Genomic DNA, 115,343 nt, shown 5'->3' on the forward strand with positions numbered 1-115,343 from the left:
CGCAGTGCCGCGATGGCACGTCGCCTCGAGGGCTGTTCGCCATCCTGGGTGCACCGGATAGCGACCGATGACCGAACGACCACCGAGATCGCCACTGCGGTCGTCCTGCTCACGGAATGGCTCCCGTCGCCCTCTCGAACGGATCACGTTCAGCCCGACGCGGGACGGGGTGGTCGGAATACGCATGAGTCGCCACCGGGCGACGAGGCCCAGCCACGGCGACAGCCTCCAGAGGCGCTGCGGCGCTTCGACTTCCGAATCAGGGTGATCGCGAGGGTTCCGCCGAATAGATAAGGGTCGTTCGTCTTCCACTCTGTCGAGCTGTTGCCTGGTCACCGGGACATCTCCGACGACCGGCGGCCAGGCTGGGTACGGTCGAGCGCGCACGGCACTCAGGCCAATCGGCGGGGGCCGGTGTCGAAGCGGCTGGGCTCCGGGCCGATTCGTCCTCTGGCGTAGAGGATTTCCGCCGAATCCGGTGACGCGAGCACCGGGTCGAAGGACAGTTCGCGCATTTCCGGTAGGTCGTCGAAGAGCGCCGAAATGCGTTGCGCGAGTTCGGCCAGCGCGGCCTTGTCGACTCTGGGGCTCGCCGGGGTTCCCGACAGCAGGGGCGAGGCGCGGGGAGCGTCGATGAGGGCGGTCGATTCGTCGGTGGTGAGCGGGAGCGCGCGATAGGCGCGGTCACCGAGCATTTCGATGATCAGACCGGAAAGACCGAACTCGATGACCGACCCGAACGATGGATCGTCCTGTACTCGAAGCACACACCCGACCCCTTTGGTCGCCATCTTCTGAATGTGCAACACCGGATCACCCGACACCGCCGCCAGGTCTCGATAGCCCTGGCGCACCGCCTCCGGCCGCCACAGGTCGAGGCGGACGCCGGTGAGATCGGCTCTGCGGCGCCAGATTTCGCCGGTCGCCTTCGCCGCCACCGGATACCCGAGTTCTTCGGCCGCCTCGACCGCTTCCTCGGCGTTGTGCACCGCACGGAACTCGACCACCGAAATGCCGTAACAGGACAGCAGATCCACCACTTCCAGGTCGGTGAGCCAGCGACCGCCCGAGGCGGCCATCCAGTGCGTCACCAGCCCCCGTGCCCGTTCGGCATCGATACCGTCGGGGCGCCGCACCGACGACACCGGCCTGGTACGCCACTGCGCGTATCTGCCCACCAGCGCCAGTGCGCGGGCGGCTCGTTCCGGGTCGGGGTAGGAGGGGATCGAGCCGCGCACGGCAGCGGCGCCCTCGCCACGCTCGGCGAGCAGATTCGGAATTCCCTGTTCGGCGACGAACGTGGTCAGGATCGGCTTGTCGGCCTCGGGCACGGCGGCCACCGCCGCGCGGATGGCGTCGGCGAACCCGGCGGACGGCAAGGGCACCGGCGGCGCGAAAACCACGATCACCGAATCGGTCTCACTCGAACGCAGCGCCGCGACCACCGCGTCGAGGTAGGCGCCCGGCGTCGCCTCCGGCCCGAGATTCACCGGCTGCGCGATTTCGAGCCCCTCACCGCGTGCCGCGTCGACGGCCAGCCAGTTCAGCGCGGCGCTGTTGCCGACAACCGCGAGCCGCGAGCCGCGTGGCAACGGCTGATATCCCAGCAGCGCGGCGCAATCGAACATCTCCGAGATCGAGTCGACCTGCACGATTCCGGCCTGCGCGAACAGGTCGCGCACGATCGAACGGTCCATGTCGCCGACGGGCACGGTGCGTGCGGCGAATCTGCCGCTGCTCACGGCGACGATCGGCTTGGTTCGTGCCACCCGGCGCGCGATGCGGGAGAACTTGCGCGGATTACCGAAACTCTCCAGATACAGCAGGATTACGTCGGTGTCCTGGTCACTGTCCCAATATTGCAGCAGGTCGTTACCGGACACATCGGCACGGGTGCCTGCCGAGACGAAGGTCGACAAACCGAGATTGCGCGCGGCGGCCTCGCCGAGAATGGCCGCACCGAGTGGACCGGACTGACAGAAGAATCCGATCCGACCGCGGCCGGGCAGTATCGAGGCCAGCGTGGCATTCAGCGCGACGTTCCGATCGGTGTTCGCGATGCCGAGCGCACTCGGGCCGACCACGCGCATGCCATGTCCGCGCGCCGCCTCGACCAGTTCTCGTTCGGCCGCACCACCACCCGTCGCGCCCTCGTCGAATCCGGCGGTGAGCACCACCAGACCCTTGACGCCTTTGGCCATGCAATCGTCGAGCACCGACGCGATCTCCACCGGAGGGACAGCGACCACCGCGAGATCCACCTCGTCCGGTATCTCGCGCACGGTCGCGTACGCGCGCACACCGCGCACCGCTCGCCGATTCGGATTCACCGGAAATACCGGCCCCTGAAACACCCCGGACAGCAGGTTGTTGAGCACCGCACCGCCGACTCGCCCCGCACTCGGGGTCGCACCGATGACCGCAACCGACCTCGGCGCGAGCAGGTTGCCCACACTGCGCGCTTCCGAGGCGCGCTCACGTGAATCACGCACCGACAACAGTGCTTCGGTGGGGTCGATGGCGAATTCCAGGTGCAGCACCGATCCGTCTCTGCTGCGCTCGACCTGGTATCCCGCGTCCCGGAACACGGTGACCATGACGGTGTTCTCGGCGAGGACCTCCGCCACGAACGTCTCGATCCGGTTCTCCGCGGCGGCGCCGGCCAGGTGTTCGAGCAGGACCGAACCGAGTCCACGGCCCTGGTGTCCGTCGGCGACCACGAAGGCGACCTCCGCGGCACGCCGGTCGGTGCGGTCGAGAAGTTCATAGCGTCCGACCGCGACGATGGCGCCGCCGAGTTCGAGCAGCAAACCGACCCGATCGCGGTAATCGACGTGGGTGGTGCGGTACAGGTCTTTCGGTGAGATCTTCGGGTAGGGGCCGAAGTACCGCAGGTAGCGGCTGCGGTCGGAGAGCCCGGCATGGAATTCCTGGAGGCGGTCGGCGTCCGCGGGCGCGATCGGGCGCAGCCGTACCACGCCACCGTCGGAGGCGAGCACATCGGCGAACCAGTGCTGCGGCGGCGGGGGCGGGACCGCCGGAGTATTCGGGGTATCGATGGGCTCAGTCACGCGGGTCCTCCGGATCCAGGCCGAGCAGTCCGAATGTTGCTCTGCGGGTGGCGAGTACGGCCATGTCGGTCGCCCGTTGGGCGCGGTCGACGCGCTCGTCACCGGTTTCTTCGGTACCGCCGGGGCCACCCCACCTTCGATAGGCGGTATCCCCACCGTCGCCCATGACGGTCGGCGGAATCGACCGTGGTGCTTCGGATTTCACCCGGTCTATCCAGTCCTGTGGGATCGGCGTCTGCGGCGAAATCGGCCGATCGAGGGCGATGCCGAGCAGGTGGGTCCATGCCCTCGGCACGACCCGTACCAGTCCATAACCCCCGCCACCGACCGCGAGCCAGCGCCCCTCGGCGTACCGGTCGGCGAGCTCGCGCATCGCCAGAAAGGCGGCGCGCTGACCGTCCACGGTGAGTTCGAGATCGGCCAACGGATCTTCTCTGTGCGTATCCACGCCGCATTGGCTGACGACGATCTGCGGCCGAAACGCCGCGACCGCGCTGGGCGCGACCGCGTGAAAACCGCGCAACCACTGTGCGTCTCGGGTGCCCGGCATGACCGGCAGGTTGATCGCGGTGCCCTCCCCCGCACCCGCGCCGATTTCCTCCGGCCACCCGGTATTCGGCCACAGCGCCGCGGGGTGCTGGTGCATCGACACCGTGAGCACTCTCGGGTCACCGTAGAAAGCGCGTTGCACGCCGTCGCCGTGGTGCACATCGACATCGAGGTAGGCGATCCGGTCGAAGCCGTGGTCGAGCAGCCAGGAGATCGCCACCGCCACATCGTTGTAGACGCAGAAGCCCGAGGCGCTGGCCGCCATCGCGTGGTGCATCCCGCCACCGATGCTCACCGCTCGTCTCGTCCGCCCTTCGGCGATGGCGCGCGCCGCGGCGAGGGTACCGCCGACGATCACCGAGGCGGCCTCGTGCATCCGAGGAAAGACCGGGTTGTCGGTCGAGCCGAGCCCGTAGGGCGCCACCGCGAGTGGCTCGGCGGGCGGGCGGGCGGCACGAACCGCCTCGATGTAGTCACCGGTGTGGACGCGCAGGAGATCGGGCATCGCCGCAGTAGCGGGTCGCAGCGTCTCGACACCGTCGAGCAATCCGAGACTTTCCGCCAACGCCATGGTGAACTTCAGCCGCGCCGGTTGCATCGGGTGCTGTGGCGTCCAGGTGTACTCGAGGAACCGGTCGGACCAGACGACGGTCGCGTCGCGCGGCTCGTCGGGTTCGTTCAGCGGATCGCTGGGCACTGCGGAGGCCATACTCGCCACGCTAGCGGGAAGCATGCGACCCTGGTGAACGTTCTCATGCAGTAGAAATGCAAGTGAGTATGGCGACGGCGACCCGCCGGGCGCCGACAGGTTCTCCGCAGCGCGACCGAGGGTGTCGCGCGCCACGCCGAATGACGCGATCCGGCAGACGGTCATGCCATGGTGCGCGGGTAGAATTCGTGCAGACGAAGGGGTTAACAGGTGAAAGATCTGGTCGACACCACGGAGATGTACCTCCGTACCATTTACGACCTCGAGGAAGAGGGCGTCGTTCCCCTGCGCGCCCGCATCGCCGAGCGCCTCGAACAGAGTGGGCCGACGGTGAGCCAGACCGTAGCGCGGATGGAACGAGACGGCCTGCTGTTGGTGGCGGGTGATCGCCACCTCGAGCTCACCGAGAAGGGCCGAGGCATGGCGGTCGCGGTCATGCGCAAACACCGTTTGGCCGAACGCCTGCTGGTCGACGTGATCGGCCTGGACTGGCAGAACGTGCACGCGGAGGCGTGCCGCTGGGAGCACGTGATGAGCGAGGACGTCGAGCGGCGCCTGGTCGAGGTGCTCAACCACCCGACCACCTCGCCGTACGGCAACCCGATTCCCGGCCTGGACGAGCTCGGCATCGTGCCCATCTCCGCCGCGGACGAGAAGCTGATCCGCCTGTCGGATCTGCCGACCAATCAAGTCCACGCCGTCGTCGTGCGCAGGCTCGCCGAACACATCCAGACCGACCCCGATGTGATCAGCCAATTGCGTGAGGCCGGTGTCGTTCCCGACGCACGCGTCACGGTCGAGGCGCGGCCGGGTTCGGTGGTCATCACCATGCCTGGCCACAGCGGGTTCGAATTGTCCGATGAAATGTCGCACGCGATCCAAGTGAAGCTGGTCTGATCTGTGAAACTCCTTGTCACCGGTGGCGCCGGATATGTCGGTGGTGTCTGCGCGCAGGTGCTGCTCGAGGCAGGTCACGACGTCGTTGTCGTGGATGATCTCTCGACCGGCAACGCGGACGGCGTTCCGGCCGAGGCGCGGTTCGTCGAAGGTGACGTCGCCGACACCGCCGCTCGTCTGCTCGGGTCCGAGAGTTTCGACGGCGTGCTGCATTTCGCCGCGCAGTCGTTGGTCGGCGAATCGGTGGAACAGCCGGAGAAGTACTGGCGCGGCAATGTGGTGAAGACCTTCCAGCTGCTGGAGGCGATGCGCGAGACCGGAACGCCACGACTGGTGTTCTCCTCGACCGCCGCGGTATACGGCGAGCCGCAACAGGTCCCGATCACCGAGCAGGCTCCTGCGCAGCCGACCAACCCGTACGGCGCGTCGAAATTGGCCATCGATCACGCGATCAGCTCCTACGCGATCGCGCATGGCTTGGCGGCCACCAGCCTTCGCTACTTCAACGTCGCCGGCGCCTACGGCGGCCTCGGTGAGAATCGTGTGGTGGAGACACACCTCATTCCGCTGGTCCTGCAGGTTGCCGCGGGGCATCGCAAGGCCATTTCGGTGTTCGGCACCGACTGGCCGACGCCGGACGGGACCGCGGTGCGCGACTACATCCACATTCGCGACCTCGCCCAGGCGCATCTGCTCGCGCTGGGCAGCTCCGAGGCCGGGACCCACCGCATCTACAACCTGGGTAGCGGAACGGGTTTCTCCGTACGCCAGGTGATCTCGGCGTGCGAACGGGTGACGGGCCTGCCGATCACCGCCCAGGACGCGCCCCGTCGGCCGGGCGATCCCGCGACGCTGATCGCGTCGAGCGAGCGGGCCATCGCCGAACTCGGCTGGCGGCCCGAGCACAATGACCTCGATGAGATCGTCTCGGACGCTTGGGATTTTCTGCGCTCGCTCGGTGCGCGAGCACACAGCGCCGGATAACTCGAACATCGCGGTCACCCGGCGACCGGGCCGAGATCTACGCCGAGGGCGTCGGCGATTCGGCGTCCGCTGAGCGCGAGGCGGCGTATTTGGTCCGGGCGCATGCCAAGGCGCAGCGAGGTGTCCAAAAGGACGGCGATCGAGTGCGTCGCCATGGCCGTCAGGGCGGCTTCCAGCGCGATACCCGCCAGCGAACCGTCGCCGCGCACGTAGGCGCTGTAGGCCAACAGCGTCGCGGCCTCGGCCCGGTCAGCACCCGGCAGCGCCCGTGTCAGCACGACCCACAACTGCTCGGCAGCCACCGCGTGATCGCCGATCGCCAAGCCGAAAGCGGCATCACGGATCGACCTATCGCGCAGTGCCACCGCTATTTCTGCGATCTCCACCGGCATGAGCTCGACACCGGATTCGACGTTCGCGATCTGCCAGAGCAGATGTTCGAGAGCCTGCCTGCTGTGGTTGTCGGGGTTACCTTGACGTGCGGCCTCGGTGTACCGCTGTTTCGACGCGGCGAACGCGCGGTCCAGGCGCGGGGGCATGGTCGCGGCGAGCTCGTCGTCGCATGCCACCATGGCGGCCAAGTCCGCGCGCGACGCTCGAATCAACCGTCCGTCGAGCACGTGTGACAACGTGACCACCGAGGTCGCCGGGTCGGGCAGTGTCCCACCCTGATTGGCATCCGACAGGCTCCACCAGCGTTGCTGTGGCGCGATCGCGCCGACCGCCCACGCGCCGCCGAGCTCCACGTCGTGCGCGCCGACCCGCCGCGCCACCGCCGCGACGAGGGCGGCGAATCGCCGATCGGCGCCACGCGTGCCCGCCGCGCCGTCACGCGTCGCGCGGCCGGCGAGGTCGCTACCGTCGGCCCGGTCGTCGACGACGACCATCAGTACCTCGGCGGCGTCGGCCTGCGCGCAGATCCGGATCACGTGCGAGGCCAGGGTTCCCGCACGAATCCGTTGCCCGCCTTCCCCATCCAGATCGAATCGGACGACAGCATCGACTCTCGCGGCTTCGTTCTGCTGCGCTCGCCGGAGCACGAGCACCACCAGCGATCGTTGCGGAACGAATCCGAGCATCGCCGGGATCGCGACGATGAGATCGCCGGGTTCATGGACGCTGACGGCACGCTGCGGACGTGCGCGCCCATATTCGGGTGGCGGCTCGGCGCACTCCGTGCCGGTAGGTGTGTGATCGGCGACGAAGGTGCTCGCACCGCCTGAGCGTGCCGCACGACCAGAGCGCGGCGACGAACAGTTGCGCTCATAGCGAACAGCGCCACGGGGGTGCGGCATCGCCACGACGCCGGTGTCGCGGTGCGTAGCGAGGCGCGGTGTCGTGGCTCGGGGCGCAGTGCGTGCGGCGCGCCCCTTCGGCGTGGCACCGGAGCGCCCAGCGGACGCGTCGGGGTCTGCGGGAGTGGTCATGGGTCGATCTTGCTGTCCCAGCGCGCCACCGAAAGCACGACGACCAGCGGATTCTTTTGCTCTGTGGATAGTTTTTCGCTGTGGATCAAATGGGCGAACGGCCCGCGTATTCGCAGGCTTTCAGGACTGTCGTACCTTGCGCGCGGCAGTGTCGAACAGCTCTCGCAGCGCCACGCCGTCCGGCGGTGTTTCGGCGAAAGTCATGTACGCCACGGTGATTCGTACGTCGGCGAACTGGCCGACGAACACCATCATCGACTGTGTCAACCCCGTGCCGTGCACCTGGGGCAGTACCGTCCGCCGCAGGGCCACAGTGTCGTCGAGATTCGCGACGGGTGGCGCGTCGAGTTCGGTGCGCACGGTGGTCTCCGCACCCGCTCGACGGACTCGCACCGCAGCGCAGGCCGCCACCCTGTCGCGTAGCGCCGTGAGCGGCTGCTCGGTGCGGGTCAGCTCGACGGTGAGCGTGGCGCGTGCCGCGTCGTCGGTGCCCACGGCCGCCGCGGTCAGGTCGGATCCGGTTCGCGGGTGGTCGGGAGCACATTCGCCCGGCAGCACGGTCGCGCCCTGCCCCACCCCGGTCAAGTCCCCCGCCGCTTGCGCCGCGGCCTCGGGCGACAGCACGACCGCGGGATAACCGGCGGGAAACCGCGTGGGGTCCGGCAGCAACGTCGACAATTCCGCCTCCACGTGCCGCGCTCCCACCGTGGTCACCTCGGCGACCGGCCGTCCCGCGACGTTCGCACCACACCCCGCGCTCACCAGCACGAACACGACGGGCAGGACACGTCGCAACCGCCAACGCGTCGAATTCGCCACAGCCACCGGGTCACTGTGCCAAACTCCGCATGCCCCGGTGGGCTTGCCACGCCGCCGGACGGGAATGTGTACGGGTTCGGCGCTGTTGGCTCGACGTAGAGGTCGGTATCCGGCCGTGTGCGGTAGTAGTCGTCGGCATGGGGGACAATGGACCGTGATCCCTCGTCTCGGATGGCTGCCCCGGCTCGGAGGGCTACCCGGCTCGGGCAGTTCGACGTCGATGCCCACCGTCGCGGGGTGAAACCGCGGCGGGGATCACGGTGCACCCCGACGTCGATCGACCAGAGTCAGCCGATGTCACGAGGTGCGCCTGCGGTTTTCGCCGAGGCGGAGGAACGCGGGAACCGCGCAGGAAGGAGTACGCGATGGACTACGAATCGCGAATGTACGAATTGGAGTTTCCCGCTCCGCAGCTGTCGTCCGACGACGGCTTCGGACCGGTGCTGGTGCACGGACTGGAAGGCTTCACCGACGCAGGACACGCGGTGCGGCTGGCCACGACACACCTGCGCGAGAGCCTGGAGAGCGAACTCGTCGCGTCGTTCGACGTGGACGAACTGCTGGACTACCGCTCGCGGCGTCCGCTGATGACGTTCAAGACCGATCACTTCGCCGATTACGCCGAGCCGGAGCTCAACCTCTGGGCGCTGCGCGATACCGAGGGAACACCGTTCCTGCTGCTGTCCGGAATCGAGCCGGACCTGCGGTGGGAGAAGTTCACCACCGCCGTGCGACTGCTCGCCGAACAACTCGGGGTGCGCCGCAGCATCGGACTGAGCGCGATCCCGATGGCGATCCCGCACACCCGCCCGCTCGGCGTCACCGCACACTCCTCCGACCGTGAGCTGATCGGTGAGCACCAGCGGTGGCCGGGCGAGCTGCAGGTGCCGGGCAGTGCGTCGTCGTTGCTGGAGTACCGGATGGCTCAGCATGGTCACGAGTCGCTCGGGTTCTCGGTGCACGTGCCGCACTACCTGTCGCAGACCTCCTACCCGGAGGCCGCGCAGACGCTGTTGGAGAACGTCGCCGACAACGCGGGCCTCGACATCCCGCTGGCCGCGCTCGGTGAGGCGGCCGCGCGGGTGCGTGAGCAGGTCAACGAGCACATCTCGGGTAACTCGGAGGTGGAGACCGTCGTGCACGCGCTCGAGCGCCAGTACGACAGCTTCGTGACCGCGCAGGAAACTCAGTCCAGTCTGCTGGTCGGTGACGGCGAGCTGCCCAGCGGTGACGAACTCGGTGCCGAGTTCGAGAAATTCCTCGCCGAACAGGGTGGCTACGAGGGCGACGGCGACGGCAAGGGCCTCGCCTGACGCCACCGGCGACGCTCGGGGTCCGCTCGCCCGACGACGATCACCGTGAACGGGTCGCCGTATCCGAACCCGTAGGGTATGGCGAGTGGATCTGACCGAGCTGCTGGAGATACCGGGGACCGATGCCGACGCGCTCTACGATTCCTTCGGGGCGTGGGCGCAGGCCAATGGCACCCCGTTGTATCCGGCGCAGGACGAGGCGCTGCTCGAACTCGCCTCCGGTGCCCACGTCATCCTGTCGACGCCGACCGGTTCGGGGAAATCCTTGGTCGCGGTCGGCGCACACCTGTTCGCGCTGGCCCGTGGCCAGCGCACCTATTACACCGCGCCGATCAAGGCGCTGGTCAGCGAGAAATTCTTTGCCCTGTGTGAGTTGTTCGGCGCCGAACGCGTCGGCATGGTCACCGGCGACGCCGCGGTGAATCCGGAGGCCCCGATCATCTGCGCGACCGCGGAGATCGTGGCGAACATGGCGTTGCGCGAGGGCGCGGCCGCCGATGTCGGCCAGGTCGTGATGGATGAGTTCCACTTCTACGCCGACCCGGATCGGGGCTGGGCCTGGCAGGTTCCGCTGATCGAGCTGCCGGGTGTGCAGTTTCTGTTGATGTCGGCCACGCTCGGCGAGGTCGACTTCTTCGCCGAGGACCTGCGCCGCCGCACGGGACGACCGCTCGCGGTGGTATCGGGCACCGAACGCCCGGTGCCACTGCATTTCTCGTATGCGCGCACACCCATCACCGAGACGATGGAAGAACTGGTCACCACGCACCAGGCGCCGATCTATGTCGTGCATTTCACGCAGGCCGCGGCGCTGGAACGCGCGCAGGCGCTGACGAGTGTGAATTTCGCCAGCCGCGCGGAGAAGGACGCGATCGCCGAGGCACTCGGCGCGTTCCGGTTCGCCTCCGGCTTCGGCAAGACGCTGTCGCGATTGATCAGGCACGGCATCGGCGTGCACCACGCGGGGATGCTGCCGAAGTACCGCCGCCTGGTGGAACGCCTGGCGCAGGACGGCCTGCTGAAGGTGGTGTGCGGCACCGACACTCTCGGTGTCGGCATCAATGTACCGATCCGCACGGTGCTGCTCACCGGTCTCACCAAGTACGACGGCGTGCGCACTCGTCGGCTGAAAGCCCGTGAGTTCCACCAGATCGCGGGCCGGGCGGGGCGGGCGGGCTACGACACGATGGGCACGGTCGTTGTACAGGCGCCCGAGCACGAGGTGGAGAACACTCGCCTACTCGCCAAAGCGGGTGACGACCCGAAAAAACAGCGGAAGGTGCAGCGCCGCAAGCCACCCGAGGGGTTCGTGTCCTGGAGTGCGGAGACCTTCGATCGCCTGGTCGCCGCGCGTCCGGAACCGATGGTGTCGCGCTTCGCGGTGACCAATTCCATGCTGCTCAATGTGATCGCACGGCCGGGTAACTGTTTCGACGCGATGCGCCACCTCCTGGAAGACAATCACGAGCCGCGCCCGGCGCAGCGCAAACACATCCTGCGCGCGATTCGGCTCTATCGAGCGTTGCGCGACGCCGGGGTGGTGCAGCAACTAGAGCATCCCGACGCCAGTGGGCGTCGCGCCAGGCTGACGGTGGATCTGCAGCGCGATTTCGCGCTCGATCAGCCGCTGTCCCCGTTCGCGTTGGCCGCACTGGAACTGCTCGACAAGGAGTCTCCCGGCTATACCCTCGATGTGGTGTCGCTCATCGAATCGACCATGGAGGATCCGCGTCAGCTGCTGATGGCACAGCAGCACAAGGCGCGCGGCGCGGCGATCGCGGAGATGAAGGCCGACGGCATCGACTACGACGAGCGGATGGAACTGCTCGAGGAGGTCACCTGGCCGAAGCCGCTGGCCGAGCTGATCGAGCCAGCTTTCGAGACCTACCGCGCCGGGCACCCCTGGGTGTCGGAGTTCGCGCCGTCGCCGAAAGCGGTGGTGCGGGACATGATCGAACGCTCGATGACCTTCGCGGAGCTGATCTCCTTCTATGAACTGGCCCGCTCGGAGGGCGTGGTTCTGCGGTACCTGGCCGACGCCTACCGCGCGTTGCGCCGCACGGTGCCCGACGCCGCGCGGACCGAGGAACTGGACGACATCACCGAGTGGCTGGGAGAACTCGTCCGCCAGGTGGATTCGAGCCTGTTGGACGAGTGGGAGCAGCTGACCGGGCCCGGCGCGGAGATCGACAAGGACCAACTCGCGTTCGGCGCGGAAACCATCCGGCCCATCTCGGCCAACGAGCGTGCCTTCCGGGTGATGGTGCGCAACGCGTTGTTCCGGCGCGTGGAGTTGGCGGCGTTGCGACGCTGGGATGCCTTGGCGGAGCTGGGTCCCGGCCCGGACTGGGCCGAGGAGCTGGCACCGTACTTCGCCGAGTACGAGCAGATCGGCACCGGTCAGGACGCACGGGGGCCGCAGCTGTTCCAGGTGGAACGAAGACCAGGTTTCTGGCACGTGCGCCAGGTATTGGACGATCCTTCGGGTGATCATGGCTGGTCGATCGTCGCCGTGGTGGATCTCGCGGAGTCCGATGCCGCCGGTGAGGTCGTCTTCGACGAGATCACCGTGTCCGAGGGCTGATTCGCCGTTTCGGGCGCACGTGTTGTGCGTCGTCTCCCCTGTTCGAGTGAAAGTTTCGCTATGCCCGAATCACCACGACTTGTCGTCCGCCCACAGCACGCGCGGGAGAACTATCGCGCGTTAGGCGCGGCGATGCCGACGCGCGGGAGAGTCGCGACCCGAATTCGGTTCGCGGTCAAGGCCGCGCCGATCCCGGAGATCATTCGCGTGCTCGATGACGAGGGTGCCGAATTCGATGTGGCCAGCGTCGGGGAGATCGAGTTGTGTCTACGACAGGGGGTCGCCGCCGAAAAGTTGTCCTACGGCAATCCCATCAAGAAGGCGGCCGATATCGCTCGTGCCTATGCGCTGGGAGTGCGCGGGTACGCCTTCGATACCGAGGACGATCTGCTGCGCATCGCCGAGCACGCGCCGGGTGTTGGCGTCGAGTGCCGATTCTGCGCCACCGTCGCGCAGTCGCGTACGCCGTTCGGGATGAAGTTCGGTTGTGCGCCGCAGGAGACGGCGCCGCTGCTGGTGCGTGCGCGAGATCTCGGGCTGACGGTGCTCGGTCCGTATTTCCATGTCGGCTCACAGCAACTCGATCCCGCCGCGTGGCGGACCGGCATCGAGGAGGCCGGTCGCGTCTGTGCCGCGCTGGCGGAGCAGGACATCGCGGTCGCGTCGGTGAATGTGGGTGGTGGCTTACCGATTCCCTACGCGGGAGCGGATGCCGAGGCGCCCGCGCCCGCCGTCATCGCGGCGGTGATCGAACGGGCCGCCGTCGAATTCTTGCCCGCGGCGGCCGGACTGGTCGTCGAACCAGGCCGCGCGTTGGTCGGGTCGGCGGGCACGCTCCATGCCGAGGTCGTCGCGGTGCGCACCGCGCCGGACGGTCGACGCTGGGTGTATCTCGATGTCGGCCGCTACAACGGCTTGGCCGAGACCGAGAACGAGTACATCGCCTACCGTTTCGTCACCGAGCGTGACGGCGATCCGGTTGGCGATGCGGTGGTCGCGGGACCCACGTGCGACGGCGACGATGTGTTGTATCAGCGCACGCGGGTCCCCTTGCCGACCACGCTGCGCGCCGGTGATCGAATCCAGATCCTCGACACCGGCGCCTATACCGCGAGTTATTCGTCGGTGTCCTTCAATGGTTTCCCGCCCTTGACGGTTGACGTCTCGGGCCCTGAGCGAAAGTGAGTGTGCCCATGACGGCGGATTTCGCCGGTTGGCATGTGCTGGCCGAGTTCGGTGGTGTCGACACGGATCTCTGTGACGACCCGACACGACTCGAAACGGCATTGCGGGAGTCGTTGAGCGCCGTGGGCGCCACCATTTGCGATGTCGTCCATCAGAAGTTCGAGCCGCAGGGGGTGACGGTGCTGGCGTTACTCGCGGAGTCACACGCGTCGCTGCACACCTATCCTGAATCCGGCGAGATCTTCATCGATGTCTTCACCTGCGGCAGCATCGGCAGCGGCGCACCGAAGACGGTCGAGCTGCTGCGGGAGGCCTTGTCGCCGAAGGAGGTACATACCTCCACCATTCGCCGTGGGCGCGCCGATCAACGAGTACGCGAGCCGGTGGGTGCGGGACTGACGCGGCTGTGGGAGGTCTCCGAGGTCCTTGTCGATACCAGGACGCCGTTCCAACACATGGTGATCGCGCGCACCGCGCAGGGGGTCGGCCTGTTCTCCGACGACGACAGGCAGTCGACGGAGTTGTCGCAGTTGACCTATCACGAGGCGATGATGGTGCCCGCGTTCGCGCTCGCCGAGCGCCTGGACCGGGTGTTGATCATCGGCTCGGGTGAAGGGGTGGCCAGTCAGATGTCGGTCGCGGCGGGAGCGGGCGCGGTCGATCACGTCGACATCGATGAGCTGGAGGTGCGGCTGTGCGCCGAGCATCTGCCCTACGGATACAGCACCGAGGAGCTGGCCGACGCGGTGGCCGGATCCGGTCCGATCACCATGCATTACGCCGACGGGTGGGATTTTCTCGCCGAAGCGGCAGCCTCCGACACTCGCTACGACGTCATTGTCATCGACCTGCCCGACGAACGCATCGAGGACGCACAGCACAATCGGCTCTACGAAGCTGACTTCCTGAGCCGATGTCGCGGCCTGCTGGCGCGCGGCGGTGTGCTGAGCGCCCAGGCGGGGTGCGCGACCATGTGGCGCAACGAGACGCTGAAACGCTCATGGCACCGGTTCCACGATCAGTTCGCCACGGTGGTGCATTACGGCAGCGACGAGCACGAGTGGTCGTTTCTGTTCGGAATGGTCGACACCGTGGCGGATCCGACGGCGCGCATGACCGAAGGGTTCGCGCGGTTGCCGTACCGCGCCGAGACCATCGACGCGCGCGCACTGCGACGCGGCGCGATCGAACCGCACGCTTTGCGCGCGAGTGCCGAGGCGTGATCGCTCAGCCGGGTCGCTGCGCGCGAATGATCGCGGACAGGTATTCGTAGTCCTCCGACCTCGCCGTGGAGGAGCGAAATACCAGACCGATGGTGCGGCCCGGCGCGGGCGCGGCGAAGTGCGCGGTTTCCAAACTGCCCTTGGCGGTTTCGGCGGGAACCGCCATTTCCGGAATCAAGGTGACCCCGAGTCCGCCGGCCACGCACTGCACGACAGTCGCGAGGGAGGCCGCGCGCGTATCGCCGACCGACATCGGGTCGACCTCGACGGTGCGACACAGATCGAGGGTCTGATCACGCAGGCAGTGTCCTTCGTCGAGCAGCAGCAGCGGCAACGATTCCAGCGCGGAAGGCGCCAGGTCGGTGCGTCCGGCCAATGCGTGTCCCTGCGGTGTGACCAGGACGAATTGTTCGGAATAGACCGGGATCTCCACCAGTCCGCTGGTTTCGGCAGGCAGCGCGAGCAGGGCGACATCGAGCACGCCCGTGCGCAAACCGTCGAGCAGCCTGGCGGTCTGGTCCTCGATCACCTGCGGGCGCAGCGCGGGCAGCCGTTTGCGCAGTGCGGGAAGCAGTCCGGGGAGCACGTAGGGTGCGACGGTCGGAATGATGCCCATCCGCAAGGTTCCGCCGAGTCCGTCTCCGGTCGCGGAGGCGACGAAACTGTCGGCGGCTTCCAGGGTCGCCATTGCCTTGGGCAGCAAGCGCATTCCCGCCGCGGTGACCAACACGCGACGGGTACTGCGTTCGATCAGTTGGAGTCCGAGGCCTTGTTCGAGCGCCGCGAGTGCCTGCGATAGCGTGGGTTGGCTCACACCGAGCCGGGTAGCTGCCGTGCCGAAGTGGCGATACTCCGCCACGGCGACGAAGGCACGCAGCTGCGACAGGGTGGGTTGATAAGTCTGATCAGGCACGCCTATCAGTGTAGTGCGACTGATCACCTTTACCTTTCACTCCGCTTTGGGCAAGATCACAGAAGAGCGTTTCGGCATACGCCACAGAAATCCAACAAGCCACACCAAGCCACAACAAGCGAGGAGAACCAGCATGGCCCTGCTGACCATCGGCGACCAATTCCCGGCATACAACCTCACCGCGGTTATCGGCGGTGACCTGTCCAAGGTCGACGCTCAGCAGCCCGACGACTACTTCACCCAGATCACCAGCGACGATCACGCGGGCAAGTGGCGCATCGTCTTCTTCTGGCCGAAGGACTTCACCTTCGTCTGCCCCACCGAGATCGCCGCCTTCGGCAAGCTCAACGAGGAATTCGCCGACCGCGACGCCCAGGTGCTCGGCGCCTCGGTGGACAACGAGTTCGTGCACTTCCAGTGGCGCGCGCAGCACGAGGACCTCAAGACCCTCCCCTTCCCGATCCTGTCGGACCTCAAGCGCGAACTGGCCACGGCCAGCGGCGTTCTGAACGCCGACGGTGTTGCCGACCGCGCCACCTTCATCGTCGACCCGAACAACGAGATCCAATTCGTCTCGCTCACCGCCGGTTCGGTCGGCCGCAACGTCGACGAGGTGCTGCGCGTGCTCGACGCGTTGCAGTCCGACGAGCTGTGCGCCTGCAACTGGAAGAAGGGCGACCCGACCATCAACGCGGGCGAATTGCTGTCCGCGAGCGTCTGATCGCGCAGCGCAACGCCCACCGCCGAAACCCCGCGCATATCGCGGTCCACCAGTAGAAGGAATCACCCATGAGCATTGAGAACCTGAAAGGTTCGCTACCCGAGTACGCCAAGGACCTCAAGCTCAATTTGTCGTCCCTCGCGCGCACCACGGTGCTGAACGAACAGCAACTGTGGGGCACCTTGCTCGCGGCGGCGGCCGCGAGCAAGTCGGCGACCACGCTGCGCGAGATTGCCGAGGAGGCCGCCGACACGCTGTCGGCGGAGGCGTACAACGCCGCACTCGGCGCGGCCTCGATCATGGGCATGAACAACGTCTTCTACCGGGGCAAGGCGTTCCTCGAGGGACGCTACGACGACCTGCGTGCCGGACTGCGCATGCAGATCATCGGTAACCCCGGTGTCGACAAGGCCGATTTCGAACTGTGGTCGTTCGCGGTGTCCTCGATCAACGGCTGCCAGCACTGCCTGGAAGCACACGAGCACACGCTGCGCGAGGCAGGCGTCTCGCGCGAGGTGATCTTCGAATCACTGCGCGCGGCAGCCATCGTCGCCGGTGTCGGTCAAGCCGTGCAGTCGACCGAAGCGCTCGCGGCCGCCGGGGTCTGACCCGGATCGCCGACACGCACCCGAACCCGCTCGGCGGACCCGCACCTCCGCAGACGTTCGGCTCCCACGAGCGTGTTCGCCAGTGTGAACGAGCAACGGCCGCCGTCGTTCCCGAAAGGGACGGCGGCGGCCTTCGTCGCTCCATGACCCGCGATGGCGGCCGAGCTGCCGAGTAAGCTGGCGAAATGGGCACACGGGTTGATGTGGTGCGGGTTTTCACCGACCAGAACGGCCGGTACGGCAACGAGTTGGGGATAGCGCGGGCCGAGGACGTGGCCCCTGCCGATCGGCAGGCGCTCGCGACGAAGGCCGGATACAGCGAGACCGTGGTGGTCGAACAGCCCGTCGCCGAAACCGCGCGGGTGCGCATCTACACCCCCGCTCTCGAATTGCCGTTCGCCGGGCATCCTTCGGTGGGCACCGCGTGGTGGTTCGCCGAGCAGGGCACGCCGGTGCGCACGCTTGCCGTCCCCGCCGGTCCGGTGGCGGTGGATACGGTCGACGGGCTCACCTGGATCACCGCGCGCGGTGAATGGGCGCCCGACTTCACCTTCCACCAACTCGATGACGCCGAGGAGCTCGCCGCCCTGCGGCCGGACGACTATTCCAGTGGCCAGCACTACGGGTGGATGTGGGTCGACGAGCACCGAGGCGCGGTGCGCTCGCGCATGTTCGCCCCCGCCATGGGAATCGGCGAGGACCAGGCCACGGGTGCCGCGGCGATCGCGCTCACCGCACGGCTGCGCCGCGGCCTGATCATCACCCAGGGAGTGGGCTCACAACTTTTCACCGAATGGGATTCCGACGGCTGGGCCAAACTCGGTGGTCGTGTGCGCGCGGACAACCCCGTCGAACTCTGAGGCCTACCAGGTGTTATCACAGGGTAGTGCCGCGAGAACGCGAGCGGCCAGGTCTGGTGGCGGCGACAGCTCGTGCAGGACCGACAGTCGAGCCAGTACCTCGCGTAGCTGCCATACCGAGTCCGAGAACGCCTGGCGCACCGTGGGGTCGGCGTTTCTCAGCTGGACGTCCAAGTGCGCGCGCTCGATGCCGACGATCGCGTCGAGCGCCAGCGGGTAGGCCAGGTCGAGCAATCCCGAGGCGGATCGCATGACGATATCGGTCATATGTACTCGATGTGCCCGGGCCCGATCGGGGCTGTGCCGGTGGCCGAATTCCGTGCCTGCATAATGGAGGTTCGGTATCGCGCGATGCCCGGATTGGTCCGCGTGGTCGTTTCGGCTCGCGCCGGGTCCGATCAGGCATGGATCGCGACGAGAAGCATGTACGCCGTACCGAGATCCATCACCACATGCGGCAGCATCCGCGCGACTCCCCGAGCTGGCACAATGCGCCGCGAATACACCAGCGACCGCAACGCGGGCGACACCATCACCGCGGCGTCCAGTACGAAAAGAACCGCGAGCACGGAGGCGGGTAGCCACGTGGGTCCGCCCGCAGCACCGTCGAGTCCCCCCGCGCCGTGACCCGACATCGCGTACAGCATCGCGAGCGCGGCGGCGACGTGGTAAGCCAGCGGCACACACCGCGCGTTCCGCCATGTCGCCTGCGCGACTCGTACCGTCCTGCGCGCCAACGCCGTCGACGTCCGATCCGCCGGTCCGCTGCCGACATCGTTGTAGCTCTGCGCGATTCGCAGTGCCAGCAGGGCGCTGAAGACCACGATCAGTGCGACGATCACGCCGTGCATCGCGTGCGGGCTCAGGCTCGTGGGGAATACCAGCATGGCCACCATCGCCGCGCACATGATCAGGTGCGCGGCATCGGACTCGACGTGCTCGGTGGCGCGCTCGGGTGAATCTCGCTGTCGCACAGTTCGTTCGACTACCGCCGGGGTGGTCGCGAGAACATGATCCGTCCCCGCGACCGCGACACCGGACAGCACGGGCGCCGCGACCCGCACCATGACGATCGCGGCCGTGAGCAGGAAAGCGCCGGTGACCACCCACCGCACGCCCTCGACATCGAGCACGAAATCCCCCATGCCCCACCACCTCTCAGACCGACGATGGCCACCGCCACGATTCGATCGTCGCATCCGCCGACACTTTCGGGAGCGAATTCGAGCAGCACGCCGCACCGACACCGGCCGGGAGCGGCACCGAGGCTTCTCCATCGATCACCCACCGACCCACATCGCTGACGGAAGTGGCGGCGCCGCAGCGCGACAACCCCCACCATGATTGAGTCGGTGGTCGGTGTACGCACGGTGACGGCAATGGTGCACCGCGCGGGGTCGACGGGTTCGTGTCATCATGCAAAACCGATGACACGAACAAACGAACTCGCCGAAGAAGATCAAGCGCAGTCCCGCATCGCCGTCGACGATGTCACCGACCCACGGGTCGTCGCTTTGCTGACCGAACATCTCGCGCAGATGCACGAGCACTCCCCCGCCGACAGTGTGCACGCGCTCGGGCTCGAATCGTTGCGTAGACCCGAGGTCACGGTGTGGGTCGCGTGGGAGGGTGGCCAACCGGCCGGGTGCGCGGCGCTGCTTCGCTTGGACGAACACCACGGCGAGATCAAGTCCATGCGCACCGCCGAGGGCTACCTACGGCGCGGAATCGCCGCCCGCCTGCTCCGCCGTCTGCTCGACGAAGGCGCCGAACGCGGGTACCGACGGCTGAGTTTGGAGACCGGCAGCGCCGAATACTTCCTCCCGGCCCAGCGGCTCTACGCCGCGAACGGGTTCGGCTTCTGCGCGCCGTTCGGGGCCTATCGACCCGACCCCTTCAGCGTGTTCATGACCCGCACGCTGTAGCGGCCGAAATAACCGCTGGCGGGCTTCGCTACGCTGGTTGGTGTCATGACCAGGACTGCTGCCACCGGCCACCGCGCCCTCCGCACCCGCCTGGCGAATCTCTCCCTGCGCGACGAACACCGCCTGCGACGGCGGCTGGAACGCGCGCGCGGCGGCGACCTCGGCGAGGTCGAAGCGGAGATCGCCGCGGCGGAACTTCGCGTCGACGCGCGCAGGGCCGCGGTGCCGACGATCCGGTATCCCGAGCAACTGCCGGTCACCGCGCGACGCGAGGACATCGCGGCCGCCATCGCCGACAACCAGGTGGTGATCGTCGCGGGTGAGACCGGTTCGGGCAAGACCACACAGATCCCCAAGATCTGTCTGGAACTGGGCCGTGGCATCCGCGGCACGATCGGGCACACACAGCCGCGCCGACTGGCCGCGCGCACGGTCGCCGAGCGCATCGCCGAGGAACTCGATACCGAACTGGGCGAGGTCGTGGGCTATACGGTGCGATTCACCGATCACGCCTCCGACCGCACCCTCGTCAAGCTGATGACCGACGGCATCCTGCTGGCCGAGATCCAACGCGACCGCCTTTTGCGCCGCTACGACACGATCATCATCGACGAGGCGCACGAACGCAGCCTCAATATCGATTTCCTCCTCGGCTATCTGAAGCAGCTGCTTCCGCGCCGACCCGACCTCAAGATCATCATTACCTCCGCGACCATCGACCCCGAACTGTTCGCCAAGCACTTCGCCGACGCCGACGGCGTTCCCGCGCCCATCGTCGAGGTGTCGGGTCGCTCATACCCGGTGGAGATCCGCTACCGCCCACTCGCCCTGGAGATCCCGGGAACCGCGAGCGACCACGACGACGCGGACGACGAAGACGACGCGCGAGTGGTCGACCGCGATCCCGTCGACGCCATCGCCGACGCGGTGACGGAATTGTTCGCCGAGGGCGACGGTGACGTGCTGGTGTTCCTGTCCGGCGAACGCGAGATCCGCGACGCCGCGGATACCCTGCGCGATCTACGATTGCCGCGCACCGAGATCCTCCCCCTCTACGCGCGCCTGTCCGCGGCCGAACAACACCGGGTTTTCTCCGCGCACACCGGACGCCGGGTGGTGTTGGCGACCAATGTCGCGGAAACCTCGCTCACCGTTCCCGGTATCCGTTATGTCATCGATCCGGGTACCGCGCGGATCTCGCGCTATTCGATGCGGACCAAGGTGCAGCGACTGCCGATCGAGCCGGTCTCACAGGCCTCGGCGCGGCAGCGGTCGGGGCGCTGTGGCCGGGTCGCCGACGGTATCTGCATCCGGCTCTACGGTGAGGACGATTTCGAATCCCGGCCTACCTTCACCGAACCGGAGATTCTGCGCACCAATCTCGCCGCCGTCATCCTGCAGATGACCGCGCTCGGGCTCGGCGATATCGAAAACTTCCCCTTCGTCGAGCCGCCGGATCGGCGCGCGATTCGCGACGGCATCGCACTGTTGGAGGAATTGGGTGCGCTCACACGCACCGCGATCGGTCGCGGCAAGAACTCGGAAACCGCCGCGACACCGCCCACACCCGCACCCACAGCGCGTGCGACCGGTACGACGGGGTCGAACGCCGACGGGGGACGCGCGCGCACGGTCACGCCCGACACTGCCGCGATACCGATGCGAGCAACGATCGGCAACGCCGTCGGCGCGGATTCCAGCGCGGACACCGACACCCTCGAACCCGACGCGCGGGGCGGCGGCGAAAATGCTCGACGCCACGCAGCCGAGGACGGGCCCGACCAGACCACCGAAGGCGCCTGCGCCCGCTCGGGCGCCGAGTCGAACACCGCGGATCCGAATGCGGCACGACCCCCCGGCGACAATGGCGCGGACCAACGCGAAAACCGCACGCGCGGCGGCGAATCCGCCCCACTCGCGCTCACCCCCATCGGCCGGGATATGGCGCAGCTTCCGGTCGACCCGCGCATGGGGCGCATGCTGGTCGCCGCGCAGCGCACCGGCTGCCTGCCGGATGTGTTGATCATCGTCGCGGCATTGTCGATCCAAGATGTCCGCGAGCGGCCCGCCGACCAGCAACAGGCCGCAGACACCAAGCACGCGCGATTCGTCGTGGAAGGCTCGGACTTCCTGGCCTATCTCCGCCTGTGGCAGTACCTCGTCGAGCAACGAAAGTCGCAGTCGTCCAACCAGTTCCGCCGGATGTGCAAAACCGAATTCTTGCACTACCTGCGCATCAGGGAATGGCAGGACCTGCACGGTCAGCTGCGCACGATCGCCAAGGGACTCGGCTGGTCGACCCAGGACGCGGCGGTGAGTCGCGCACAAGGCGCCGATTCGAGCACCACGGACTCGAACAACGCGCCGACCGGCCGAGGCAGCGACGGCCAGGGCGGCGAAACCACCTCCCGTTCGACGCGGGGCCGCAGACGGCGTGGCAAGTCAGGCGCGACGAACACCCCCCGCACTGCCACCACACCGCCGAACACCCACGAATCCGATGACGCCCCTTGGGATTCCACCGGCATCCATCGCGCCCTGCTGGCCGGAATGCTGTCGCACATCGGCGTCCGCGAGGCCGAGACCAAGGAGTTCCTCGGCGCGCGCAACGCGAAGTTCATGATCTTTCCCGGCTCGTCCCTGGCGAAGAAACCGCCCCGCTGGGTGATGGCCGCCGAGCTGGTCGAGACCTCGCGACTGTGGGGCAGGATGGCCGCCGCGGTGAAGCCGGAGTGGGCCGAGCAGCTCGCCGGTGATCTGGTCAAACGGACGTATTCCGAACCGCATTGGTCGAGCAAACGCGGTGCGGCGCGCGCCTACGAACGGGTGACACTCTATGGCCTTCCCCTGGTCACCGGCCGACCTGTCGACTACGGCGCCATCGACCCCGAGCTCTCGCGCGAATTGTTCATCCGCCACGCCTTGGTCGAGGGCGAGTGGCAGACCAAACACGAGTTCTTTCATCGCAATCGCGCCCTGCTCGACGATGTCGCCGATCTCGAGCATCGCGCGCGCCGTCGCGACATCCTCGTCGATGACGAGGTGCTTTTCGAGTTCTACGACCGCCGCCTGCCCGCCGAGATCGTCTCGGCCAGGCACTTCGACAGCTGGTGGCGCAGCGCACGCCGCAGCGATCCCGCTCAACTCGACTTCACCACCTCGACGATCGTCAACGAGGACGCGGCGGCCCTGGACCCCTCGGCGTTTCCCGACACCTGGCGGCAGGGCGAACTCAGCTTCCCGCTGACCTACCAGTTCGAACCGGGCACCGAATCCGATGGTGTCACCGTGCGCATCCCGATCGAACAACTCGCCCATGTCCGCGCCGTCGGGTTCGACTGGCTGGTGCCGGGTATGCGCGCGGAACTGGTCGCTGCCTTCATCAAGACCTTGCCGAAAGCGTTACGGCGCAGCGTGGTTCCCGCCCCGGATTTCGCGGCGTCGGCGTTGGCCGCGCTCACCCCACGCGCGGAACCGCTGCGCGCCGGGCTGGCCAGGGAGCTTTCTCGCCTCGGCTCGGTCACCATCGGACCGGGCGACCTCGACCCCACGGCGCTGCCCGATCATCTGCGGATGACCTACGCCGTCGTCGACGCACACAACAAGCCGGTCGACTCGGGAAAAGCCCTCGCGGAGTTGAAAACTCGGTTGGCCACCCAGGTCGCCGCGTCCGTGGCGCGTGCGACGGCGGGAGCCGAGCGCGCTCCCGCCACCGTGTGGACCTCGGAGTCGCTGGGCACGGTCGAATCCACGGTGCGCCGTGAGGTGGCCGGTCAGACGGTCACCGGATACCCCGCCCTGGTCGCCGAAGGTTCGGGTGTCGCGGTGCGAGTACTGAGTTCCCCCGCCGAGCAGGCCGCGGCGATGCGTTCGGGCACACGGGCTTTGCTGCTGCACACGGTGACGTTGTCGACGAAGTCCGCTACCTCCGGGCTCTCCGCGACCGATCGGCTCGCCTTGAGCCAGAACCCGTACGGCTCGCTGGACGCACTGATCGAGGACTGCCGCGCGGCGGCGATCGATGCGCTGGTGGACGCCAACGGTGGGCCGGTCCGCGAGCCTGCGCGATTCGAGGCCTTGGTGGCGAAGATCCGCCCCGAGCTTCCGTCGGCGGTCGCTCGCCTCGTACGCCTCGTCGTACCGATTCTCGCGCAGGCACACCGGGTTTCGTCGGCGCTCGCGGAGACAGCCGTCAGCGAGCGCGATATCGCCGACGATGTCCGCGCGCAACGCGACGACCTCGTATTTCGCGGCTTTGTCTCGGAATGGGGCAGCGCGCGGCTGCGCGAACTCCCGCGTTACCTGGCCGCCGCGGTCCTGCGCCTGGAGGCCCTGCCCGCCTCCGCGGTCCGCGACCGCCAGGGCATGGCCGAACTCGACCGCGCCACCGCCGCCTACAACCGGCTACTGAGCACGCTGCCGGAGAACCGTCGTGGCACACCGGCGGTCATGGAGATCTGGTGGATGCTCGAGGAATTCCGGGTGAGCCTCTTCGCCCAGAAACTCGGCACCCCGTTCCCGGTCTCGGTGAAGCGCATCGAGCGAGCCATCGCGTCCGTTCGCCGCTGACTCGGAGTGCGCGGCGTACTCGACCGGCGCGAGCCACCGATGATTCTCCGGCATGAGCGTCGTCTGCGCAGAGGAGGAATGCTCCTACCGCGACCAGCCAATGGAGGACCCGGTCATGACTCTTACCGTGATCAACCACATCACCCTCGACGGCGTCATGCAGTCGCCAGGTAGTCCTGACGAGGATTCTCGGGGCGGTTTCACGCACGGCGGCTGGGCGATCCGAGGCAGCGACCCTGCCATGTACGCGGCGATGGGACCACACATGAGTAAACCCAGTGGCGGGTTGTTGCTGGGCCGACGAAGCTATGAACAGATGCTGAGCTACTGGAACACCCAGCACTCCCCCTACCGAGACGCGCTGAACAACACTGCGAAGTACGTCGTCTCGAGGACGCCGGATACCGGACTCGATTGGCCGAACTCGACCCTGGTGCACGGCGACATCCCCGGTGCCGTCAAGGAACTCGCGCGCACCACGGATCTGGTGATCATGGGTAGCGGCCAACTGATCCGCGCACTGCTGCCGTACGGTCTCATCGACGAGTTCTTGCTGATGATCCACCCGATCGTGCTCGGATCCGGCCAACGCCTGTTCGAGCAAGATGGTCACGTCGCCGCCTTACGACTCACCGAGTGCGCTCCCACCGCGACTGGCGTCATCATCGCGACCTATCGACCCGCCGACGACGCTCCCCACTCCGCCACGGGCGCTCCCCACTCCGCCACGGGCTCGGCGGCGCACACCGAGAAGCGCTAACGGGCCCGCAGAAAGTTGAAGCCGACCGATTACCGTGGTCGCGCCCGCTCCGATCGCGACCGGCGCGGCATCATGTCCTCGCAGTCCTCGCCGATCTGCGCGCGAACTCGCGTACCGCACGCCGGCTGGGATTCACGCTGCTGCGATCCCGACATCCCGCCGCGGTGATAACGAACCCGACGAGTCCTGGTCGAATCTGGACGACGCTCACTCGGCTGACGACAGCGCCGCCGCGCGGGCCCTGCGGATCTCCTGTATCTCGCGTTCGAAATCGTCGGCGGAGGTGAACGAGCGGTAGACCGAGGCGAAGCGCAGATAGGCGACTTCGTCGAGGTCACGGAGTGGGCCGAGGATGGCCAGGCCTACCTCGTGGCTCGGGACCTCGGGCGAGCCGGTGGCGCGCACCGCGTCCTCGACCTTCTGCGCGAGCAGGTTCAACGCGTCGTCATCCACTTCGCGCCCCTGACAGGCGCGACGCACGCCGCGGATCACCTTCTCGCGGCTGAACGGTTCGGTGACGCCGCTGCGTTTGACCACGGACAGCAGAGCGGTCTCGACCGTGCTGAATCGCCGCCCGCACTGCGGGCAGGAGCGTCGGCGACGGATGGCCGCGCCTTCGTCGGCCTCGCGCGAATCCACGACCCTCGAGTCGGGGTGTCGGCAGTACGGGCAATGCATCCGGGGAATCCTTCGTCGATGCGCGCGCTCGCGTCCGGCCCGACCTCCGGTCGCGGCGACCGGCCCGGCGAGTACGTATACCGAGGCAGGTGCCTCGGCGCCAGGTCCATCGCCCAAGATCGGCGACATACCCGCATAGTCCTTCGAGGATACCCGCCTGTCTATCCCGGTTGTCGCACTAACCCCATCCGTACCATCACGCGATTCGCCGAGACGACCCCGCTCGGTGCCGTCGGTCAACGCGAGGAACCGGTGACGACACCCTGTGCCGCGCCGTCGCTCTGCACGACCGACGGCGCCGACGAGGACGAACCCGCGTCCCAGCTGCCCGCTCGCGCGTGTGCGAGCAGAATCATGCCGACCACTACCAGGGCGGTGAGCAACGCGGTGACCGCCAGCGTGGCGAAGCCGACCCGCGCCTGCTCCACCCTGCGCATCGGGTCCTCGACCGGGCGGCGCCGGTCGACGACCCGATCCACGACGGACTCCCGCGCGATCGGGGAAAACCTTGGGGCCCGGTCGTATCCGATCACCGCTGCCCGTGGCCGTGCGGTGCCCGGCCGCCGATCCACGGCGGCACGGCAGACCACCTCCGCGGCGCGCGGACGCGCGACGCTGCGACGCGCGCGGTCGACGCGGGGAATCGTGTCGAATCCCAGATCGGCGTGCGCGCCGGACTCCACCTCGACATCGGCCGCGACCGCGACCGCCGCACGCGCGTCGGAGGCGACGAGCAACGCCGGGTGGGCGGCTGGCACACCGGGCAGCGGTGCCGTGCGGGTCTCGGTGGTCTCGGCGGTCACAGTGCTCATCGGACAAACCTCCGTGGGTCGGTACCTCGTCGTGGTGGTGTCGCGTCGCCGGTCGGGTCGAACCGGACTCTTCTGCCGAATCCAGCTGCGCCGAGCCGCTTTTCACGTACTCCGGCGCCAGCGTTCGATCGCGGTGTTCCCGATGCGATCTCCGACACGGACGTGCTGATGCCACCCGGCCGGCGCGGTGCGAAAAACCCGCTCGGATCACCCTCGTTCGACTGCAATGTTCGCTCTTCATTCGATCACATGTTCGACGTACGTATGTTCGATTTCTACCACGCGGCACCGACAATGTCAGCACCAACGCGCGACATACGTCGAACAGATGTTTGATACCTGGGCCGGGTCCGGCTAGATTCGAGAGACCATGCCGGACAGACCGGACGCCACGCGCCGAACGAATACCGGCGGGGCACAATCGAGTACACGGGAAGGGCGGATGCGGTGAGCCACACCAGCGAGGCGGAGGGCGAGAGCGGAGGCGGCGCCGAATCATCGGCCGGAGCGGATCTCACCGTGCGTCAGCGCAGTGTGTTGGAGGTCATCCGCACCTCGGTCAGCGAACGCGGGTACCCCCCGAGCATCAGGGAGATCGGTGACGCCGTCGGGTTGACGTCCACGTCATCGGTCGCCCACCAGTTACGCACCTTGGAGCGCAAGGGATTTCTCCGACGCGACCCCAATCGTCCACGCGCAGTGGATGTTCGCGGCTTGGACGAGGGTGTTCGGGCGGTCACCAGCCTGTCCGGCGCCGCCGAATCCGAGACCGGCGCACTGGACGCCGCGCATCCGACACCGACGTTCGTCCCCGTCCTCGGTCGGATTGCCGCCGGTGGGCCGATCCTCGCCGAGCAGGCCGTCGAGGACGTTTTCCCGCTGCCGCGCGAGTTGGTCGGCGACGGTTCACTGTTCCTGCTTAAGGTCGTCGGGCAGTCCATGGTCGACGCGGCGATCTGCGACGGCGACTGGGTGGTGGTCCGGCAGCAGAACGTCGCGGACAACGGCGAGATCGTCGCCGCGATGATCGACGGCGAGGCCACCGTGAAGACGTTCAAACGGACCGGCAAGGACGTGTGGCTGATGCCGCACAACCCCGTCTTCGAACCCATCCCCGGCAACAATGCCCAGATCCTCGGCAAGGTTGTCACCGTCATTCGTAAGGTCTGAGACCACGCAACACCGTCGGCCACACGATAATTCGTGTGGCCGACGGTGTTGCGCGCGAGTCGCGTGCGAACTTCAGGTGAGCTTCAAGCTGCGCCCGATGATCTCCTTCATGATCTCGGTCGTGCCACCGTAGATCGTCTGTACGCGGGCATCCATGTAGGCCTTCGCGATCGGGTATTCCTTCATGTAGCCGTACCCGCCGTGCAGTTGCAGGCACCGATCGATGAGGGCGAGTTGCTCCTCGGTGCTCCACCACTTGGCCATCGCCGCGTCCTCGACCGAGAGCTTGCCCGCGTTCAGGTCCTCGATGAACCGGTCGACCAACACGCGCACGGCGGTGGTCTTGGTGGCCAACTCGGCCAGCACGAAGCGGGTGTTCTGGAAGGCGCCGATCGGCTTTCCGAACGCCTTGCGGTCACGAACGTACTGCACGGTCATGTCCAGGCACGCCTCCATGGCGGCGGCCGCCATCACGGCGATCGAGAGCCGTTCCTGGGGCAGGTTGTTCATCAGGTGGATGAAGCCCATGCCCTCGGTGCCGAGCAGGTTCTTGCCAGGCACCCGAACATCGGTGAAGCTCAACTCCGCGGTGTCCTGCGCCTTGAGGCCGAGCTTGTCCAGGTTGCGGCCACGCTCGAAGCCTGGCATCCCGCGCTCGACCACCAGCAGGCTGAACCCCATCGCACCCTTCTCGGGGTCGGTCTGCGCGACCACGATGACGATGTCGGAATTGATGCCGTTGGTGATGAAGGTCTTGGCGCCGTTGAGGATCCAGTCGTCACCGTCGCGCACCGCCCTGGTCTTGATGCCCTGGAGATCGGAGCCGGTCCCCGGTTCGGTCATCGCGATCGCGGTGATGATCTCGCCGGAACAGAAGCCGGGCAGCCACCGCTGCTTCTGCTCGTCATTGGCGAGTTCCAGCAGGTACGGGGCGATCACGTCGTTGTGCAGCGCGAAACCCAGACCCGAGTACTGACCGCGGACGGCCTCTTCCGCGACGATGGCGTTGTAGCGAAAGTCCTTGACCCCACCGCCACCGAACTCCTCCGGCATGGCGGTGCCGAGGAAGCCCTGCTTACCGGCCTCCAGCCAAACCTCACGGTCGACCGCGCCCTGCTCTTCCCAGCGCGCGTGGTGCGGCGCGACATGCTGATCGAGAAACTTTCGGAACGACTCCCGAAACAAATCGTGTTCGGGCTCGAACAGTGTGCGCTCCACGCCAACCTCCTAGTGACCACACCGGCCGGTCCACACCGACCGTCGTTGTCACATACCGTACCCGGAACGAGAATCTGTGTTCACTTCACGTCGGAAACTATTCGTCTCACCTGGACAATGCTGATTTACTGGAGAAGCACAACGAGATTCGCGACAAACGCGGGAGGCTCGGGTGTGCCGCATCCTCCGCTCACCGACCCGGGCGGGTGCGACGGCCCAAAGCGGCAAAACCAACCAACCGGCGGGCACGACCTCACACGCGCGACACGTGCAGCCAGCTGAGCCCCGCGCGCGAAAGTGCGCCTGTGCTGCCAGCGGATCCGGCACACAGCGCAACGGTTCCCCGCGCACGCGGCGACGAGCGCTCAGGGGATCTCGATCCCGCCGGTTACCCCGCGTGCGCGAATTCCGACAATGCCGCGGCCAGCGCGTGCGGCACTCGCGCGCGCACCCTGGTGCCGGTCTCCTCGTGTTCGGAGGAGAGGATCCGGCCGTCGGCGTGAACGCGGGCCAGCAGGTCGCCACGGGTGTAGGGCAGCAATACGCTCACCTCCACATCGAGGCCACCGAGGATTTCGGCGATCCTGGCACGCAGATCCTCGATGCCGATCCCAGCGTGCGCCGACACGAACGCCGCGTCCGACAAGAGGCCGTGCAGCCGGGTACCGGTTTCCGCGTCCACGGCATCGATCTTGTTGACCACCAACAGTTCCGGTGGCGCCGGGTTACCCGACTCCTTGATCACGTCGGTGATCACCTCACGGACCGCCTTGATCTGTTCCAGCGGCAACGGGTCGGCGCCGTCGACGACGTGCAGCAGCAGGTCGGCGCCGGTCACCTCCTCCAGGGTGGAGCGGAACGCCTCGATCAGCTGGGTGGGCAGGTGTCGCACGAAACCGACGGTGTCGGTGAACACGACCTCGCGGCCGTCGTCCAGCTCGGCCCTGCGGGTGGTCGGATCCAGGGTGGCGAACAGCGCGTCCTGCACCAGCAGACCGGCACCGGTCAACACGTTCATCAGACTGGACTTACCCGCGTTGGTATAGCCGACGATCGCGACCGAGGGCACGCCGCTGGTGGTGCGCCGCGCCCGCTTGGTGTCGCGCGCGGTCTTCATCTCTCGAATCTCGCGGCGCAGCTTGGCCATACGCTCACGAATACGCCGACGGTCGGTCTCGATCTTGGTCTCACCGGGACCACGCAGACCCACACCACCGTTGCTGCCCGCACGACCACCGGCCTGGCGGGACATCGACTCACCCCAGCCGCGCAGCCGGGGCAACATGTATTCCATCTGCGCGAGCGCGACCTGCGCCTTGCCCTCACGCGAGGTGGCGTGCTGGGCGAAGATGTCGAGGATCAGCGCGGTCCTGTCGATCACCTTCACCTTCACCACCTTCTCCAGCGCGGTGAGCTGGGCGGGGGTGAGTTCACCGTCGCAGATCACGGTGTCGGCGCCGGTCTCGAGCACCACGGCCCGCAACTCCTCGGCCTTGCCGGAACCGATGTAGGTGGCCGGGTCGGGGCGCTCTCTGCGCTGGATCAACCCCTCCAGCACTTCCGAGCCCGCGGTCTCGGCGAGGGCGGCGAGTTCGGTCATGCTGGCCTCCGCGCGTGCCGCGCTTCCCGCGGTCCACACCCCGACCAGGACGACTCGTTCGAGTCGCAGTTGCCGGTATTCGACCTCGGTGATGTCGGTGAGCTCGGTCGACAGCCCGGCGACGCGGCGAAGGGATGTGCGCTCGTCGAGTTGCATCTCGCCGACGGTCGGCTCGGGCGTCCAGCCCGTGCGCCGCATTCTGGCGGCGTGCTCGGCGAGCACGTCGCCACCGCGCTCGTCGACGGTGTTGTCGAGGTCGTCTCCGGTGCCGGTCTCGTCGAAGCGACCGGTGTCGCCGGAATCGTCGTCGGCGGCAGCGGGCGTGAATTCAAACGTCTTGGATTTCGTCATACACCATCCATGGTCCCACGTCGGAGCGCCAATGCGCACTCCCATTTATTCGACGCCCCGGCCTCGCGCGACGGCCGTGGCGTGCACGCGTACGTCAGAGGCGCTGCCACCAGTCCTCGGTGAAACGACCCGAAGCCACCAAAACCGAGGGGCCACGCAACCACGCCGACCCTTCGGCAATACGCACGGTGACCTCGCCACCGAGCACGCGCACCCGCACCTCGCCGCTGTCGGCCCCGAGACGAAACCCGTCCGACACCAGCGCCGCCGCCGCAGCCGCGACGGTTCCCGTTCCGCACGAGCGGGTTTCGCCGACGCCCCGCTCGTACACCCGCATATCGACCGACCGATCCGCCCCGAGTGGCGTCACGATCTCGACGTTGACCCCGTTCGGAAACATGTCGGGGTCGTGGCCGGGCGGCACCGTCAGGTCGAGCTTGGCCAACCCCGCCAACCCTGCTGTCGACAGGTCCTTGTCGACACACGCCAGATGCGGATTGCCGACATCGATCCCGATCCCCGACAGCGCCCAGCCGCCGATCGTCGCCGTCGACTCCCCCAGTTCACGCACCACACCCATCCCTACGGTCACTTCGCCACGCACCGCGTCCGCGGCGTGCACCGTCACCGGACGCGCACCCGCCCTGCTGCCGACCACGTAGCTCTCGCGCGGCTCCGTCCCCGAGGCCGCCAGATAGTGGGCGAACACCCGCACGCCGTTGCCGCACATCTCGGCGACCGAACCGTCGGCGTTGCGGTAGTCCATGAACCAGTCCTCGTCGGCCACGCCTTCCGGCAACCCGTCGAGCACACCGGCCGCACGTAGCCGCCCGGCGCGGGCCACCCGCAGGACGCCGTCGGCGCCGATGCCACGGCGTCGATCACACAGCGCGGCCACTCGTTCGGCGGTGAGAGCCAACCGGACGTCCAGGTCGGGCAGCACCACGAAATCGTTCTCGGTGCCGTGACCTTTGGCGAACTCGATATCGGGCACGGATAGGTTCTCCCTCGTTGTCTGCTCCCCCGGTGTCTTCTCCCCCGGCGTTGTCACTGGGCAAACGTCCTGCGCTGCCGAGAAATTTCGAACAAAGCGACCGCTGCCGCCGAGGGCGCACCCAGCGAACTGGCGCTGCCACCCATCGGAATGTGCACCATATCGTCGCAGGTCTGCTGCCAGGCCGCGCTCATGCCGCTGGTCTCGTTGCCGATCACCAGAACCGTGGCCTCGGTGAAGTCGAAGTCGTATGCCGCGCGCGGGCCGTTCTCGTCGGTCCCGACGATCCTGGTCGGAATGCCACGGGCGGTCTGCCGGTCCCGGAACTCGCGCACCTGGGCTGGTCCTGCCGCACGCAAGACCGGCATCGCGAACAACGACCCGGTCGAGGCGCGCACCGCGCGCGGGTCGTACTGATCGGCGCCGTGCCCGGTAACGATCACGCCGCTGGCGCCGAACGCGTCGGCCGAGCGGATCAGCGTGCCGAGATTGCCCGGCGAATTCGGCCGGTCGAATACCACGACCACCGGCGCGTCTTCCCCGGGTTCACCCGGCTCGAAGGTCTCGAGCGAATCCTGGCGTGCCACTGCGACGGCCACCAATTCCGGTATGTTGCTTGCCTTTTCACCGAGTTCGGCGATCAGCTCCGGCACCAGACCCACCTGCTCGATATCGCTGGAGTCCAGCAACTCACGCGCCCACCCCGACAGCTCCGGCGTTCCGAGGCGATACAGCAAGGTCTCCAACGGCCAATCGTTGGCGATGGCCTGGGTGATCGGGCGCACGCCCTGCACGAGGAAGCGCCCGTCGCGATGACGCTTGGTCCGGTTGTTCAAATACGCCTGCCACACCTGAACCGAGGCATTGCGGGTGCTGACACGTCTTGTCACTGCGTAGTCCGTCTCCGTCGCGCGAGATCGTCGCTCGCCTGGTCGATTTGTCGTCCGCCACGGCGCGCCACTGCCTCGCACACCGCGCCCACCCGGTCGGGCGCGGCACCGTCCACCCAGTGCACGCGCGGATCGCGGCGAAACCACGAGCGTTGCCGTCGCACATACCGACGGGTGCCGATCAGGGTGCGTTCACGCGCGTGGTCCAGGTCGTATTCGTTGTCCAGGTGGGCGAGGACCTGTGCGTATCCGATCGCGCGCCGCGCCGTGACGCCCGCGCGCAGTCCCGCATCGACCAGCCGATGGACCTCCTCGACCAAACCCTGATCGAACATCAGCTCGGTGCGCTGCTCGATTCGCGCATCCAACTCGGTCGTCTCGCGGTCCACCCCGACGATGACGGTGTCCCAGCGCGGAGTCCCGATTCGCGGCGCGGAGGCGGCGAACGGCTTCCCGGTCAGCTCGACAACCTCCAGCGCACGGACCATCCTGCGGCCGTCGGTCGGCAGAATCGTCGCCGCGGCGACCGGATCGACCGCACGCAGCGCGCCATGCACTGCCGCTACCCCGCCTTCGGCGAGCACAGCCTCCCACCGCGCTCGGATCGCCGGATCGGTGGCGGGGAACTCCCACTGGTCCAGCAGCGCTTGGACATACATCATCGAGCCGCCGACGATGATCGGCATCCGACCGCGCGCCATGATCGCCGCCACGTCCTCGGCGGCCGACGCCTGATATCGCGCCACGGTCGCGGTCTCGGTGACGTCGAGTACGTCGATCTCGTGGTGCGGAATGCCGCGGCGTTCCGCGACGGTGAGCTTGGCAGTGCCGATGTTCATTCCTCGATACAGCTGCATCGCGTCGATGTTCACGATCTCGCCGTCGAAACGCTCGGCGAGATCGAGGCCGAGCTCCGATTTCCCGGTAGCGGTCGGGCCGACCACCGCGATCGGCGTAGTACTCACGCCGCACCCGCACTCGCACCCGCACCCGACGGTCGCCACAGCCCGACGTGATAACCCACACCGAACGGCGCGCCCCGATACAGCGTCTCGACCGTGGGATCGGTGTCGAACAGTCCGGCGAGCACCTGATGGGCGGCGCGACCGGAAACCATCACCTCGGCGCACAGACCGGGATCGAGCGCACCGACAGCGGCGAGGTCCCCTGCGCCGAGCGCCTGATCCAATGTGTCCTGGACCGCGCTGGCCCGCTCGTCCAGGTAGCCGGGGGCCGAGGCGGACAGCGTCGCCGCACCGTCGGCGACGACCAGCACCCCGGTGGCGCCCGAATCCTCGTCGAGCCGCGCGCGCAGTCGAGCGCCGTGCTCGCCACACCGCGCCGCCGACGCATCGTGGGCGACGATGCTGGCCCACGCGTTCCCCGACGGTGCGACCTGCCCGCGCAACCACGCCCCGATCAGCACCGACAACGGCAGCCCGGGGTCCGCCGCGCGTACATCGGACACCGCCTCGGCACTCAGCCCCACCCGCAGGTCGACGCCGAAGCCGCGAAACGTGCCGACCGTCTCGGATCCGAACTCCCCCTCGGCCCGGTCGGCGCCCACCACGACCCACCGATCCGCCACCGCGGCAAGCGATTTCGCCGCACTCAGTACGGCCTCGCGCAGGTCGGACAGCTCGACGTCCCTCGGATGTCGCGCACCGCCACCGAGCTCGGGCACCAGGATCGGGGCGGCGGGAACCAGGGCGGCAATCGAGAACACCGGTTAACGGTAGCCGTCGAGCAGCTACCGGTACGCACCACGGGTACCGGGCCTGTTCGAGTGTCTCTGCCGCGATCTGGTCGGGGATTGATAGTCTTCGCCCCAGTGACGACCCAGGTCAGCGGTGGTCGCGGTCTTCGGATCAGTTCCGTGGAATGGCATCACTGGATGATCGATATAGGCTCGAACCGGGAGTGAACGGCAGCGAGCTGTTGAATGGAACGAGCTGAGGCGAAACCAGGCAGCCGTGGCGCGCGGCAGGGACGAGGAGCAATGACCGAAAGCAACGGAATCGCGAAAGCCAGCCCAGGCAAGATGCCGCGCTCGTCCGGCGCTCCGAAACCGGGAGGCACCGCCGCGCCGAAACCACACGCGGTCAAGCCGGCGCCGGGTCCCGCACAGCAGCACCCGCATCCCGTGGTCGTGCCCGCCACCAGCGATCCCAGCAAGTGGGGCCGCGTCGATGACGACGGCACCGCCTGGGTGCGCACCGCCGAGGGCGAACGCCAGATCGGCTCCTGGCAGGCGGGCGACGCCGCCGAGGGCCTTGCCCACTTCGGCCGCCGCTTCGACGACCTGGCCACCGAGGTCGGGTTGCTCGAGGCCAGGCTGGCCGCGGGCGCCGACGCGCGCAAGACCAAGGCTGCCGCGAACGCGCTGGCCGAGTCGCTGCCCACCGCCGCCGTCATCGGTGACATCGACGGGCTCGCCCGCCGACTGAGCGCCATCGCCGAGCATTCCGAGGAGGCCGCCGCACAGGCCAAGGAGGAAAAGGACCGCGAGCGGCACGAGCAGACCGCGCGCAAGGAAGCGTTGTGCGCGGAAGCCGAGCAGATCGCCGCGGAGTCCACCCAGTGGAAAGCGGCCGGTGACCGGTTGCGCGAGATCCTCGATGAATGGAAGTCGATTCGCGGCGTAGACCGCAAGGTCGACGACGCGCTGTGGCGGCGGTACTCCAAGGCTCGCGAGGCGTTCAACCGGCGTCGCGGCGCGCACTTCGCCGAGCTCGACCGGGAAAGGGCGTCGGCCAAGACGCGCAAGGAAGAGCTCTGTGCGCGCGCGGAGGAGCTGTCGAACTCCACGGATTGGGCGGGCACCGCGGCCGTGTTCCGCGAATTGCTTACCGAGTGGAAGGCCGCGGGTCGGGCGCCGCGCGAGGCCGACGAGGCGTTGTGGCGTCGGTTCAAGAGCGCGCAGGACGTGTTCTTCGCCGCGCGCAATGCCGTCGCCTCCGAACGCGATGCCGAGTTCGAGCAGAATGCCGTCGCCAAGGACGAGCTGCTGCGCACCTACCAGGACATCGACCCTGCCACCGATCTGGACGGCGCGCGTGCGGCGTTGCGTGAGCTCGAGGCCAAATGGGATGCCATCGGCAAGGTGCCGCGCGAACGCATGCAGGAGCTGGAAGGCAAGCTGCGTGCCATCGAGAAGAAGGTGCGCGAGGCCGTCGACACGCAGTGGCGGCGGACCGACCCGGAGGCGGTCGCCCGTGCGGCGCAGTTCCGGGAGCGGGTGGCGCAGTTCGAGGAACAGGCCGCCAAGGCCGAAGCGGCAGGCAAGACGCGCGACGCGCAGAAGGCGTTGGAGCAGGCCACGCAGTGGCGGGAATGGGCGGAGACCGCGGAGGGCGCGGTCAGCAACCTCTGACGCACCGACCGCCGATTCGCCTGTGCGAGCGGCTTATTCGCCCGTAAGGCGGCGGCGGTCGCGTTCTTCCGCGGCGACGGCCGCATCGCGGCGCTGCGCTTCGGCCGCCAACTGGACCGCGGTGCGGCTCCACACCACGCGAACCCAGTGGAACGTGAGCACCATCGCCGCGAGTGCGCCGAGAATCAGCCCGATTCCCGGCCCAGCACCCTGGTAGTTGCCGAGGCCGGGGGTCTGCCGGTGCCAGATCGAGAAGACGCCGAACGCGCCGGTGATCGCGGTTCCGGCGACGGCGATCCAGGCCAGCACCCAGCGCCTGGTGGTCAGCGCCAGCGTGGAGAAGCCGATGCCGAACACCACGAGGAACCAGACGAACACGCGCGAGGGCAGCCCGATGTGTTCGAAGCGGGCGGCGTCGCTGTTCACCAGCACGTCGAACCCGCGCGCCGCGCCCGCGTGCGGCAGTACCAACGACAGCAGCAGCACGAAGACCGCGCCCGCGACGACCAGTGCGCGCATTCCTGGATCGATCTCCCCGGCCACCCGGCGCTCGACTGCGTCGAGATCGCCGCGGAATTGCTCGAACTCGCGGTCGGCGGGCTCATCGCCTCGGCTGCTGGTGTTGTCGCTGCTCTCGACCGAGCTCACCTGGCCCTCGTTTCGTCCGGCGGATGTGTCGTCGGTGCCCACTGTGCCACTGTCGGGTTCCGCGCCCGCGACCGACCCACTACGTTCGGTAGTAGTTTCCTCGTCCGACTCGCGCTCGCCAGCCGATCGCCGCGTTCGCTCCGGTGCGTCGAAGCGTGTCCCCTCGCCCGAGGACGGGTTCTCCCTGTCCGGTTCGTCACCGGGCCGAACGTCGCCGCCTTCGTCGCTCATGTGTCGCAGCCGACCGGGCAACCCGAGACAGCCACCGGCTCCGGCTGCGGCGCCCCGATCCTCGGGATACCCAGACCAACGCCGATGGGCTCGGTCTTCGGGGTGGTGCCACGCTCGTGCGCGTCACCGGCGCGGGTGCGGCGATGAGTCTTCACCGGCGAGTCGGCGATCAGGTGGTGCGGGGCGGCGGCGGTCAGATCGACGGTGACGATGTCGCCGGGTCGGATCCGCTGCTCGGTCCCTTCGGGCCGGAAGTGCACGAGTCGGCCGTCGCGGGCACGGCCGGTCATTCGCGCGGTGGCCGCGTTCTTCCTGCCCGCCTCGCCGACCAGCAATTCGACCTCGGTGCCGACCAATTCGCGGTTGGCGGCCAACGAGATCTGCTCCTGCAACGCGGTCAGTCGGTCGTAGCGTTCCTGCACCACGGCCTTGGGCACCTGGTTGTCCAGCTCCGCCGCGGGTGTACCGGGTCGCTTGGAGTACTGGAAGGTGTAGGCGCTGGTGAAACGCGCCCGCCGGACCACATCGAGGGTTTCCTCGAAGTCTTCCTCGGTCTCACCGGGGAAGCCGACGATGATGTCGGTGGTGATCGCCGCGTGCGGCATGGCGGCGCGCACCTTCTCGATGATCCCGAGGTAGCGCGCCTTGCGGTAGGAGCGCCGCATCGCCTTGAGCACCTTGTCGGAACCCGATTGCAGCGGCATGTGCAACTGCGGGCAGACCGTCGGGGTCTGTGCCATCGCCTCGATCACGTCGTCGGTGAACTCCGCGGGGTGTGGGGAGGTGAACCGTACGCGCTCGAGCCCGTCGATGCGCCCGGTCGCGGCCAACAGTTTGGCGAACGCACCACGGTCACGCGGCTCGTTCGGGTCGGCGAAGGACGCGCCGTAGGCGTTGACGTTCTGACCGAGCAGCGTCACCTCGACCACACCTTGATCCACGAGCGCCTGCACCTCGGCGAGCACGTCGCCGGGACGGCGGTCGACCTCTTTGCCACGCAGTGCGGGCACGATGCAGAACGTGCAGGTGTTGTTGCAGCCGACCGAGATGGAAACCCAACCGGCATAAGCTGATTCGCGCTTGGCCGGGAGCGAGGAGGGGAACGCCTCCAGCGACTCCAGGATCTCCACCTGGGCTTCGGCATTATGCCTGGCGCGTTCGAGCAACACCGGCAACGATCCGATGTTGTGCGTACCGAACACCACGTCCACCCACGGCGCCTTGCGCACCACGGTGTCGCGATCCTTCTGCGCGAGGCAGCCGCCGACCGCGATCTGCATGCCGGGGCGCTGCGCCTTGGTCGGCGCGAGGTGTCCGAGCGTGCCGTAGAGCTTGTTGTCGGCGTTCTCCCTGACCGCGCAGGTATTGAAAACGACGAGGTCGGCTGTGGCGCCCGGCACCGCTCGCACGTACCCAGCGTCTTCGAGCAGGCCGGACAGCCGCTCGGAATCGTGCACGTTCATCTGGCAGCCGAAGGTGCGCACCTCATAGCTGCGCGCCGACTCGGCGTCTTCGGTCCGCGTCGGCGACTCTGCGGGGAGCAGAGTGGTTGAGCTTGCTACCGGTCCGATCGAATCCACTGGTCCAGGGTAAGGGTGGCGCCGAGAGCGGCTGCGCGCGGTCTTGCCACGAGCGTGGTCGCGACCGATTTTCCGGCGCTGTCTCGTAAAGGCGAATACGGCGAGACGTCAAAGTTACGACGGCGTGTCGTATCGGCGCGGCGAGACGGCGTGTCGCCGAAACCGGGGCAAAACGGCATTTTCCGCTTAAGGTCTTGGACCATGACCGACGACGCCGCCGCGCCCGCCTCCTCCGCGGACGCTTCGACCGGGGGCACCAGCAGTGCGCCGATGATCTCGATGCGCAATGTGGACAAGCACTTCGGGGAACTACATGTACTGCGCGATATCAATCTCGAAGTCCCCCGAGGACAGGTCGTGATCGTGCTCGGCCCCTCGGGGTCGGGAAAATCGACGCTGTGCCGCACCATCAATCGTTTGGAACCGATCGACTCCGGCGCCATCGCCATCGACGGCGTGCCACTGCCCGCGGAGGGCCGCGCGCTGGCCGCGCTGCGCGCCGACGTCGGCATGGTGTTCCAATCGTTCAACCTCTTCGCGCACAAGACGATTCTGGAAAACGTCATGCTCGCGCCGATGAAGGTCCGGCGAACCAAGAAGGACGCGGCACGCAAGCACGCGATGGAGCTGCTCGACCGCGTCGGCATCGGCAACCAGGCCGACAAGTACCCCGCACAGCTGTCGGGTGGACAGCAGCAGCGTGTCGCGATCGCCCGTGCGCTGGCGATGAACCCGAAGGTGATGCTGTTCGACGAGCCCACCTCCGCCTTGGACCCCGAAATGGTTCAGGAGGTGCTCGACGTGATGGTGTCGCTGGCCAAGGAGGGCATGACCATGGTGGTGGTCACCCACGAGATGGGCTTCGCGCGCAGGGCGGGCGACCGCGTGCTGTTCATGGCCGACGGCCTGGTGGTGGAAGACAGTGAGCCGGAAGCGTTCTTCACCGCACCCGAATCCGACCGTGCCAAGGATTTTCTCGGAAAGATCTTGAGCCACTGATGAATACGGCTTGCGGCCAACCCGCCGGGGGCAGCCGTGAGGCGAGAAGGCAAGACCCATGAGAGGGAGAAGGAACTCGATGAGGATCAACCGCGCTCTGCGCCTGGGTATCGGGGCGATCGCCCTGACACTCGCCACCGCCACCGCCACCGCGTGTGGCGGCGGCTCCGACAACTCCGCACTGGACAACGCCAAGGGCGGCAAACTCACCATCGGCATCAAGTTCGACCAGCCGGGTGTGGGATTGCGCGACAAGGACGGCACCTACAGTGGTTTCGACGTCGAGATCGCCAGGTACGTCGCGGAAAAGCTGGGCGTACAGCCCGACGGCATCACGTTCAAGGAGGCACCCTCCGGGCAGCGCGAGACCTTGATCGAGAACGGCCAGGTCGACTACATCGTCGCCAGCTACACGATCAACGACGCACGCAAGCAGAAGGTCGACTTCGCCGGGCCGTATTACGTTGCGGGACAGTCGCTGCTGGTGCGCTCGGACAACACCGACATCAACGGTCCCGACGACCTGAAGGGCAAGAAGGTCTGCTCGGTGAAGGGTTCGACCCCCGCGCAGAACATCGAGAAGTCCTACCCGGACACCCAATTGCAGACCAACGACACCTACTCGCTGTGCCTCGAGGGCCTGCGCGCGGGCTCGTGGGACGCGCTGACCACCGACGACACCATCCTCGCCGGTTATGCGGCACAGAGCAACGGCGCACTCAAGGTGGTCGGTAAGAAGTTCACCGAGGAGCCCTACGGTATCGGTCTGAAGAAGGGCGACCAGGAGCTGCGCGACAAGGTGAACGACGCGATCGAGGCCATGATCGCCGACGGTTCGTGGCAGAAGGCGTTCGACAAGACCCTCGGAGTATCGGGCTACCAGGCGCCGGAGGCACCGAAGGTCGACCGGTACTGATCGAGATTTCGCGGTTCGTTCGCGCGGGCGCCCGTCCCACCGGATCGGGTGCCCGCGTGGCGATTTCCCTACCCACCCCACCCTGTGAACATCGAAACCCGATCGGAGGGACGCGCACGCCGTGTTCGACCTGATCTCGAGGTATGACACTCAAATCCTCGAAGCCTTCTGGGTGACCATCAAGCTGTCCGTGCTCTCGGCTATCGGCGCACTCGTTCTCGGCACCATCGTCGCCGGGTTGCGGGTATCGCCGGTGCCGGTCGCTCGCTGGGTCGGCGCGGCTTACGTCACCATTTTCCGCAATACTCCGCTCACGCTGATCATCGTGTTCATGTCGCTGGGCCTGTACACCACCATGGGCTGGCGACTGGCCGGTGAGGGACCTGACTCGTTGGAGCAGAACAACTTCCGGTTCGCCGTCATCGGCCTGAGTATCTACACCGCGGCGTTCGTCTGCGAGTCGCTGCGCGCGGGCATCAACACCGTGCCGCTCGGACAATCCGAGGCGGGACGTTCGCTCGGCCTGGGCTTTCTACAAAATCTGCGACTCATCGTGCTGCCGCAGGCCTTTCGTTCGGTGATCGCCCCGCTGGGCAGCGTGCTGATCGCACTGACGAAGAATTCGACGATCGCCTCGGCCATCGGCGTCGCCGAGGCGGCAACCCTGATGGCGAACATGGTCGAGTCCGAGGCAGCCCTCCTTGCCATCGGCGCGGTCTTCGCGCTCGGCTTCGTGATCCTGACCCTGCCGACGGGCCTGTTCTTCGGCTGGCTCGCCAAACGATACGAGGTGGCCCGATGAGCGCCGGTGCTTCGGTTCTGTTCGATGCGCCCGGCCCACGGGCGCGGATTCGCAACCATTTCCTGTCGGTGGTGGTGATCGTCGTCGTCCTGGCCGCGGGCTGGGTGCTGTACCGAGGCTTCGCCGATAAGGGCCAGTTCACGGCCGACAAGTGGAAGCCGTTCATCGAGGCCGAGGTCTGGGAGACCTATCTGCTGCCCGGTTTACGCGGGACGCTGGTCGCTTCGGCGCTGTCGATCGTGTTCGCATTGATCATCGGCATGATCTTCGGCATCCTGCGATTGTCGGAGCACCGTCTGGTGCGCTGGGTCGCGGGCGCCATCGTGGAATTCGCCCGCGCGGTGCCCGTGCTGGTGCTGATGATCTTCCTGTTCCAGATCTTCTCCGAGTACAAAGTATTCAAGATCGATTCGCTCGCGCTGGGCGCCGTTGTCACCGCGCTGACGATCTACAACGGCTCGGTGATCGCCGAGATCGTGCGGGCGGGCATCAAGTCGCTGCCGAAGGGACAGACCGAGGCGGCCGTCGCGCTGGGTATGCGTAAGACCCAGCTCATGCGACTGATCCTGCTGCCGCAGGCGATCACCGCCATGCTGCCCGCGCTGATCTCGCAGATGGTTGTCGCGCTGAAGGATTCGGCGCTCGGCTACCAGATCACCTACGTCGAGATCGTGCGCTCCGGCCAACAATTGGGTGCCGCCGAGCAGAACACCATCCCGACCCTGTTGGTGATCGCCGTCATCATGATCGCCCTCAACAGCGCGCTCACGTTCGCGGCTACCCGGATCGAACGTCGTCTGCGCTCGCGCAAGAGCGGTAAGGGCGGCGGCACCGTGGTCGGGGCGGATTCGGTGCTCACCGACGCGGCACCGGGCGTCGATATCGGCAAGCGGCCGTAAAGGAGTCGAATCGGGTCGACCGGTCGCGCGTGCGACGCGGCCGACCCGATTCGTCGCTGATCGATTTCGGCGACAGACACTGCGCCGGGCAGTGCCTGGCAATGGCTCACCGGCACGCCCGCCCTCGCCGACGAACCAGCGTTTGGGCGACTCGGCCAGATCTCGACAACACCCCACCGGTGCCCACAATTGTTTTCGCACAAGGCTTCGTCGATGACGCGGCGGGTCTCGCGAGCACGATCGGCCTCGGTCCGGACCGAATCGCGCGCACCACAATTGGACCCGCGACGGACTGGGCACCGGGGCCAACGACGCGCACTACCAACGCCGATCAGGCATCGCGCAGTCGCGCAGTTCGGGCAGTTCGGGCAGTTCGGGCAGCTCGGGCAGCTCGGGCAGCTCGGGCAGCTCGGGCAGCTCGGGCAGCTCGGGCAGCTCGGGCAGCTCGGGCAGCTCGGGCAGCGTAGCCGCGCGCACAGTACAAACCGCACGACACCCACCGACAACCGCAGACACTCCCCTACTCGCAGCGGCGAGTTCGCTGCTCGCAACGGACACCGCCCGCGGAGCCGACCAGTTTTACCTCAGCCGGTCGACGTGCTACTCCGAGACAACGACGCGCGCTGCGCGAAACGGGTGATCGTGTGCGTTATCGCACCCGCTCTGCGGCAACCGTCGTGCGAGCGCGTCCCGCCACGGGTGTGAGGGCGAGAGCGATCGCCGTCAGCGCGACGGCCACCCACAGGGGAGCGAGCGTCCCCAGCCCCAGCGTGAATGCGACCGCACCGAGAACAGGCCCCGCTGCGGCTCCGATGTTCAGCGCGGCAGTCGCGTACGAACCGCCCATCGTCGGCGCACCCGAGGCGGCGTAGAGGACGCGGGTGATCAGGGTGCTGCCGACACCGAACGACAGCGTGCCCTGCACGAGAACCAGAACGCCGAACAGCACGGGGTACGACGCGACCAGGGCCATGCCCACCCACCCCGCGAGCAGTAGCGGACCACCGACGCCTAGGACGAGGCCGGGCCGCCGGTCCGACAGTCGCCCGGCGATCGTGACGCCGAGGAACGACCCGGCGCCGAACATCACCAGTACCAGCGGGATCCATTGTTCAGTAAGACCCGCGGTCTCGGTCACGACAGGTGCCAGGAAGGTGAATGCCGCGAAGGTGGCGCCATTGACCAGTGCGCCGAGGGCCATCGCAAGGCGGAGCCGGGGCGAGCCCAGCTCGCCCAGTTCGGTGCGGAGCTTCGGCGAGAGTGCGGCAGACATAGCCCGACCCGGCTGGTTCACGACACCGCGCAGGACACCGAACGCTGCGGGAACGCAGAGAAGGGCGATCGCGGAGAAGGTCGTGCGCCATCCCATCGCGGTACCGAGCAACGCACCCGCCGGAACGCCCGCGACAGTCGCGATTGTCGTGCCGGACAGGAGAATCGACACCGCACGCCCCTTCCGGTTCTCGGACACGAGGGTGGTCGCGGTACTCAGCGCTACGGCGAGGAAGCCCGCATTGGCGAGCGCGCTGAGCACTCGGGTGGCGAGCAGGAGCGCGAACATCGGGGTTATCGCCCCGATGACGTGGCACCCCGCGAACACGACCAGACAGACGATCAACGTGCGCCGGGGTGGCCAGCGCCGAGCGAACGCCGCCATCAGCGGAGCGCCGACGACCATTCCGACAGCGAAGGCGGAGGTCAGTAGACCGGCCGTGCCGAGGGTGACGTCCAGGTCAGTCGCGATCGAGGGAAGTAGTCCTGCGAGCATGAATTCCGAAGTGCCCATGACGAAGACCGCGAGGGCAAGCAGGTAGAGAGCGAAAGGCATCGAGTACTCCGAGGTGAGAGATCCAGAAGGGCTTCTTCTCGTCACCACGGCCAGCGGCCCCGGGTATCACGGAACGCGCCCACGCAGAATGCGGGCGCGCGTGCTCAGCGGTTCAGGGGGCTGACAGCGTGACCGACAGCCCCTGACCTGTCCGATTCAGGACTCGACATGCCCCGAACTCTACGCGGCGGCTCGGGGGCGGACAGACCACCCCGCCCACACACGATCCCCTTGCGCGCAGCGCAGATCGACGTCACCCGTCTCGTCCGGCTACGACGCCGAGCCCGAGATGTGCCGCAGAGTCCGAGCTGCGGCCGCGCGCGAGACCCCGATCCGCAGCGGGAACTGCGCATCCTCGATCGCCCTCGGACCGTGCAGCACCTCGTTCAGCGCGTCGACGACCGCGAATACGTCATCGGCGCCCAGGATGTACTGGTCAGCGGCGATCCACTCGTCCGACTGCCCGGTCCATCCGTCCGGCGGCACACGGTAGCGGCCCGCGCGCGGACAGTCGGTGCACGCCCCACGCATCCTGGCGGCAGGCCCAGCCAACGTGACCGCGTCCTCGATGGTTCCGACAGTGGCTCCACGCACCAATCGCCGTAGTCCTGAACCCGATCGATCGAACTGGCGGCAACCTACCGCGCGAATCACTCCCGCACCGGGCCGGGAGAGAGCGCCTAGTCGAGCGGGTCGACGGGGTCGTCGGTGTCGGCGCCCAGGGCGGCTAGTTCGCGCTTGACGACCGTGTAGGCGATCGACTGCGGGTAACCGCGGCGCGCGAGCATGCCGACCAGGCGGCGGATCGCCTTGTCGCGCTCGAGGTTTCGCGGCATGGTGCGGAGTTTGCGGACGACCAACTCGGTGGCGCGGGATTCCTCGTCGTCATCGCTGATCGTGGCGAGCGCTTCCGCGGCGTCTTCCTGGTCGACGCCCTTACGCCGAAGTTCCTGCGCGAGTGCCTGTTTCCCCTTGCCGGAGAATGAGTGCCGGGACCGCACCCACTGTTCGGCGAACGCGGCGTCGTCGATCAGGTCGACCTCGGCGAGCCGGTCGAGCACGCCCTCGGTGAGTTCTGGTGCGAAACCCTTCTCGGCCATGCGTTGCGCGAGTTCAGCTCTGCTCCGCGCACGGACGGCGAGCAGGCGAAGGCACGCGTCCCTCGCCTGCTCTGCCGTACCGCCGGGCCCGGCCGCCACCGGGCCCGCCCCACGACTCGCGCCGGGGTCCGCTCCCCTGCCTCGGCGCCGGGAACCGGTCGGACGCGTCCGCTGCGGATCGGACACGTCCGACCGGGTTCCCATGGTGTCCAGGGCAGCCGAACCACCTGCCGCCCGGACTCGTTCTGTGCCCCGCCGAGTCGCCTCGGCGGGATCGCCCTGCCGACCGGAGTCGGACAGAAGTTCCTGCAACCTGCGCCGCATCTCCGACACCACGTCGGGCTGTGCCCCTGTTTCGGGTACGGCCGACGGTGACCGAGGTGGGCGTGCGTCGTCCATAGGCTCAGAAGTCCGCGGGGACCTCGGCCGCCTCCGCGGTCACGTCCGCGCCGATGCCGAGCTTCTCCTTGATCTTCTTCTCCACCTCGTCGCGCACATCGGTGTTCTCCAGGAGGAACTTGCGGGCGTTCTCCTTGCCCTGCCCCAGCTGGTCGCCTTCATAGGTGTACCAGGAGCCGGACTTACGGATGAAGCCGTGCTCGACACCCATATCGATGAGCGAGCCTTCCTTGGAGATGCCGTGGCCGTAGAGAATGTCGAATTCCGCCTGCTTGAACGGCGGGGAGACCTTGTTCTTGACGACCTTCACCCTGGTGCGGTTACCGACCGCGTCGGTGCCGTCCTTGAGGGTCTCGATGCGGCGCACATCCAGGCGAACCGAGGCGTAGAACTTCAACGCCTTACCGCCCGTGGTGGTCTCCGGCGAGCCGAACATGACGCCGATCTTCTCGCGCAGCTGGTTGATGAAGATCGCGGTGGTACCCGAGTTGTTGATCGCACTGGTCATCTTGCGCAGCGCCTGGCTCATCAGCCTGGCCTGCAGACCGACGTGGCTGTCGCCCATCTCGCCCTCGATCTCCGCACGCGGCACCAGCGCGGCGACGGAGTCGACGACGATGATGTCGATGGCGCCGGAACGCACCAGCATGTCGGCGATTTCGAGCGCCTGCTCACCGGTGTCGGGCTGGGAAACGAGCAGCGCGTCGGTGTCGACACCCAACTTGCGCGCGTAATCCGGGTCCAGAGCATGCTCGGCGTCGATGAACGCCGCGACGCCGCCCGCAGCCTGCGCGTTGGCCACCGCGTGCAGCGCGACGGTGGTTTTACCCGAGGACTCGGGGCCGTAGATCTCGACGACGCGACCGCGAGGCAGGCCACCGATGCCGAGCGCGACATCCAGGGCGATCGAACCGGTGGGGATCACCGCGATGGGCTGGCGCGATTCCTCGCCGAGCCGCATGACAGCGCCCTTGCCGTAGCTCTTCTCCACCTGGGCCAAGGCCAGTTCGAGGGCCTTGTCGCGGTCGTACGCCTGTGGTGCCATGTGCTGATCCCCTTTTCGACGGGTGAGTCTCGTGCTGTAGTTGGCGCCCACACTAGAGGGCGGCACCGACAAGTTCTGCGCCTCAGATTAGCCGAACAGATGTTCGAGTCAAGCGACGCGCCCGACAGACGGTCGCCGGATAAAGCGGCATTGACAACCCCTCGGCCCGGCACGATATGCGCGCAGCGCTACCAGCGTGCCTTCGGCACATCGAACTCCGTGCACAACGCACGCCACACGTCTCTAGGATCGGCACCCGATTCGATGGCGTCCGCCCCGGTTCGTCCACCGAGCGCGGGAATCACGTGGTCGGCCAGCAGAGTATCGCCACGAGCCACGCCGAACTCGGTATGCAACAACTCCTGAAATTCGGTCATTCGCACCGGGCCCAACATACCCGCATCGCTGTGACCGGTCGGACCGGCCGTGCACCCCGACCAATCTCTCACGCGTGCGCGGACGCGACGACCTTGTGGCAGATCTCGATCGGGTCGGCTACCTCGGTGGCCGTGGCGGCGGCTTCGGCGGCCGCGGCGGCGAAGCCGGGGTCGGCGAGAATCTCGCGCACCGCCGACCGCACGGCCTCGACTGCGAGCGGCCGAACGAGTATCGAACTACCTTGGCGTACCACGCGATTGGCGAGCTCCCACTGATCGCCACCCCCCGGGACGGTGACAACAGGGACCCCTGCCGACAACGACTTCGCCAACAAACCGTGCCCGCCGCCGCCGATCACGAGCGCGGCGTGCGTCAACAGCTCGTCCTGCCGACCGAGCCCCGCGGTGGCCCACCCGGGCAGCTCACCGGGCGGGCTGTCGAGCATCGAGATCGCCACGCGCACACCGGCTCCGGCAAGAGCCTCCAGTACGGTCTCGACCATATCCGCCACCCCGGTGTGTGCGGTGGACGGCGCCACCACCACCAAGGGTGCGTCGCCGGGCGGCGGCCGCAGGATCGCGTCGGTGGGTTCCCAGAACAACGGCCCGATGACATGCGCGTGGTCGGGCCAGTCCGGACGCGGTACTTCGAGCGCGGGCAGGGTCGCGATCAGCCGGGCCGCCGGTCCAGGATCGGGCACCGGCAGATCGACCCCCTGCCTGGCACGCTCGCGCTGCTGTAGACCGTGTCGGATATCTCGGGCGGTCATGGTGCGCAACAACCCGTCGCGCATTCGGCCACGCAACCCTACGCCGGGCGCGAGCCCACTACCGATGGGCGGCAACGCCTTCGACGGCAGATACAGCGGATGCGGCGAGAGCTCGACCCAGGGAACGCCGAGCCGCTCCGCCGCCATCCCCCCACCTGCGGTGAGCACATCCGAGACCACCAGTTCGGGCAGCATCGCGCTCAGGTCGGGCAGGATCTCGGTGGAGATATGCGCGGCGCGCTCGTGGATGCGGGTGCCCGCGTCGGTCTCGTCGTCGCTCGGGCGCGGAGCGAGGCCCTTGAGTCTGCGCACGCTGATTCCGACACCGCGCGCCGCCTCGAGCCAGCGTGAACCGGTGAACAACACCGGTTCGTCGCCCGCCGCGCGCAATCGCAGGCATAGCGCGATAGCGGGAAAAGCATGTCCCGGATCGGGTCCCGCCACAACCGCTACTCGCATGCGCCTAGCCTGCCACACCCGTTCACCCGTCGGCGGTCACCGCCCACCCGCGCCACCTCGACCGATCCGGGTGCTCCGCGTAGTCGACGGCACCGATACCCACCGCCCCGGCTACAGCTTGGTGACGGTGGAGTTGTCCGAGCCCGACACCGCCTTGTACAGCAAGTACAGCCCGAAGACGATCGCGCTGATCACCAGAATGGGAAACAGCCCCTTGATCAACGCGCCGATGATGGCCAGCGCGATCCACACGACCGCGACGACTCCGATGATCTTCCACACCATGACATTCCTCCATGACCTCGTGTTCTCGTCCTTCGAGCATGACACCAGATCCATCGAGAATCACCAGGTGAGAACCGATACCCGGGTGAAGATCAGGGTTCACCCTGACCCGATCGTCGCGGTGCGACCCTCGAAAAGGACCGGCACGGGGACGGGGCACGGACCGACTGGAGTCACGTACTCCCGACTTCGGTTCAGCAGCGGCGAAGCCAACCCGGTCGCACGAGTTCATCACCCAACGGCAACGACCGATGACAGCGACTGATTCGCGAAATACGCTGCGATACAGCCTCTTCAGCTCGTGCTCCCAGTACTGGAACGGCCGCATACTGGATCGAACCGTTGATTCACCGAGAGGTGCTGTGTGGCGATGACACCGAAAACTCCGTGGTCGCACCGACCGCAGGACCCCGCCGCCAGCGCACCCGCACCGACCGCCCCCGTACCGAGCGAACAACCCACCACCCGGCCACTGCCAAGGGCGGCAGCCGCCCACGCGGCGACCAGTCACTCTCCACCTCGGCAAGAACGCAGACTTACCGGCACCACAGCGGGGATCATCATCGGTCTCGGATTACTCGTCCTGGTCTGTTCCACCGCGTTCAACCGGCACGAGTCACCGCCGCTCCCGTCCGAGACGCCGAGCACCGCCAACGCGCGCCCGGAAGACGGTGCGCACACCAATCGCACCTCGACCGGTGGGCTCTTCGGGCGCCTGCGCATCACCGTCGGGCGGATCGTCGCCACCGACGGCGCGACGCTGTCGGTCGACCCGATCGCGGGGGAAGTCTCGATCGTCCACACGAACTCGGCAACCCATGTGATGAGTTCCGGCGGCGAGCGCGTGCCCGATCTCCGCATCGGCGACACCGTCTTGGTCAAAGGTGTGCGAGCCGAAGACGGTTCCTTCACCGCGCAACTCATTCTCGGCGGCTCACTCGACACCCTGCTGCGTTAGGGCCGATGTGCGCGGCATGGCCAGCAGCGCCAGCGCGCACGCACCCGCCATGCACCCCGCGCACGCCAGGAACGCGGCCGAATATCCGGCCGCGAGCGTCACCGAACTCAACACCGCGAGTCCTACGGCCCCGCTGGTCTGGCGCACCGTATTGAGCACTCCCGCCGCCAGACCATTGCGCTCGGCGGACACCCCCTGTGTCGCGGACACCGTCAACGGCGTGAACGCGGCCGAGGCGCCGAACCCGAAGACCACGCCTGGAAGCGCGACCGACCACAGGTAGGACGCCCCCATCGCCATGCCGGTGCCGATCATCGCCGCACCGAGGACCCCCAGGCCGCAACACGATGCGGCCGCGCGACGGGGTCCGATCCGCACGGTCAACCACCCCGCCGACCGCGCCCCGGCGACCATCGCGACACCGGCCGGCAGATAGCCCACACCGGCCATCAGTGGCGAAAAGCCGTGCACGTCTTGCAGATACAACGACAGCAACACCGGATTGGCGAAAAACCCGAGACCGAGCAGAAAGATCACCAGGTTGGCTCCGGTCACCGAACGCAGCCGAAAGATTTCGAGCGCCAACAACGGGTCGCGCGCCCACTTCGCCTGGTGGACAACGAATATCCCGAGCGCGGCCACACCGGACAGCAGGCTGCCGAGCACCGACGCCGCCACCCAGCCCACCTCCGACGACCGCATGATCGCCGACACCACACCGGCGACACCCGTCGTCGCCAGCAGCGCACCGGGCACATCGAGCCGAGGACGGCGCTGCCCACGCACGCGGCCGTTCAGCACCACCGCCGCCCCGACGACGCAGACGACACCCAGCGGCACCATGACCAAGAAGACCCATCGCCATCCCGCCAGCTGCGTGAGTATCCCGCCGATCAGCGGACCACTGGAGGCACCCATCGCGCCGACGGCGCTCAGCAGCGCCAACGCGCGAGCGCGCGCCGCGTGTTCGACGAAGGTGGTGGTCATCAGCGACAACGTCACCGGCATGAGCAGCGCGGCACCGAATCCCTGTACCGCACGCGCGGCCAAGAGCATGGCGGGCGATTGGGCGAGCCCCGCGACAGCCATCGCCACGGTGAACAACGTCGTCCCGATCATCATGGCTCGCCGCAGTCCGAACACATCGACGCACCGTCCACCCAGCAACAGACACCCCGCGAAGGCCAGGGTGTAGGCGTTGACCGCCCACGGCAGTGCGGCATCGGTGAAGCCGAGGTCGCGGCGTAGTTGGGGCAGGGTGACCGAGACGATCGTCGCGTCCAAGACCACGCAGAACGAGCCGAGGCAGGCCAGCGCCATCACCCAGCGCGCATTCGGGGTTTTCTCGTTCTTCCGTGGACCCAGGGCCGTCCGCACCATGTCGCGATCTCGCCAGGAGATCCGAGTAACTCGGTGCCGCAATACTTCTCGTCGCGGAATAACACCCTCGGACACGACTTCACCTCGATCGACCGCCAACACGAACAGGACAGGAACTAAGGGCTACCTTGCCTGTTCAACCGGAGTTGAGGTCAACTGGTGACATGTCAGAACTCACGCCCATCGCCACCGTGGTGCGACACTTCGACATCCCACTGTCCACGCTGCACTACTGGGAGCGTCTCGGACTGATCACCGCGCACCGTCGCTCCGGCCGCCGTTGCTACGACAGCGATCAGCTCTATCGGATCGCGTTGATTCGACGCTGGCAGACCACCGGTCTGCTCAGCCTGGCCGAGATCACCGCGCTGTTGAACCCACGGACACCGACCGCGAACCGGGAAGACTGGCGCGCGACCGTCACCGCGCGCATCGCCGGTATCGAACACCAGATGGCCGAATTGGCGCAGGCGCGCGCATACCTGGGGCAGCTACTCACCTGCCACACGCGGGAGGACCGTCTGGAGGACTGCGCGGGTTATCGCGACACGGTGACACTGCCGCACTGAGCGGTTTCGGGGTGCGCGACGTCGAGGACCCCGGACAACCACGGCGTGTACAAGCCGCGTCGGTATCGAGCGACAAGACTCCCGGCCGCACCGGCAACGTCCGGGTGCCGAGCAGCTCACCCACCCGAGTCAGCCGAACCCACACACCGAAACGGAGCCGAGGTCGTGGTCAGCGTGCGACCGGCAACCCCGGCTCCGTTCAGCCGAATACCTTGCATAGCGCGAGAATTCAACCCACAGCGACAGTCTCGACGAATCACGAGATCAGCCGCGAAGGCCGATCACTTCCGGTGCTTGGGCCCCTTCTTGGGGTCCGTCTCGACGCCTTCGGCCTCGATCCGCTCCTTGCGCACGGTGTCGGACACCGTCTTGTCCTCGTGGACTTCGTCGACGGCCAACCGCACCCGCTCGACCGGTACTTCCTCCTTGCTCACCCGCACCTGGTCTTCATGCAGGATGACCTCTTGTTCCTGATCACCCATGTGCGTCTTGCCGACAGACGAGGGATCGGTAATGGGTTCACGTTCGACCCGCACTTCCTCGTGCGTAGTCGGCACGGTCACCGATTGGTTCTCGGTGACGACGTACTTGCGCACCCGCGCCTTGCCCACCGCCTCCTGGTGCGTATCGACGTTGAGCCGTTCTTCCGAACGGATCATCTCGCCCTGGTTGCCCTGCGCGGTCGGCTCGGCCATGCGTTGCATCGGCTCCGCCGCGCGTTCCTTCGGCTCGGCCGTGCGCTCCTTCTGGTCAGACTTGCCACGCGCGGCGGTCCCCGCCGCGGCGGTGCCAGCGACGCCCGTCCCCGCGGCCGTGGCCATGCCCGAGGTGCTGGTCCCGGAGGGCGCCTGACCGCTGGCGCTGGCCGGTTGCTGGCCGACATCCATCCCGGCGTTCGCCGGGTCGACGTGGTAGTGCGCGAACAACTCCTGCTCGGCCTCCGGGGTGATCAGACCTTCGCGCTCGAGATGGGGCGCGTTCTTCACCGCGTCCTTCTCGACGCGCACCTGGAGTGCGCTGTAGTCCTCCTGGTACTGCGCGCCGGCCAGTGGCACGAGCGAATCGCCACTGAACAAGCCGGTCGACACGGCAACCCACGTCGGCGCACCCGAGCTGTTGTCGATGTAGATGCGCTTGACACGGCCGATTTTGTCGCCCTCGGGGTCGTAGACGGAGCTTCCGATGAGTGCATCGAGTTGTTGGGACATGATTCCTCCGCAGTGGGGTTCGGTGGCGATGCTGATTTCGGTTCGGTGTTCAGCCCGCCTTGTTCAGGACACGCCTTCTGGTGCCAAGCTGACAGAGACCGCGCCGCGAGAGACTGGGTCGCCGAGAACTTGCCCGATCACGTCGAAAGCGCGTTTTCGAGAGGCAATGTTCAGCATTGGAAACACTCCTTGCCTGGTAGTGAATGCTCCGATCCGACGCAGACCGGGCCGATCAGCTACATGCTGGCAACTACCCGGTGTGACCGGGGCCAAACACCGACGCGGAGAAATTCCCGGACGACGATCCGTCGTCTCCCCGACTCCCTCGCCACCACCGCCGCCGATACCCCGATCAACGCCCACACGGCCGTATTCGTCGACCCCGAGCGCGACCGTATTCAGTGAACGGATGTACTCTGAATCATGGCAAGGCGGTGCGTGGCACCGCACCAGGGAAGGGATGCTTCGGACACATGCACACACCCCATTCACCCCACCGGAATTCTCCGACGAACGTTTCACCGATGAATATCCGACGGCGGAAGTGATGGAGCGGATGGAACGCACGAACGAACTCGCACAAGAACTCGCGGCGGCGGCGAAGCGACACGGCGGCGCGATCGCCGGGATCGTCGGCAGCGCGGGACGCAAAGCGTCCTGGGAGGTTCTCGACCTGTTATCGGAAGGCCGTGAACTCATGAGTGCCGCGCTGCGCGCGCGGGCGGAGGAACTGCGGCGTCAAGACCGGTCACGCTGACCACGACCGACCCCGGGGTTACTCAGGCGGGCGGCATACCCCTCGACACGGAGTGATCGGCGACCTCGGTCAACGCCTGCGCCCAACCGTCGAGCCGGTCGGCGGCGTCGCGCAGATCGGCGACGATAACGTCGAAATTGTGTCGCATGACCGCGGATTCGGGCACGGCCAGGATTCGCCCGGCAGCCGCCACCACTTGCTCGTACTCGACCACCCCGGTATCCAACCTGGCGAGCGTCGCTCGCAGATTCTCCGAAAGCACCACCGCGGCAGGTGAATTCGAACGCCCCATCGCACCGAGCGCCTGCTCCATCGCGAGGATATCGGCCGCGAGCGCGTGCAGCGCCGCCGAGCCGGAGGCGGCGGTTTCCACCATATCGGCCAGTTCGTCGCGCGGCAGCCGGTCGGTGCGGACGATCTGCGCGGCCAGGCCGTGCATGGCCTGTTCGGCCCGGACCAACCGGGCGATGGGCGCTCGCGCGCTCGACCACATCGGCGGGCGCTTCCGTGGGACGAACGCGGCCTGCGGGAGCGGAACTCCGCGCAACCGCAGGTAACGCCGGGTACTCAGCGCGGCGCCGGTGACCAGCGCGACCGCACCGCCACCCAGCACGATCACGGCCCACACCGGAGCCGAAACCACGGCGAGTCCAACCACACCCGCCGTCGTCAGCCCCGACGCCGTCCCCAACTGGACGCTGCGACGCCGAGCGCGCCGCCGTCGGCGCAACTCTCGCTCGCGTGGATCAGCCCAGCGACGCACCGCGACCAACGCGTGCTCGCCGGCCTCGCGGAGATTGTCAGGCAGGCTGCCCTGTTGCGGCGCCAAGGCGGCCTGCGCGCGCAGCACCGTGGTCGAACGCCGACCGTTGGACCGCGCCCCGGCGGGCGGCTCGGCCGAGGCGTGGGCCGCGGCCGCGTCGACACGTGTGCCTCGCGAACCACCGAATCCACGGAATGGACTGCCGCTCATGCCATCTCTCCCACCGGTCAACGCACGGACGTGCGCACGGACTTCCCTTCGGCCGACGGCGGCCGCCCGGAAATCCGTGCGATATCGTCCAGTGAGCCAGCCGCTATTGCGCCTGGCCCTTGTCCATCTGCGGCTGAGCCGAATTTCCCTGTGCCGGAGCCGGGTTCGCCGCCGGTGCCGCACCGCCCGCGGGCAACTGATCGCCGCGCATCGACGCACGGATCTGCTCCAACTTGCTGTGCCCCGCCATCTGCACGCTCGCCTGCTGCACCTCGAGCATCCGACCCTGCACGGTGTTCTGCGCGAGCTCCGCCGAGCCGAGAGCCGTGGCGTAGCGACGCTCGATCTTGTCGCGCACCGCGTCGAGGCTCGGCGTCGAACCGGGCGCCGAGAGGGTCGAGTCCATCCGCTGCAACGACGCGGAGACCTGCTCCTGCATCTTGGCCTGCTCCAGCTGGCTCAGCAGCTTGGTGCGCTCACTGACCTTCTGCTGCAACAACATCGCGTTCTGCTCGACGGCCTTCTTGGCCTGCGCCGCAGCCTGCAACGACTGATCGTGCAGCACCTTCAGGTCCTCGACCGACTGCTCCGCGGTCACCAACTGCGCGGCGAAGGCCTCGGCGGCGTTGGTGTATTGGATCGCCTTCTCCGTGTCACCGGCCTGCGTGGCCTGGTCGGCGAGGGTGACCGCCTGACGCGCGTTGGCGTTGAGCTTCTCCACCTCGTCGAGCTGCCGGTTCAGCTTCATCTCGAGCTGACGCTGGTTGCCGATCACCGACGCTGCCTGCTGCGACAGGGCCTGATGCTGCCGCTGGGCTTCCTCGATAGCCTGCTGGATCTGCACCTTCGGATCCGCGTGCTCTTCGATCTTCGAGTCGAAGAGGGCCATCATGTACTTCCAGGCCTTGACGAACGGATTAGCCATCGATTGATCCCGCCTCCATCTGACGTGCCGCGCCGCTGCGCGCGACTACAGTGCGCGACCGTCACGCACTCGCTGCTGCCTATCCTCCACTATGTGGCGGGCGGACCGGGCGAACCCGGCACAACCGTCACCAGAAAGAGAATCTATCCGTATCAGGCGTCGACGCGCAGCCGCCGCCGTCGATATTCGCCTCACGCACCCTTGACCAGTACCAGCATGTCGGCCTTGGGTGCGGGAATGACGATGCGGGTCGCGCCGGCCAGCGGCAACGGCCTGGCCTGATGCTCGCCGCCACCGCTGTGCGCGCTCGCGCTGGCAGCGGCGGGCTCGCCTGCGGTTTCGGTGGATTCGGCGGCTTCGGTGCTCGTGCTCGCCGCGGCGGCAGCCGTGCGTGCGTCGTCGGGGATCGCGGCGGCGGCATCGAAAGACCCGTCGGCGACGGGCATGCCGTCGATCCCGGCCATGACGGCGCTCACATCCCACAACACCCGCGACAGCGGCACATCCAGTGCGGCGCAGATCGCGGCGAGCAATTCGCTGGAAGCCTCCTTGCGGCCTCGCTCGACCTCGGAAAGGTAGCCGAGGCTCACACGAGCCGAGGTGGACACCTCCCGCAGCGTCCGACTCTGGGCGAGACGAGCACGCCGCAGACTGTCCCCTATCGCCTCTCGCAGCAGCGTCATCTCGTTCTCCTTCGCTCTGTGCACCTTCGGCGCCAATCGAATCGACCGTCCGTCCGAGCACTCGTGGCGGGCCCGACGCGGGCCGGTCGCGGCTCACCACACAGCTGAACCGAGTGCATCGCGCACGCCGTTCTTTCTGGCACAACGTCGGAAGTGTCCCGGTTGGTTCCCGCCGGGCGAATCAATCTTTCGATTCCTCGGAATCGGGGGGCCGACGCAGACATCGCAGCAATTCGCGCACCGCAAGACGCGCGGCGCCGATTCTGATCGCCCACCTGTCCCCGGCCAGCTCGCAGCGCATGACCTCGGTGTGCGCGGGGCCCGCGAGCCCGAGGAAAACGACACCGACAGGATGACCGTCCTGCGAATCCGGACCGGCCACACCGGTCAGCCCCACACCCCAGTCCGCCCCGCATCGACTCCGCGCGCCCACGGCGAGCTGTTCGGCGGTGCTCGCCGCCACCGGACCCTGTGTCGCCAACACCTCCTCGTCGACCCCCGCCAGCCGGTGTTTGAGATCGGTGGCGTAGACCACGAGCCCACCGCGCAGCACGGCGCTCGCGCCGGGAACCCCCGCGATGGTGGCGCACAACAACCCCGCGGTGAGCGATTCCGCCGTGGCCACGGTCAGTCCGGACGCGGCAAGCGTCGAAACCAGTTCGGCGGCGGGCACATCCGCCGTGAGTGGATCGGTCATCCCTCGCGCGTCCGTCCCGGTCCGCCCGCGAACCACACGCGCGCCGCCTGGCCGACATAGTCGAGGCCGGTGATCACCGTGAGTGCCAGCGCGATATACATCAGCACCATCCCCGCGTCCATCGCCGTCCCCGATAGGGGAAGCAACAGCACCGCGATGGCGAGCGACTGCACCAGCGTCTTGAGTTTGCCGCCACGACCCGCGGGGATGACACCGCGTCGTACCACCACGAGGCGCAGCAGCGTGATACCGACCTCGCGCCCACAGATGACGAGGGTGATCCACCACGCAAGATCGCCGAGCGAGGACAGGCCGATCAGCGCGGCGCCGATCAGCGCCTTGTCCGCGATCGGGTCGGCGAGCTTGCCGAAATCGGTGACCAAGCCGTATTTGCGAGCGAGTTGCCCATCGAACCGATCGGTGATCGCCGCGAGACCGAAAAGCGCGGTCGCCGCCAGCCGCCAGCCCGTCTCGTGCCCGCCCTCGGCGAGCAACGCGAACACGAAGATCGGCACCAACACGATGCGCAGCACGGTGAGGATGTTCGCGATGTTCAGCAGGGGAACGACGGGTTCGGGCTGCGCGGGCACGAAGCCGGACCGAATCCCGTTCGGCGCGGACCAGTCCCCGTCGACCTCGTCGGGATGTGCGCTCATGGTCGCTTCCCCGACCGGTCGCGCTGCCCTGCGCGGTGCGATGAGCGGAACGACTGGAGGTGCGACACACTCCAAGCCTATCGGTAACCAGGCCGACTACTGTGCACCCCATGACCTCTCGGGGACCTCTAGGTGGTTCGACCAGCGACGCGCAGACCGATACGCCCGACCGGGCGCCGACCGCGACGGCGGCGGTTCGCCGCGCACGAACCTCCGATGTCCCCGAGATCAAGCGGCTGGTCGACGTGTATTCCGGCCAAATCCTGCTGGAAAAGAATCTGGTCACCCTGTACGAGGCCGTGCAGGAATTCTGGGTCGCCGAACTCGACGGCCGCGTGGTCGGCTGCGGCGCACTGCACGTGCTGTGGGCCGATCTCGGTGAGGTCCGCACCGTCGCGGTGCACCCGGATGTGAAGGGCACCGGCGTCGGCGGGCTGCTGGTGCGCCGCCTGGTCACCGTCGCCCGCGAGCTCGAGCTGCGCAAGCTGTTCGTGCTGACCTTCGAGGTCGAGTTCTTCGGCCGCCACGGTTTCGCCGAGATCGACGGGACGCCGGTGACCGCGGAGGTCTACGCGGAGATGTGCCGCTCCTACGACACCGGCGTCGCCGAATTCCTCGATCTGAGCTACGTCAAACCCAATACCCTCGGCAATACTCGAATGCTGCTCACCCTCTGAGTAGCCACCGAACGTGCTCGTCCCCGACCTAGAGAAAGCGACTCCCCCGTGCCTACCTTCGCCGTTCATTACACCTACACCGCGGCAGGCGCCCCCGGCCGCGACGTCCACCGTCCCGAACACCGCGCTTGGCTGGCCGATCTCGTCGAGGCGGGGGCCCTCCTCAGCGTGGGCCCCTACCCGGACGGTTCCGGAGCGTTGCTGGTATTTCGCTACGACGACGAGCAACAGCTGGCGAATCTGGTCGCCGAGGACCCGTTCGCGCGCGAGAACCTGATCGAGGCCGTTCGCGTCGTCGAGTGGCAACCGGTCCTCGGTGCGTTCGCATCCTGACCGCGGCGACCGCTAGTCGCCGGTGCTCGCACGCGTCGTGCCACGCGTCCGAATCAGGCTGGCGACCGTCGCGATGACCAGAACACCGAGGATGACGCCGAGCGAGACTCCCGTGGAAATCTCCGGCACCGCGACGTGCTCGCCGCCGTTGACGAACGGCAGCGTGTTCTCGTGCAGGGCGTGCAGCACCAGCTTCACGCCGATGAACGCGAGGATGGCGGCCAGTCCGTAGGACAGGTAGACCAGCCGATCCAGCAGCCCGCCGATCAGGAAGTACAGCTGCCGTAAGCCCATGAGCGCGAAGGCGTTCGCGGTGAACACCAGGTACGGCTGGTCGGTGAGGCCGTAGATCGCGGGGATGGAGTCGAGCGCGAACAGGATGTCGGCGAAGCCGATGGCCAACAGCGTGAACAGCAGCGGCGTCACCACCTTGCGCCCGTCGACCTTGGTGACCAGCTTGTCTCCGTCGAACTCCTCGGTGCTCGGCAGCACCCGCTTGGCCAGCGCGACGATGCGACTGTCGCGTTTCTGTTCCGTCTCCTCCTCGTGCCCGCTCTCGCGCAGCAGTTTCACCGCCGTATAGACGAGAAACAGGCCGAACAGATAGAACACCCAGCTGAACGCGCTGATCGCGGCGGCGCCGACGGCAATGAACACCCCGCGCAGCACCAGCGCGACGACGATCCCGATCAGCAACGCCTTCTGCTGATAGATCCTCGGCACCGCGAAGGTGGACATAATGATGAGGAACACGAACAGGTTGTCGACCGAGAGCGCTTTCTCGGTGACGAAGCCCGCGTAGTACTCGCCCGCGAAGGTCGCTCCCCAGCGCCAGGCGACGATGCCGCCGAACAGCAGCGCGAGCCCGATGTAGACCGCGGACCAGAACCCGGATTCTCGGAAGGTCGGCTCGTGTGGGGTGCGCACATGGGCGTAGAAGTCGAAGACGAACAGGGCGCCGATCACCGCGAAGGTGATCACCCACTCGAGTGCGGTGACGTTCACGCGGTGATCCGATCCGAATACATGCTGCCCATCATGCCCGAATTGTCCGTTCGTTGCCGCTTGCGGGACGATTGCCACACTAATTCACCGGCGCGCGAGATGTCGGCTCGACCACGCCGCACACCGCGCGCCACCGGTTCGAGAAACGCGGCGGGTCAGTCGATCACAGATCCGCCGAGCAGGAGCGCGCCGCGCGGACGCCGAATCCTGTTCACAACAACGAGTTCTGATGTTAGCGTCGTAAACGAGTCGAATTCACACCCCGCGATCGAAGATCCGGGACCTTTTCGACCGAAAGACTCGACAGCGAGAGTTCGGCGCACTCGCCGCATTCGATACCGAGAAAGGCAGACCGATGGTCCGGACACCGCAGCACCGTGGTCGGCTCGAAGCTCGGTTCATGCACGCGGTACTAGCCGCACGCACTGTCGGTCTACCCGCCGTATCCGTCCACGTGCGACGGACAACCAGCGGGAGCGGCCCATGATCGTGCCTGTTCGACAGGCCCGTACCTAGGAGCCACTCCCGGCACAAGCCAAGGGGTGGCTCCTTTTTCATACGTACGCCACCACCGATCCCTCGTGGCCCAATCGGCAGAGGCACCGGATTTAGGGTCCGGGAGATGCGAGTTCGAATCTCGCCGAGGGAACAAGCACATCCCCTCGTCACGCGTGCGCGCCAACCCGCGACGAATCCCCACTCACTCCGCAGCCTGCTCCTGCGGCTCGTCCCCGCCACCGCCGCGAATCGTCCACAGCAAGCCATCCAATTCGTCCGGCTTGATCAGCACATCACGGGCTTTCGAGCCTTCACTCGGACCGACGACGCCTCTGGTTTCCATGAGGTCCATCAGCCGACCCGCCTTCGCGAAACCGACGCGCAGCTTGCGTTGCAGCATCGATGTCGACCCGAACTGCGAGGTCACCACCAACTCGACGGCCTGAATGAACACATCGAGGTCGTCGCCGATATCGGGATCGACGTCCTTCTTCTCGCCCGCCTTGGCGGCGGTCACACCTTCTTGGTAATCCGGTTCGGCCTGGTTCTTGGCGAAATCCACGACGCGCTGAATCTCTTCGTCGCTGATGAACGCGCCCTGCAACCTGGTCGGCTTGTTCGCACCCATCGGCAGGAACAGGCCGTCGCCCATACCGATCAATTTCTCCGCACCGGGCTGATCGAGAATGACCCGCGAGTCGGTCAACGACGAGGTCGCGAACGCCAGACGCGAGGGCACATTGGTCTTGATCAGTCCGGTCACCACGTCCACCGAGGGCCGCTGGGTGGCCAGCACCAGGTGAATGCCCGCGGCACGGGCCTTCTGGGTGATCCGGACGATGGCATCCTCGACATCGCGCGGCGCCGTCATCATCAGGTCCGCCAACTCGTCCACGATCGCGAGAATGTAAGGGTAGGGCCGGTACACCCGCTCGCTGCCCAAGGGCGCGGTGATCGCCCCCGACTTCACCCGCTTGTTGAAGTCATCGATGTGGCGCACCTTGTTGGCCTGCATGTCCTGGTAGCGCTGCTCCATCTCCTCGACCAGCCAGCTCAGTGCGGCGGCCGCCTTCTTCGGCTGGGTGATGATAGGGGTGATCAGGTGCGGAATGCCCTCATAGGGCGTGAGTTCCACCATCTTCGGGTCGATCAGGATCATCCTGACCTCCTCCGGCGTCGCACGGCCGAGCAGCGACACCAGCATGGAATTGACGAAGCTCGATTTACCCGAACCCGTGGAACCCGCGACAAGCAGGTGCGGCATCTTCGACAGATTGGCGGCGAGGAACTCACCCTCGATGTTCTTGCCGAGGCCGATCACCAAGGGGTGGTGGTCGTTTCGGGTCGAGGGCGCCTTGAGCACATCGGCCAGGCGCACCAGTTCACGGTCGGAGTTGGGCACCTCGATCCCGACGGCGGATTTGCCCGGAATCGGCGCGAGCAACCGGACATTCTCGGTCGCGACCGCGTACGCGATATTGCGGGCCAACGCGGTGATCTTCTCGACCTTGACGCCGGGTCCGAGCTCCACCTCGTAGCGGGTCACCGTCGGGCCGCGCACGAAACCGGTGACCGCGGCATCGATTTTGAACTGCACCAGCACCTCGGTGATCGACTCGATCATCGATTCGTTTGCCGCGCTGCGCTTCTTGGGGGGATCCCCATCGGTGAGCAGCGTCAGCGGCGGCAACGCGTAATCGCCCTCGACCTCTCGGTCGGTGACGAACTCGAGTTGCTGCGGCGGTGGCGGTGGCGGTGTCTGGTCTTCCACCACCGGCTTGGCCGGTCGCTTCTTCGGCTTCGGCGCCGGTTGCTGCGGTTGTTCCTCGACGATGGGCTTGGCGTCGCGAAGCGGCGGCTCGCCGAGCATCTCGGTGGTCGCGTCGGCGTCACCGAATTCGTCCGGCGGGTAGTTCTCCGCCGGGGTACGGCCACGGCGGCGCGAGCGCGTCCCCGTGTGGACCGGGAAGCCATCGGCGTCGTATTCGCCGGAATCGTAATCGGCGCCGTAGGCACCGTATTCGTCGCCACCGGACCCGGTGCCGAAGTAATCGCGCAGCAGGGCCGGCACCTCGCGGACGGTCGTCCCGGTGAGCAACAGCACACCGAACACGATGGCCAGCAAGAGGATCGGCACCGAAAGCCAGGCCGTGAGCCCGCTGGTCAGCGGGCCGCCGATGACCAGGCCGACGAATCCGCCCGCGCGCGAACGCCCGTGTGCGTCGGCGGGCGCACCGGCGACGACGTGCCACAAACCGAGAACAGGCAACCCGACCAACAGGCCACCGAGCACCAGCCGTGGTCGGATCTCCGGGTTCGCCTCGGTGCGCATCAACACGATCGCGATCGCGACTGCCACGAACGGCAGGCCCGCCGAGGCCGAGCCGGACACCGCGCGAATAGCGTCCTCCACCCAGTGACCGATCGGCCCACCCGCCGACAACCACACGGCCGCGGCGACAACGGCACTGAGTCCGATCAAGGCCAGCGCGATGCCATCGCGCCGATGACCGTGCTCGATCTCGCCCGCCCGACTGAGCGTGCGAGTAGTTGCGCCCACGCCGCGGGCGAGCATGTTCCAGCCATTGCCGATGCCGCGCCCGATCACCGAGAGTGGCGCAGTGTTCGGTGAGCGACGCGGCGCGGGCCTGGCGCGTTGGGCCGGGCGTCGAGCGGGTGCGGTGCGACCTCGTGCCGTAGACGCGCCGCGCGCCGTGGTCGAACGAGGCCGTGGTGTGGTGGTCCTCCCCCGCGTCGAATCCGCCCGCGCCCGAGTCGTGGTACTGCGGGACTTACCTGCCATGGGCCCAGGCTAGCCGCTACCGCCCCATCAGGACCATCCGCAACACTGGCATCGCGGGTTCGCACACCGCGCAATCGCGCCGATCACCGGCGTGGTGCCGACCATCGCCGCACCGGATCCGCCCCGGTCACAGCAGACTTTCGAGGCGAAATACGGTGCGCGGCCGGGGAACATTCCCGCGTCGACATCGATGGCGAGCCGATGGCCGACATGCGCCGTCCGCGCACCGGCGAAAGCTCACACCGAACGGTCGAGGGCCAATACCGCACGCACCGCGTCGGATTCACCGGACGACTCGATCCGCACCTCGTCGCGACCGAACGCGTGCAACAGCAGCTCCGAAGGCTGAGCCCGCAGCGTCACCACGGGCCCCTGCTGCTCGCGAACCCTGACCTCTCTTCCGTCCGGAGTCACCAACTCGACCGTGACAGGCGATTTCCGGTAGGCCAGCGACGCCATCCGCCGCAGTGTCGCCCACAGCGCGTCCTCGTCGGCCGCGGGCAGCACCCTCGGCTCCCAGTCCGAGGCGGCACGGCGCACATCCTCATGGTGGACGAACATCTCCGACAGGTTCGCGACCGCGTCGACCGGTCGCAGCGGCGACCACCACGGCGGCCCGGTCCGCACCCGCTCCAAGAGTTCGGGGAAGGGCCGGGCGGCGGCCTTCGCCTGCACCCGCCCCAGGTGCCCAGCCAAGGGCGCGAGCATGATGCCCGGCGCCGCGTCCATGCGCCGTTCGCGGACCACCAGGTGCGCCGCGAGGTCGCGCACCGACCACTCGCCACACAGGGTCGGCGCCTCCGGCCCCGCCGCCGCCATCGCCTGAACCACTCCCCGACGTTCGCGCTGCGCCATACTCATGCTCACGAACCTACCGACCGTTCCGCCTCGACGGCAGCCCTTCGGCCGAATCACGTCACCGGTCCGAACGCGCAGCCGACAACCGCGCTGCCGAGCGTCCGTCCCGGCATCGAAACCGTTGCCGGACAGCATACTTCGACGATTCCGGCCCAGCCGCGAGCGAGCGACGGGCAAACACGCACCGTTCGGCGCGAAACAGGCACAAGGGCAAACCCTCTGAATACCACACGACAGTTTTCCGGTTGCACACGACTTCGCCTGCCCTGCCCCCGGTTTCACCGGGTAGCGCCACGAATGTCCGCTATGTATGTTGTCACTCGGTCCATCGGGTCGTGGATCTGTAACTATTAGAGGGGAACACCCGTGAAGAAGCTCGTCACCGGTGCCGCCATTGTGGTGGCATCGGTCGGTACCCTGTTGGCTGGCACCGCCGCCCCCGCTCAGGCATATAGCAGCAATTACGGCGCGATCGCCGTGGATCTGTCGTCGGAAACCTACGGATACAGCTACGACTACTCGTCGGCGTCCGAGGCCGAGGCAGCCGCCGAGACGCAATGCCGTACGCACGGCGGCGGATACGGCTGCACGGCGAAGATCTCGTGGCGCAACGGCTGTGGGGCACTGTCGGTTTCGCGCAACTACTGGGCATATGGTTCCGGCGCGACCGTCGGCCGCGCACGCAGCAAGGCACTGTCGAACAACCCCGGCAGCGGCGCCTACATCCTGCACTGGAACTGCACATCCGGCTACGGACTCTGACCGCCTGCATCCACTTCGTCGCAGTGATTCCCGAAGGGACCGCGACACTCCAGCCAAGGGAAACTTTGTGAAGACCTTTTCATTTCGGACGGTAGCCGTCGTCGCCATGGCCGCGGCGACGCTGTCGTTCACCGCGTGCGCCAGCGACAAGGACGACACCGCCGCCACCGACGCGGGCGCGTCGGCTACCGAGTCCGCCGCCCCCTTCGAGGAAGGCACCAAGAACACCGATAAGGAAGAGGGTAAGGAACCGGCACCCACCACGGCGCCGAACCTGCCCAAGCCGACGGCCGAGGAACTCAACGACAAGATCAAGCGAGCACTCGACTCCGCGGTGGAGGAGAAAGAAAAGCTCAACTGGATCGAGAACGCCGAGCAGGATCCGCAGTTGGTGGACAAGCTCGTCGCCGCCGCCAAGCAGAACGACGTCACCGTCGAGATCACCAATGTCGGTGAGCCACAGGACGGCAAGTTGAAGGCCGACGCGAACGTCACCATCGGTGGCAGCCCGGTGGACGCCGCGTTCGTCGACTTCGTGGCCGAGGGCGATCAATGGAAGATCGCCCACCAGTTCGCGTGCAATATCGTCAAGTCGGCGAAGCTCGACTCCGCCGCCTGCCAGGACTGACTCCAGGCACATCGTCTAGATCCAGCGACCTGCGAAAACGCCGGGCAGCCCGAATATCGGTGCTGCCCGGCGTTTTTCGTCGGTGTCCCGCGCGGCGGCACCTGTGCCGCCGCGCGGGCGAACTCAGACGCCGATGACGGTCGGCACGATCATCGGACGACGGCGATAGGTGTCGGCGACCCACCGGCCGATGACCCTGCGCACGCTCTGTGCGATGCGGTGCGTGTCGGTGATGCCTTCGCTCGCCAGGCGCAACAATTCGGCCTCCACCAATTCCGCCGCACCGAGTAACGCGCCGGGATCGTCGGAGAAGCCACGGCCGCTGATCTCCGGCGTGCTCACCGCTTTACCGGTGGTCTCGTCGATCGCGACGGTAATCGAGATGAAGCCGCCCTCGCCGAGTACCAGTCGATCCGACAGTGTCGACTCGCCGACGTCGCCGACCGAAAGCCCGTCGACGTAGACGTGACCAACTGGGACCCGGCCGACGATCGAGGCGATACCGTCGACCAGATCGACCACCACCCCGTCCTCCGCGAGCATCACGCGCTCCTCGGGAACACCGGTCGCCACGGCCAGCGCCGCGTTCGCGCGCAGGTGGCGCCATTCGCCGTGGACCGGCATCGCGTTGGTCGGGCGCACCGCGTTGTAGAGGTAGAGCAGCTCGCCCGCCGAGGCGTGCCCCGACACGTGCACCTTGGCGTTCTGCTGGGTGATCACCGTCGCCCCGAGCCGCGCCAGACCGTTGACCACGGCGAACACCGAATTCTCGTTGCCGGGGATGAGCGAGGAGGCCAGCACCACGAGATCGTCGGCCCGAATATTGATCTGGCGGTGGTCGCCGCGCGCCATCCGCGACAGTGCCGAGAGCGGTTCGCCCTGCGACCCGGTCGAGATCAGCACCACCCGATCGCCGGGCAGGGTCGCCGCGACATCGAGATCGACGACCACACCTTCGGGCACTGTCAGATAGCCGAGATCCTGCGCGATCTGCATATTGCGCACCATCGACCGACCGACGAAACACACTCGCCTGCCGTACTTCTGCGCCACATCGACCACCTGTTGCAGGCGGTGCACGTGACTGGCGAACGAGGCCACGATCACGCGGTGGCGCGCCTTGCCGATCACGGTGTCCAACACACCGCCGATCTCGCGCTCCGGGGTGACGAAGCCGGGCACCTCCGCGTTGGTGGAGTCCACCAGGAACAGGTCGACACCCTCGTCGCCGAGCCGCGAGAACCCGGCCAGGTCGGTGAGGCGCCCGTCCAACGGCAACTGGTCGAGCTTGATGTCACCGGTGTGCAGCACGACACCGGCGGGAGTGCGAATGGCGACGGCGATCGCGTCGGGGATGGAGTGGTTCACCGCGAAGTATTCGCAACCGAAGGGTCCGTGCGAGGTGTGCTGACCTTCGGTGACCTCCACCAGCTTCGGGTGCAGACGGTGTTCCCTGCACTTGGCGGCGACCAACGCGAGGGTGAATCGGGAACCGACCACCGGGATATCGCCGCGCAGGCGCAGCAGGAACGGCACCGCGCCGATGTGGTCCTCGTGGCCGTGGGTGAGCACGACGGCGACCACGTCGTCGATGCGGTCCTCGATCGGCCGGAAATCGGGGAGGATGAGGTCGACGCCGGGCTGCTGGTCCTCGGGGAACAGCACGCCGCAGTCGACGATCAGCAGCTTGCCGCCGTACTCGAAAACGGTCATGTTGCGGCCGATTTCGCCGATACCGCCGAGCGCGAAAATCCGCAGACCGTTCTTCGGTGCCTTCGGCGGAGCGCCGAGGCGGTCCTGCGCCAGCGCCACGACACGTGAATCCGTTGTCTGCGTGCCTTGCTCGCCGCGGCCGCGACCGGTTTGCTTGCCCCTGCCCGTCTTTCGAGTCGCTTGTGCCGACTGGGCGGATTGTGCCGACTCCGCGCGCTGCGCGGGCTGCTGCTTGGCCTGGGCCGAGCGGCGCGAACGCTTCGGTGCCGCCGTCTGCTCGGACGGCGCGACCGCTTCGGGCTTTTCCTGCTGAGCTGCCGGTTCCTGTCGCGGCGGCGCGGGCGTTTCGGCTAGTACCGACTCCGTGGTCTCCGCCTCCGGCTGCCGTGCGGCAGCAGGAGCCGTCACTTCGGGCTGCGCCGGGGCCGGTTCGGGCGCACCCGCCGGGCGTGCGGCGCTGCGACGGCGCGGGCGCCGTGCGACGGGTTCACTCACGCGATCACCCCTGCCGCGCGCAACTCCTGCGCCAAGGTCTCCAACTGCATATCGTTGGGCAAAATCTGCGGCAACCGTGGTTCGCCGACGTCCATGCCGAGCAAGCGCAACCCACCCTTCGTCATCGCGACACCGCCAAGTCTGGCCATGCCGATATGTAGCGCCAGCATGCTGACATTGATCTCTCGCGCGCGCACCACATCGCCGGCCGCGTACGCGTCGTACATCTGACGCAGTCGCTCGGGCACGAGATGCCCGATCACGCTGATGAATCCGGCCGCACCCACCGAAAGCCACGGCAGGTTCAGCGCGTCGTCGCCGGAGTAGAAGGTGAGCCCGGTGCTGGCGATCAGTTCCGCGCCGGCGTTCAGGTCACCCTTGGCGTCCTTGACCGCGACGATACGCGGGTGTTCGGCGAGCCTGCGCAGCGTGTCGCTGATGATCGGGACCACCGAACGGCCGGGAATGTCGTAGAGGGTCACCGGCAGGTCGGTGGCGTCGGCGACCGCGGTGAAGTGTGCGATCAGCCCTTCCTGGCTTGGCCTGGAGTAGTAGGGCGTGACCACGAGTAGACCGTGTGCGCCCGCGGTCTGCGCCTGACGGGCGAGGTCAACGGAGTGTGCGGTGTCGAAGGTGCCCGCACCCGCGAGCACGGTCGCGCGGTCGCCGATGGTACCGACGACCGCGCGCAGCAGATCCGACTTCTCGGTTTCGGTGGTGGTCGGCGACTCTCCGGTGGTTCCCGACACCACGATCAGGTCGACACCCCGGTCGACCAGGTTGGCAGCGAGAGCGACACCGGCATCGACGTCGAGCTTGCCTTCGGCACTGAAGGGGGTCACCATCGCGACACCAACCGTGCCGGACGCGCGCAGCTCCGTTGGCGTCGATTCACCGTTCGTCATGGTCAGAAAGGCTACCCGGTCTGTGGTATGCCCTCGACACCCCTCGGGCAACGATCGGGCCGCCGAGCTGGTGATCAGCCACCCCGATTCCGGGTGATGTCACCACCCCAAAAAAATGACATCATATTGCCGCTTGAATGACTGCAAATTTGACGTCACACTGATGTCATGGATCTGAACGCATACACCGCCCGATTACACGAGGACCTCATCGCCGCTGCCGCACTGGGTGACGAGAAAACGCAGGCCACGGCGGCGGCGCTCGCCGCGGCAACCGAGAAGTCGGCCCGATTGGTCCTACTTTCAGCATTGTCGGATCTCGCCGCCGAGGTCAGCACGCAATTGGAAGACCGCACCGTGCAGGTCTCCTTCGACGGCACCGACGCGACCGTGCAGGTGCGCAAGAACACCGACACCGATCAGCCGCCGACCTTCGAAGACATGACCGGCGATATCAGCAGGGTCACACTGCGCTTGGTCGAGCAGCTCAAGGCGAGGGCCGAGGAAGCGGCAGCCCAGAGCGGGCAGTCGCTCAATACCTGGATGTCCAGCGCGGTGCACGGCGCCTTGCGCGATCAGATGCGCGGCTACGCGGGTCAGTGGCAGAACAACAACAGCAGCAACAGCAACAAGTCGACCGACAAAGGGGAGTAATCCGATGCGGTAGGGCAACCGTTCGCACCCGCCGAATCCTCGGACGATCACTACCGCCACTCAGGCAGAGCAGCGGACCCAACCCTCGAACATGTTGCAGCACAACCGAATCAATCGATGTCAAGCCACCGAGCCGATGCTCACCGCGTCCGAGTCGACGAGCGTGGTCTCCTCGTGGCGAGCGAGATCCTGCCGCCGCGCGAGCGTCGGAGCCGGTACCAGCCGAAACGCCAGCGCGCCGCAGCAGATACCGGCGGCTCAGCAGGAAGGGCGCGCAGTCGGGAAGCGCGGGTGCCGACTCACAGCAGGGCGGCGAGGTTTCCTCGGTCCCCGATCACCACTTCATCGAGCTCGAGCCAATCGGCCATTTCCCGCAGCGCCCCGGTGAGCGCGCTCGCGGTAGCCGGTGTGTCATGACCCGGTTCGGCGAAGGCGCCGGGCACCACCAGGCGTCCGGATGCCCGCTCCGCGCGCAGGTCGACCCGTCCGACGAGCTCACCGTTCAACAGGAACGGAAAAACGTAATAGCCGTGTACGCGTTTGTGTTCCGGGGTGTAGATCTCGATGCGGTAGTGGAAGTCGAACATGCGCTCGGTGCGGGCGCGGAAGAAGATCAGCGGATCGAACGGGCACAGCAGCGCCGCGCCCTCCACCCGTCGCGGGGTCGGCGTGCCCGCACGCAGATACGCGGGTTTGTCCCACCCTTCGACTGTCACCGGGATCAGCTCACCCGCGTCGACCAGCTCCGCGATCGCGGGTTCGGTCTGCGCGCGCTTGAGTCGGTAGTAGTCGCGTAGGTCGGCTTCGGTGCCGACGCCGTGTGCGGTCGCGGCCCGCAAGATCAACTCGCGCACCGCGTCTTCCTCGGCGACCTCACGGGTCAATACCGCGCTCGGCAACACCCGCTCGGCCAGATCGTAGTGCCGCGCGAAGCCAACGCGCTTGCCCACCGACAAGGCGCCGATCGCGAACAGTTGCTCGCAGATCATCTTGGTGTCGGTGCGGTTCCACCACGAGCCCTTGGTGCGGGGCTTGTCCAGCTCCAGGTGTCGCTCCACCGTCCCCGCGGTCGCGGCCCCGACCTCGGCGATGACCTCCAGGATGTCCTTGCCGAGCGCGGGGTTGTTCTCCACCGCCGCCCGCATCGACGTCCAGCGGCCGTATTCGTAGCGCGCCATCCGCCACCGCATCAACGGCCAGTCCTCGACCGGAATCAACGCCGCCTCGTGCGCCCAGTACTCCACCAACCGCCGCGGCCTGCGTGGCCCATCACTCCATGCGGCCTGATCGAGCAGGTCGCGATCGTATGCCCCGATCCGACTGAACACCGGCGCGTAGTGCGCGCGCACCACCGACGACACCGAATCGAGCTGCAACAGCTGAGTTTTCGAAACAACACTGAGCACAGATCGTCTTGTGGCCGGTGCCGACACTCCCCGCGAGGTGAACCCCTGCGCCGCCAACGCTGTCCGTCGCGCCGCCGCCGCACTCATCTTCCGCATATGTCGAACCATGCCATGCGGGTCCGACACTTTCGTCAGGGCCGGTAGCGATTTCGGAGCCGCGCCGCCCGCCGACCCGACCCGGTGCGGTTCACCGGCGACGATGCCGCGCCTCGATCAGGTCGAGACCTGCACCGCGCCCGCCGCGTCGATCTCGGTCCTTCGATCCTGATCCGGCGCGTTCACCAGCACCGTCGCCAAAATGCGCCGCCCCATCGGCAGAATCCGCACGGTGACCGACCCCTCGTTCGCCGAGTCCAGCTCGCGCGCCGCCGCCGCGATCACCTGATCGCGCAACCACCCGGGCACACCCGCGAAACCACCGTCGTCGAGCAGCACCACTTCGACACCGCGCGAACGGGCGCCGCGCGCCGCACCGTTGAGTTCGTCGGTGGCCAGATGGGGAGCCCGAAGTCCGTCGCGGAGTTCGGCTTCCAACAATCTGCACTGCTCACGCTCGTCACAGGTGAGTTCGGCACCCTCGGCGATACGCTCCAGAATCGGGCGCGCTACCTTGTCCAGCCTGGCCAGCTGCCGATCGCGTTCGCCGTTCTCGGCCGCCATGGTGGCCTCGGCGGCCGCACGCATCGTCGCTTCCTCGCGCAACAGCCGCAATGACCGCTGCGTCGGCCGCATGATCGCGGTGAACATCGAGACGCCAGCCACCGTGGCCACCGGGACGATCGCGCCGAGCAGCACCCCGCTACGCACCCCGGCCACAACACCGACCACCGCGATCACCACACCGGTGCCGAGTACACCGAGCCAGGCCGCACCGAGGCGACCGCGCAACACCAACACCGCGAGCACATAGGAGGCGGCGAACGCCGTCCACACCTGTTTGGACCAGCCGTGCTCGGCATCGAACGAGGTGAGTACGGTCGCGACCGGCGCAGCGGCGACGACGAACACCGTCGCCGACCACGGCAACGGATCGACCGGGATGACCAGCACCACCACCCCCGCGACGACCACCAGCACCAGCGCGAGAACCACCGGGATCAGCGGCGACTCGGCAAAGTTGCGCACCATGTACAGCCCGATGGTGGCCTCGAGCATGATCAGGAACAGCCATGCCGAGCGGTTGCGCAGGCCGAGCAGGTCGCGCAATTCGAACTGCTCCGCCTCAGCCATCGCCACCCCACACCAGCGTCACCGTCGTCCCCTCCCCCGGCTGCGACTCCACGAATCCCGCACCGCCCGCGAGTTGGCGCATACGACCGAGAATGCTCACCGAAACGCCGAGCCGGTCGGCGGGGACACGGTCCATGTCGAACCCGGCACCGTCGTCACGGAACACCACCCGGATACCGCCCGCACTGATCGTGACGGTCACCCTGCGGTGCACCTCGCGGCCGACAACGGTGGCGTGGCGCAGACTGTTTCGCGCCGCCTCGGCGAGCGCCGCGGCGATGGTGCCCGCGGTGTCCACCGGCAGGTGCAGGTCGTCGAGACCGGACCAACGGTGCGCGGTGAACCGGATGCCGGGATTCACCTCGTGCACAGCCGATCGCAGGAAACCGATCGCCGACTGCGCGTCCAACCGGTCCGGTTCGGTCTCCACCCGGCAACGGTCGAGTTGGTCGAGGGTGCGGTCGGCCTGCTCGCGCAGCACCGGCGACTCCGTGCCCGCGCGTGCGGCGTCGAGCAGCGTCGACAACACGGCGTCGTGGATCAGCGCGGCGAACCGGGCACGCTCCCGATCCCGCGCCGCCGCACCCGCGACGAGCGCCGCCCTGCTGCTCTCCATCGCCGACTCGCGATCGACCCGATCCGCGGCCGCCCTGGTATAGATCGCGCACCACAGGAACAAGGCCGAAAGACCAAGTGCCCTGGCGAAATCGCCGACCGACGCCAAAAAGGTCACGTCCTCGATGACGACCATGTTCGCCATCGCGCTCAACACCGACCCGACGAACAGGTAGCCCACCGCCAGGCGCGAACGCCAGGCGATCGCCGCCGCCAACACACCGAGCGCGAGCACACGGTAGAGCCACACCGAGGAACCCTCGACATCTGGATGGTTGTACGCCAGCGGGGTCAGCGCCATCGCCGCGAGAAAGCTCACCGCGGCGATACCGGCGGTCCGTTGAATGGCTCGCGTACTGAGAGTTACCGACACGATCGCGAGGACCGGGAAAAAGCCGAAGGCCAACAGGACCTCGAACACGGTCCACCGCAGGGGGATGACGCGACCCTGTTCCGCGATCTCCGGCAACTCCACGACCGCGGCGATCAGCCCCGCGATCCCGAGAGCGAGTCCGATCCGATGCATGATGCGGTCGTGCATGACACGGTCGGGGGGCACGTCGAAGGAACGCTCGGTGAAGGCCGCGGCGACAATCCGCCGCCACCCGCTCCGGTGTGCCGCGCCCGGCGAGACGCGGGTGGTCGACTTCGATGCGGGGTGCAGGGAAGGAAGGTTCGACGAGGTGCCCAGCGTGCTGGACGAGGTCATCCGCGGGTGCGCCGCTCGGGTACCGGTAGCCAACCGTCCTCGACTGCCCGTTTGTAGAGGTCGGTCTTGGTCGGGGCGGGGCGTCCCGCGTCGGAATATTTCTGCCTGATCCGGCCGAGGTAGTCGTTCACTGTCTGCTCGGAAAGCCCGGTCAATCGCGCGACGCGCGAGGCTTTCTCACCGGAGGCGTAGAGGGTGAGTACCTCTTCCTGCCGTGGGCTCAAGCCCACGCTCGACAACTGCGGGTCACCGTCGATGGCCGCGGCCCAATCGGTGGTCACCACCTGATGCCCGGAGGCGGCCCGGCGAACCGCCGAGACCACCGTCCGCACATCCTCGGACTTGCGGACCACACCGAGCACACCGGCACGCGCCGCGGAACGCACCAGGAACGCGTTATCGGCGCCGGTGAAGATCAACACCTCGATGCCACGGTCGCGTAAGGCGCGCACATTACGCTCCGGCGAGGAGCCGTCGGCCAACCGCAGATCGAGGACCACCAGGTCCAGACGCGCGGGCTCGGTCGGATCATGAACGGCGGCAAGCAATTCCGGAACGGTACCCGCGGTCGCCACCAAATCGAGGTCGGGTTCCTGCGCGAGCATCGCGGCAAGACCGATCGCGACCGATTCATGGTCCTCGACCAATCCGATTCGGCGCGGTGCGTTCTCGCCCCCTTCAGGCCACGTCACCTGACTCTCCAATCCCGAGCAACTCGTCCACGATCCCCACCGGAACACCTCGAGCAAGTATGCCGCCTCGACCGCCACCTGGTCAGCCACCAATAATCGGGGCGTGTCAATCCTGCTTCGGAACGACCTTCCGTAGCAAGGGTCGTCCCCCGCCATGTGGTGATCGCCGGGCTCGCTCAGTCGCGACACCCATCCCGCGGCTTCGCCCGCTGGTGGCTGCCACGGTCGTCGTCGCCCGATCCGCCTCCCGCGACCGCTATCGGGTACCGAGGTATTCGGGCCATACGCGCCGCTGTTCATCGATCGGCGCGGTGTCGGTGGTGGGCCACGGTTCGTAGGCCGGTGCTCGACTCAGTGTGTTCCATGCCGTACTAGACGCGCCTGCGTCTGCCACGGTTCCCTTGCTATCCCATGAGCCCGGCGGCGACCGTCGCGCCGAGTTCCCAGCACGCCTCCAGGTCATCTTTGGTGGGCTTGCCGGACACGATGACATACTCGGATGCCTTCGACCATTCCAGCCCGGCGGTGATCGAATCGATGGCGCGCACGGCCCCCTCGGTTCCCTCGTTGCCGTGCAGGTAGAGCCCGAACGGCCGCCCCTTGGTCGAATCGAGGCACGGGTAATAGATGGTGTCGAACGCGTGTTTCAGGGCGCCGCTGACGTATCCGAGGTTCGCCGGGCTGCCGAGAAGGTAGCCATCTGCCGCCAACGCATCCGACGTGGTGACCTCCAGCGCGGCCTTACGGACCACTTCGACGCCTTCGATCTCGGGGTCGGTCGCGCCGGACACCACGGCCTCGAACATCGCCTGCGTGTGTGGCGAGGGTGTGTGGTGGATGAGCAACAGTTGGGGCACGCCGATGAGCCTAGTGCCGACGGCGGGACGAACCGCCGGTGTCGGCGTTGCGGGTCGTGCTCAACGGCCCTGCTGTTCGCGTTCGTGCTTTTCCAGTGCGACCGCGCGACGCATGGTGTCGCGGGCGCGGCCGCGGTCGCCGGCGTAGTCGTAGGCGCGCGCGAGACGGTAGGAGACTCGCCAATTGTCCGGGTCTGCTTGCCATTCCGCCTGTACCTGGGCGAACAGGGCGTCCGCTGCTTCGCGTTCGATGCGCCCGGAAGGGCGGCGCGGCAGGCCCGTGGTATCGAGTTCGCGGCCTTCCTCGTGCATGCGCCGCGCCAACCGCTGGTGTGAAAGGGCCGCGCGGATCGTCGCCCACACAATCCACACCCCGAGCAGCGGCAGGATCAAGACGCCGATGCCGATTACCAGGGCGGCCACATCCGGAGTGGTGATCAGGCGGATCGCGATCCGCCCCAAGAGCACGAAATAGAACACCAGCACCAAGACGAGTACCGCCGTCATCGCGACGAGCTTCAGCACCTCGCGATCCTGGCGCGGCTGCGCTTGCGCGCTGTCGGTGCCACTCCCGCCGACCGGGGTGTCGGTACCTCTGGTCACCTCGCCCACGCTCCTCGTGTCTGGCGAACCGGTCGGATCGTTCGTCGCACCGCCCGCATCGGCACTACCGGATACGTCGTCCGCCGCGCGCGCACCGACAGGGTTGCCCGAACCCTCCGTCTCCGCGCTACCCGCGTCGCCGGAGCTAGCCGCGTTGGTCGAGCCGCCCGCGGTGGTCGCCTCGTTCGCACCGGCCAGGGCGCTCTGCGAGCTACTCGTATCTTTCGAATTACTACTCGGACGCGGCACACCGTTCGGGCTCTCCGCGCCCGTGGCACTCCCACCGAGACCGGTCGAGTTCGCGGCCGCCGAGCTGCTCGGCCCGCCGGTGTCGTTCGAGTCGCCCGAACCGTTGAGCCCGTCGGGTTCGCGCGCGTCGTTCGGTTCGCTCATGCGGGACGCGTCCGATCGCTATCACGAAACACGGCCGCCACCTGGGCGGAAGACACTGCGGCGCAGCAGAATCCGATAATCACAGGTCGAGGAGCGGGTCGAGTCCGACGGTCAGTCCGTGGCGACCGGCGATCTCGCGCACGCCGAGCAGCACGCCGGGGGCGAAGGACGAGCGGTCGATGGAATCGTGCCGGATGGTCAACGTCTCACCCTGGGTGCCGAGCAGCACTTCCTGGTGGGCGACCAGGCCGGTCAGTCGCACCGAATGCACGCGCACCCCGTCGACATCGGCGCCGCGCGCACCGTCGAGTTCGGTACTGGTGGCGTCCGGACTGCGCCCGACGCCCGCTTTGGCGCGAGCCTCGGCGATCAGGCCAGCCGTGCGGTAGGCGGTGCCCGAGGGCGCGTCGGCCTTGTTCGGGTGGTGCAGCTCGATGACCTCGACGGACTCGAAGAACCGCGCGGCCTGTTCGGCGAAGCGCATGGACAGCACCGCTCCGATCGCGAAGTTCGGCGCGATCAGGACACCGACCTTCGGGGCCGCTTCCAACCAGCCCCGCACCTGGTCGAGCCGAGCCTCGTCGAACCCCGTGGTGCCGACAACCGCGTGGATCCCCTTGCCCACCAGGAACTTCAGGTTGTCCATCACCACATCGGGATGGGTGAAGTCGACGACCACCTCGGCGCCCGCCGTCACGAAGGCGTCCAGCGCATCGCCCTTGTCGAGCCCGGCGACCAGCTCGAGATCGGCCGCGGCCTCGACCGCGGCGCAGATCGCCTGCCCGACCCTGCCCTGTGCTCCGAGCACTCCGACCCGAATGGTCACCGCACCTCCTCGTTCCGTGTGTGCCGCCAGCCTATCGAGCCCGCCCCGACCGTGGCCCGCTGACCTCTGGGAACGGCTCCTCGGCCGATTCGTCAGTCGAAGACGATCACCTGGCGCAACGCGTTTCCCGCGGCGAGTTCGTCCATGGCACGGTTGATTTCGTCCAATCCGATGTGCGCGGAGATCAGGCGCTGCACCGGCAGTCGACCCTCGCGCCACATCCGCACGTACTCGGGAATGTCGCGCGCGGGCACCGCCGACCCGAGGTAGCTGCCGACGATCGAGCGACCCTGCGCCACCAAACCGAGCGGGGAGATGCTGGCGCGCGCCTCGGGTGCGGGCAACCCCACCGTGACGGTGGTGCCACCAGGGGCGGTCGCGGCGACCGCCGTCTCGAAGGCGCGCATATTGCCCGCGGCTTCGACAACCACGTCGGCGGTGATCGCACGTTCGGCGATCTCACCGGGGGTATGAGCCGTGGTAGCGCCGAGTTGCCGTGCCAATTCCAGCTTTTCGCTGACGGTGTCGACGGCGATCACCTCGTGCTCACCCGGTAGCGACAGCGCGACCAGCACCGCCGCCATCCCGACACCGCCGAGTCCCACCACCATGATCCGGTCCCCCGACCTCGGCCGCACCGAGTTCAGCAGCGCACCGCCGCCGGTGAGCACCGCGCAACCGAGCACGGCGGCCACCTCGGGCGGCACATCGTCGTCGACGGGGACGACGGACCGCCGGTCGACCACCGCGTGCGTGGCGAAGGCGGAAACACCCAGGTGGTGGTGCACTTCCGCACCGTCACGGTGCAGCCGTCGACCGCCGCCGAGCAGCTCGCCCGCGTTATTGGCCGCACTGCCGGGCAGGCACGGAGTTCTGCCGTCGGTCGCGCACCCCGCGCAGTGTCCGCAGCGCGGGAGGAAGGTCATGACGACGCGCTGGCCGACCGCGATGTCGTCGTCCCCGTCCCCGGCAGGGCCGACGCGTTCGACCCGACCCGCCGCCTCGTGCCCGAGCAACATCGGCACCGGCCGCACCCGGTTGCCGTCGACCACCGAGAGGTCGGAGTGGCACAGTCCTGCCGCCTCGATGCGTACCAGCAGTTCACCGGGACCGGGCTCGCCCAGTTCCAACTCGCTGATGCTGATCGGCGCGGACACCGCGAAAGGTGACGGCGCCGCGATCCGCTCCAGGACCGCCCCACGAATCTTCATCGCACCGACGCTACCGCGCACGCCCCCGCGCGCACAGGTGCATGCGACTCACCCCTGTCTGACGGCGGTCTCGCACCCGCGCGACTCTCGCCAGGAACACCCCACGAATTTCCTGACGTCCACGGCCACGGTCGATGCCGAGAATGGCACCCGCTACCTGGTCAGGCGAAGGTAACCGCGACCCGGCTCCCGTCATCGACCAGCGCCACGATGGACTCCGCGAAGCGCAGGTCCACCTCTTCGGGCAGGGCTTGCCGCAGGATGGTCATCAGATCTTCGCGGGGGAGCTCGATGTCCTCGGGGGACTCGTTGATCTCCTGTCCCACCAAAGGGGGCGACGGCAGCGCCGGACCGGTCGACGAACACCGTCAATGACCTTGATCATCACCTACCGCCGAACCGAGCCATCCCGCCGAAATCGCGCTTCCGAATACATGGGCGGTGTCGGTCCAGACAGACTGACGCCGTCATGATCGCGCGTCGCTCCGCGAGACCGCCGAGTCGTCCAGGCGACAACCGCGAGCACATCCGAACCGCGACAGCCTTTTTCGTCTCGAACCGGCGACGGCGGACGTTCACACCGCGCGTAAGCAACCGGACCTTGCGACGCCACACTTCGAGCCCACCCACGCCGGTGGCGCACGCACGCGATCGGTGCTAAATTTCTTCGCCGTGACGGTGCTCCCGTTGGCCGCCTTGTACCGAGCCCGGGGTCGGGACCGTCACGGACCACAGGAGAAATCCAGTGTCGATACAGTTGAATCACACCATCGTCGGATGTCACGACCATCGAGTTTCCGCCGAGTTCTGGGCGGATATTCTCGATCTTCCGATCGGTCCCCCGCTGGGCCATTTCATTCCGATCTCGACCGAGAACGGCGTCACCTTCGATTTCGCTAACGTGCCAGGCGATATCAAGGAGATCCAGCCACAGCACTACGCGTTCCTGGTGACGGAGGCCGAGTTCGATGCCGCCTACGGCAAGATCCAGCGCTACGGATTGGACCACTGGGCCGACCCGCAGCGCAGGGGCGTCAATGAGATCAATCACAACGACGGCGGGCGCGGTGTCTACTTCCAGGACCCCGGTGGTCACTTCTTGGAGCTGATCACCATGCCCTACGGCGGCTGGCCGAGTTGAGGAATCGGGGCGGCGCCGACGGGCGGCCGCCCCGATTCGGTCATTTCCGATCCGGTGTCGGCGGCCACGGGTCCGGCAGCACGCGGGCGGGCTTGGCCGTAGGTGCGTCGTCCCAATCGAATTCGACGCCCACCCATGCCTTCGGGCTCTCGAAGCTGCATTCCTCGGCCTCGAATTCCGCGCCGACGAACGATATCTCGCCGAAGAAGTCGCCGGCGCCGAAGTCGAGGCGTCTACCGGCGAACACGGTGTCGGTGAAGGTGAAGGCGCCGTGGAATTCCGCGGCACACGCGTCGGTCAGGTGGGTGCCGCGATTGCGTGAGCGCGCGGGAGCGCCGACGCGTGCCTTGTCGAAGTCGACCGTGGTGGCATAGAAACGGGTGCCCGCGAACACGATTCGCGTGCCCGACAGGTGCGCCTCGGTGAACACCACCCGATCACCGTCGAACGTCGCCTCCGCGAACGAGCTCTGTGTTGCCGCGAATCGGGCCGCGCGAAAGGTGGTTTCGGCGCCGGTCCAGCGCGCACCGGCGAAACTGGTACGTGGGCCGAGGAATTCGGCGTCGGCGAAGGAAACCGAACCCGCGAACGCGGCACCGTCGAAGTCGGTCCCCGAGGCGAGCGGGTCGGACTTGTCGGCGCGCTTGGCACCGAAGCGCACGTGCGCGAACGACACCGGCTGTGCGTCGAAAGAGGCGGCGCGGAAGGTGAGCTGTTGGCCGGTGAATCGCGCATGTTCGAATGTCGTCGGCCCGGTGAATGTCGCGCCCGCGAACGAGGTTCGTCGGCCTCCGAAGACCGTGTGCCGGAAGTCCGCGGCCTCGAATACCGCGCCGTCGAAGGTGAAATCGCTGCCGGACCAGCTCGTTTCGGCGGCAGGGCGCAACCGTGCGGCGATGACCTCCACGATCGTGCGCCGAACCACCGCGTCGTTGCGCCGGAACTTGTAGATGCGCTCGACGCCGGTCCCCGCCTCGTCGGAGGTTTCCCCTCGCGCGGCGAGATGGTTGTCGCCGAACGCGGGGTCATAGGGCATCCGCAAATATCCGCACAGCGCGTCGACGCACTGCTGACGCCGGTGCCGCGCGGTGAAATGGTCGGCCACACCGGCCATCGCATGCACTCCCGCGATGCGCACGGCCGGGTCGGCGTCGCCCAACTGGCCGACCGCGGCACCGTAGAGCTGCGCGAACCTGGCTCGCTCGCGGTCACCGTGCCAGCGCACAGCGATGCCGAATACCCCGGCACCGAGCAGACCCGCCACGACCAGAACACCGATCTCGGCGTAGTCGAGGGAGCTCGGCGCACCGACCACCAACCATGTCAACGCCGCGACCACGAGTCCGACCAGCACCGCCGACACCGTGCGCAACAACGCCGGGCGGCGCAGCCGACGATCCCACTGCACCCATCCCATGGTCGGCATGCTAACCCGGACTCCGGGATATCTCAGCGCGGTCGTGGATCGCGCAGCGGGCACCGAGGCATGTGTGCACTACCGCCAGGTGATCGCACCGTCCGGTCTTCTCGCGACCGGGAAGGGGCCGTGACATTCAGGCGGTCTCGTCTTTGATCGCGCGAACCACTTCGGCGACACGCACATTGGTCATCTCCGTGAGCCGTCGCGCGTCGACACCGCGCAGCACGGGCGGGGTACCGGGCCCGATCGCGTAGCGCCCGTCGTCGATGACGTCACGCCAGGAGATGGTGTGTTCGGTGAGCCCGCGCGGTCCGTAGATCGACCGTCCCTGCAGCACGCGGATGATCCCCAGCCGCGAAACCGGCTTGCGCAGCAACGCGTCCGAGACACTGGAGAGGGTGTCTTCGACCGATCTGGTCGCCACCGACCGGCCGTATCGGTGGTCCATTCCGTCGCCACCGGGGATGGTGATCGCGACGTCTTCGGTCTGTCCCGCGCCGGTGTCGGGCAGGTATGCCACCACCGCACCGGCCAAGCCGATCACCTCGCACTCGGTGATCCGGAAGCCGCCGCTGTGCCAGATCGTCTCGCCGGGAAGCTGTTCCACCACGTAGGCCTGTTGTCCCTGGCGCGCGCCGAGCACGCGGATGATCGCGGTGGGGTCCTCCGGTTTCGCACCGTTCCAGCCTTGGGCGGTAATGCGGATGTCGGGGCGCGAGATCGTCTGCATCACCGGCGTGAACGTCGGTCCCAGTCGAGCGCTCAGCCGCGCACGGACGGTGTGCATCTCGCGCTTGTACGCATCGATCCTCGGCGTGCGACTGGTGAAGGTGAGCGGCGCGACCAACGCTTCGTCGGTGACGCCCTCCCACAGCGCGACGAATTCGACATCAGTGAACGACCAGGTTCGACTCATCACTCCACCACCGGACTCGACACCACTTGCGGGTCACCGATCGCCTCGTCGAAGTTCTTGGCCGACCGCAGTTCTCGCATTGCCTTGTGTTCCTTGTTCTGCTGTTGCTGGCCACCGCCCTGCCCTGGCGCACCCGCGGGGCCCGGCGTCTGACTTGTGGCCGCGAGTCCGCTCTGCATGGCTCCGGCCGGGCCGTTGACCGACGCACGAGGAAACAGCGCACTCTTCGTCGTGTCCGGCAGCGGCTTGGGACCTTCGGGCTGGGCGCCCGTGGTGCCGAGTCCCGGCCCCGGCCCAGGGGCGCCGGGGGATTTCGCGGCCAGTTTGGCCGCCGAGGGAGTGAGACTCGCGGGCACCGTGGAAGGCGGGGACGGCATCCCGGCGTGCTGGGCGGCTTGCAAGGCTTGCTGCGCGCCCTGCAACGCCTGCTGCGCCGAGTTATCTTGCCCACCTTGGCTGTTCGGTCCCGTTGGATCTTGCTGTGACACATTCGGATCGCCCGCAGAATCTCGAGCTTGCTCGGCCGCCCGCTGCGCCGTCGCATTCGCCTGCGCGAGCTGTGCCTGTTGCGCTTGCCGCGACAATGCTTGTGCCGCACCGTTCGACAGCGCGCCCGAACCGGGGCTGCCATTGCCGGGGCTGCCGTTACCCGGAGCGCCAGGACGACCATTACCAGGAGCATTGGGCGCCACGGGGCTGTCGGGCGCATGCAAGACCGGAATACCCAGAGCGGCGGACTCGAGACCGGGGTTGTACGTTCCCTCGATAATCGGGTAGTACTTCGGGCGCGTATCGGTGACGGCAGTCGGGAGGAGTACTGGTGCTGATGACTGTAGGGCGGCCGTCGTAATCTGCTGACGGGTGGAACCCAACCACCCTGCCGTGTCATCGAGATTCCTGGCAATCCATTCGACGTCGTAGCCGAGGGACTGGGTCATAGCGCCGTACTTCTGCGAGGCATCAACCGCCCGCTTTTTGGCATAACCGTCCCATTGACCTTCGAATCCACTCATGCCCTGCTGGATTTGACCGAAGGCTTTGGTCAAGCCCTTTCCGATGAACCGCCACGACTCGGCGACGTAGGTGACGTAGTCCGGTCGAATGAACTGCATTTGCAGGTATTGACTCTCGGAGATCGCCGACGGCGTCTCGCCCGAAATCATCCAATTATCCAATTCGCCGTTCATCTCAGCGAATTGGGGCGACTTGGTGTAACCGGGAGGCAATGCTCCAGAGAGATCGGGCATGTGCTGGCCTTGCACCGGCAACGGCTTACTCAGGTCCGGCGGCGTCGGCGCACCCTCGACCTTACCCGGCTCGGTCGGCATCTCCAGGTCGTAGAACTCACGCTTGGATGCCGATTCCGCACCCTCGTACGCACGAGCGGCCGCCTTGAAGGCATTCGCGAGGTCGTCGAGAATCGTGAGATGCAACGAAAGGATCCTGCCGAGTCCGTCCCCCTTCTCGGAGAACTTGCTCGCCAATTCCGCGCCGGACCCCAGATTGCTGAACGGCTGTAGTTTCGAGATTGCCGTGGCCGTGCTCTGTACCGCGAGCAATTCGGCGGCGGCGTCGTGACACAGCATTACGCCCTGACGACCGAGATCGGGCGGGATTTTCAACGTGCCTTCCGCACCCAATCCGGCCAACCCTTTCGCGGGGTTCACGTCATTCGCTTCGTGTCCCATCGCTCGCCCACACCTCTTTCTCGAGACCCCAGCACAGACGGCGACGCCGTGAGTCCGAGGACAGTTCGTCGATAAATCCCCCGATGCCTTTACGGCGCATCACATTCCGCACATCCGACGGTCCCATGCTGCTCCGAAAAGCAGTTATCCGGAACCCCATACTTCTGAGGTCAAATGATCTGTGGTCACGGAATGCGGGCAAGTCGGTTGACGCCGCCCGCCGATCCCCCGCGTTGTTGCCTATCAAAGGTGGTCGCGCGATCTCGCGACGACCGAGTCGATCATGCCGGCGCGAACTCAACATCCGCATAACAATCTCTTGCAGTCCACCCGGCAGCGCGCAATAACCGACCGCAGCGGCCTCGTGGCCCGCCCGCAGGACGAATCCTGAACACGAACATGAGCTTCCGACTTTCGACACTCACCACGACAAGCGGTTGACACCGGGCCCATGACGGCGAGGCATCTGCTCGTAACCCGCTGCGGCATCCGACTCGACGGGCCCCGGCTCCCACTCGGACTCCTCGACCGACGCACCGGGCGGTATGAGCGTGGCCGGTGGTGGCGTCGATATCTCCGTACGCACCCCGGTCAGATCCTCGAGCATCTCCCCCAGCGTCGGCCGCGAGTCCCTTTGCGCGGTGAGAGGTTCGGTCAACGCCTGTGCTTTGCCGACTACATCGGCAACCGCGGCCCGCGCGGCGACGGTGACGGCCTCGGCGATCTCGTCGAAATCCAGATCGCCGATATCGTCGGAGAAACGGGTGCGGATCACGACGCTGTCAGCATTCACATCGATGGTGACGTACCCCTTGGGCGCGGTCCCGGTGCCGGTGAGTTCGGCGCGCTTGCGCTGCAGCTCGGTGACCAGCCGCATCCGTTCGTGCAGATCTTCCAGCGCCTCGGCCAGATCCGCCTTGCGGCGCTCATTCGCCATGTTTCGAACCGCCTCCCAGGTGTATCGCGGATGTCCCGCGCGACACCGCTCTTTTCTCATCGCTGTCGACTCCTCCCGGTCGCCTTCGACACGTCCGCGCTCAGTCACGTCCGAACCGTGCGGCGATCTCGCGATACGTGTCGAGCACCGCGATCAGCCGCACGACACCGAACCGTCCCGGCTCGGCCTCGTACACCGCGCGTCCGCGCGCACTGAAGAAGACCGAGTCCGGGACGGCATCGCCCCGGGGTGGCACGAATTTCAGCACTTCCTCCATCGCGGCAACGGCGGTGTCGAGCAGATCGCGGTGCGCTGCCAGACCCTGCGGCGTCAGTCCCGTGGGATCGACCCGGCCGCGTGCGCTCGCGCCGTCGGCGACCAGGAGCCACTCGCCGGGGTCGATCAGCTCGGAAGGTCGATCGGCACCGTAGCGAATCCGGTCACCCGACAGCACGATGTGCTCAGGAAGTCGAAAGACGAACTCGCGCAAGGCCCCACAAGACTGGCACGCGCCCGCAAACCTGCTGCCCAGTTCACCGTCGATGAAAACCGTTGCGCCACGGGGGTGGAACCGCGCCGTCGCACAGGTCCCGCAGGGATGCAGATCCATATAGAGGTGGGCTTCGGCGCTGGTGCGGGCCAACCGCCACGGCAGCGGTGAGACCGCGTCGGCCCCCGGCTCAGACATCGGTGTCGTTGTCCGGGACGAAGAACACGTCTCGGTCGCCGAAGACGAGCCGCCGCCGCTCAGCTTCTTCCGCACGCTGCTCGGCGAGCGCCTCGGCGACCTCCTCCCTGCTGAACGACCGTCGCATACTCGCGCGTGGCGCGGGGTGATCGCCGCTCGATCCGGCACCGTCGCCCGTCTCACTCATGCGCGTTCTCGCCTTTCATCCTGTGTGTGGTGTTCGTGCCGCGCGTACTCGCACAGTCCCGCGCGGACAGCGGGCAGCGACCCTCGAGGGGCGCGAATTCCTCCCGCAGCGAAGCTACGCCGCACGCCTGCGCTCCGATAACCTGGGGAGCGAGACCACTGGGAGGAATGGTTGTGGAAAAGCTCTATTACGAATTGTCGAGTGCTGCCGCCGACCAACTCGGCTTGGTGACCCGCGCGCAGGCGATTCGCCTCGGCGCCGACACCGCGATTCTCGAGCGGCTGACCGCGGCGCGGTTGCTGACCGAACTCGACAACGAGGTCTTCCAACTGCCCAGCAGTGCCACCGCTCCCCGATTCGCCTACCCCTACGCGGCATGGTTGGCGCTCGCGCCCGAGCTTTTCCGTTGGCAGCGACCGCAATTGCCGACTCAGGACGCGGTGCTCTCGCACGAGTCGGCGGCCAGGTTGCACGGCCTCGGCGTCACCGCACGGGCGCGCACCGTTTTCACCGCGCCGCAGACCTACACCACACCGGACGCCGTCGTGGTGCACGTCGACGTACTCGCACCCGACGAGGTGACGGTGTTGGGCGGAGTACCGGTGACCACACCGCAGCGCACCGTGCTCGACCTGCTTGGCGGCGACGTCGACGAGGACGACGCGAGCCGGGTGCTCGCCGACGCCGTGCGGCGCGACCTGGTCGACCTCGGCGAGATCCACCGTGCGGTGGCCGCACGGCTGCCCGCGCCCGACGCCCCGGCCGGGGGCACCGAGTTCCTCGACCAATTGCTGCCCGACCTCGTTCCTTCCGCGCTGTCGGCACGCAACCTGCGCGCCTACGCGGAACTCACCGCGCCGGAGACCGTCGCGGCGGTGCAGGCACGAATCACGGCCGCGCTCAGCGATTTCGAGGTGCCCGACGGCGAAGCACTGCACCACGATGTCGCGGCGCAGATCGTCGGACGCCGCGCGCGACCAGGCCAACGGTCGCGCTGAGAACGCGGCGCTCATCGTTCGTCTCCCGCGTCGGTGCGCGCGCGCCGCGCGGCGGCACGAACCACCGCCATCGCCTCGCGGTAAGCCTGGAGGTCGGCGCCGTCGAGTCGGAAGGTCAGCTCGTCACGCACCGCACGCGTGCGTAGCTCGGGATCGCCGAGCACCGCACGCAATGCGGCCGCGACCGCCGCAGGACGCTGCTCGGCAGGCGCGCGGTAGGCCTCGGTAATCCGATCGAGCACATCGGCCGGACTCGGCCGATGTTCGGTGTGCATCGAAAAGTACGGGCGCACAATCTGTTCGCTCACGTTCTCCGGGTCGGCGACGAAATCGGGTTCCAGCACTCCGATCAGTGCCAGCCGGATCGCGTCCCACTTTCGATTCACCTCCTGCGGCACCGCCTCGGTGTGCAACCACCGTTGCAGCTGATCCGCGTAGTAGGCACTGCGCTCCCATTGCTTCGCGCTCCACTCCGTCGCGGCCGAACCCTCCATCTCGACTCGGCCGAGTCTGCCCGCCCAACGGTCCAATTCACCGGTTTCGACCAAGCGATAGATGCGATCGGCGGTCAAGGCGACCCGCTGCTGCGGGAAGTCCGTCGGCACCTGCTGACGGTCTTTGGGAGTCGCGAGGTCGGGCCCGAACTGCACCCGCGCGACCGTCGGCAGCGGCGGCGGCAGCGCGGGACCGACGGGGTGAAACACCCGCACCGGGTGCGCCGACGCGTCGAGGCGCACGCTCCCGTCGTCGTCGCGCGCGTTCTCGAACTCTCCGTACTGCCATTGCTGCGACATCAGCAGCCACCGATTGCCCTTGTTCAGGTGGAAGACGCGATTCTCCAGGTACACCGTGGGCACCCCGAGCATGAACGGGATCTCCAAAGCGCCACTCTCCATACCGATTTGGACGACGTCGCGTTCGGTGTGCAGCCGGTGGAAGACCAACGCCTGCTCGCCCGGCCCCAGGGCTTTTCCGCCGTTGCGCGCCTTGTCCCAGAACTTCACCATCGTCTCGGTGTCGACGCCGTCGAGCAAGCCCTCGGCCGACCACTGCGCGCGTAGCCCGGTCCGATTGCGGAAGACGTCGTCGCCGACCAACACAATGCGTCGTCCAGGGTCGTCGGCCTTGATCTGTTCGATGAGCTGGCCCAGCATTCCAGGATGCGTGTCGAGGCCGTTGCGGTTGGCGGTCGGATTGGCCCGCTGATCGCGCACCCACAGCAACGCGATTCGGTCGTCGCGCACGCCGAGCCGTTCGGCGGCCGAATCCAGCCGTGCCACTACATCGTTCACCCGCCGTGCGCGCGCTTGCGCGTCCATGCCGGTCCCCGACATCGCCCGCACCATCGCCGCACGAGCACCTTCCTGGTCGGCGCGCACCGCGTGCAGCGCGCGCAGATGCGCACGCGAGTGCTGGGTTTGGCCCTTGAGCGCGTCGTCCTCCTTGCGGCCGCCGTAGGCGAGACGCACTCGCTCCGGCTCGATCCCGTACTCGTGCAAAAGATGCCCGCGCATGGTCAGTGCGTCCTGCAACGGTTTGGCGTGCATGTCGAGTAGGTCGGCGACCAGGTCGGCGTGCGCGACATCGGTGACCGGCTTGCCATGCACCAGCCGCCACAACGCGACCGCGTCCGCCTGCTGACCGGTCATCCCTTCGGGCACACTGCCGGTGTAGACGACCTGATTGGACCTCGCCTCCCGCACGTAATCACGAAATACCTGGTCCAGGTGGTAGCCGATCTCGATCGTGGTCTCCGGGTCGGTCATCACCGCGGCGCCGTGGATGAAGAGCTCGCCCGCGGCGAAGGAGTAGAAACGCAGATTCTTGCTGTCCAGATTCCGCACCGGGGAGGGCGCATCCGCCGCGTCGGGCAGCACGCTTTCACGGATAACCGCGAGCTTGTCGGCCACCGTCGGCACAGACGGGTCGTTGGCCACATCCGCCACCGCGGCGCGCAGACTCCCCTCGACGTGCTCGTCGCCAGCGAGTCGATCCCAGTGCGGAATGCGCTCGGGTTCGGCGAACACCGTGGACGGTGGACCGTCGCCGGTGGCATCGATCAGCTTCACCTCGGCCGGATGGATCGCCACCGGCGCCACCGGCACGCCGTCGGTCAGCGGCGCGACGACGATCCCCACGTGGTCGGCCACCGTGCGATCGAACAATTCCGGACGGGCCGGTGTGGACTCGGCCCGAGGCACCCAGCTCATGGACTCGTGATCCCAGTCCGCGTCCGGGGCTTGCGCGGCCAGCAGCGGATTCAGGAACTTCTCCAGCAGCGGCAACGCCTCACGCAATGTGGTGAACGGCAGTCCGGGTGTCTCCTCGGCGTAGGCGGCGAAAGTCTTGGCCCACCGGGGATTCGGGTTGCTGAATCGTTCGGGCGGGAACATCTTCTCGCCCTGCGCCCAGCGCAGCGTGAATTCCTCGTGCAGCATCGCATGCGTGCGCGGCCCGTCCCACGAGGTTCGCAACGCGACAAGGGCGAGATCGACGAGATCCTTGCACCGCTTGGGGAGTTTGCCCGCGTGCTTGTCGTAGGTGTACATCGCCGCGACCTTCTGGGCGAGGAACCCGTCGAGGGTCATCAGGCGCACGGTGCTCGGTTCGAACTCGCCGTCGAAGGAGAACAGTGGGCGGGTGGGGAACGAATGTTGCTCACCGACCATGTGCGTTCGTTCCGTCGGGAACCCCGCCAGCTCACGGTTGGGCACCATGTCGATGCTCAACGACATCAGTTCCTCCGAGCCGAGATACACCTCGTGGGCGACCCGGACGCCGCGACCCGAGGCCACCGGCTCCGCACCGGTCCAGACGAAGCGGAGATGATCACCGTGGTCGCGGTCCAGCGCGGCGTTGTAGTCCGCGGCCATTCGCGCGGGATCTCCCTCGGTCAGCCGAATGAGATCGAGGTCGGTGGTCGCGCGCCCGTCGGGGAATCTGGTCAGGAACGCCTCGCCACCCTTGAGCAGCCACGCGTCAGGGTCGGCGGCGAAGATCCTGCTCACCGCGCGTTGCAGGACGAACTGGGCGATCTCGTTCTGCGGGTTTGTCCCGTTTTCCTCGGCGGCCCGTTCGGCGCGGAGAGTCAGTTCCCTACGAAACTGCCTGGCCGCGTGCTCGGGACCCAACACCTCGTGCGGAGGGAAAAGAGGCGTCGGTGGTGCCTCGAGGTTCTCGTGCCGGTGCGCGGCGTCGGGTGCGGTCGGGGACCGCTCCGGTTCCGCGCGGACGTTCTCCGACTCTTGCTGGTCGACAACAACTTCCGCTTCGTAGAGGGTCCGTGGACCCGCCGCGTTCGGATCGAGATCAGCCTTGTGCAGGAAAGCCGCGTACGCGCGCTCGTCCAGCACGTTCAGCTGCCCGTTCGGCTCCTTGTGGGCGATCAACTCGACCACGTCGCCGGAGGTGTCATACAACTCGACCCGGTCGGCGGCCTCGGCCAGCACTTCGAATGCCTTGGCCGAGCCCTGATGGGAACTCAGCAGCACATCCACCGGCACGTACCGACCCGTCTCCTCGGCACGAGACCAATTGCGCAGCACCGCCGTTCGAGGATCGGTGGTCACCGCGACCAGGCACACCTCGTGTCCGGCATCGTGGCCGCGCTGGATCTGGCGCACTCCCTTCACCGGGTTGGACATCGTGGCCTCGACGATCACATCGAGCCCGCGCCGCAGAGACAGATCGCGGGCGTCACCGAAGACCTCACCGCTCTCGGACTGCACCACACTCGACGCGCGATGGTCGCCCCGCCGCACGATCTCCAGGTATTCGGGGATCTGGAGTTTGAACCGGTCCGGGTCCACGTGCACGACGTTCTCGCGCGGCAGATCCCCCGAGGCGCGCAGCATACGCACGACGTGACCTTTGCCGGAAGCGGCACCGCCACCGAGGATGTACATCACCGGCTTGCGGCCCGTCGGTGGTTCGACACCGGCCAACGCTTGCTCGACCAACCCCTGCCGGAACGCCTGCCTTTCCGGAGTCTGGATATCCCAGGTCTTGCGCAGCAGCGGATCGTCGTCGCGCATCGTGCTCGGATAGTCGGGAATCCCCCACACCCGATCCTCGGCCGCACGCAAGGCCGCTTCGCGCCGGATCTCGACGACGAGTTCACGATCGGCGACCGACAAGTTCGCTTCGGGCCCAGCGGTTTCGGCGAGCAGATCCGCCACCCGTTGTCGTGTCGACTCGGGCAACGCTTGCTCGATGAGCGCCCGGCGCTCGGACGCACCGGTGGTGTTCTCGCGCAGGCCGAGGTGCTCGATCAGCGCCACCGACTCGCGGTGCACCGACATCGCGCCGGATCGGAGGCGAGCGGCCCTGTCTCGCACCGAATTCGCCGCACGCTGTTCGGCAAGCACGCGCAATTCCTGAATACGCCCCGCGTCGTGCGGAGTCAGGATCGCGTCCTCGGCGACGTCACCGGGGCGCAATACCCCGGCATCCGGCACGAAGGCGCGCTCACCCTCGGCATATCGACGCCGGTCTTCGACGATCTCGCCGATCTCGTGCGCCAGCGACCGCTCCACCTGCTCCGGGCGCAGTCGGTCGTTGATCCGCACCGTGTGCGAATTCGACCCGTGGTCGAGCACCGACCGCGCGGCGGTGTGCTCCGCCATCGCTCTGGTTTCGAAGCGAATCTCGAACTCACCGCGGTTGTCGGTAACGCGAATCGCGTTGTCCCCCAGTAGTTGCATCGACAGACCGCCGTGCCCCTCGACGACCCGCCGGATCGATGAGCTGATTCGTTCGCTGAGCTCGGCGTCGTGACCGTCCTGTGTCGAGTCGGTGTCGATGTAACGGTCGGAACCGGGTACCCGCACGTCGGTGATCTCGTTGTGCGTGGGATCGACCGGCGGTGCGGGCGAAACCTCCGTCGCACCGGGAAGGTTCGCCGTGGTGTCCGAAGAGGCAACGACGTCGCGCACGCCAGCGGCGAGACCACCGGAGAGCGCGATCCCGGCCGAGCGCGCGGATGCCGTGGGAGGCGCCGCCTCGGCAGCACGTGCGTTGAATTCGGAAGCTTCTGTCCGAGAGCTAGATTCGCCGCGGGTACGCTCCCGCCGCGCGCGCGGATCAACCGGGGTCGACGCGGGAGACTCGGCACGGGTGGAGCGCGCACCTGTCGCCAGTGGATCGGCGGACGATGTGCGCGCGGCGGGCGCCGAGAGACGCGAATCAGGCTCGGAAACACCGTCATTCGATACCGGCGGGAGATTCGTCGGTGTGCGTCCAGCAGGCTGACCCGAGGCCAGCGGGGGTAGCGATCCGACACCGGTCACGCGGCCGGCATCGGGCGAAGGTCGGGTTGTCGGGTCGGCGTGCGAGTCCACATCCGTGCGCGGGGTGGGATCGGAGTCGCCCAGCGGGAGGGAGGAATCTACGAGGGAGATCGTGAGCGGCGGTTCGGCGGCGGTTGAGGTATCGGTGGCGGTCGTCGTGCCGTCGCCCCGCACAATCGGTTCGCCGGGCGCAGTCACATCACCAGGCACCGTCGCGTCACCCGACACCGCCCCGTCACCCGACACCGTCGCGTCACCAGACACCGTCGCGTCACCAGACACCGTCGCGTCACCAGGCACCGTCGCGTCACCAGACACCGCCCGGTCACCAGGCACCGTCGCGTCACCAGGCACCGTCGCGTCACCAGACACCGTCGCGTCACCAGACACCGTCGCGTCACCAGACACCGTCGCGTCACCAGACACCGCCCGGTCACCAGGCACCGTCGCGTCACCGGGTACCGTCACATCCGATGTCGGTGACGGTCCGTGGTCCTGGAATGTGTTGGCACCCAATGTTGGTGGTGCATGCACCGGGCCCTCGGCCTCGGGCGCCGACACCGGTGGCACCTCGGTAGACATCGAACCGGTCGACGCAGCGCTCGGGGGCGCGTCAGGGCCCTGCGGGGCGAGGCCCGCGCCTTCTCGCTGGGGTGCGTCGACGTGGGGCTCGGGACCGACGTCTTCCTGGGTCGGGGCCTGGCCACTGTCGTTCGAGACGCTCGGAGCGTGAGCGTTCTCGACACCACCGGTATCGCCATCGTTCGACACATCACCTCCCGGCCCCGCGGCGACATCCGGCGAGCCGGGATCGGTCGCGGTCGGCTCCCCGTTCGTCGGCGGTGCGGATGGCTGCTCACCGGGAGTCTGTCCCGACGCGGGAACGACCGGGCTGCCACCATGCTCCGACGCGGCCGTATCCGTGTGCGTGCCTTCGGTATCGAGGGGAGGCAGACCGCTCGACGCCATCGATCCGTCGTCACCACGCTGATATAGATCGAGGTTGTCGACCTCGTAGGTCTGGGCCATTCCGTGGTGGCCTCTGATCGAGCCAGGCAGTCCGCCGCTGGCCGCGCCACCGGTGATCGCACGCGGGTCGATATCCCAATTTCCGGGGTTCCAACCGTGCTGGATGATCTCCGGAGCGACCGCGCCCGCCAGCCCGCCAGCCGCACCCGCCGTCGTGCCCGCGGCAAGACCGGTGACGGCGCCGCGCATTCCCTTGGCGCTCATATCAATACCGGGCAGCTTCGAAAAGCCCTTGCCCACCACGGACGCCGTCGCCCCACCTGCGGCGGCGCCCACCACCGTCAGGCCGAGTTCGCGCAGGTTATCGGGGTCGGTCCAGTCGGTGATATCGCTGGCGTCGCGGTGACCGACCGCGACCTGGTACACCTTCGGCGCGTAGGTCTGGAACAGCTCCTCGCGGACCTCCTCGGCCGCTTCCTTCATCGCCTCGGCGGCAAGGCGCTTGACCCCCTTCTCACCGATCGTCTCCCCCAGCTTCATCGCGGCGCGCTTGGCCAGATCGCGTAAGGCCTTGTTGGCCAGTGCTTTAGCGCCATTGCGTGCGAGCGCGGAGAGCAACTGCCCGGAGAGCACGCGCAGAATCACCCTGGTCCCCGCGACCAGCCCGGCCTCGACGAACGGGGAGAACGGCCCGCTGGCCAACGCGTAGACCATTTCGGCGGCCAGCATTACCAGCGCTATCAACATCTCGATCTTCGCGGCCTCGATGTCGGCGCCGGTGTCCTTCGCCGAGTCTCCGATACCGCGATAGTTTTTCGCCAGGTCGTCGAAGTAGGTGCGCACACTGTTGTAATTGGCCAGCGCGCCGTCGGAACCGTCACCCGAAGGGTAGGCACGCAACATCAGGTCCCTGGCCGCATCGAGTTCGCGCGCAACAGCTTCCAGCTGTGCCGCGGCTTCCTTCCACCCGTCGGCGAGAGCGAACATCTTGTCTTCGTCACCCTCGGGCCAGTCCGTGCCCACCACCCAGCCGAGCACTTCGGGAAAGTCGATCATCGGTGCACTCGCTCCCGCGGCGTCTCGCGTATCGTCGGCGCGGAAGGCACCTCGAGTCCGTGAGCGACCACCCCGGCGAGTGAGAGTTGGTGATAAGCCGATTCGATATCGCTGGTCGCCGGATCGAACAATGCTGTCAGCAGGTCGAAGGTCGCTTCGCAACGCTCGGCCGCTTCGAACAGTGCCGCTGTCGAGGCGCGCGTGTGGTCGCCGTGGCCGGTCAGCCGCATCACGGTTTCCACCACCGCGGCAGCCGACCACACGGCGGGCACGGCGACAGCGCACTCGGTGCTGTCGGGTGACTCGCCTCGAAACCAGGTTCGGCCGTCCCACCAATAACAGAAGCTCAACAGTCCGGTTCGCGCTCGCGCGTCCAACACCGGGTCGGACACCCAATCCGGCGCGCCCGCATAGTAATCCGGCAACGGTGCACCACGGTTGTAGGCGGCGTCGAGTTCCGGTGCCGCCCACACTCCACCCGAGAGCACTGCTCGTCCGCCAGGCAGCACGTACAGTGTCGACCCGCTGCCCGCGCCGCCCTCGAATCGGCCCAATGACGGCAGAACCCTTGGCCCCCAAGGTGATCGCACCGCGACGAACGCGGCGGCAAGTGTCGCCCAGCGTGACCACAGCAGCTCGAAGGCAGGCATCTGCTCGTCGGTTCGACTACTCGGCGGGCGCACGCGAGCCTCGTGCACCGCGCGCATGGGCGGCCGGTGTTGTCGGTCGCCATGACGCAGATACGCGGCGAGCCAGACCGGCAAACTCCTGCGTGGATAAGTTTCGATATCCGCCGCATACGCTTGCGGCGCAAAGAGATACACGTCGGGGAACGGCTGCGCGCCGTAATCCTCTTCGATCTCGGCATGCTCGCCGGCGGGCTCGGGCAGCACCACACGCAGGCGCCACCACGGACCGTCCGGTGAGGTCGCCGAGAGCGCCCGGTGTTCGCGCACCAACGACAGCACCGACTCGTCCGCGACACCCGACCACCGCTGGCCCCGATGCGTGAACTCGATCCGCGCGATCTCGGCGGTGGTGGTCAACGCGAATACGGCTTCGCACCGATCCCAGCCCGTGGGGCCAGGTTCGGTCAAAGCTCGAACGATGCTGCGGCACAACCGTTGCGCGGGCGACTGCGACGGCTGCGGCTGCGGCTGCGGCTGCGGCTGCGGCTGCGGCTGCGGCTGCGGCTGCGGCTGCGGCTGCGGCTGCGAATCGAGCCGAAAACCGACGTCGGGAGTGTCCGCGTCGACCGGTGCCGGGTTCGTGTTGCCGCCCGGCTCGGAAGTCATGCTTGGTCGAACTCCCGCGTCGATGCCAGCTCGACCGCTTCCAACCCTTCGGCGGCCGTGATCTCGTCGGCAGCCAACCGGCCGAGATGTTCGCGCACGCTTGTGGTCACCTGATCCAAACTGTCCCGCGCCGGTTGGTATCCCTTGGCGAACTCCGAACCGTAATCGTCGTTGCCCCAACCACCTTCGTTCGCGGCTACCACCCCCTGCAAGGTGCCGATAACCTCCTGAACCCGCGCACTGACAGCATTCGTCGCCGCACTGGCCTGACGTATCAACAACGGATCAGCCTCGAATGATGCCGCCATGTCGACTCCTCCCGATCGAACACCGAAGCACAGACCGCCCCCACGTCGCCGCAATTGGGCGGATTGAACAACAGATGAATACGAAGGTCAGTCTACGCAGCACGACGACTCGATCCATGCCCAGGTTTCCGGGGTCACCGTTCTTATCGGTCGTAGCTCGGGGCAAGGGCACGCACGGGCGCCCGACGGCCGCAGATGTCACACCAGAGTGCGATTGCATGCCATACCAAGGGATTACATCGAACGAGAATTTCGCCGATAGCGTCGGGGTATCGACATCGTCACCCCGTTTCCACGCGTCGGATCAAGACCGCGGCATCGAGCATCGCTCGGCGCGAGAATTGGCGGAGGTGGCGCTTTCCGGCTCTGCTCTCAGGAAGATCTATGACGACACCGGCTTTGACCAAGTCAACTTCGCGGGCACCTCGGCGTGGCGCCGAAGGTGATTACGCTCGCCTCTTGCGGCGAATCTCGGACGCGGGGTTGATGGACCGACGTCCGGTCTACTACGCGGTGCGGCTTTCACTGGTCGGGATCGCGTTCGCGGCGGGGTGGGTGGCGTTCGTCCTTGTCGGCGACTCGTGGTGGACGCTCTTGGTGGCGGCGTTCTTGGCGGTGACGTTCGCACAGGTCGCACTCGTCATGCACGACGTCGCGCATCGTCAGGTCTTTCGGCTGCGACGGCCGACCGAGATCGTGGGTCGTATCGTCGGCAATGCCGGAATCGGTCTTGGTTACGGCTGGTGGCAGGACAAGCACACGCGCCATCACGCCAACCCGAATCACGAGGAGCTCGACCCGGACGTCGCGCCTGACATTCTGGTCTGGTCGCAGCAGCAGGCGCGAGCCAGCCGAGGCCTGCCCCGGCTCATCGGAAGGGCACAGGCGTACCTGTTCTTCCCACTACTGATGCTGGAAGGCCTGAACCTCCATCTGGCGGGCGTCCGCGCGCTGCGCAACCGCTCCGTGAAACACCGCAGGTGGGAAGGCGCCCTACTGTTCGGCCACTTCGCCGCCTACCTTGCCGCACTGTTCGCGGTGCTGCCCGCCGACAAGGCCCTCGCGTTCTTCGTCGTCCACCAGGCATTGTTCGGCCTGTACATGGGTTGCACCTTCGCCCCCAACCACAAGGGCATGCCGACCCTCACCGGCAACGACCGCCCCGACTACCTCCGCCGACAGGTGCTGACCTCACGTAACGTCCGCGGCGGCCCGCTGACCGACTTCGCCCTCGGCGGCCTCAACTATCAAATCGAACACCACCTGTTCCCCAGCATGCCCACCCCGAACCTGCGCCACGCCCAGATCATCGTCCGCGACTACTGCGTCGAAATCGGCGTGGACTACCACGAGACCGGACTGATCGCCTCCTACGCGGAGGCGCTGCGGCATATGCACCAAGTGGGCGCTCCGCTGCGCGCCGCCGACTGACACCCGTCCCGTCGAACGCGGGGTCGAGACCCCTCGTACTCGCGCACCGATGAGTTCGGACGACAGCCGGCGTCTCCAGTACATGGCGACAGTGATTATGCACGCGGTGGTCTCGGTGGACGGATTCATCGCCGATGAGAACGACGATGTCGGACCGCTGTTCGACTGGTATTTCAACGGCGAGGTGCCGCTCGTCGAGGACGAAGCCCTCGAGCGCAACCACGCTCCGTTCCGGGTCGGTCGTCGGTCCTACGAATACACCGGTCCGTTCTGGAACAGCATCGGCGCCACGATCCAAGGCAGGCATCTGTTCGACCTCACCAACGGCTGGGAGGCCGAGCCACCTGCGGGCGAGCACCTGCTCGTCGTCTCGCACCGGCCCAAACCCGACGGCTGGCACCCCGAGGCGGACGTGCCGTTTTTCGACGACGTAGCGGCAGCCGTCGCGGAGGCGAAACGACGAGCCGGTGACCGCGTCGTCGCGGTCTGTGCTGGCGAGGTCGGTGGACGCGCCCTCGAGCTCGGCCTGGTCGACGAGGTCGCCATGGATGTGGTTCCGGTCGTATTCGGCTCGGGCAAAAGGTATTTCGGTTCGGTGGACACTCACCACCTGCTCGAGGACCCCGATGTCGTCGTCCAGGGCAACCGAGTGCTGCACCTCAGGTATCGGGTCCGCCGCTGACCGCAGCGACCATCGCTCGGCGCAAACGCGGTGCTACGACGGCAAATAGTCGACCGAAGGTCACGACCGCAGACCGGTGAGTCGGTGGTAGGCCGCGACGAGGTCGTCGGTGAGGGCCGGGAGGCGTTCGGGGTTGTCGGCGGCGAGGTCGGCGAAGCGCATGACGATGCCTGTCACCATTTCCGCGAGGGCGGGGGGCGGGGCGGCGAGAGTCGCCTCGCCCTGGGTTTCGAGGCGGGCCAGGAATCTGCCGTGGCGACGGGTTGGGCGTTCGTGGACTTCGGCGTGTAGTGCGCGCATCGCCGGGTCGGACAAGGCCTGATGGCCGATGACGGTGAGCATGCCGCGATGTCGAACATAGGCGTGCAGGTAGGCGACGATGCCTGCGCGGCCGGTGGCGCCGGGAGTTGGCGCGTCGATGTCCTCCTGCAGGGCGAGGAATTCGTCGCGGACGCGTTCGGCGAGTGCGCGGAATACGTCGTCCTTGGACGGAAAGTAGGCGTAGACCGTCGGGCGGGTGACACCCGCTTCGTCGGCCAGCGCGCCGATAGTCGTACGGGTGTAGCCGAGGCGGCAGAAGGTGCGTTCGGCGAAGTCCAGCAGCAGGTTTCGTTTCTCGGGTTCAGTGAGTGTCCGGTTTCCGATCCCGCGCACAGCCACCTCCTTTACTTGACATCAGTGTAAACTACCGTGGCATGGGCCTACCGGACGTCCAACGTCGGACGATCAGCGCAGTGTACGAGCGAGTGCTGGAACGCATCCCCGACGAGATCGCCCAGGTGGGACCGGACGGCCGATACACCGTGGCGGAAAGCTACGCGCGCTCGTTGCGTATCGCCGGAGGTTTCGCGGAACTGGGTGCGCGACAACAACAACCGGTGGCGCTGCTGCTGGACAATTCCCTCGACGCGGTGCACGCCTGGACCGGCGCCGCGCTCGGCGGACTGGTCGAGGTGCCGGTCAACTCGGCGTACAAGGGTTCGTTCCTGAGCCACATCCTGAACGACTCCGGCGCGTCGACACTGGTGGTCGACGCGGACTATGTCGAACGGGTAGCGCGGATCGCCGACGATCTCACCGCACTGCGAACCCTGGTGGTGCACGGCGATCCTGCCATCGCGGACGAGCTGCGTGAGCGCTTCCTGGTCGTCGGATTCGACGAACTCGTCGCCTCGAATCCGATTGCGCCGCAACGCCTCGACCCGGCCGACCTGATGGCCTACATGTACACCTCCGGCACCACCGGACCCTCGAAGGGTGTGCTGGTTTCCCACGCGCACGCCTACACCTACGCGTCCAGGGAGGACCAACAGCGTCCACGCGCGGGCGACCGAATACTGGTGACATTGCCACTGTTCCACCTCGCGGGACAGTGGTACGGGGCGTATCAGTCGTTGATCCACGAAGCCCGGTGCGTGGTCGAGTCGGGATTCTCGGTCAGCAAGTTCTGGCCGACCGTACGGGAGCACGGCATCACCGTCACAGTGACGCTCGGCGCCATGGCCGAACTACTGCAACAGCGCCCACCCCAGCCCGACGATGCCGACAATCCCCTCGAGCTCGCGGTGATGGCACCGCTGGCCAGCGACCCCGAGGGCTTCCGCAGACGCTTCGATGTTGCGGTGGCCTCGGTGTACGGGATGAGCGAAGTCGGTGCGGTGCTCAACGGCCCACCGGGAACCATTTCCGGTGGTGCGGCCGGGTTCTCGCGCGAAGGCTTTACGTTGCGACTGGTGGACCCCGAGGGCAAGGAGGTACCAACCGGCGAGGTCGGTGAGCTGTGGGTGCGCCCGGACGAGCCGCTGACCGTGCTGCGCGGCTACCATAATCTGCCGGAGAAAACCGCACAGACGCTGGTCGACGGGTGGGTACATACCGGCGACGCGTTCCGTACCGACGCCGAGGGCCGGTTCTACTTCAGCGACCGGATCAAGGACGCGCTGCGACGTCGCGGCGAGAACATTTCCAGTTTCGAGGTGGAACGCGTGATCAACACCTATGCCGACGTGTACGAGAGTGCGGTGGTCGGGGTGCCCTCCGATCTGACCGAGGACGAGATCAAGGCGGTCGTGGTGCCGAGGGAGGGCGCACACGTCGATCCCGTCGACCTGATCGGTTATCTGGTCGAGCGTTTGCCGTATTTCATGGTTCCTCGGTATCTCGAATTCCGCGACGAATTGCCGAAGACACCCACCTTGAAGGTGCACAAACATGTGTTGCGGGAATCCGGTGTGGGCTCGGATGTTTGGGATCGCGAGGCCGCGGGGATCGTCGTACGGAAGACCGACCGGTGACGGGGCGTCCGATCGGCACGCTACTGGTCGCCAATCGCGGCGAGATCGCCGTCCGAATCATGGCGACCGCCGCGGCACTCGAGCTGCCGACCGTGGCCGTTCATCCGGCGGATGATGCGGCATCCCTGCATGTTTCACGCGCGGACGTGGCCGTAGAACTGCCTGGCGCTGGCCCGGCCGCTTATCTGGATATCGACGCGATCGTTGCAGCCGCCGTGCGAACGGGCTGCGATGCGGTGCATCCCGGCTACGGATTCCTTTCGGAGAACGCGGATTTCGCGCGCCGGTGCGGTGAAGCGGGACTGCTGTTTGTCGGGCCTTCCCCGCAGTCACTGGCATTGTTCGGTGACAAGACCGCCGCAAGAGCGCATGCCGAAGAACTCGGAATCCCGGTGCCCGTCGGTGCTTCGGCAGCGCAGGCGCACCGGTTCCTCGCCGACCTCGGGGCAGGTGCCGCGGTGATGGTGAAAGCGCGGGCCGGAGGCGGCGGGCGTGGGATGCGCCCGGTCACCGACCCCGCCGAACTCGACGATGCTTTGCGACGCTGCGCCTCCGAAGCGGCGGCGGCCTTCGGCGACGGCACCGTGTACGTCGAGCAGCTACTCACCCACGCTCGGCATATCGAAGTGCAGGTCGCGGGCGACGGGCAGCACGCGGTGGCACTGGGCGATCGGGATTGCAGCGCGCAACGGCGCAGGCAGAAACTGGTCGAGATCGCGCCAGCGCCCGCGCTTTCCGACTCACTTCGCGCGGCGCTGCACCGGGCGGCGACGGAGCTGGTGGGCGAATACCGCGGTCTCGCGACGGTCGAATTCCTGGTCACGGGTGCGGAATTCGTCTTCCTCGAGGTCAATCCTCGACTACAGGTAGAACATACGGTGACCGAGGAAGTCACCGGGCTCGACCTGGTCGAGATCGGACTCGCGCTCGCCTCGGGGCGCACACTCGCCGAGCTAGGGCTCGACGGCGAAGTGCCGAGCCGGGGTACCGCGCTCCAGGTGCGGGTGAACGCCGAAACCGTTCGTGCGGACGGCACGGTTGTCCCCGGCGCAGGAACATTCACCCGCTTCCAACCTCCGGCGGGACGTGGCATTCGCGTCGACACGCATGGTTACGCGGGGTACTCGATGAGTCCGCGCTACGACTCCTTGCTGGCGAAGGTGATCGTCCACGGCACGGCCGCTTCGGTGGCCGGGCGCGCGGCCCGAGCACTGGCGGAATTCGACCTCACGGGTGTGCCGACGAACCGCGCGCTACTGCGCGCACTCCTCGCCGAACCAACGTTGACCACAGGCGGCCTCGACACCGGGTTCGTCGATGCCAGAACCCCTGATCTCGTCGCCGCCGCTTCCGTGGAAGCTCCCGGCCCGGATGCGCAAGACCTGTCCTCGACGCCTTCGGAGAGCAGCGGGCGCATCGCGCGGGCCCGACCCACGGAGCCGAGCAGTCGGGGCGCCAGGGACGCGAGCGGTGGCACGCGGGCTGGCTCTACCGAGCGTGTCGGCCGGGGTGAGCCGACCGGCCCTGCCGAACTCACAGGGGCAGCGGAGCGTCCCGCCGAGGACGCGGTGCTCGAAAATGCCCTCCTCGCAACACAACCCGGTGTCGTCGTGCACGTTTCGGTGACGGTCGGTGCGCAGGTGGCGGCGGGCACGGAACTGCTGGTGCTCGAGGCCATGAAGATGGAGCACGTCGTCCGTGCCGATCGGTCGGGCACCGTGGCGGAAGTCCTCACGAAAGTGGGCGACGCAGTCACCACCGACGATCCGTTGCTCGTTCTCACCGGCACCGGCCCCGGCGGCGAAAAGGCCACGGCGGCAGCCACGATCGATCCCGCGCATATCCGGCCCGACCTGGCCGAGGTCCACGAACGCAAGCGACGCACACTGGACGCGGCCCGACCGGCGGCGATCGACCGTCGGCACGGCAAAGGATTGCGCACCGCGAGGGAGAACATCGCCGATCTGGTCGACCCCGAAAGCTTCAACGAATACGGCGGATACGTCATCGCCGCACAGCGTCGCCGCCGCACGCTCGACGACCTGATCGCCGCCACCCCCGCCGATGGTCTACTCACCGGCACCGCGACCGTCGACGGCGTGCCGGTCGCGATCCTCGCCTACGACTACACCGTTCTCGCCGGGACACAGGGCGTGCACAACCACCAGAAGACCGACCGCCTACTGCGGCTGGCCCAACGGCGATCGCTTCCGGTGGTGGTCTTCGCCGAGGGTGGTGGTGGCCGACCCGGCGACACCGACACCTCCGCGATCGCGCAACTCGATGTTCCGACCTTTCGGCTGATGGCCGAACTCTCGGGTCGGGTACCGACGGTCGCGATCGTCGCGGGCTACTGTTTCGCCGGAAATGCCGCGCTGGCCGGTGCCTGCGATCTGATCATCGCCACCGAGGGCAGCAGCCTGGGGATGTCCGGGCCCGCGATGATCGAGGGGGCGGGGCTGGGCGCCGTGGCGCCGCAGGATGTCGGGCCGATGTCGGTGCAGGTGCCCAATGGAGTGGTCGACGTCCTCGTCGAGAACGAGGCCGCCGCCGTCGCGACCGCCCGTACTTACCTGCGGACGGTGACCGGCGCACCCTCCGCACAGGCCGACTGCGCGGACCAACGCATTCTGCGACATCTGGTGCCGGAGAACAGAGTTCGGGTCTACGATGTCCGCCCGGTACTCGAGACCTTGTTCGACACCCACAGCGTGCTCGAGGTCCGCGGCGCCTTCGGTATCGGCGTCGTCACGGCCTTCGCGCGGCTGGCCGGACGACCGGTCGGGGTGCTCGCCAACGACCCGAGCCACCTCGGCGGCGCGATCGACGGCGACGCCGCCGACAAGGCGACCCGATTCCTTCGCCTCTGTGACGAACGGGGACTTCCGGTCGTATCTCTCGTCGACACACCGGGTTTCATGGTCGGCGCCGACGCCGAGCGCACCGCGACCGTCCGCCGATTCGGGGCGATGTTCATTGCGGGCGCACGACTTTCGACGCCGCTGGTCGCCGTCGTCCTCCGTAAAGGCTACGGACTCGGCGCGATGGCGATGACGGGTGGCGACCTACACGCCGCGACCATCACCGTCGCGTGGCCGACAGGAGAATTCGGCGGAATGGGACTCGAAGGCGCTGTGCGACTGGGTTATCGCAAAGAACTCGACGCCATCGCCGACCCGGAGGCCCGCCAAGCCGAGTACGACAAACTCTTGGCGAACTCCTACGAGCGCGGAAAGGCACTCAGCGTGGCCACAGTCGGCGAGATCGATGACGTCATCGATCCCGCGGATACCCGGGCGGTCGTGCTCCGCGCGCTCACGGCGGCCAACTGATCGACAATCGTCGGCTGGCACCGAATCCCCTACCCCCGAGCAACCGTCGTACTCGACACAGGTCGCACACGGATGCCGACGGTGAGTTTCGGGCGCCGAGCACGCGCCGCCCTGCTCCGAACACCCGGCGACGTGGCGGCGAGCCGGTCTTGCGGACTTCGCTGGCCGCCGACGGCGCCGTCGAGATCTCCGCGATCGACCCCGCCACCGAGCGGACGCGGGTACTGCGACGCCTCGGCGGCGCCGAACACCCGGTCGGTGTCCAACCCCAGGAGGTCACCGCCGACGGACAAGGGCTGCATCACGGCAGGCGCGCGCGACATCACCACACAATGGTTGCTGGTCTGGCGACCCGACAAGCAGTACGGCGGCGACGTGAACACCGAGTGCACAACCGCATCGCCGCCCCCTTCCGAGTTGGGCCGCCCCGCGCGCCTTGCGTGTGCCCCTACGGCACAGTGTTTGATCAGGTCACGGTGTTCGACCAGTGCCGACACCGTGCCCCCGAGCCGAGCCGAGCGGAGCACAGCGTGAGCATCACCGGACGACCCACCGACCAGCGACCGAACCTCGTCGACATCGAAGAGTTCTTCGCCGACCCGAAGTTCGCCAACCCGTCGATCTCCCCCGACGGCACCAGAATCGCCTACCTCGCGCCGCACCGGGGACGGCGCAACGTCTGGGTCCGCGGCATCGACCAGACCCACGACGACGCTGTTCCCGTCACCGCCGACACTCGGCGCGGCATCACCACCTACCACTGGACCGACGATCCTCGGTGGCTGCTCTACCTCCAGGACACCGACGGCAACGAGGATTGGCACCTGTACCGCGTCGACCTCGACGATCCCGGCTCCGCCTCGGTCGACCTCACTCCGATGGATCCGGGTTCGCGTGTGGTGGGTGCCGAAGCGTTGCCGTCGATTCCCGGCAGCGTGCTGGTCGCGATGAACCGGCGCCCGATGTTCTTCGACACGTTCCTGATCGAGGTCGCCACCGGTGCGACGACTCTGCACCGCGAACAGGACGATCCGACGGCCGCCGTTCTACTCAACCGTGGCGGCGAGCCCGCTTTCCAGACTTCGCTGGCCGCCGACGGCGCCGTCGAGATCTCCGCGATCGACGCCGCCACCGAGCACACGCGGGTGCTGCGACGCCTCGGCGGCGCCGAACACCCCGTCGGTGTCCAGCCACAGGAGGTCACCGCCGACGGAAAAGGCCTGCTCGTCGGGTCTTACCAGGACGGCGACAACCTGCGCCTGATCCGCATCGACCATGAGACCGGCGCGGAAACCGTCGTCGCCGCCGTCGACGGTCATGACCTCGATATCAGCGGCACCATGCTGCCCGGTGTGCTCCCTCCACCGATCTACACCCACCGGCGCACCGGCGAGATCCTCGCCGTCCGGTTCGTCGGCGAGCGCCCGCACATCGAAGTTCTCGACCAGGACTTCGCCGAAATCCACACTCGGCTTCAGAAACTCTCCGACGGCGTGCTCGGCACCCTGTCCAGCGATAATTCCGGGCAGCGGTGGATCGCCACGTTCGTCCACGATCGCGACCCCGGCGTCACCTGGCTCTACGACCACGGCACCGGCGAGGCCAGATTGCTGTTTCGCGCCCACCCCGACCGGGACCCGAACACCTTGTCCCCCATGGCTTCCGTCACCGTCCCTGCCCGCGACGGGCTGCCGCTGCCCAGCTTCCTCACCCTGCCGATCGGCGTCGAGCCGCGCAACCTGCCGCTGGTTCTGGTGGTGCACGGCGGACCTTGGTACTACGACGAGTGGGGATACAGCAGCGACGCACAGTTTCTCGCCAACCGCGGCTACGCCGTGCTCCAGGTGAACTTCCGCGGCTCACTGGGCTACGGTCGCCGCCACGTCACCGCCGCGATCGGCGAATTCGCCCGTGCGATGCACGACGACCTCATCGACGCCGTCGATTGGGCCGTCGCCGAGGGTTACGCCGACCCCGACCGCATCGGCATCTACGGCGGGTCCTATGGCGGGTACGCCGCACTCCTCGGCGCCGCCCTCACCCCGGACCGCTTCGCCGCGGCCGTCGACTACGTCGGAATCTCTGACCTCGCCAACTTCCTGCGCACCCTGCCGCCGTTCACCAGAGCGTTCAACGTCAACAACTGGTACCGCTACGTCGGTGACCCCGAAATCCCCGAGCAGGAAGCCGACATGCTGTCGCGCTCCCCCATCACCATGGTCGACCGGATGAACACCCCGCTGCTGGTTGCTCAGGGCGCCAACGACGTTCGCGTCGTCCAGGCAGAATCCGACAACATCGTCACCCGCCTGCGCGAACGCGGCATCCCGGTGGAATACCTGATCGCCGACGACGAGGGCCACGGCTTCGAGAATCCGGAGAATCGAATCCTGTTGTACCGCGCGATCGAAAAGCACTTCGCTCGACACCTCGGCGGGCGCGTCGCCGAATAGTTCGAGCAGGACCGATTCACCGCCGCACGGCAGCATGCGCGCTATCGATTATTCCCCTGATGACCGCTACGTGTGCCGACCACGATGGTGGTCATCGCGATCGCGCTCCATAGATTCGAGGCGATTCTTCATGTGCTCCCAGTCGCTTTCGCTCGAGACGAACCACACCACCGGGTTCGCGCCGGGGCCACAATCACGCGTGATATGCACGTCACTGCGCTGATCCATCCGCTGTTGCCAGCCGATGTAGGCGAAGTTGGTGCACCACGCGCTGATTTTCACTGTGGCGGGGGTGAAGTCATCGTTGTGGCAATCCACCTCGAGTCGCGTCTCGACCGGCCCGTAGGTGCAGGGCACGAGAGCCGAAGCGTTCGCCGCGCCGGTGCCGACCAGCATCGGGGCGACCGAGAAGGTGGTGCACAATGCCGCGATCACGGCTACCCGCGCGGGGATCAGCCGAGGAGTCGTGGTTGCGACAACGCCACCGGACAGCTCGGCGGTCGGGTCGGATGTGGGCTCTTCGGAACGGAAAGGTCGGATGACGCGTGTTCGCATACGAGTACCGTAAGTCGTTCTCGCCATTGGTAAATCGAACGCGCCGCGCGATCGCGGGGCACCACACCGAGCAGCGACTCCCCCGCCGCCGGCGATCGCACGCCCTCAGCCGTGCGGTCGCCAGGCGGGTGCGGTAGACGCTTACACCGTCCGCGCCGTCCATTCGGATGTACGCTCGCGCGTCGCCTCTGCGAGGGCCTTACGCGTGTTCTCCGCGTCGAAGTCCTTGCCGTACACCGGCGTTCCGGGCTGCTGGCGCCACGACTCGGCGATCGAACCGGCGTCCACAGGGTCGAACCCGAGCTGATCAACGACGCCATCGACGAGTTCACGGCCCGGTCCGTCCGCACCGGCGATCGGGAGCGCGATGCGATTCGGTGTGCCGCTGGGCTTTCCGTTCTCGAGCAGGTGCTTCCAGAAGATCCCGTTGAATACCTTGTACACCGGCGCACCGATCTGCTCGGCGACCCACGCGCTCTCCACCTGACCGTCTTCGATCGCGGCGATCTCACCGTCGCGCTGCTGCGGGTAGTAGTTGTTGGTCTCGATCACGGGTGCGCCCGGCTTGCGCGCGTCAACGATGCCGTCCACGAGATCGGGAACGTTCTTCTGCGGAATGCTCACAATCACCAGGTCGGCGTCGGTGGCGGTGTCCTTGGCCCACGCCGCCGTCGCACCGGTCTCTTTCGCGAGGTCGGCGAGCGTTTCGGGGGACCGCGAGTTCGACACGGTCACGTCATGTCCGAGTTCACGCAGCCGACGAACCAGGCTACCGCCGATATGACCCGCCCCGATGATCCCGATCTTCATACATCGCCTCCGTGTGGTTGTTTTCCCTACTCCGTGGGTCAACGTCGACTATCCGCTGGTATTCCGCACCCGCAACGTTGCCGGACCACAGCGGTGTCGCCGACCCTCCCCCGAACCGCACGACCTCACACCGCCTGCCACACCCGCATCAGCTGCGGCAGGCGGTGCTGTCCCGGCATCCCTGGTGCTCATGCCGGAAGTTCCGCACGTCCGGTCTCACGAATCGTCGCGACGGTGAGCAGGCCGATAGCGCAGACGCCCATCACCCAGTACGCGGGAGACATTGCGCTGCCGGTGGATCCGACGAGTTGGGCGGCGACGTAGGGTGCCGTTCCGCCCGCGGCGATGGTGCCGATGTTGAAGCCGAGCGAAACGCCGGTGTAGCGCACCGTGCGGGGAAAAAGTTCGGTGAACAGCGGGAACGCGGGAACCTGCACGACGCCGTTGAGGGTCATGTAGACGAAGTAGACGAGGCCGACGACGACAACGCTGGTCGTCGCACCCATGATCATGAACGCGGGAACGGCGATCACGACATAGGCGAGATATCCGCCGATCAGCACGGGTTTTCGACCGAACCTGTCGGTGAGCAGACCGGCGAGCGGGAAGGTCGCGCAGGCCAACGCGATGCTGACGGCCGATGTCCAGTACACGGCGTCTTTCGAGAATTCCAGATCCTTGATCAGATACACGCTGAAGTACGTCAACCCGATGTAACCGGAGCCGTTCATCGCGATGGCGACACCCACGACCCGCAGGACCGACAGCGGATTCTTCCTGATGACGTCCAGCAACGGGCTTTTGGTCACCTGGCGCCCCTCGGCCATAGCCGTGAATTCCGGGGTGTCCTCCAGCTTCATCCTGACCCGAAGGCACACGAGAGCCAGCGGCAGTGCGAGCAGGAACGGGATACGCCAACCCCACGACGCCATCTGCGCATCGGTGGTGCAGAGCGCGACCAGGCCGACGACAGCTGCCGCCACCGCGAAGCCGAGCGTCGATCCGATCGGGGTGAACGAGCCGAAGAATCCGCGCCGTCCACGGGGCGCCGATTCGGCGATATAGGTTGCCGCACCGCCCACTTCACCACCCGCCGAAAAGCCCTGGGCGAGCCGGACCAGCACCAGCAGAATGGGCGCGAGCACGCCGACCGACGAATGTGTCGGAAGCAACCCCAAGACACCGCAGGCGACTCCCATGGAAACCACCGTGATGACGAGCGCGGATCGACGCCCACGGCGATCGCCGAGTCGGCCGAAGAAGATGCCACCGAGCGGGCGTGCGATATAGGCGACCCCGAACACGGCCAGTGTCGCCAACATCGACGCGCTGGAACTGTCGGAGGGGAAGAACAGCGGTGCGATGGTGACGGCGAGAAACCCGTAGACGGCGAAGTCGTAGTACTCGATGAGAGTGCCGACACCGCCGGCGATGGCGGCTCGTCGTGCCATCGAATTCGGCTGCTCCGGTGCTCGCGCGGCCACCGGCCCGGAAGGGTGGGTCTCTACGTCGGTCATTGCGGTTGTCCTTGGCGTGCGTGCTCGACGAGCAGGAGTTCGTAGGAGCCACCGGCTTCGATGACCTGGATCGTCCGCGGACTCGGCGGTGCGCCGACCAGTTCGGAGCCATCGGGCAGACCCAAGGCGGCGGCCCGCCAGTCGAGTGTCACGGCGTCACCGGTCGCCACGGCGCGCGAGACACCGGGGATCGTGATCAACGGCATGCCATTGAAGGTCTCGCCCCGCCAGAAACCGGGCGAGAACGACTCCGCGACGATCGCCGCGATCCCCGCGTTACGCAGCGCGACCATCGGCGGATAGTGCGGATGTCCGTAGCCGAAATTCCGGCCACCGACGATGATGTCGCCGGGGCGTACGCGGTCGGCGAAGGACGAGTCGTAGGCCTTCATGCACACCGACCGGAGGTGCTCGGCATCGTAGGACTTGATGTTGGCGACACCGACGACGAGATCGATATCGAAATCATCGCCGAAGATCCAGGCGACCTTGCCTGTGATGAGATCGGGCGGCGGTGGGTAGGCACTCATCGCACCGACTCCTGGATAGTGCCGCTGAGCGCGCTCGCGGCAACGGTGTAGGGCGACCCCATGTAGATATTGGCGTCGGGGCTTCCCATCCGTCCCGAGATGTTCAGTACGCCCGTAGAAATGCAGTTCTCACCGGCCTGCAGTGGCTTTTGGTAGCCGAAGCAGAAATCGCAGCTCGACACGTTGATGTGTGCTCCCGCGGCACGGAGTACGTCGAGGATTCCCTCGTTCTCGGCTTGTTCGTATACCTGCGCAGAGGTGGGCACGACGTTCAGTTCGACGCCGGGCGCCACCGTTCGACCGTTGAGAACCAGCGCGGCGGCGCGCAGATCCTCGATCCGGCCACTGGCGCACGACCCGATGAAGGCTTTCGAGATCGGGGTGCCCGCGAGTTCCCGCGCGGTCTTGGTGTTGGCGACACGGGCCGAACCGGGCAACACCACCCGTGGGGACAGCGTCGCCAGGTCGATGGTGTGCCTGGCCGCGTAGGTGGCATCGGCATCGGGATAAACCGGTTCGAAACCGCGGCGCGCGACATTGTTCGCGTAGCTCAACGAAGTCTCGTCGGGCTCGAACACCGCCGATACGGCACCGGTGAACATCGCCATCCCGCACAGACCTTGACGGTGGTCGATCGCCATGCCGCGTGCGCCGGGCCCGCCGAATTCCATTACCTGATGCGCACATCCGTCGGCGCCCACCATATCGATGATGGTGTGGACGAGATCTCGGCTGTCGACACCGGGCGCAAACTCGCCGACGAGATCGAAACGGGTGGTGGCGGGAATGTCGACAAAAACCTGTCCGGTGACCCATGCTTCGATGAGGTCGCGCCTGATTCCCCAACCCAACGCGCCGAATGCCCCCACCCCGCTGATGTGACCGTCGAAATGGACGAGGAATTCACCCGGAATCGCCAGTCCCAGTTCAGCGGTCAGCTGATGGCCGATTCCACGCCCTTCGTGCAACTCGATGCCGTAGAACTCACACCAGTCCCGTGTCACCTGATGGACTTCGGCTTCTTTCGCATTGCGTTTGGTCAGCATGTGATCGATGAAGACGACATAGCGGCTCGGATCCAGCAATTCGGTGATGCCGAAGTCTTCGCGCATCTGCCGGAACATCACGTCCGTATACCCGGGAAAGTCGTAGGCGATCATGCGCGCCGGATGCACGGCATGGTTCTCACCGGCGCGGACCGTCGACCGATCCGAGGCGCGACCCAGGATCTTCTCTGTCATCGTGTACCCCACCGCGATCACCGAGACCGTTGCGCGGGAAGGTATTTGCGCTGCATGGCTTCGACACCGGGGAAACCGATCAGCTCGACGAATTCGTGGTGGGCGAGCGCGTCGGCGCTCACCTCGGCGGGTGCCTCGCCGGAAGCGAGCCGCCGCAGCGTTTCGCGTGCGGCACCGGCCACGGCCATCAGCACCTGGGTCGGCAACAAGGCCAGACGCACCCCGATCCGGTCCAGGACCTCCGGGGTGAACTCACGCTCGGTCCAGGTCGACGCGGTGAGCGTGGCCATCAGCGGAACACCGACCTCGTTGTGGCAGCGCTCCCACTGTGCGACGGTGTCGAAGGTCTTGGTCACCGGCATGATCATGTCCGCGCCTGCCTCGACGTATGCCTGCGCGCGGCGCAACGCGTCGTCACCGCGAGCGTCCGTGCGCGCGATCAAGAGAACGTCATCGGGGATCGAGTCGCGGACCGCTCGGATTTTGCCGGTGGCTTCCTCGGAGGTGATCAGATCGACCGGCTCACCCACGCAAATGGGGCAGGACTTGGGTGCGACCTGGTCCTCCATAAACATCCCGCCGACACCCGCGCTCACGAACCGCGTCGCGGTGCGGGCGGCGTTGACGGCGTTGCCGTAACCGGTGTCGATGTCGGCAACCAGTGGGAGTGCGGACGACTCCCGGATCGTGCGGACTGCCTGCAGGTTCTCGGTCATCGTGTACAGCTCCGCGTCGGGTAGCCCGAGCGCGGCCGAAACGGCGAATCCCGAGGCGCACAGCGCGTTGAAGCCCGCCTGCTCGGCGAGCCGGGCGGTCAAGCCGTCCCACACACCAGGTGCGTATACGAGACCGCGTGACGTGAGGTCTTTCAAGGTCGAACTGCCCACAGCCTTGCTCCGTTCCGCATTACGGAATGTATTTCATATCCCGATATGGACGGTAAGGTGGTCCAGGTCACAAAGTCAACCCCCTCGGTGGATTTCTGCTCGTATGGTGGCGAGCACTCGATCCCACAACCAACCGAAAGCGAGTGAGCAACAGTGGCTGCGCCCATCGAGCAAGAAGCGTCGGGGAGTCGAGATATCGTGGGTGCCGTCCTCAAGGCGTGTGCGCTGCTCGAGAACTTCGGCGCGGACCGACCCACATGGACCTTGAACGACCTCACCGCGGCAAGCGGAATGAACAAGACAACGGTGCATCGGCTGATGGCCACACTGATCCACGCGGGCTGGGTGGATCGCACCGGCGCCGGCGCGTACCGGATCGCGATGCCGGTGTTCGAGGTCGGCTCCGCCGCACTCGCGGAACTCGATATTCGTGGTGCGGCAAAGCCGTTCATGTCCGAACTGGCCACCACCTTCGGCAATACGGCGTACCTGATGGTGCCCGCGGACCAGGGCGCGGTCTGCATCGATCTACTCGAAGGGCGCAACGCTCTTGTCGTCGCCGGGATCACTGTCGGTTCCGTGCTGCCCTATCACGCCGCGGCGGGACCGATCGTCATGCTCGCCCACTCGAAAGCACTGCGCGACAGGTGGATCAAGGCAGGACTACCCGCGATCACCGATCTGACCATCACCGATGCGGACACCCTTGTCGATCACCTGGACCACATCGTCGAAGCCGGATACGCGCTGAGCAACTCCGACTACCTACCGGGGGTTGCCGCGGTGGGCGCACCGATACTCGGACGGGACGGATCGGTTGCCGCCTCGATCAGCGTCGGCGGACGAGCCGAGGGATTCGAAGGCGACGCACTCGCCGCGATGATCGAGCGGGTGCGCGATGCCGCGACGCGGATCACCCGGGTCGCACAGGCGCTACCACGCGGTTGACCAGGAACGAAAGCCGTTGCAGGACAACGGAACAGTTGGTATGCCCCGTACCACCGAGCGTCGCGGAGTCGCCGCTCGGGCATCAAACCCGATGCAGGCAGAACGACACAGGCGGCTGCTCGTGGGTGATCGATGCGGTGTCGCGGTACCTGGTGGATACGGCGGCGCAGACGCCGAAGTCATGCTTCTCGATCCGGGTGTTCACCTGATAAGCCCCCGGCGTCGAGCAGGGCACTTTTCGCAATCGGTCCAGGTGCGCGTACTTGTTGCCAGGGTCGTTTACGCAGTCACCGACGTGTGCGTTCACATGGGTACACACATTCTGCGGCTTACTTTTCATCTGACTCGGGGGCGACCAGGTGTAGGCGTAATCGGGACATTCCGCTGCGGCGGAGGCCCGTACCACGATGAGTACGGCCTCGGGATCGGTGCAGTCGCGCCGCTGCAGTTCCGAGCCGCGACCGGCTTTCTCGAAATAACCACAGTCACCGACGTGCATGGACTTCGCCTGGGACTCACCGCACCCGACGACGGACAGCGCGACAACGGCTGACACCACTGCGATGACCGCCGAGTGAATCATTCTGCGCCGACGCCGATTTCGATCGGCCGCCGCGATGGGTCGCACGCTGCGGTCATTACCCGATACCTCGGACATGGTGCGCATTCCCCCTAGCAGCACTGTCGAACCTCGTTCGACCTGGCCGTCCCCCGATTCGACGGTTACTCGACCCGACCGCTGACCGGATTCGACAAGAGCGGATGACGGGATTCGAACCCGCGACCCTCACCTTGGCAAGGTGATGCGCTACCACTGCGCCACATCCGCATTCATGTTCGGAGGATGCTCCGTAACACGAGGAAAATTCTAGTCGAACTTTGGCGAGAAACGCCAATCCGGTGCTCCCGCTGGTCGACTGGATTGTCGATGCGGGAGCCGCCGGGGTCAGACGGATTCGGCGACCTGTTCGGTGCGCCGCTGGGCGGCGCGATGGTGTCGCAGGCCGAGCGCGGCCGCGATCAGGCAGGCGACGGCGACCACGCCGACGAACCAGGGGAAGACGGCGCTCAGGCCCCACTGCGTCGCGGCCCAGCCCGCGATAATGGTGGGCAACGCCATGGCGGTGTAGGCGAGCAGGTAGAACGCGGACATGGTTTCGCCGCGCTTGTGCTGGGGCACCACGTTCGACAGGTGTCGCAGCGATCCGCCGAAACCGAGGCCGAACGTCCCGCCGAGCAGCACCCCCGAGGCGAGCACGACCACCCAGTTGTGGGTGGTCAACGCGGGCACAGTAAGCACGAGTGCGATCGCCATGCCGGTATCCCCGACGATCGCCGCCCAGCGTGCCGGAATGCCGGTGGCGAACAGTTGCGCCAGCGCACCCGCGGTCGCGGTAGAGGCGACGACCGCGCCGCCGAAGATGAGGTTGTGGATGCCGGTTTGCTGACTGGCCAGCGACGGGTACAGCGACAGCAGTACCCCGAGCACCGACCATGCGGCCATCACGCCGATGGCGGCGAACCAGAAGTCGTCGCGAATCTCGTGCGGCACCGACGGTTTCGAGATCCGAATACGTCCGGCGACCCGCCCGGAGTGTGGTTCGCGCAAGGCGAGCACGCCGACGGCGACGATGAGGCAGACGACGGTGATCACCACATACGGGGTGCGCAACGGGTACGGGGCGTACTGCGCGAGCAACGCGGACCCGAGGATCGCGATCGCCATCCCCACGTTGAACATCACCCCGGTGAGCTGCCCCGACCGCGCACCGTGATTGGGCTTCAGATCCAGCAGCGCCGCGGCGCCCGCCACCACCGTGGAGCCGACCGCGAGGCCGTGCAGGGCGCGGGCGATCAGCAGCATCGCGACATTGTCGGCGAGCAGGAAAACCACGAGACCGAGAACCATGATGACAAAGGCGCCGAGCAGCACCGGTTTTCGACCCACTACGTCGGAGATCTTCCCCGATACCAGCACGGCCGCGAGCGCGGCGACCGCGTAGACGGCGAACACGATGGTGGTGGTGAGCGGCGACAGATGCCACTCGGCCTCGTACACGCCATACAGCGGGGCCGGAACCCCGGACACTCCGAGCGCGACCCCACCCGCGACGAGAACAAGAGGGTAGGCCCAGGTCTGCACCGCGTGCCGAGCATCGCCTGGTGTGGTGGCCGACATGGTCGCTGCCATCGACAGACTCCGATCGGGTAAGTTTGATGTTGATCGAACCGCGTACAACGCTACAGTCGGTATGACGATCATCAAACCCACTGTGAGGTAGCTCATGGCAGACACGAAGGAAACGGCACCGGCGACACCCGAGGCACCGCCGGTGGCGGCACTGCCCACCGTGCTCGGCGCGCTGCAAGACCCGGTACGCCTAGAGATGGTGCGACGGTTGAGCAATGCGGGCGCCGGTATCCCCGTGCGCTGCAACCTGCTCTACGACGTGATCAACAAATCCACCGCCACGCACCACTTCAAGATCCTGCGCGAGGCGGGTGTCATCGAACGCGTCTACGTCGACGGCCAGATCTGGCAGCGCCTGCGCGGCGCCGACGTGGAATCCGCGCTACCCGGCCTGCTCGACACGATCGTCGAGGCCGCCAACCGCGCGCAGGAATAGAACGAGCCGCCGACCGGTCCCGTAACGAGGCCGGAGTCTGCGGGTAGTGCCAGGCACAAGGCCGAGATCATGCGCGGGATCACCGAGCGAATCGGCGTGACACGAACTCATCCAGACGACGAAGCACGGATCGACCACCGGCTACCGCTGCCACCGATCGAGTTCACTCACGACCGCGCCGGATCGAATTCACACGTTCGACGGAGTCCTCGACACAATCTTTTACCAGCCGGGCGCGCATGACGAGCCCCCTCGACAGAACGTCGTCCCGTGCGATCACCAGCGGTGGGCAGTCGGCCCCGTCAGCAGTTGTCGAACTGCCACTTGCCGTCGATGAAGCTCCACTTCACCGGCTTCGGATTGTCCTCGGACGCTTTGGCGTCGAAGTTCTTGGTCGTCACCTGACCGGTCTCCCCCGAGGTCGTCACGGTGATCTCCGCTGGCTTGGTATGCAGGTCGCGGCCGTCGTACTTCTGGCCCATGGAGGCGGCGAAGTCGTCCTGGTTGAGGGTGAGTCGGCAACGCGCGGAACGGGTTTGGTACGCGGCGGGGTAATCGTGGTCGGCGAGTGCGTTCGCGTACGCGGTGGCGTCGGTTTTCAAGGCTTCGGCGCTGGGTCCCGAACTGTCGCCGGAATCGGCACCGCCACAACCACATAGCAACAGCGCGGGTAATGCCGCAGCGACCAACGCGCGCACGGACCGGTTAGTTCGGGTCATCTCGACTCCTCGCAGAGATTGGCGGTGCACCGGATCGGCTACCCGAGCAGGCGCACTCGTCGTACGAGCATTCTCCTGCCCGGTGACGATTCGGCCGATACCGTATCGCGCGGCGGATATTCCGACCAACCCGCTGGTCAGGCACCCGTCAATCGACGCACCGAGGCGGGCAGGTCGCGGGCGCGGCGATACGGGCCAGCGACCGCGACGGCAGCGGGTCGGGCCAGCAGCGTGCGCGCGACCGCACAGACCTCGTCGGTGGTCACCGCGTCGATGCGGGCCAAGGTTTCCGACACGCTGCGGTGGTTGCCGTAGCTGAGTTCACTGCGACCGATGCGGTTCATCCGCGACGCCGAATCCTCCAGTCCCAGCACCAATCCCCCGCGCAGCGACCCCTTCGCCCGTGCGCATTCGGCCTCGGTGACGCCGTCGGCCGCCACCTCCTCCAGCACCGAACGTGCCAGGGTCGCGACCTCGCCGAGGTTCTCCGGCTGGCAGCCGAGATACACCGAGAACGCACCGGTATCGGCGAAGGTGTCGACCCCGGAGTACACCGAGTACGCCAGTCCGCGCTCTTCCCGAATCCGTTGGAACAGACGCGAACTCAGCCCACCACCGACCACGGTGTTGAGCACCGACAACGGCCACCGCCGATTCCGGTCGTGGCGCCCGAAGGCGCGTACGCCGAAGGTGAGGTGCGCTTGTTCGCTGTCGCGGTAGGTGCGATGCAGCGCGGGCGTGTTCTGCGACCGAAACCGGCCCTCACGCCTGGGCATCGGATCCGCAGCGTGATCGAGCCGCCGCTCGAACGCGCGATGCACCAGTTCCACCGCGTGCTCGTGATCCACATTGCCCGCGACCGCGACGACCATCCGGTCCGGTCGATAACGACGCTGATGGAAACCACGCAACTGCTGAGCGGTCATCTGCTCGATGGATTCGACGGAGCCGATCACCGGCCGCCCGATCGGATGGTCACCGAACAGGGCGGTGAGGAACGCGTCGCCGACCAGATCCTCCGGGTCGTCGTCGCGCATGGCGATCTCCTCGAGCACCACCTGACGTTCGACGTCCACGTCCACGCCTCGACACAACCCGTTGAGCACCACGTCGGAGACCAGATCGACCGCGAGCGGCAGATCCTCGTCGATGACGTGGGCGTAGTAGCAGGTCTGCTCCTTGGCGGTGAAGGCATTGAGCTCCCCA

Annotated in this window: 102 protein-coding genes and 2 tRNA genes (1 of these 104 cut by a window edge); 36 read left to right on the plus strand and 68 right to left on the minus strand. The window is 67.0% G+C overall.

The window, feature by feature from the left end; translation table 11 throughout:
* Positions 1–392 precede the first annotated feature (392 nt).
* Positions 393–3,071: a bifunctional acetate--CoA ligase family protein/GNAT family N-acetyltransferase gene (locus tag ABEA50_RS15795; RefSeq protein WP_345496127.1), complete on the minus strand. Its 2,679-nt coding sequence runs from the start codon at positions 3,069–3,071 to the stop codon at positions 393–395.
* Positions 3,064–4,329 carry an acetoin utilization protein AcuC gene (locus ABEA50_RS15800; RefSeq protein ID WP_345496128.1) on the minus strand — a complete coding sequence of 422 codons (1,266 nt, stop codon included), beginning with the start codon at positions 4,327–4,329 and terminating at the stop codon, positions 3,064–3,066. Before ABEA50_RS15800 ends, ABEA50_RS15795 begins: the two co-directional genes overlap by 8 nt.
* 210 nt (positions 4,330–4,539) lie before the next feature.
* Between ABEA50_RS15800 and ABEA50_RS15805 the strand changes: the two genes are divergently transcribed.
* Together ABEA50_RS15805 and galE are read left to right on the plus strand one after the other, a co-directional pair.
* Positions 4,540–5,226 carry a metal-dependent transcriptional regulator gene (locus ABEA50_RS15805; protein ID WP_345496130.1) on the plus strand — a complete coding sequence of 229 codons (687 nt, stop codon included), beginning with the start codon at positions 4,540–4,542 and terminating at the stop codon, positions 5,224–5,226.
* 3 nt (positions 5,227–5,229) lie between these two features.
* On the plus strand, positions 5,230–6,210 hold the full coding sequence (galE, locus tag ABEA50_RS15810; protein WP_345496131.1) for a UDP-glucose 4-epimerase GalE: 981 nt from the start codon (positions 5,230–5,232) through the stop codon (positions 6,208–6,210).
* Positions 6,211–6,224: 14 nt separating this feature from the next.
* On the opposite strand, the gene ABEA50_RS15815 is transcribed toward galE, so the two are convergent.
* Positions 6,225–7,637: a DUF4192 domain-containing protein gene (locus ABEA50_RS15815; RefSeq protein ID WP_345496133.1), complete on the minus strand. Its 1,413-nt coding sequence runs from the start codon at positions 7,635–7,637 to the stop codon at positions 6,225–6,227.
* Positions 7,638–7,757: 120 nt separating this feature from the next.
* Positions 7,758–8,462, minus strand: coding sequence for a sensor domain-containing protein (locus ABEA50_RS15820; protein ID WP_345496135.1), 705 nt, complete (start codon positions 8,460–8,462; stop codon positions 7,758–7,760).
* 359 nt (positions 8,463–8,821) lie between these two features.
* Here ABEA50_RS15820 and ABEA50_RS15825 point away from each other — a divergent pair, with 359 nt between their 5' ends.
* From ABEA50_RS15825 to speD, 4 genes are all read left to right on the plus strand, one after another.
* On the plus strand, positions 8,822–9,769 hold the full coding sequence (locus tag ABEA50_RS15825) for a PAC2 family protein (RefSeq protein WP_345496136.1): 948 nt from the start codon (positions 8,822–8,824) through the stop codon (positions 9,767–9,769).
* A gap of 85 nt (positions 9,770–9,854) precedes the next feature.
* The gene (locus ABEA50_RS15830) at positions 9,855–12,353 is read left to right on the plus strand and encodes a DEAD/DEAH box helicase (RefSeq protein ID WP_345496137.1); all 2,499 of its coding nucleotides are present in this window, start codon (positions 9,855–9,857) and stop codon (positions 12,351–12,353) included.
* 60 nt (positions 12,354–12,413) lie between these two features.
* Positions 12,414–13,538, plus strand: a complete 1,125-nt coding sequence (locus ABEA50_RS15835) for a type III PLP-dependent enzyme (RefSeq protein ID WP_345496138.1) — start codon at positions 12,414–12,416, stop codon at positions 13,536–13,538.
* A gap of 8 nt (positions 13,539–13,546) precedes the next feature.
* Positions 13,547–14,761, plus strand: coding sequence for an adenosylmethionine decarboxylase (gene speD, locus ABEA50_RS15840; protein WP_345496139.1), 1,215 nt, complete (start codon positions 13,547–13,549; stop codon positions 14,759–14,761).
* A gap of 4 nt (positions 14,762–14,765) precedes the next feature.
* On the opposite strand, the gene ABEA50_RS15845 is transcribed toward speD, so the two are convergent.
* On the minus strand, positions 14,766–15,674 hold the full coding sequence (locus ABEA50_RS15845) for a hydrogen peroxide-inducible genes activator (protein ID WP_345496141.1): 909 nt from the start codon (positions 15,672–15,674) through the stop codon (positions 14,766–14,768).
* A 133-nt stretch (positions 15,675–15,807) separates the two neighbouring features.
* On the opposite strand from ABEA50_RS15845, the gene ABEA50_RS15850 reads away from it, so the two are divergent.
* The 3 genes from ABEA50_RS15850 (at position 15,808) to ABEA50_RS15860 (ending at position 17,863) form a co-directional block, all read left to right on the plus strand.
* Entirely contained in the window at positions 15,808–16,395 is a 588-nt protein-coding gene (locus ABEA50_RS15850) for a peroxiredoxin (RefSeq protein WP_345496142.1), read from the plus strand.
* Between the two features lie 68 nt (positions 16,396–16,463).
* Positions 16,464–17,003, plus strand: coding sequence for a carboxymuconolactone decarboxylase family protein (locus ABEA50_RS15855; RefSeq protein ID WP_345496143.1), 540 nt, complete (start codon positions 16,464–16,466; stop codon positions 17,001–17,003).
* Positions 17,004–17,188: 185 nt separating this feature from the next.
* The gene (locus tag ABEA50_RS15860) at positions 17,189–17,863 is read left to right on the plus strand and encodes a PhzF family phenazine biosynthesis protein (protein ID WP_345496144.1); all 675 of its coding nucleotides are present in this window, start codon (positions 17,189–17,191) and stop codon (positions 17,861–17,863) included.
* A gap of 3 nt (positions 17,864–17,866) precedes the next feature.
* Here ABEA50_RS15860 and ABEA50_RS15865 read toward each other — a convergent pair whose 3' ends face one another.
* Complete coding sequence (locus tag ABEA50_RS15865) at positions 17,867–18,130, minus strand: RskA family anti-sigma factor (RefSeq protein WP_345496145.1); 264 nt, start codon at positions 18,128–18,130, stop codon at positions 17,867–17,869.
* A 131-nt stretch (positions 18,131–18,261) separates the two neighbouring features.
* On the minus strand, positions 18,262–19,008 hold the full coding sequence (locus ABEA50_RS15870; protein WP_345496147.1) for a DUF5134 domain-containing protein: 747 nt from the start codon (positions 19,006–19,008) through the stop codon (positions 18,262–18,264).
* Between the two features lie 282 nt (positions 19,009–19,290).
* On the opposite strand from ABEA50_RS15870, the gene ABEA50_RS15875 reads away from it, so the two are divergent.
* The 3 genes from ABEA50_RS15875 to ABEA50_RS15885 all read left to right on the plus strand — a co-directional run bounded on the left by ABEA50_RS15875 (position 19,291) and on the right by ABEA50_RS15885 (position 25,117).
* Positions 19,291–19,788, plus strand: coding sequence for a GNAT family N-acetyltransferase (locus ABEA50_RS15875; RefSeq protein WP_345496149.1), 498 nt, complete (start codon positions 19,291–19,293; stop codon positions 19,786–19,788).
* 45 nt (positions 19,789–19,833) lie between these two features.
* Positions 19,834–24,357 carry an ATP-dependent RNA helicase HrpA gene (hrpA, locus tag ABEA50_RS15880; RefSeq protein WP_345496150.1) on the plus strand — a complete coding sequence of 1,508 codons (4,524 nt, stop codon included), beginning with the start codon at positions 19,834–19,836 and terminating at the stop codon, positions 24,355–24,357.
* 115 nt (positions 24,358–24,472) lie between these two features.
* A complete protein-coding gene (locus tag ABEA50_RS15885; protein ID WP_345496151.1) occupies positions 24,473–25,117 on the plus strand; it encodes a dihydrofolate reductase family protein in 645 nt (214 codons plus the stop codon).
* 207 nt (positions 25,118–25,324) lie between these two features.
* On the opposite strand, the gene nrdR is transcribed toward ABEA50_RS15885, so the two are convergent.
* Positions 25,325–25,795, minus strand: coding sequence for a transcriptional regulator NrdR (gene nrdR / locus ABEA50_RS15890; RefSeq protein WP_345496590.1), 471 nt, complete (start codon positions 25,793–25,795; stop codon positions 25,325–25,327).
* A gap of 236 nt (positions 25,796–26,031) precedes the next feature.
* Positions 26,032–26,607 carry a hypothetical protein gene (locus tag ABEA50_RS15895; protein ID WP_345496152.1) on the minus strand — a complete coding sequence of 192 codons (576 nt, stop codon included), beginning with the start codon at positions 26,605–26,607 and terminating at the stop codon, positions 26,032–26,034.
* Positions 26,608–27,054: 447 nt separating this feature from the next.
* On the opposite strand from ABEA50_RS15895, the gene lexA reads away from it, so the two are divergent.
* Positions 27,055–27,777 carry a transcriptional repressor LexA gene (lexA, locus tag ABEA50_RS15900; protein WP_345496153.1) on the plus strand — a complete coding sequence of 241 codons (723 nt, stop codon included), beginning with the start codon at positions 27,055–27,057 and terminating at the stop codon, positions 27,775–27,777.
* 72 nt (positions 27,778–27,849) lie between these two features.
* Here lexA and ABEA50_RS15905 read toward each other — a convergent pair whose 3' ends face one another.
* The 6 genes from ABEA50_RS15905 to ABEA50_RS15930 all read right to left on the minus strand — a co-directional run bounded on the left by ABEA50_RS15905 (position 27,850) and on the right by ABEA50_RS15930 (position 34,556).
* Positions 27,850–28,995 (minus strand): acyl-CoA dehydrogenase family protein, encoded by a 1,146-nt coding sequence (locus ABEA50_RS15905; RefSeq protein WP_345496154.1) that lies wholly within the window; start codon positions 28,993–28,995, stop codon positions 27,850–27,852.
* A 388-nt stretch (positions 28,996–29,383) separates the two neighbouring features.
* The gene (gene hflX / locus ABEA50_RS15910; RefSeq protein WP_345496591.1) at positions 29,384–30,793 is read right to left on the minus strand and encodes a GTPase HflX; all 1,410 of its coding nucleotides are present in this window, start codon (positions 30,791–30,793) and stop codon (positions 29,384–29,386) included.
* A gap of 247 nt (positions 30,794–31,040) precedes the next feature.
* The gene (gene dapF / locus ABEA50_RS15915) at positions 31,041–31,931 is read right to left on the minus strand and encodes a diaminopimelate epimerase (RefSeq protein WP_345496592.1); all 891 of its coding nucleotides are present in this window, start codon (positions 31,929–31,931) and stop codon (positions 31,041–31,043) included.
* Positions 31,932–31,993: 62 nt separating this feature from the next.
* Positions 31,994–32,830: a TrmH family RNA methyltransferase gene (locus ABEA50_RS15920; protein ID WP_345496155.1), complete on the minus strand. Its 837-nt coding sequence runs from the start codon at positions 32,828–32,830 to the stop codon at positions 31,994–31,996.
* Positions 32,827–33,795 carry a tRNA (adenosine(37)-N6)-dimethylallyltransferase MiaA gene (miaA, locus tag ABEA50_RS15925; protein WP_345496156.1) on the minus strand — a complete coding sequence of 323 codons (969 nt, stop codon included), beginning with the start codon at positions 33,793–33,795 and terminating at the stop codon, positions 32,827–32,829. Before miaA ends, ABEA50_RS15920 begins: the two co-directional genes overlap by 4 nt.
* On the minus strand, positions 33,792–34,556 hold the full coding sequence (locus ABEA50_RS15930) for a class III extradiol ring-cleavage dioxygenase family protein (protein ID WP_345496157.1): 765 nt from the start codon (positions 34,554–34,556) through the stop codon (positions 33,792–33,794). The genes miaA and ABEA50_RS15930 overlap by 4 nt, the downstream gene beginning before the upstream one ends.
* Positions 34,557–34,829: 273 nt before the next feature.
* Between ABEA50_RS15930 and ABEA50_RS15935 the strand changes: the two genes are divergently transcribed.
* Entirely contained in the window at positions 34,830–36,203 is a 1,374-nt protein-coding gene (locus ABEA50_RS15935; RefSeq protein ID WP_345496158.1) for a DUF349 domain-containing protein, read from the plus strand.
* Between the two features lie 33 nt (positions 36,204–36,236).
* Here ABEA50_RS15935 and ABEA50_RS15940 read toward each other — a convergent pair whose 3' ends face one another.
* Both ABEA50_RS15940 and miaB read right to left on the minus strand, forming a co-directional pair.
* Positions 36,237–36,851, minus strand: coding sequence for an Rv2732c family membrane protein (locus ABEA50_RS15940; protein WP_345496593.1), 615 nt, complete (start codon positions 36,849–36,851; stop codon positions 36,237–36,239).
* 227 nt (positions 36,852–37,078) lie between these two features.
* Positions 37,079–38,626: a tRNA (N6-isopentenyl adenosine(37)-C2)-methylthiotransferase MiaB gene (gene miaB, locus ABEA50_RS15945; protein ID WP_345496594.1), complete on the minus strand. Its 1,548-nt coding sequence runs from the start codon at positions 38,624–38,626 to the stop codon at positions 37,079–37,081.
* A gap of 306 nt (positions 38,627–38,932) precedes the next feature.
* On the opposite strand from miaB, the gene ABEA50_RS15950 reads away from it, so the two are divergent.
* The 4 genes from ABEA50_RS15950 to ABEA50_RS15965 all read left to right on the plus strand — a co-directional run bounded on the left by ABEA50_RS15950 (position 38,933) and on the right by ABEA50_RS15965 (position 42,278).
* Positions 38,933–39,661, plus strand: a complete 729-nt coding sequence (locus ABEA50_RS15950; protein ID WP_345496595.1) for an amino acid ABC transporter ATP-binding protein — start codon at positions 38,933–38,935, stop codon at positions 39,659–39,661.
* Between the two features lie 79 nt (positions 39,662–39,740).
* Complete coding sequence (locus ABEA50_RS15955; protein ID WP_345496160.1) at positions 39,741–40,577, plus strand: glutamate ABC transporter substrate-binding protein; 837 nt, start codon at positions 39,741–39,743, stop codon at positions 40,575–40,577.
* 121 nt (positions 40,578–40,698) lie between these two features.
* Positions 40,699–41,379 (plus strand): amino acid ABC transporter permease, encoded by a 681-nt coding sequence (locus ABEA50_RS15960; protein WP_345496161.1) that lies wholly within the window; start codon positions 40,699–40,701, stop codon positions 41,377–41,379.
* Positions 41,376–42,278: an amino acid ABC transporter permease gene (locus ABEA50_RS15965; protein WP_345496162.1), complete on the plus strand. Its 903-nt coding sequence runs from the start codon at positions 41,376–41,378 to the stop codon at positions 42,276–42,278. The genes ABEA50_RS15960 and ABEA50_RS15965 overlap by 4 nt, the downstream gene beginning before the upstream one ends.
* Before the next feature lie 318 nt (positions 42,279–42,596).
* Here the strand turns inward: ABEA50_RS15965 and ABEA50_RS15970 are convergent, their stop codons facing one another.
* The 8 genes from ABEA50_RS15970 to ABEA50_RS16005 all read right to left on the minus strand — a co-directional run bounded on the left by ABEA50_RS15970 (position 42,597) and on the right by ABEA50_RS16005 (position 48,541).
* Positions 42,597–42,755, minus strand: coding sequence for a hypothetical protein (locus ABEA50_RS15970; protein ID WP_345496163.1), 159 nt, complete (start codon positions 42,753–42,755; stop codon positions 42,597–42,599).
* A gap of 172 nt (positions 42,756–42,927) precedes the next feature.
* Positions 42,928–44,106: a Cmx/CmrA family chloramphenicol efflux MFS transporter gene (locus tag ABEA50_RS15975; RefSeq protein WP_345496164.1), complete on the minus strand. Its 1,179-nt coding sequence runs from the start codon at positions 44,104–44,106 to the stop codon at positions 42,928–42,930.
* 270 nt (positions 44,107–44,376) lie between these two features.
* Positions 44,377–44,700: a hypothetical protein gene (locus tag ABEA50_RS15980; protein WP_345496165.1), complete on the minus strand. Its 324-nt coding sequence runs from the start codon at positions 44,698–44,700 to the stop codon at positions 44,377–44,379.
* A gap of 86 nt (positions 44,701–44,786) precedes the next feature.
* Positions 44,787–45,410, minus strand: coding sequence for a recombination regulator RecX (gene recX, locus ABEA50_RS15985; RefSeq protein ID WP_425577652.1), 624 nt, complete (start codon positions 45,408–45,410; stop codon positions 44,787–44,789).
* Between the two features lie 199 nt (positions 45,411–45,609).
* Positions 45,610–46,650, minus strand: a complete 1,041-nt coding sequence (gene recA / locus ABEA50_RS15990; RefSeq protein ID WP_345496166.1) for a recombinase RecA — start codon at positions 46,648–46,650, stop codon at positions 45,610–45,612.
* Positions 46,651–46,838: 188 nt separating this feature from the next.
* Positions 46,839–47,033: a DUF3046 domain-containing protein gene (locus tag ABEA50_RS15995; RefSeq protein ID WP_345496167.1), complete on the minus strand. Its 195-nt coding sequence runs from the start codon at positions 47,031–47,033 to the stop codon at positions 46,839–46,841.
* A gap of 62 nt (positions 47,034–47,095) precedes the next feature.
* Complete coding sequence (locus ABEA50_RS16000) at positions 47,096–48,256, minus strand: glycosyltransferase (protein WP_345496168.1); 1,161 nt, start codon at positions 48,254–48,256, stop codon at positions 47,096–47,098.
* Positions 48,257–48,367: 111 nt separating this feature from the next.
* Complete coding sequence (locus ABEA50_RS16005) at positions 48,368–48,541, minus strand: hypothetical protein (RefSeq protein WP_345496169.1); 174 nt, start codon at positions 48,539–48,541, stop codon at positions 48,368–48,370.
* A gap of 370 nt (positions 48,542–48,911) precedes the next feature.
* On the opposite strand from ABEA50_RS16005, the gene ABEA50_RS16010 reads away from it, so the two are divergent.
* Complete coding sequence (locus tag ABEA50_RS16010) at positions 48,912–49,499, plus strand: DUF5666 domain-containing protein (RefSeq protein ID WP_345496170.1); 588 nt, start codon at positions 48,912–48,914, stop codon at positions 49,497–49,499.
* Here ABEA50_RS16010 and ABEA50_RS16015 read toward each other — a convergent pair.
* The gene (locus tag ABEA50_RS16015) at positions 49,476–50,954 is read right to left on the minus strand and encodes an MFS transporter (RefSeq protein ID WP_345496171.1); all 1,479 of its coding nucleotides are present in this window, start codon (positions 50,952–50,954) and stop codon (positions 49,476–49,478) included. The genes ABEA50_RS16010 and ABEA50_RS16015 overlap by 24 nt on opposite strands.
* An 89-nt stretch (positions 50,955–51,043) precedes the next feature.
* On the opposite strand from ABEA50_RS16015, the gene ABEA50_RS16020 reads away from it, so the two are divergent.
* Complete coding sequence (locus ABEA50_RS16020) at positions 51,044–51,448, plus strand: helix-turn-helix domain-containing protein (RefSeq protein ID WP_345496172.1); 405 nt, start codon at positions 51,044–51,046, stop codon at positions 51,446–51,448.
* 281 nt (positions 51,449–51,729) lie between these two features.
* Here the strand turns inward: ABEA50_RS16020 and ABEA50_RS16025 are convergent, their stop codons facing one another.
* Positions 51,730–52,656: a PRC and DUF2382 domain-containing protein gene (locus tag ABEA50_RS16025; RefSeq protein WP_345496173.1), complete on the minus strand. Its 927-nt coding sequence runs from the start codon at positions 52,654–52,656 to the stop codon at positions 51,730–51,732.
* A 460-nt stretch (positions 52,657–53,116) separates the two neighbouring features.
* On the opposite strand from ABEA50_RS16025, the gene ABEA50_RS16030 reads away from it, so the two are divergent.
* Entirely contained in the window at positions 53,117–53,413 is a 297-nt protein-coding gene (locus ABEA50_RS16030; protein WP_345496174.1) for a hypothetical protein, read from the plus strand.
* A 22-nt stretch (positions 53,414–53,435) separates the two neighbouring features.
* Here ABEA50_RS16030 and pspM read toward each other — a convergent pair whose 3' ends face one another.
* The 5 genes from pspM to pgsA form a co-directional block, all read right to left on the minus strand.
* Positions 53,436–54,386 (minus strand): phage shock envelope stress response protein PspM, encoded by a 951-nt coding sequence (gene pspM / locus ABEA50_RS16035; protein ID WP_345496175.1) that lies wholly within the window; start codon positions 54,384–54,386, stop codon positions 53,436–53,438.
* Positions 54,387–54,489: 103 nt separating this feature from the next.
* Positions 54,490–55,311 carry a PspA/IM30 family protein gene (locus tag ABEA50_RS16040; RefSeq protein WP_345496176.1) on the minus strand — a complete coding sequence of 274 codons (822 nt, stop codon included), beginning with the start codon at positions 55,309–55,311 and terminating at the stop codon, positions 54,490–54,492.
* A 191-nt stretch (positions 55,312–55,502) separates the two neighbouring features.
* Positions 55,503–55,994 carry a helix-turn-helix domain-containing protein gene (locus ABEA50_RS16045; protein WP_345496177.1) on the minus strand — a complete coding sequence of 164 codons (492 nt, stop codon included), beginning with the start codon at positions 55,992–55,994 and terminating at the stop codon, positions 55,503–55,505.
* Between the two features lie 181 nt (positions 55,995–56,175).
* Entirely contained in the window at positions 56,176–56,691 is a 516-nt protein-coding gene (locus ABEA50_RS16050; protein ID WP_345496178.1) for a CinA family protein, read from the minus strand.
* Positions 56,688–57,347 carry a CDP-diacylglycerol--glycerol-3-phosphate 3-phosphatidyltransferase gene (pgsA, locus tag ABEA50_RS16055; protein WP_345496179.1) on the minus strand — a complete coding sequence of 220 codons (660 nt, stop codon included), beginning with the start codon at positions 57,345–57,347 and terminating at the stop codon, positions 56,688–56,690. Before pgsA ends, ABEA50_RS16050 begins: the two co-directional genes overlap by 4 nt.
* Before the next feature lie 110 nt (positions 57,348–57,457).
* Here pgsA and ABEA50_RS16060 point away from each other — a divergent pair, with 110 nt between their 5' ends.
* Positions 57,458–58,024: an amino-acid N-acetyltransferase gene (locus tag ABEA50_RS16060; RefSeq protein WP_345496180.1), complete on the plus strand. Its 567-nt coding sequence runs from the start codon at positions 57,458–57,460 to the stop codon at positions 58,022–58,024.
* A 48-nt stretch (positions 58,025–58,072) separates the two neighbouring features.
* Positions 58,073–58,357, plus strand: coding sequence for a YciI family protein (locus ABEA50_RS16065; protein WP_345496181.1), 285 nt, complete (start codon positions 58,073–58,075; stop codon positions 58,355–58,357).
* Positions 58,358–58,369: 12 nt separating this feature from the next.
* On the opposite strand, the gene ABEA50_RS16070 is transcribed toward ABEA50_RS16065, so the two are convergent.
* Positions 58,370–59,362 (minus strand): TerC family protein, encoded by a 993-nt coding sequence (locus ABEA50_RS16070; RefSeq protein ID WP_345496182.1) that lies wholly within the window; start codon positions 59,360–59,362, stop codon positions 58,370–58,372.
* 575 nt (positions 59,363–59,937) lie between these two features.
* On the opposite strand from ABEA50_RS16070, the gene ABEA50_RS16075 reads away from it, so the two are divergent.
* Positions 59,938–60,011 (plus strand) — tRNA-Leu (locus ABEA50_RS16075).
* Between the two features lie 51 nt (positions 60,012–60,062).
* Here the strand turns inward: ABEA50_RS16075 and ABEA50_RS16080 are convergent.
* Together ABEA50_RS16080 and ABEA50_RS16085 are read right to left on the minus strand one after the other, a co-directional pair.
* On the minus strand, positions 60,063–62,663 hold the full coding sequence (locus ABEA50_RS16080) for a DNA translocase FtsK (protein ID WP_345496183.1): 2,601 nt from the start codon (positions 62,661–62,663) through the stop codon (positions 60,063–60,065).
* 237 nt (positions 62,664–62,900) lie between these two features.
* Positions 62,901–63,524, minus strand: a complete 624-nt coding sequence (locus ABEA50_RS16085) for a TIGR03085 family metal-binding protein (RefSeq protein WP_345496184.1) — start codon at positions 63,522–63,524, stop codon at positions 62,901–62,903.
* 363 nt (positions 63,525–63,887) lie between these two features.
* Between ABEA50_RS16085 and ABEA50_RS16090 the strand changes: the two genes are divergently transcribed.
* A complete protein-coding gene (locus ABEA50_RS16090; protein WP_345496185.1) occupies positions 63,888–64,283 on the plus strand; it encodes a DUF4189 domain-containing protein in 396 nt (131 codons plus the stop codon).
* A 67-nt stretch (positions 64,284–64,350) separates the two neighbouring features.
* Complete coding sequence (locus tag ABEA50_RS16095) at positions 64,351–64,911, plus strand: hypothetical protein (protein ID WP_345496186.1); 561 nt, start codon at positions 64,351–64,353, stop codon at positions 64,909–64,911.
* Between the two features lie 123 nt (positions 64,912–65,034).
* Here ABEA50_RS16095 and ABEA50_RS16100 read toward each other — a convergent pair whose 3' ends face one another.
* Both ABEA50_RS16100 and dapA read right to left on the minus strand, forming a co-directional pair.
* On the minus strand, positions 65,035–67,119 hold the full coding sequence (locus ABEA50_RS16100; RefSeq protein WP_345496187.1) for an RNase J family beta-CASP ribonuclease: 2,085 nt from the start codon (positions 67,117–67,119) through the stop codon (positions 65,035–65,037).
* Positions 67,116–68,024 carry a 4-hydroxy-tetrahydrodipicolinate synthase gene (gene dapA, locus ABEA50_RS16105; RefSeq protein ID WP_345496188.1) on the minus strand — a complete coding sequence of 303 codons (909 nt, stop codon included), beginning with the start codon at positions 68,022–68,024 and terminating at the stop codon, positions 67,116–67,118. Before dapA ends, ABEA50_RS16100 begins: the two co-directional genes overlap by 4 nt.
* Positions 68,025–68,192: 168 nt before the next feature.
* Here dapA and ABEA50_RS16110 point away from each other — a divergent pair, with 168 nt between their 5' ends.
* Positions 68,193–68,678: a toxin-antitoxin system HicB family antitoxin gene (locus tag ABEA50_RS16110; protein WP_345496189.1), complete on the plus strand. Its 486-nt coding sequence runs from the start codon at positions 68,193–68,195 to the stop codon at positions 68,676–68,678.
* 299 nt (positions 68,679–68,977) lie between these two features.
* Here the strand turns inward: ABEA50_RS16110 and ABEA50_RS16115 are convergent, their stop codons facing one another.
* From ABEA50_RS16115 to ABEA50_RS16155, 9 genes are all read right to left on the minus strand, one after another.
* The gene (locus ABEA50_RS16115) at positions 68,978–70,180 is read right to left on the minus strand and encodes a winged helix-turn-helix domain-containing protein (RefSeq protein WP_345496190.1); all 1,203 of its coding nucleotides are present in this window, start codon (positions 70,178–70,180) and stop codon (positions 68,978–68,980) included.
* A 117-nt stretch (positions 70,181–70,297) separates the two neighbouring features.
* Complete coding sequence (locus ABEA50_RS16120) at positions 70,298–71,314, minus strand: hypothetical protein (protein ID WP_345496191.1); 1,017 nt, start codon at positions 71,312–71,314, stop codon at positions 70,298–70,300.
* Positions 71,307–72,638, minus strand: a complete 1,332-nt coding sequence (locus ABEA50_RS16125) for an ATP-binding protein (protein WP_345496192.1) — start codon at positions 72,636–72,638, stop codon at positions 71,307–71,309. The genes ABEA50_RS16120 and ABEA50_RS16125 overlap by 8 nt, the downstream gene beginning before the upstream one ends.
* Positions 72,635–73,330: a DNA-binding response regulator gene (locus ABEA50_RS16130; protein ID WP_345496193.1), complete on the minus strand. Its 696-nt coding sequence runs from the start codon at positions 73,328–73,330 to the stop codon at positions 72,635–72,637. The genes ABEA50_RS16125 and ABEA50_RS16130 overlap by 4 nt, the downstream gene beginning before the upstream one ends.
* A gap of 404 nt (positions 73,331–73,734) precedes the next feature.
* Positions 73,735–74,136 carry a flavodoxin family protein gene (locus ABEA50_RS16135; protein ID WP_345496598.1) on the minus strand — a complete coding sequence of 134 codons (402 nt, stop codon included), beginning with the start codon at positions 74,134–74,136 and terminating at the stop codon, positions 73,735–73,737.
* 111 nt (positions 74,137–74,247) lie between these two features.
* Positions 74,248–74,694, minus strand: a complete 447-nt coding sequence (locus ABEA50_RS16140; RefSeq protein WP_345496599.1) for a hypothetical protein — start codon at positions 74,692–74,694, stop codon at positions 74,248–74,250.
* Positions 74,695–75,262: 568 nt separating this feature from the next.
* Positions 75,263–76,009, minus strand: coding sequence for a 4-hydroxy-tetrahydrodipicolinate reductase (gene dapB / locus ABEA50_RS16145; protein WP_345496194.1), 747 nt, complete (start codon positions 76,007–76,009; stop codon positions 75,263–75,265).
* Positions 76,010–76,101: 92 nt separating this feature from the next.
* On the minus strand, positions 76,102–77,220 hold the full coding sequence (locus ABEA50_RS16150; protein WP_345496195.1) for an alcohol dehydrogenase catalytic domain-containing protein: 1,119 nt from the start codon (positions 77,218–77,220) through the stop codon (positions 76,102–76,104).
* Positions 77,221–77,381: 161 nt separating this feature from the next.
* Complete coding sequence (locus ABEA50_RS16155) at positions 77,382–77,546, minus strand: hypothetical protein (RefSeq protein ID WP_345496196.1); 165 nt, start codon at positions 77,544–77,546, stop codon at positions 77,382–77,384.
* 419 nt (positions 77,547–77,965) lie between these two features.
* Between ABEA50_RS16155 and ABEA50_RS16160 the strand changes: the two genes are divergently transcribed.
* Positions 77,966–78,361 (plus strand): VOC family protein, encoded by a 396-nt coding sequence (locus ABEA50_RS16160; protein ID WP_345496197.1) that lies wholly within the window; start codon positions 77,966–77,968, stop codon positions 78,359–78,361.
* A 40-nt stretch (positions 78,362–78,401) separates the two neighbouring features.
* Here the strand turns inward: ABEA50_RS16160 and ABEA50_RS16165 are convergent, their stop codons facing one another.
* The 6 genes from ABEA50_RS16165 to ABEA50_RS16190 all read right to left on the minus strand — a co-directional run bounded on the left by ABEA50_RS16165 (position 78,402) and on the right by ABEA50_RS16190 (position 84,197).
* On the minus strand, positions 78,402–79,778 hold the full coding sequence (locus ABEA50_RS16165; protein WP_345496199.1) for a pentapeptide repeat-containing protein: 1,377 nt from the start codon (positions 79,776–79,778) through the stop codon (positions 78,402–78,404).
* A 136-nt stretch (positions 79,779–79,914) separates the two neighbouring features.
* Entirely contained in the window at positions 79,915–80,697 is a 783-nt protein-coding gene (locus ABEA50_RS16170; protein ID WP_345496200.1) for an ESX secretion-associated protein EspG, read from the minus strand.
* Complete coding sequence (locus ABEA50_RS16175; RefSeq protein WP_345496201.1) at positions 80,697–82,385, minus strand: hypothetical protein; 1,689 nt, start codon at positions 82,383–82,385, stop codon at positions 80,697–80,699. Before ABEA50_RS16175 ends, ABEA50_RS16170 begins: the two co-directional genes overlap by 1 nt.
* 421 nt (positions 82,386–82,806) lie before the next feature.
* Positions 82,807–83,322, minus strand: a complete 516-nt coding sequence (locus ABEA50_RS16180) for a YbaB/EbfC family nucleoid-associated protein (protein WP_345496202.1) — start codon at positions 83,320–83,322, stop codon at positions 82,807–82,809.
* A gap of 100 nt (positions 83,323–83,422) precedes the next feature.
* Positions 83,423–84,010 (minus strand): hypothetical protein, encoded by a 588-nt coding sequence (locus ABEA50_RS16185; RefSeq protein WP_345496204.1) that lies wholly within the window; start codon positions 84,008–84,010, stop codon positions 83,423–83,425.
* Entirely contained in the window at positions 84,003–84,197 is a 195-nt protein-coding gene (locus tag ABEA50_RS16190) for a hypothetical protein (RefSeq protein ID WP_345496205.1), read from the minus strand. The genes ABEA50_RS16185 and ABEA50_RS16190 overlap by 8 nt, the downstream gene beginning before the upstream one ends.
* A gap of 173 nt (positions 84,198–84,370) precedes the next feature.
* Between ABEA50_RS16190 and ABEA50_RS16195 the strand changes: the two genes are divergently transcribed.
* Complete coding sequence (locus ABEA50_RS16195; RefSeq protein WP_345496206.1) at positions 84,371–85,195, plus strand: hypothetical protein; 825 nt, start codon at positions 84,371–84,373, stop codon at positions 85,193–85,195.
* Between the two features lie 11 nt (positions 85,196–85,206).
* Here ABEA50_RS16195 and ABEA50_RS16200 read toward each other — a convergent pair whose 3' ends face one another.
* From ABEA50_RS16200 to ABEA50_RS16210, 3 genes are read right to left on the minus strand one after another with little or no spacing between them, the layout of a single operon-like run.
* Complete coding sequence (locus ABEA50_RS16200; protein ID WP_345496208.1) at positions 85,207–92,508, minus strand: nucleotidyl transferase AbiEii/AbiGii toxin family protein; 7,302 nt, start codon at positions 92,506–92,508, stop codon at positions 85,207–85,209.
* Complete coding sequence (locus tag ABEA50_RS16205; RefSeq protein ID WP_345496209.1) at positions 92,505–93,803, minus strand: hypothetical protein; 1,299 nt, start codon at positions 93,801–93,803, stop codon at positions 92,505–92,507. Before ABEA50_RS16205 ends, ABEA50_RS16200 begins: the two co-directional genes overlap by 4 nt.
* Positions 93,800–94,111, minus strand: coding sequence for a hypothetical protein (locus ABEA50_RS16210; protein WP_345496211.1), 312 nt, complete (start codon positions 94,109–94,111; stop codon positions 93,800–93,802). Before ABEA50_RS16210 ends, ABEA50_RS16205 begins: the two co-directional genes overlap by 4 nt.
* Positions 94,112–94,570: 459 nt before the next feature.
* Between ABEA50_RS16210 and ABEA50_RS16215 the strand changes: the two genes are divergently transcribed.
* Together ABEA50_RS16215 and ABEA50_RS16220 are read left to right on the plus strand one after the other, a co-directional pair.
* Positions 94,571–95,542, plus strand: coding sequence for a fatty acid desaturase family protein (locus ABEA50_RS16215; protein WP_345496212.1), 972 nt, complete (start codon positions 94,571–94,573; stop codon positions 95,540–95,542).
* An 82-nt stretch (positions 95,543–95,624) separates the two neighbouring features.
* A complete protein-coding gene (locus ABEA50_RS16220; protein WP_345496213.1) occupies positions 95,625–96,224 on the plus strand; it encodes a dihydrofolate reductase family protein in 600 nt (199 codons plus the stop codon).
* 60 nt (positions 96,225–96,284) lie between these two features.
* Here the strand turns inward: ABEA50_RS16220 and ABEA50_RS16225 are convergent, their stop codons facing one another.
* Positions 96,285–96,878, minus strand: coding sequence for a TetR/AcrR family transcriptional regulator (locus tag ABEA50_RS16225; RefSeq protein ID WP_345496215.1), 594 nt, complete (start codon positions 96,876–96,878; stop codon positions 96,285–96,287).
* An 80-nt stretch (positions 96,879–96,958) separates the two neighbouring features.
* Between ABEA50_RS16225 and ABEA50_RS16230 the strand changes: the two genes are divergently transcribed.
* Positions 96,959–98,518 carry an AMP-binding protein gene (locus tag ABEA50_RS16230; protein WP_345496216.1) on the plus strand — a complete coding sequence of 520 codons (1,560 nt, stop codon included), beginning with the start codon at positions 96,959–96,961 and terminating at the stop codon, positions 98,516–98,518.
* Positions 98,515–101,850: an acetyl-CoA carboxylase family protein gene (locus ABEA50_RS16235; protein WP_345496217.1), complete on the plus strand. Its 3,336-nt coding sequence runs from the start codon at positions 98,515–98,517 to the stop codon at positions 101,848–101,850. Before ABEA50_RS16230 ends, ABEA50_RS16235 begins: the two co-directional genes overlap by 4 nt.
* Positions 101,851–101,879: 29 nt before the next feature.
* Here ABEA50_RS16235 and ABEA50_RS16240 read toward each other — a convergent pair whose 3' ends face one another.
* Positions 101,880–102,173, minus strand: coding sequence for a hypothetical protein (locus tag ABEA50_RS16240; protein WP_345496219.1), 294 nt, complete (start codon positions 102,171–102,173; stop codon positions 101,880–101,882).
* 207 nt (positions 102,174–102,380) lie between these two features.
* Here ABEA50_RS16240 and ABEA50_RS16245 point away from each other — a divergent pair, with 207 nt between their 5' ends.
* Positions 102,381–104,303, plus strand: coding sequence for a S9 family peptidase (locus ABEA50_RS16245; protein WP_345496220.1), 1,923 nt, complete (start codon positions 102,381–102,383; stop codon positions 104,301–104,303).
* A 66-nt stretch (positions 104,304–104,369) separates the two neighbouring features.
* Here ABEA50_RS16245 and ABEA50_RS16250 read toward each other — a convergent pair whose 3' ends face one another.
* From ABEA50_RS16250 to ABEA50_RS16275, 6 genes are all read right to left on the minus strand, one after another.
* Positions 104,370–104,858: a hypothetical protein gene (locus tag ABEA50_RS16250; protein ID WP_345496221.1), complete on the minus strand. Its 489-nt coding sequence runs from the start codon at positions 104,856–104,858 to the stop codon at positions 104,370–104,372.
* Between the two features lie 141 nt (positions 104,859–104,999).
* Positions 105,000–105,710: an NADPH-dependent F420 reductase gene (locus ABEA50_RS16255; protein ID WP_345496222.1), complete on the minus strand. Its 711-nt coding sequence runs from the start codon at positions 105,708–105,710 to the stop codon at positions 105,000–105,002.
* 146 nt (positions 105,711–105,856) lie between these two features.
* Positions 105,857–107,185 carry an MFS transporter gene (locus ABEA50_RS16260; protein ID WP_345496223.1) on the minus strand — a complete coding sequence of 443 codons (1,329 nt, stop codon included), beginning with the start codon at positions 107,183–107,185 and terminating at the stop codon, positions 105,857–105,859.
* The gene (locus ABEA50_RS16265) at positions 107,182–107,715 is read right to left on the minus strand and encodes a 3-isopropylmalate dehydratase small subunit (RefSeq protein WP_345496224.1); all 534 of its coding nucleotides are present in this window, start codon (positions 107,713–107,715) and stop codon (positions 107,182–107,184) included. The genes ABEA50_RS16260 and ABEA50_RS16265 overlap by 4 nt, the downstream gene beginning before the upstream one ends.
* Positions 107,712–108,956: a 3-isopropylmalate dehydratase large subunit gene (locus tag ABEA50_RS16270; RefSeq protein WP_345496225.1), complete on the minus strand. Its 1,245-nt coding sequence runs from the start codon at positions 108,954–108,956 to the stop codon at positions 107,712–107,714. Before ABEA50_RS16270 ends, ABEA50_RS16265 begins: the two co-directional genes overlap by 4 nt.
* Positions 108,957–108,973: 17 nt before the next feature.
* Positions 108,974–109,843 carry an isocitrate lyase/PEP mutase family protein gene (locus ABEA50_RS16275; RefSeq protein ID WP_345496226.1) on the minus strand — a complete coding sequence of 290 codons (870 nt, stop codon included), beginning with the start codon at positions 109,841–109,843 and terminating at the stop codon, positions 108,974–108,976.
* A gap of 153 nt (positions 109,844–109,996) precedes the next feature.
* On the opposite strand from ABEA50_RS16275, the gene ABEA50_RS16280 reads away from it, so the two are divergent.
* Positions 109,997–110,791: an IclR family transcriptional regulator gene (locus ABEA50_RS16280; RefSeq protein WP_345496227.1), complete on the plus strand. Its 795-nt coding sequence runs from the start codon at positions 109,997–109,999 to the stop codon at positions 110,789–110,791.
* An 82-nt stretch (positions 110,792–110,873) separates the two neighbouring features.
* Here ABEA50_RS16280 and ABEA50_RS16285 read toward each other — a convergent pair whose 3' ends face one another.
* From ABEA50_RS16285 to ABEA50_RS16295, 3 genes are all read right to left on the minus strand, one after another.
* Complete coding sequence (locus ABEA50_RS16285) at positions 110,874–111,449, minus strand: LppU/SCO3897 family protein (protein WP_345496228.1); 576 nt, start codon at positions 111,447–111,449, stop codon at positions 110,874–110,876.
* A gap of 99 nt (positions 111,450–111,548) precedes the next feature.
* Positions 111,549–111,620, minus strand: a tRNA-Gly gene (locus ABEA50_RS16290).
* Between the two features lie 117 nt (positions 111,621–111,737).
* On the minus strand, positions 111,738–112,982 hold the full coding sequence (locus tag ABEA50_RS16295; RefSeq protein ID WP_345496229.1) for an MFS transporter: 1,245 nt from the start codon (positions 112,980–112,982) through the stop codon (positions 111,738–111,740).
* A 94-nt stretch (positions 112,983–113,076) separates the two neighbouring features.
* On the opposite strand from ABEA50_RS16295, the gene ABEA50_RS16300 reads away from it, so the two are divergent.
* The gene (locus ABEA50_RS16300) at positions 113,077–113,418 is read left to right on the plus strand and encodes an ArsR/SmtB family transcription factor (protein ID WP_345496230.1); all 342 of its coding nucleotides are present in this window, start codon (positions 113,077–113,079) and stop codon (positions 113,416–113,418) included.
* 302 nt (positions 113,419–113,720) lie between these two features.
* Here the strand turns inward: ABEA50_RS16300 and ABEA50_RS16305 are convergent, their stop codons facing one another.
* A complete protein-coding gene (locus tag ABEA50_RS16305) occupies positions 113,721–114,137 on the minus strand; it encodes a hypothetical protein (RefSeq protein ID WP_345496231.1) in 417 nt (138 codons plus the stop codon).
* Positions 114,138–114,274: 137 nt separating this feature from the next.
* On the minus strand, positions 114,275–115,343 hold the 3' portion of the coding sequence (locus ABEA50_RS16310) for a M16 family metallopeptidase (RefSeq protein WP_425577653.1). 275 nt of this gene lie beyond the right edge of the window; only the last 1,069 of its 1,344 coding nucleotides appear in the window; its start codon lies off the right edge, out of view; it ends in the stop codon at positions 114,275–114,277.

The organism is Nocardia callitridis, assembly GCF_039543305.1.
Lineage (GTDB): Bacteria > Actinomycetota > Actinomycetes > Mycobacteriales > Mycobacteriaceae > Nocardia > Nocardia callitridis.

What these genes read in the sequence shown, in the direction of transcription:
- ABEA50_RS15815 (WP_345496133.1), bottom strand. Translation starts at nt 7,637, where the DNA reads ATGACCACTCCCGCAGACCCCGACGCGTCCGCTGGGCGCTCCGGTGCC.
- recX (WP_425577652.1), bottom strand. Translation starts at nt 45,410, where the DNA reads ATGGGAACCCGGTCGGACGTGTCCGATCCGCAGCGGACGCGTCCGACC.
- ABEA50_RS16180 (WP_345496202.1), bottom strand. Translation starts at nt 83,322, where the DNA reads ATGGCGAATGAGCGCCGCAAGGCGGATCTGGCCGAGGCGCTGGAAGAT.
- ABEA50_RS16175 (WP_345496201.1), bottom strand. Translation starts at nt 82,385, where the DNA reads ATGGGACACGAAGCGAATGACGTGAACCCCGCGAAAGGGTTGGCCGGA.
- ABEA50_RS15870 (WP_345496147.1), bottom strand. Translation starts at nt 19,008, where the DNA reads ATGGGGGATTTCGTGCTCGATGTCGAGGGCGTGCGGTGGGTGGTCACC.
- ABEA50_RS16300 (WP_345496230.1), top strand. Translation starts at nt 113,077, where the DNA reads ATGGCAGACACGAAGGAAACGGCACCGGCGACACCCGAGGCACCGCCG.
- ABEA50_RS16050 (WP_345496178.1), bottom strand. Translation starts at nt 56,691, where the DNA reads ATGACCGATCCACTCACGGCGGATGTGCCCGCCGCCGAACTGGTTTCG.
- ABEA50_RS16150 (WP_345496195.1), bottom strand. Translation starts at nt 77,220, where the DNA reads ATGAAGATTCGTGGGGCGGTCCTGGAGCGGATCGCGGCGCCGTCACCT.
- ABEA50_RS16190 (WP_345496205.1), bottom strand. Translation starts at nt 84,197, where the DNA reads ATGAGTGAGACGGGCGACGGTGCCGGATCGAGCGGCGATCACCCCGCG.
- ABEA50_RS16020 (WP_345496172.1), top strand. Translation starts at nt 51,044, where the DNA reads ATGTCAGAACTCACGCCCATCGCCACCGTGGTGCGACACTTCGACATC.
- ABEA50_RS16005 (WP_345496169.1), bottom strand. Translation starts at nt 48,541, where the DNA reads ATGGTGTGGAAGATCATCGGAGTCGTCGCGGTCGTGTGGATCGCGCTG.
- ABEA50_RS16170 (WP_345496200.1), bottom strand. Translation starts at nt 80,697, where the DNA reads ATGAGTCGAACCTGGTCGTTCACTGATGTCGAATTCGTCGCGCTGTGG.
- ABEA50_RS15885 (WP_345496151.1), top strand. Translation starts at nt 24,473, where the DNA reads ATGACTCTTACCGTGATCAACCACATCACCCTCGACGGCGTCATGCAG.
- ABEA50_RS16240 (WP_345496219.1), bottom strand. Translation starts at nt 102,173, where the DNA reads ATGTCGCGCGCGCCTGCCGTGATGCAGCCCTTGTCCGTCGGCGGTGAC.
- ABEA50_RS16205 (WP_345496209.1), bottom strand. Translation starts at nt 93,803, where the DNA reads ATGACTTCCGAGCCGGGCGGCAACACGAACCCGGCACCGGTCGACGCG.
- ABEA50_RS16295 (WP_345496229.1), bottom strand. Translation starts at nt 112,982, where the DNA reads ATGGCAGCGACCATGTCGGCCACCACACCAGGCGATGCTCGGCACGCG.
- ABEA50_RS16200 (WP_345496208.1), bottom strand. Translation starts at nt 92,508, where the DNA reads ATGATCGACTTTCCCGAAGTGCTCGGCTGGGTGGTGGGCACGGACTGG.
- ABEA50_RS15950 (WP_345496595.1), top strand. Translation starts at nt 38,933, where the DNA reads ATGATCTCGATGCGCAATGTGGACAAGCACTTCGGGGAACTACATGTA.
- ABEA50_RS16265 (WP_345496224.1), bottom strand. Translation starts at nt 107,715, where the DNA reads ATGAGTGCCTACCCACCGCCGCCCGATCTCATCACAGGCAAGGTCGCC.
- ABEA50_RS16040 (WP_345496176.1), bottom strand. Translation starts at nt 55,311, where the DNA reads ATGGCTAATCCGTTCGTCAAGGCCTGGAAGTACATGATGGCCCTCTTC.
- ABEA50_RS15965 (WP_345496162.1), top strand. Translation starts at nt 41,376, where the DNA reads ATGAGCGCCGGTGCTTCGGTTCTGTTCGATGCGCCCGGCCCACGGGCG.
- ABEA50_RS15825 (WP_345496136.1), top strand. Translation starts at nt 8,822, where the DNA reads ATGGACTACGAATCGCGAATGTACGAATTGGAGTTTCCCGCTCCGCAG.
- ABEA50_RS16140 (WP_345496599.1), bottom strand. Translation starts at nt 74,694, where the DNA reads ATGACGGCGGTACTCGTCTTGGTGCTGGTGTTCTATTTCGTGCTCTTG.
- ABEA50_RS16125 (WP_345496192.1), bottom strand. Translation starts at nt 72,638, where the DNA reads ATGACCTCGTCCAGCACGCTGGGCACCTCGTCGAACCTTCCTTCCCTG.
- speD (WP_345496139.1), top strand. Translation starts at nt 13,547, where the DNA reads ATGACGGCGGATTTCGCCGGTTGGCATGTGCTGGCCGAGTTCGGTGGT.
- ABEA50_RS16010 (WP_345496170.1), top strand. Translation starts at nt 48,912, where the DNA reads ATGACACCGAAAACTCCGTGGTCGCACCGACCGCAGGACCCCGCCGCC.
- hflX (WP_345496591.1), bottom strand. Translation starts at nt 30,793, where the DNA reads ATGCGGCGCACGGGCTGGACGCCCGAGCCGACCGTCGGCGAGATGCAA.
- pspM (WP_345496175.1), bottom strand. Translation starts at nt 54,386, where the DNA reads ATGAGCGGCAGTCCATTCCGTGGATTCGGTGGTTCGCGAGGCACACGT.
- ABEA50_RS16045 (WP_345496177.1), bottom strand. Translation starts at nt 55,994, where the DNA reads ATGACGCTGCTGCGAGAGGCGATAGGGGACAGTCTGCGGCGTGCTCGT.
- ABEA50_RS16060 (WP_345496180.1), top strand. Translation starts at nt 57,458, where the DNA reads ATGACCTCTCGGGGACCTCTAGGTGGTTCGACCAGCGACGCGCAGACC.
- ABEA50_RS15975 (WP_345496164.1), bottom strand. Translation starts at nt 44,106, where the DNA reads ATGCCTTTCGCTCTCTACCTGCTTGCCCTCGCGGTCTTCGTCATGGGC.
- ABEA50_RS16110 (WP_345496189.1), top strand. Translation starts at nt 68,193, where the DNA reads ATGGATCTGAACGCATACACCGCCCGATTACACGAGGACCTCATCGCC.
- ABEA50_RS16135 (WP_345496598.1), bottom strand. Translation starts at nt 74,136, where the DNA reads ATGTTCGAGGCCGTGGTGTCCGGCGCGACCGACCCCGAGATCGAAGGC.
- ABEA50_RS16030 (WP_345496174.1), top strand. Translation starts at nt 53,117, where the DNA reads ATGCTTCGGACACATGCACACACCCCATTCACCCCACCGGAATTCTCC.
- dapA (WP_345496188.1), bottom strand. Translation starts at nt 68,024, where the DNA reads ATGACGAACGGTGAATCGACGCCAACGGAGCTGCGCGCGTCCGGCACG.
- ABEA50_RS16165 (WP_345496199.1), bottom strand. Translation starts at nt 79,778, where the DNA reads ATGGGATGGGTGCAGTGGGATCGTCGGCTGCGCCGCCCGGCGTTGTTG.
- ABEA50_RS16000 (WP_345496168.1), bottom strand. Translation starts at nt 48,256, where the DNA reads ATGCGAGTAGCGGTTGTGGCGGGACCCGATCCGGGACATGCTTTTCCC.
- ABEA50_RS16115 (WP_345496190.1), bottom strand. Translation starts at nt 70,180, where the DNA reads ATGCGGAAGATGAGTGCGGCGGCGGCGCGACGGACAGCGTTGGCGGCG.
- ABEA50_RS16270 (WP_345496225.1), bottom strand. Translation starts at nt 108,956, where the DNA reads ATGACAGAGAAGATCCTGGGTCGCGCCTCGGATCGGTCGACGGTCCGC.
- hrpA (WP_345496150.1), top strand. Translation starts at nt 19,834, where the DNA reads ATGACCAGGACTGCTGCCACCGGCCACCGCGCCCTCCGCACCCGCCTG.
- ABEA50_RS16085 (WP_345496184.1), bottom strand. Translation starts at nt 63,524, where the DNA reads ATGAGTATGGCGCAGCGCGAACGTCGGGGAGTGGTTCAGGCGATGGCG.
- ABEA50_RS15850 (WP_345496142.1), top strand. Translation starts at nt 15,808, where the DNA reads ATGGCCCTGCTGACCATCGGCGACCAATTCCCGGCATACAACCTCACC.
- ABEA50_RS16210 (WP_345496211.1), bottom strand. Translation starts at nt 94,111, where the DNA reads ATGGCGGCATCATTCGAGGCTGATCCGTTGTTGATACGTCAGGCCAGT.
- recA (WP_345496166.1), bottom strand. Translation starts at nt 46,650, where the DNA reads ATGGCACCACAGGCGTACGACCGCGACAAGGCCCTCGAACTGGCCTTG.
- ABEA50_RS15835 (WP_345496138.1), top strand. Translation starts at nt 12,414, where the DNA reads ATGCCCGAATCACCACGACTTGTCGTCCGCCCACAGCACGCGCGGGAG.
- ABEA50_RS15860 (WP_345496144.1), top strand. Translation starts at nt 17,189, where the DNA reads ATGGGCACACGGGTTGATGTGGTGCGGGTTTTCACCGACCAGAACGGC.
- ABEA50_RS15855 (WP_345496143.1), top strand. Translation starts at nt 16,464, where the DNA reads ATGAGCATTGAGAACCTGAAAGGTTCGCTACCCGAGTACGCCAAGGAC.
- ABEA50_RS15895 (WP_345496152.1), bottom strand. Translation starts at nt 26,607, where the DNA reads ATGAGCACTGTGACCGCCGAGACCACCGAGACCCGCACGGCACCGCTG.
- ABEA50_RS15875 (WP_345496149.1), top strand. Translation starts at nt 19,291, where the DNA reads ATGACACGAACAAACGAACTCGCCGAAGAAGATCAAGCGCAGTCCCGC.
- ABEA50_RS15865 (WP_345496145.1), bottom strand. Translation starts at nt 18,130, where the DNA reads ATGACCGATATCGTCATGCGATCCGCCTCGGGATTGCTCGACCTGGCC.
- ABEA50_RS15800 (WP_345496128.1), bottom strand. Translation starts at nt 4,329, where the DNA reads ATGGCCTCCGCAGTGCCCAGCGATCCGCTGAACGAACCCGACGAGCCG.
- ABEA50_RS16220 (WP_345496213.1), top strand. Translation starts at nt 95,625, where the DNA reads ATGGCGACAGTGATTATGCACGCGGTGGTCTCGGTGGACGGATTCATC.
- ABEA50_RS16260 (WP_345496223.1), bottom strand. Translation starts at nt 107,185, where the DNA reads ATGACCGACGTAGAGACCCACCCTTCCGGGCCGGTGGCCGCGCGAGCA.
- pgsA (WP_345496179.1), bottom strand. Translation starts at nt 57,347, where the DNA reads ATGAGCGCACATCCCGACGAGGTCGACGGGGACTGGTCCGCGCCGAAC.
- ABEA50_RS16185 (WP_345496204.1), bottom strand. Translation starts at nt 84,010, where the DNA reads ATGTCTGAGCCGGGGGCCGACGCGGTCTCACCGCTGCCGTGGCGGTTG.
- ABEA50_RS16285 (WP_345496228.1), bottom strand. Translation starts at nt 111,449, where the DNA reads ATGTCCGAGGTATCGGGTAATGACCGCAGCGTGCGACCCATCGCGGCG.
- ABEA50_RS15935 (WP_345496158.1), top strand. Translation starts at nt 34,830, where the DNA reads ATGACCGAAAGCAACGGAATCGCGAAAGCCAGCCCAGGCAAGATGCCG.
- ABEA50_RS16080 (WP_345496183.1), bottom strand. Translation starts at nt 62,663, where the DNA reads ATGGCAGGTAAGTCCCGCAGTACCACGACTCGGGCGCGGGCGGATTCG.
- ABEA50_RS15955 (WP_345496160.1), top strand. Translation starts at nt 39,741, where the DNA reads ATGAGGATCAACCGCGCTCTGCGCCTGGGTATCGGGGCGATCGCCCTG.
- ABEA50_RS16305 (WP_345496231.1), bottom strand. Translation starts at nt 114,137, where the DNA reads ATGACCCGAACTAACCGGTCCGTGCGCGCGTTGGTCGCTGCGGCATTA.
- ABEA50_RS16025 (WP_345496173.1), bottom strand. Translation starts at nt 52,656, where the DNA reads ATGTCCCAACAACTCGATGCACTCATCGGAAGCTCCGTCTACGACCCC.
- ABEA50_RS16250 (WP_345496221.1), bottom strand. Translation starts at nt 104,858, where the DNA reads ATGCGAACACGCGTCATCCGACCTTTCCGTTCCGAAGAGCCCACATCC.
- ABEA50_RS16120 (WP_345496191.1), bottom strand. Translation starts at nt 71,314, where the DNA reads ATGGCTGAGGCGGAGCAGTTCGAATTGCGCGACCTGCTCGGCCTGCGC.
- nrdR (WP_345496590.1), bottom strand. Translation starts at nt 25,795, where the DNA reads ATGCATTGCCCGTACTGCCGACACCCCGACTCGAGGGTCGTGGATTCG.